Here is a 115,343-nt window from a genome sequence, read left to right on the forward strand (position 1 = left end):
GCATGTCGGAGAGACCCGTCGATCGTGAGTTCAAATCTCACCAACCCCACGTTTTCTCTAAAAATAATCCCGTGAGCGGGTAGTCCGTCTCATCTGTTCTTTTCGGATCCTTTATCGGCCGGCCTGACAATCCCCTTTTATGAGCTGCGAACTGCACGTTGTCGATGCCTTTACTGGCCACCCCTTCCGGGGGAACCCTGCCAGCGTCTGCGTCATGGACGGCCCGGCCGAGCCCGGGTGGATGCAGCAGGTGGCTGCCGAACTCAAACACTCCGAGACGGCGTTTCTCTTTTCGGGCCCGTCCGCCGGGCAGTGGAACCTGCGCTGGTTTACGCCGGTAAAGGAAGTGGAGCTCTGCGGGCATGCAACCCTTGCCTCCGCGTATGTGCTCTGGTCGGCCGGTCACGCGGCACCGGGCTCCCCCCTCTCGTTTGAGACTCTCTCGGGGACGCTTACCGCACGACAAGACGGCGACTGGATCGTGCTCGACTTCCCGGCCGAACCGGCCCGGGCGATCCCGCCCGTTCCCGGTCTTGCCGAAGCGCTCGGGGCGGTCCCGGTCTTTACCGGGAAGAACCGGTTCGACATCCTCGCGGAGCTGCCGTCCGCATCCGATGTCTGCGACTGCGAGCCCGACCTCGCCCTGCTCGCCGCGCTCCCTGCCCGGGGCGTCATCGTGACCGCGGCCTCCGATCTCCCGGACGTGGACTTTGTCTCCCGGTTCTTTGCGCCGTCGGCCGGTATCCCCGAGGACCCGGTAACGGGCTCCGCCCACTGCTGCCTCGGGCCGTACTGGGGAGAGAAGCTCGGGAAGGCAACCCTGACCGGGTTCCAGTGCTCGGAACGCGGGGGAACGGTACGGGTCACGCCTGCCGGCGACCGGGTCCTCCTTGCCGGCCATGCGGCAGAGGTATTCTCCGGCACCCTCCGGGCCTGATCCCATGGGGGCATCTCCCCGTAATCTTATCATGGTTGGCAGTCCCATACATAATCGGAGATAATAGATTCACATGTATCTTGTCGGAGAAGCACTCATCGGTGAGGGCGCAGAACTCGCCCACATCGATCTTTTACTGGGCAACAAGGAAGGCCCGGTCGGGAACGCGTTCGCAAACGCGGTATCGCAGCTGTCCATGGGCCACACCCCGCTCCTTGCGGTCGTCCGCCCCAACCTGCTCACCAAGCCTGCAACGGTCATCATCCCCAAGGTGACCTTAAAGGACATGGAGCAGGTCAACGAGATGTTCGGCCCGGTCCAGGCCGCGGTTGCAAAGGCAATCGCCGACTGCCTCGAAGAGGGCGCATTTAAGGACCTCGACATTGAGGATATCGCAATTATCGCCTCCGCGTTTGTCCACCCCGAGGCAAAGGATTACAACCGGATCTACCGGTACAACTACGGTGCAACCAAGCTCGCGCTCCACCGGGCGCTCGAGAAGTTCCCCGACGCAAAGACCCTTGTCTACGAGAAGGACCGGGCAGCGCACGGTATCATGGGATTCAAGGTGCAGCGCCTCTGGGACCCGCCGTACCTGCAGGTGGCAATGGACCTCGTTGACATGGGCAAGGTTGCCCAGGTCTTAAAGGAAGTGCCGCAGAACGATCACGTGATCATCGAGGCGGGAACCCCGCTGATCAAGAAGTTCGGCTTAAATGTTATCGGCGAGATCAGGAAGCTCCGCCCCAATGCATTCATCATCGCGGACATGAAGATCCTCGACACGGGCAACCTCGAAGCCCGCATGGCAGCCGATGCAACGGCCGACGCGGTCGTGGTCTCGGGCCTTGCCCCGGTCTCGACCATCGAGAAGGCAATCTCCGAGGCCCGCAAGGTGGGCATCTACTCGATCATCGATATGCTCAACGTGCAGAGCCCGGCAAAGCTCATCGAGAAGCTTAAAGTGAAGCCCGACATCGTAGAGCTCCACCGCGCCATCGATACCGAAGAGACCGCCCATGCATGGGGCGACATCCCGGCGATGAAGAAGGCAGCGGGCGGCAAGCTCCTCTGCGCAACCGCCGGCGGTATCCGTGTCGAGGTTGTAAAGGACGCACTTAAGGCCGGAGCAGATATTCTCGTGGTCGGCCGCGGTATCACCGCGAGCAAGGACATCGAGCACGCGGCAAACGAGTTCATCGAGCAGCTCAACCGCGAAGAGATCGACCAGTTCCGGGTTATGACGGACTTTTAATACACAATACTATTTTTTTTATTAATCTGTAGACGTATTGTATCTCCTAAAACGTCTAAGGTATTATCGTTTTATTAATAACATTCCTATCGATAGTTAAACTCGTAAAACAAATACTATAAAAACAATATAATGCATGTAAATCTTAAAATAGATTAGTATGAAATCTCAGACAATAGACTATTGGATACTTTTTGGAACTGAGCTTAGGTTTCTTCAAGATGCAGAATCTGGGGGTTTAATTCATGGAAACGGTCGATATTTAGAGAATATAGTCCGTTTTTTAAACAATTTAGATAAAAACAATTTAAAAGTAACGGCAAGAGCTGCAGTTACTTTAAAAATCTTTCAAGAAAAAATTAAAAATAAAGATAAAGATGCTGTATTTTCAGAGGATGAAGCAAAGGAATTACAAGAAATAATGAAGGGATTACGCAATGTACTTTTTGCCGAGTCACAAGGATATTCTGCATATATTGTAACTGATAAACGAATAGAAGTTGAAAAACTATTAAATAACGTGCCATGTTTGATGGAAGCCAATATTTTCGATGAATTATCCAGTACAACACAATATGACTTTAAAGAGGGATGTAAATGTATTGCGTTTGAACGAGCAACAGCAGCAGCATTTCATTTATTACGTGGCACAGAAGCGGAATTGAGACAATTATATTATAAGAAGAAAAAAGTGCCCAAGAAAAATCAAAATTCATTTATATCCTGGTTTGATATGGTAAAGGAATTGCGTAGTTTAAAAGATCCTTCAATACCAATATCCCTTTTAAATAATTTGGATAACATTAGAGAAAATTATCGAAATCCCACACAACATCCCGATTTAATGTACGATATCGAGGATGTCCAAAACCTATTTCCATTATGTGTTGACGTGGTGAATAGGATGGTTAAAATTAGAGTAAAGAGAAAAAAATAAATCCTATTTAATTTTTGGAGTATTACGATAACTGCAATTGCGTTGTTTTTCTTTTACGAATGACCTCTGCCCTATATATTAGAAATTCACCAAACAAAACAATACATTTACCGTGAGCTTCTTTTGTGAATGTCCTAACGGCCATTTTCCTGTCACGAACACTCCCTCATCAGATTCAGTCATGAGTTATCTAGATCCAGATATCCCACACAAGAGTGCGTTTCTGGAGGAATGTTATCAAAAAAGAGGATCCGTTTTTAGCGGGGGAACGGCTCGCCCCCCGTTTATATTTTCAGCCTTCTTACACAGCAGCCCGGCCATTCATCGCCGGCTGTTCATTACCCGCTGCCCGGTGCGTCAGCTTCCGGACCCGGATCAAAAACCACTCCTTCTCGGGGGTCGGGAGGGCATTGAATCCGTTGCGGGCTGGTTCTGGTATGTGTTCTGCGTTCATGGGGGACTTCTCCTGCCCGGATCTTCGGGCCTTACACTCTTGTCTCCATCCCCGGGGATATATACCGCAGGAATATGGAAAAAAGAGCGGAGAACTTTTCCAGTTTCTTCCGGTCCTCTTCCCGCTTTTCCCGGATCTTTTCCGGGTCCTTCCGGGATTTTCCCGTGAATAGCGAGGGGGGTACCCCCTGCCATGCCGGCACATGGGGGGGGAGGGTACCCCCCGCTTAAAAAAAAGAAGGGAGGGGGGGTGGGGGGCACCCCCTCCCCCCCGGGTCCTGCGAGAACCGTGCGGATTTTCCAGAACCGGATCCTTTGTTTCGCGTGGAGTCACGACGGAGAAACAAATCCGGCGGGCATATCATTTCTGGCGAAGGGAGGGTCATCCCGGGCCGGAAGGGGGAGGGGGGTGACCCCCACTTTGAAAAAAAGAGGGTGGGGGGGTAGGGGGTACCCCCTCCCCCAACGGGATCCTGAAACGGGATCCGGAGCGCCACGCAAATCTTAAAAAAAAACATCCGGATAGCTTATGTACCCCTGCGTGGTATCCTAGAACCAATGAATGCCAGAACGCAGCTCCTCATCGTTGCCGTTATCGCGTGTGCGGTCCTTGCCGCTGTTGCCGCAGGCTGCACCGGGACGCCCTCCCCCGGGCAGGCAAATGCCGGGACCTCCGTGAACGCCACATCGGGAAGTTCGGGGATCCACACGATCTTTGTCGAACCCAATGACGGCCGGGCCATTGTCCTCAGGACCATTGACGGCGCACAAAAGACCATCACGCTCACCATCTACCAGCTTGACGACCCGGAGATCGTTGCTGCGCTCGCCGCGGCACAGAAGCGGGGCGTATCGGTCCGGATCATCTACAACAATGCCTCGTTTGCCGAAGAGAATGTCACGAACCCGAACAACTACGCCATTGCAAACCTCACCCCGCTCGGGGTAAAGATGATGCCCGGGTCTCCCGTATTTACCCTCACCCACCAGAAGACGCTCACCGCCGACGGGTCGGTTGCACTCATCATGACGCTCAACCTGGACCAGACATTCTTTGGGACAACCCGGGACTTCGGGGTAGTGACAAACGACCCGGCCCAGGTCAGGGAGATCGAGGACGTCTTCGAGGCGGACTGGAATTACCGGAACGTAACTCCCGACCAGCCGGCGCTTGTCTGGAGCCCGGTCAATGCCCGGGAGAAGATCCTCCGGCTCATCAACAACTCCTCGAAAACGCTTGATGTCTATAACGATGCGATCACCGACCCGCAGGTGATCGGGGCGCTGTGCAATGCATCGGGGCGGGGCGTTGCCGTGCGGGTGCTTGCAGCCGATAATATCGGCAGCAGCGGGACGAACATCAATGCCCCGGCGCTTGCCGCGCTTACCGCGAGCGGCGCCAAGGCAAAATCGATCGCTGCGCCGTACATCCACGCCAAGGTGGCGGTTGCCGATTACGGGACGCAAAAACAGGTTGCGTACGTGGGCTCGGCATACTTTGCCGCGGAATCCCTGGACCAGAGCCGGAACCTGGGGATTCTCGTGACAGAGCAGCCGATCCTCGACCGGATCGAAACAGAGTTCAACAAGGACTGGCAGGTTCCCGCTGTGCCGGAACCTGCCGGATGAGCGATCCGGACTCTCCCTTTTTTCATAAACCCGTTTTTGCCGCCGGGTGCGCAGTCCCTGCCCGGCCGGAGTGTTGTCTTCTCTTAAGGGGAACCGGCAGGGATTGCGGGGAACTCACACGGTCCTGACCGAAGAGGTAGTATTGATATCGAGATACTGGCCCGCAGCCTGCGTGTACTTCGGCCAGATCAGGTTCGTCCCGCCGTTCGGGTCTCCCGTCTTTGCAAACCGGGTCCAGAGGTCCACCACCGTTCCGGCAACCGCCGGATCTACGGGGATCCCGGGCACGGAAAAGAGCAGGACAAGCTCGCTGCCATGAAATGCCCCCTGGGGCTGCCCGGGGATGATGTACGAGTACCGGTACATGTACGTGTCGGGGCTGATCGTGCTCATCGAATCTGCCGCATATTTTACCGAGTCTATGAAGTCCATGTCCTCCATGATCTGCGCGAGCCGGAGCTGGACTTCTGCTGTGGAATTGGCCGGGTAGCGTGCAAAGACCACGTCAGCATCGCTGCCGAACCGGTTTGCAAGGAAGGCCCGGTATTCCGGGACGCTCATGTTGGCATCTGCCGAAAGCGTTGTCCCGTCATTGGCATTGTTCCCGACCATCAGGGGGATCGCCGCTTCCCGGTGGTCGCGGTAGAGGTTGTCGAGACTATCCGGCAGGACCCACCCGTCGATGTTGGGCTCGAACATGACCGTGTGGGTGCTCTGGAACTCCGACGGTGACGAAGGCGTTGCAGCGATCAGGGCAGCAGGGCTCGTATTTCTCATGCAGGTAATGGCATCCGGGCCGGAGCACCCGAGGCTCTCTGCATACCCGGTCCCGAACGCTTCGGCATAATCCTTCGGGTGGGTGGCGTTGATGATCGCCCCATGGGCAAAGAAAGGACCGCTCTCCACGATAGCCTGGCTATAGAGCCCTTTGCTTTCGGGCGAGACCAGGTGGATGTAGGTGCTCTCTCCTCCGGCCGACTGGCCAAAGATCGTTACCCGGGAAGGATCCCCGCCGAACGCACCGATGTTCTTCTGCACCCATTTCAGGGCGGCCTGCTGGTCGAGAATCCCGTAATTGCCCGAGGCATTGTGCGGGGATTCCCGGTCAAGACCCGGGTGGGCAAGGAATCCCAGCGCCCCGATCCGGTAGTTGGTGGTAACGACAACAACACCCTGCTTTGCAAGGGTAGTGCCATTGTACATGGGCATCGAGCCTTCCACGCTCGTAAATCCCCCTCCATAGAAGAAGACCATGACCGGCAATTTCGCACTCGCGTTTGCTGCCGGTGTCCAGACATTGAGGTACAGGCAGTCCTCGCTCGTGTTTTGGGCGGCACCTCCCGCCGGGGAACTCTTCTGTGCCTCCGGGCAGGTTGCCCCGTACGCGGTTGCCGCCTTTGTGCCGTACCATGACCGGGCAGGAGCCGGGGGCTTCCAGCGGAGGTCGCCGACCGGCGGGGCTGCAAACGGGATCCCGAGATAGACCCGGATCCCGCTCTGGTTGATTCCCGATACGTAACCGGCACTGGTCTTTACGAGCGTCGGGTCCTGCACCGGCTGCGTACACCCGGCGATCACTGCCAGCCCGGCAACCATAAGGCAGGCTGCCAGAATACATCCTGCACGACACCATCCCTGCATAGGAAAAACACCATCCCCCCCCAAAAAAATTTTGTTTGCGGTACGGGGAGTATCAGGCTGCCGGTTTTTAACGCTTCGGATCTGGAGCCCGGGCTCCCCTGCCATGCTTCATGCCCGCCCCATCTCCTGCATCGGTACATACCTTGATTACGTTCCGGTGCTCACCGGATCGCTGTTACCCGGCAAATGTTTCCGGGCCATAAAGGACTGGCACCATGCAGGTCGTCTATCTTCTCTTTGCAGCGCTCTGGATTATATTCTACGCGTACTGGCTCGTTTCCGCATGGCAGACCCGGAACCCGGTGAAACGCCGGCAGCCCCGGCTCATGTTCCTCCTGTACGGGTTTGTCTGGGTCATCGTATGGGTCGTCCTTGTTTCCTGGTTCCTGCCCGGGCTCCTTGCAGAACAGATCGTGCCCGACAGTATCTGGGCTGCGGCGGCCGGCCTTCTCATCACCGCAGCCGGCCTCGGGTTTGCGGTCTGGGCCCGGGTCCATCTTGGCAGGAACTGGAGCGGCCTTCCCCTTATCCACGAACAGCACACCCTCACCCGGACCGGGCCGTACCGGTACGTGCGTCACCCAATCTACTCCGGCATAACGCTGGGGCTGCTCGGGACGGCGATTGGTACCGGGTATGTCATTGTGTTTACCTGCGTCCTCCTCGTCTTTGTCCTCTTTGTGATGAAGTCCCGGATGGAAGAGCAGGTCCTTGAAGAAGAATTCAGGGAAGACTACGCCCGGTACCGGCGCGAGGTAAAGGCACTCATTCCCTATGTCTTCTGACACCTCCCGGGGAGAGGGCCCGGGCATCGCGTATACGGGGAGCAGATCCCCGGGGGAGGGTCAGCCGGCACCATCGCCCGTTATCCGCCGTGCCACCCCTGCCGATATTGATGCAGTCTTTGCGATCGGCACGGCAGAACCGGCCTTTGGCGTCAGTTCCGCGATCCGGTTCTACGAGCGTTGCGAACTTGAAGAATGGGTTGCAGCGCCGAAGGAGAATATCCTCCTGGTGCTTGAGGATGAAGACGGGATCGCCGGTTTCCTCTTCTGCAAGATCATGTCCTCGCACTGGGCATATCTCGATAACTTTTACCTCCGGCCGGGGAACCGGGGCCGGGGGTATGGCCGGCTCTTCATGGAGGCGCTCCTTGCCCGGCTCAAATGCCAGGGGATCGCGTACCTCTCCACGCTCATCGATAAAGAGGATACCTTCCTTACCGGGTATGTTACAACGTACGGCCTTGAATCCGAAAAGACCTACGTCTGGATGGATCGGTTCGTAGACTAACTAAAAAAAGTTATATCCGGATCAGCTCGTAGGTGCGGCTGCCCAGCCCGAGCTCCTCGGCATACCGGAGCTGGCGCGGGCCGTCGGTGTTCGGCCGCATCCCGGCAAACTTGTCGTCGCCCGGTTCGTGGTGGTGGGTCAGGAAGGATTCCTTAAAGCCCGGCTGTTTGTTCACGAGATCGCAGGCCGCCGCATCGATTGCCACCGGGTCGGTGGAGGCAAGGATGCCGATATCCGGCACGATCGAGGCATCGCTCCACGGCACGCAGTCGCAGTCGGGCGTGATCCGGGTAAGGAAACTGAGGTAGCCCACCCGGCCTTCCTTTCCTTTTACCGCACCGTACGCGTACTCGACCATCCGCTCGGTAAAGAGCGGGATCTCGGTCTCCCAGTCGATATCGATGGCATGGGACGGGCAGACCGTCATGCACTCAAAGCAGCCGATGCAGAGGTTCCGGTTAATAACGGACTTTTTCTCGACAAGCGTGATCGCCGACTTCGGGCAGACCCGCGTGCACTTCCCGCACCCTATACAGAGATCGTTTATGGTGTACGGCTTAGCCTGGTGCTGGTCGCGCTTTCCCGCGGGCGGTGCGCAGCCCATGGCGAGGTTTTTAATCGCCCCGCCAAAGCCGGCTATCTCGTGGCCCTTGAAGTGGGTCATCACGATCATGCTGTCCGCTGCAACGATGTCGCCTGCAATCGTGACCGTTTGGAAATGGTTTTTCCGGATCTCGACCGGTGCGGTATTCTTCCCGGACAGGCCGTCGGCGATGATCACCGGTGCCCCGACCACAGCGTAATCGAAGCCGTGGAGGATGGCCGTGGTGATGTGATCGACGGCGTTTGCACGGCTCCCGAGATACAGGGTGTTGGTGTCGGTTACAAACGGCAGGGCCCCTGCGGCCTTTACCTTCTCCACGACCTGCCGGACAAAGACCGGGCTGATGTAGGAGTCGTTTCCCTTCTCGCCGAAGTGGAGTTTTATCGCGGTTTTGTCCTGTTTGTGGATACAGGACGACATCCCCGCCGCATCAAAGAGCTTTCGTACCTTTGCCTCGGTACTGTCCTCGGGCGACCTTGCCCGGAGGCTGGCAAACCAGACCTTGCTTGTCATACCGGATTCTCCCTCTTTTCCGGGATTGGTTGCCCGGGGTATTGAGCGTTCGTACCGCGTGCGCTTTCAGGCAGGTGAAAAAAAGAAAAAAAGTTACTTTCTCTTGGAAAGTTCGTGGTCGAGATAGAAGAGGTGCCCGGGAATATCTCCGACGGTCTTTATCTTCTCGCAGATTGTGGCTGCGTTTGCTTCCTCTTCGACCTGTTCTTTCACGAACCACTGGAGCATCTCGAAGGTTGCGTGGTCCTTCTCCTTAACCGCGAGGTCCACGAGGGCATCGATCATGCCGGTCACCTTCTGCTCGTGGGCGTATACCTCTTCAAAGACCTTGCCGGCGGACGTCCACTTGGCTTTGGGGGCCTCGATCTCCCCGAGCGAAACCTTTCCCTGCCGGGCGATGATATACTCGTAGATCTTCATCGCATGGTTCCGTTCTTCGCCCGACTGGACCATCATCCACCCGGCAAACCCTTTGAGGTTCTGGGTCTCGAACCAGGCCGACATACCAAGGTAGAGGTAGGACGAATAGAGTTCGCGGTTGACCTGTTTGTTCAGGGCTTCTTCTATGGTTTTTGAGAGCATATCCGGAAAAACCTCCTTTTATGCGAGTAGTTGGTTTGTCTTTTAATAATGCTATCGCAGGTGACAGTTCCTGCACCGTGAATCAATAATAAAAAAGCAAAAAAAAGAAACGGGGCCGGGGGAACGCACCGGTTATTTCCGGACGTGCCGGCTCTCTTCCTTGATATCCAGGATGATCTCCAGTTCGAGCGACTTTGCATATGCCACCTCGGCCTCCTCGCTCTTCCCGGTCTCTTCAAGGCAGATGCCCCGGAGATACCAGGCCTCTGCATCGTTTGCATTTAAGGAGACGGCCCGGGTAGCTGCCGCAAGGGCCGGGGCGTACTGTTCGAGCGAATAGAGGGCGAGCGCCTTTTTTGCGAGGGCTTCTGCCCAGTTCGGGTTGACCGCGAGCGCCCGGTCGCAGTCGACAATCCCGGCCTTGTACTCCCCCATGTCGATCTTTATTGCAGCCCGCAGGGTATATGCCGCGGTGTTTTTCGGTTCGAGCAGGATTGCCTGGTCTGCATGGGCAAGCGCTTCTTTGTACTTCGTCTGTTTCAGATAGCTCTCCGCCCGTTTCAAAAAACGGGTTGCCTGACTTTCCGGCACGGTTTTTACCCCCTTTTTGTATGATGTAATATCTGGTATCTCATGATCTGCCCCCGTTCAGGTTCTGGTCGTCGATAAGGTCCCCGAAGATCTTCCTGAGGGCCTCGTGCTCGTAGGTCTCCGACTTTTCCAGTGCATTGAGCAGGTGTTTGGGCTTCTCCCAGATAAACCAGTCCTTCATTGTCATGTACGCGGTGAGCGCATTGGTCATGGCAACGCCCGATTTGTAGAGATCGGCAAAATAGTCGATGGTGATCTCGCCGTTCCAGTCGATTTGCAGGTATTTCTCCATGATCTCGAGCATGTTGTCCCCGAAGACTTTCGACTGGTACCAGGCCGTGTGCGTCCAGCGCGTGGTCAGCATCTCTTTTACTTCCAGGTGGTCGAACTTCTTCATCTGGGGGATGTTCACGACCGGCATGAGCTTGTCGGAGGGGAGCGTCTTTGCAAGATAGAGGTCCCGGGCATAGAACATGGACTTGTCGAGCACGAAATACCTGCGCGGGATGATCTCCATCATGTCCGACATCTCGTCCATGTCTTTCTTGCCGTCTTTTAAAAGGATATAGAGCTGGGTCTTTCTGAGCTGCTCCATGCGGTGGTAGACCCTGGCATTCACGATCGGGTTCCAGGGAAGTTCGTTGAGATCGTCGTGGAACTGCCGGTAGAGCATAAAGAGCATCTCGATGAGCTTCTTTACCGGGAGTTTCTTGTCCTTCTTTGCCTCGTCCTTTAAGGTATCGAAGTAGATCTGCCGCATGCCCCGGTATACCGAATCGGCATCGTACGAACAGACCCGGTACCCGCCCCGCTCTTCTGCCGCACCCTTGACAAGCAGGTACGTGCACTGCTTGGCGATGACAAAGTCCTTTAAAAGACCGATGTAGTTGGCAGGAAAGATGATGATGTTCTTGTCGATGTTGTAGGTATAGACATCGATCAGCGTTCCCGCCGGTTCCGCCTCGGGTTTGCGCAAAAGGGTGATCTCGGTATCGAGCAGGCGTTCAGCCTCTGCAATATACCTGCGGATAGGCTTTGAGAGGGGCATGTTGGTCTTCATGACCGGACACACTCCCGGTACCAGCGGTATGGCGTAGGGTCTGCCACTGTATCGCGTTAAGTTTACCTTTTATATAAAAAAAGATTAGGATTTGTTGTTTGCGTTTCCGAAAAGTGCCCCGGGCCTTAGCGTTTTCGGGGCCCGGCAAGGGAGTGGATGAACCCGGTAAACGGGTTCTGTTTTTTGGGCCGAAAGACCCCCTGGTTGACGTATTTTACGTCCTCGATCGAGAAGAATGCCCCGGGGTTGGTCTCCTCGATATGCCGGGTAATCCGGGGGAGATCGTCGCGGTTGACCAGCGAGATGATCATCTTGACCCCGCCCCGGGCGCCTTTGGCATCGAGGATGGTCGAGCCGTAGTTTTCCGCCTGCAAAAACTGCTGGATGGCTTCGCCGGTGCCGTCGGTCGTGATGATACGCATGATCACCATGCCGATCGAGAGTTTCTCCTCGATGACAAGGCCCACGTACGTCCCGAGCGCAAACCCGAAGGCATAGGCAAGGAAGTACGAGACATTGGAAAGGTTGTTGAGCACCCCGACGATGGCAAGGAGCCAGATGATGATCTCGAAGAATGCGATCACCGGGGCCAGGTACTTCATGCCCTTGGACAAAAAGACGATCCGGAGCGTCTCCATGCAGACGTTTGCTACCTGCGCGAGAAAGATGAGGACTGGCAGGATGAGCCAGTTGAAGAGATCGGGGCTGACGAGATAGAATGCCATAATGCATGCCTTCTGTCGGTCGTATAGGGGACCGGACGCCGGTGACTGTTGCTAAATTGCAAATCATATGCTGTCGTTGGTATATCAAGATTACGGGAAAATATGCCCAAAAAAAGGAAATTTGGAGAGTTACGCCCCATCGCGCGGAGGAGCACGCCCGGATTGGCGGGCCCCCTCCGGCCCGGGATCAGGCGTACTTTGCCGGATCCGAATCGAACTTCTTCTTGCAGCCCGGGGCGCAGAAATAGTACTTCTTTCCCTTGTACTCGCTCGTGAATTTCGCCGTCTTTTCATCGACGGTCATCTTGCAGATCGGATCGATTGCCATGGACCTACCTCCGTTATGATTCCTTCTTTGCTTCCGGTATATACCCTTTGAGGAGGAGCGAGAGCGTAACGACCGTGACCGAACTTGCGGCCATGGCAAGGGCGGCGAGCTCCGGCCGGAAGACAAAGCCGAAGAACGGGTACAGGAGACCGGCTCCCACCGGGATGAGCGCCGAATTGTAGGCAAAGGCCCAGAAGATGTTGCCCCGGATCCTGCCCATCACTTTTTTCGAGAGTTCGAGTGCCGCGACCGCATCGAGCAGGTCGTCTTTTACGAGCACGATCTCACCGCTCTCGATGGCGATATCGGTCCCGCTCCCGATGGCGATCCCGACATCTGCCTGCGCGAGCGCCGGGGCATCGTTGATCCCGTCGCCGACAAAGGCAACGACCTCTTTCTTCTCCTGGAGTGCGCGGACTTCCTGTGCCTTCCGGTCGGGGAGGACTTCGGCCACTACCCGGTCGATGCCGGCCTTCTTTGCGATGGCCTCCGCCGTGCGCCGGTTGTCGCCGGTCACCATGACAACCGCGATCCCGTGCTCCTTAAAGCGCCGGACTGCATCCGTGCTCGTCTCTTTTAAGGTATCTGCAATGGCGATGACGCCTGCCACCTGTCCGCCGGCGGCAAGGATGACTGCGGTTTTTCCCTCCTGCTCGAATGCCTGGATCGTTGCTTCAAGATCGGCCGGGATGCCGATGCCCCGTTCCTGCATGAGCGTGCGGTTGCCTGCAAGTACTTCCTCGCCGAGCACTTTTGCATAAACGCCTTTCCCGCCGAGGGTGTCGAAGGATTCTGCGGTCTCCTGTAGTGCGCCCTTTGCCTCCGCGGCCCGGACCACTGCCTGTGCGAGCGGGTGGGCGGAGTTCTTCTCTACTGCCGCCGCAAGGGAGAGGAGAGTTGCCTCGCTGATACCGACAGCGATGAGATCGGTTACCTCCGGCTTTCCTTTCGTGAGCGTGCCGGTCTTGTCGAGGATGACGGTCGTCACCTTCTCCCCGTTTTCGAGCGCCTCGCCGTTCCGGATCAGGATCCCGAGCTCCGCCCCACGGCCGATCCCCACCGTGACCGCAGTCGGCGTGGCAAGGCCGAGCGCACACGGGCAGGCCACCACGAGGACCGAGATCAGGGTGGTGAGCGCAAAGAGGAGCGATGAGCCGAGGAGGAAGTACCAGACGGCAAAGGCAGAGAACGCGATGAGGAGGACTGCCGGGATAAAGTATGTGACCGCGACATCGGCAATCCGCTGCACGGGGGGTTTTGACCCCTGCGCGTCCTCGACGAGTTTTATGATCTGCGCGAGCACTGTGTCCCGGCCGACTTTTGCGGCTTTTACCGAGAGGACGCCGTTCGTGCTGATGGTACCGCCCACAACACTGCTTCCTTTTGTTTTCAGGGGCGGGACCGGTTCGCCGGTGATCATCGATTCGTCAACATAGCTTTCGCCGGCAACGACCTCGCCGTCCACCGGTATCCGGTTGCCGGGTTTGACAACCACGATGTCGCCGACAGCGAGATCCTCTGCGGCAACCTCGACCTCTTTTCCCTCCCGGATTACGGTCGCGGTCTTTGCCTGGAGGCCGGCGAGTTTTTTGATTGCATCCGAGGTCCGGCCCTTTGCCCGGGCCTCGAGGTACCGCCCGAGCATGAGGAATGCCGCGAGCATGATCGCGGTATCGTAGAACATGTAGTCGCTGGTGAGCACGATAGAAAACGTGCCCATCACGCTCGCCACGTACGCAACCCCCGTGCCCATGGCGTACATGACGTCCATCGAGAGGGTCCGGTTTTTGAGCGCCGTGAGTGCTGCCTTAAAGATCGGGTAGGCAACGTACGCAAAGACCGGGGTGGAGACGATCAGCATCCCGTAGGCAAGCGCCTGCATGGAGATCCCGAGCGGCACCCACATGAGGACCATGAGCGGGATGCTTACGGCAAACCCGATGACAAACCGCATGAACTTGTCGTGGAGGTCCGCTTCGCGGGCGGCCTTCTCCTCGACATCGCTTGATTCTCCGGCAATCCCGAGGTACTGGTACCCGTCGTCCTCGATCGCCTTTTTCATATCCGCCACGGTCGTTACCGAGGGGTTGTAGGTAACGTAGGCCCGTTCGTTTGCAAGGTTGACGTTTGCGGTTATCACGCCGGGCAGTGCCCGGAGCGCTGCCTCGACGGTCTGGACGCAGGTGGCACACATCATCCCGCCGACTTTTATGACCACCTCGCGGTTGGTCACATCGTACCCGGCGTCCCGCACCGCTTTCTCAAGCTCGGCAAGGCTCGTCTTTTTTGGATCGAACTCCACGCGGGCGGTCTCGGTCCCGAAGTTTACCTGTGCACTGCTGACGTCCTTTACCCCGGAAAGGGCTTCTTCTACCGTAACAGCGCAGGTGGCACAGTGCATCCCGGTAATTTTCAGTTCGGCGTTCTTTTTTTCCGGTTCCGGCACAGGTCAAGCCCCCGTTACGATCCCGAGGAACTGGTATCCTGCACCGGTGATGGCTTTTTCCATCTCTTCCGGTGAAGTACGCGAAGGATCGAATACCACCGCCACCTGCTTCTTCTCCAGGGTTACCGTGGCCTGGAGAACGCCGGGCAGCCTGCCCAGGGCCGTCTCCACCCGCTTTGCGCAGTGGGCGCACATCATTTTGCCAACGCCGATTACGATCTCCTGTTGTGTTCCCGTACCTGTCATCGTCTCCTCTCCCGGGAAATAACCTCCCCGGTCCTGACCCGACCGCCGGATGCCGTTCTGGTTATCGGTAATGGGTAAATGATTACTGAACAATATGGTAATTAATACTCTTGGAATAGGACACTTTTTTTTTAAAAAAAAAAGCGTGTCATAAGGAAGATGAAATTTTCTGCCCCCGGAATATGCGATCCGGGACGCTTTTTTGGCAGGAATCCGGTGACCCTGCGATTGAATTATTCCCTTTTTCTTAACATCGCAGTAATGTTATGATTATTATTTTAGGCATATCTATATACTATCATTAGAAATTATCACACTGTCACATGGCACCGCTTTATCCTGTTACCCATCGGGGTTACTGGTGCTGCAATACGCATACCCTTACCAAAAGAGGCGCTTGATTAATCTTTTTAGGAGAGATTTGTGATGGCCGGCCGTATCCTGGTAGTCGAAGATGAAGTGGTCATTGCAATGGAGATCGAGTCGGTCCTCCAGCAGATGGGGTACGAGGTCATCGGCCCGGTCATGACCGGCCAGGACGCCATCGTGATGACCGCCGAGAAGCGCCCCGACCTCATCCTCATGGATATCCGGCTCAAGGGCGATCTCGACGGGATCTCGGCGGCCGAGCATATCTACCACCTGTACAGGATCCCGGTCATCTTTCTGACCGCCCACTCGGACCCAAAGACCGTGGACAAGGCCATTGCCACCCACCCGTTCGGGTATCTCATCAAACCGTTCCGGAAAAACGAGCTCTATACCTCGATAGAGATCGCGCTCTACAAGCACCGGGCATTCTTTGCCGAGCAGGAATTAAAACGCGAGCTTTTCAAGGCCACCGTCATCGACCATATCACCCAGTACGATATCTTCAACAAGGCGCTCGCCATCAACGGGTACATCGAACTGATCGGGCAGGATCTTCCGCCCGACTCCCCCGACCAGGAATATATTAAAAAAGCCGGCGATCTGGTCCGCCATATCCGCAACCGGATACGGTTCGAAGGGGAGTACAGCAAGCTCGGGCACAAGACCGAAGAATGGCAGGATATCGGGCACCTGATCCGTTCGGCAGCCGATGCAGTGCCGCTGAAAAATATTATCGTGGAAAATACCACCGAACCGCTGGAGATCTTTGCCGACCCGCTCTTTTCCCAGGTCTTTTATCACCTCTTCGAGAACGCCCTCCGTCACGGGGGACATGTCGATCATATAACGATCAGCCTGCGGGAAGAAGGCGATCACGGGATCCTCGTAGTCGAGGACAACGGCGAGGGTATCCCGGAACCTCAGAAAAAAGGACTGTTCTCCCATAACATCCAGTATGGCGGCGGCAAGGGTCTCTTCCTCGTGCAGGAGATTCTCGAGATCAGCGGGATGACGATCGTGGAGACCGGCAGGCCCGGTGTCGGGGCCCGTTTCGAGATCACCGTCCCCGGCCTGCAGTACCGGAGGAAATTCCGTGAGCTCTGACGGGGAGATCCTGACACAGAAACGGTTTACCCTTGTCCAGACATTTGTCATCTGTACCGTTGTTTTTACGTTTATCCTTGCAGAGATCGGGACGTTCTTCCTGACCCAGGGATTTCTGGTCATCCTCAGCCAGGTGTTCTATTTCCCGATCATTCTCCTCTCGTTCCGGTATCCCCGGCATGGCGTGTCCCTGGGACTGGGAATTGCCTGTGCGTATCTCGTGATCGCTGTTACTACCGCCGGATCCTTTGGCAACGCAGATGTCCTGATCCCCTTAATGCAGTTTTATGTGTATGTCAGTCTGAGTATCGTGCTCGCCTCGCTCTTTTCGCGGAGCAGGGACAATGAGACAAAACACCACGAGCTCTTCCGGCATTCATCGAACGGAATCTGCGTAATGGATCCGGTAAAAGGGATCATCAGCGAGATGAATCCCCGGTGCTGCGAGCTGCTCGGGATCGCATGTTTCGAAGAGGATACGGTAAAGATAGCCGAGGTCCTGCCCCCGGTCCTCGTAGCGCTGGTAGAAGAAGAGTCCGCAGGTGTTTCCGGTGAAAAACCCCGGGAGATCCGCCTGAATACCCCCGGGGGAGGTTACGATGTTCTTGCCAGCCTGACCCGGATCGAAGGTGCGGGACTGGTCTCTCTCTCCCTGGTGGATATCACCGAACGGAAACATGCGGAACAGGAGCTGGCAGCCCAGGCAACACGCCTCTCGATCCTGAACCGGATTATTTCCCTCTCCGAGACAACAAAAAGCCCGGAAACACATGTCAGGGAAACGATCCGGACGCTCCTGCAGGCCATGAATTTTGAGAGCGGCGGGTTCTTCCGGATCGGGAGGGAGGGCCGTGAGGCCTGCCTGAAATATGGGGAGGGGGCCCTGTTTGTAGCCTCGCCGGACGCTGCCCCGTCGATACTGCTCGACCGGCCGCCGTTTCTTTCGCTCGGGAAGAACGAGGCGGTATTTATCGGGGACACGTCCCTCCTCCCGCCGGATCAGCCCGGTCTGTCGGGGATCTCCTCACTTGCAGCAGTCCCGGTCTCTTCCGGGGGACTGGCGACCGGTGTCCTTATCGTATCCTCGTCAGCCCCCCACCGCTTTACCGATAATGAAAAAGTGCTCCTCAAAGTAATCGGCCAGCAGCTGGGTACGGCGCTGGAAAAGATGAAGACCGATGAGCGGATACGGCGTGAGGAAGAGAACCTGCATTCGCTCTTCGATACGATCGATGATTTTGTCGTAATTCTCGATCCTGAAGGGAAAATCCTCGAGATCAACAAAGCCATCGAACGAAAACTGGGCTATTCCCGTACTGACCTCATCGGCCGTTCCCTCCAGGGCCTGAGGGGCCCGGACCAGGTCAACCCGCGTGCGGGTTTCCCCAAAGACATGATGTCCTGCCAGAGCGGGACATACCCGATCACCCTTTTTACCGCGGGCGGAGACCCCGTAAACGTAGAATGCCAGATGCACAAAGGGTTGTGGAACGGCGAGCCGGTCTTTTTTGGCATCTCACGGGACATTACCGAGCGCACGCAGGCAGAAGAGATGCTTAAGAGGCGTACCGCTATTCTCGAAGCAGTCAGTTATGCCGCGGACCGGTTTTTAAAAGAACCCCTGCACGGATCGACATGGAGCGACGAGATCCCGTCGGTGATCGAAAAACTGGGAATGGCAACCGGCGCCGGGAGGGTCTGTATCTTCCAGAACTACCACCGGTCCAAGGGTTCAGGTTCTTCACGTTTTTGTGTCCGCATGGCATTTGAGTGGACGGCACCCTCGTTTCATCCCCGGATTGACCGGTTAAAAGAAGAGGATATCCCCTATAGGGAACTCTTCCCGGACGTATTCCGGATGCTGTCGCAGGGCCAGCCGGCATTTCTTACCGTACGCGAGCTGCCGTTTTTAACCGATGAATATGCCGTAAAGAACCACAACCTCTCCCTCATAAACATCCCCATCATGGCAGAGTCCCACTGGTGGGGAGTCCTCACGATTGAGCAGGGGACAAAAAGCCATGTCTGGTCCAGGATCGAGACCGATGCCCTCATGACCGCCGGCGAGATCCTCGGGGCTGCAATTTACCACCGCACCATGGTCGAGCTCTACCAGAACCCGGTGGAGCATTCCCTTGTCGGGATCTTTTTACTCCGCGACGATATCCTCGAGTATGTGAACCCGCGGTTTGCCGAGATGTTCGGGTATTCCCGCGAGGAGCTCACCGGCCAGCCGTTCATCAACCGGCTGATCGATCCCGACGACCAGGAGATGGTGGAACGGCACCGGATCAGTAAGGTGGAGGGCCGCGAAGAGTCCTCGAACTATACCGTTCGCGGGATAAAAAAAGACGGCACCCGGGTAGTACTCGAACTCTACAGCAAGACGGTAGATTACCAGGGCGAACGGGGGATCATAGGGACGATTATGGATATTACCAAACGCACACGGGCGGAATCGGCCCTGCACGAGAGCGAGGAGATGTTCCGGAGCCTTTCTCAGATCGCCCCGGTAGGGATATTCCTTCTTGACCAACGGGGGAATTTTTTCTTTGTAAACGACCAGTGGTGCAGGATCATGGATCTTCCCCCGGGAAAAACTGCCGGTACGGGCTGGCTTGCGGCAATTCATCCCGACGATCGCAAGGCTGCCGGGGAGGAATGGCGGTCTTTTCTTACCCGGGGCGATGAAATTACCACGGAACAGCGTCTCCTCCACCAGGACGGCTCGACCGGGTGGATCCTTGTACGGGCCATTGCCCGGAGGAATGGCGGGGGCCTTGCGTCCGGGTATGTCGGGACCATCGTGGATATCACGGAACGGAAGAAATACGAGGAGACGCTCAAGGCGTCCCTGGACGAGAAATCGATCCTGATTATGGAGATTCACCACCGGGTAAAGAACAATCTCCAGATCATCTCCGGCCTTATCCGCCTCCAGTCCCGGCAGATCACAAGCCCTCAGGCACTCGACGCACTGCGGGAATGCGAGACCCGGGTGATCACGATGGCACTGGTCCACGAGAGCCTGTACCAGTCCGGGAACCTTGCGAATATCCGTGCACAGCGGCACATCACCAATCTCGCAAACACCCTGCTGATGTCTGACGACCGCGATATCAAGGTGGCCCTGAAGCTCGATGTCGACGATATCCCCCTTGATATGAATACCGCAGTACCGGCGAGTCTTATCATCAACGAACTGGTGATAAATTCCCTGAAATATGCCTTTAAGGGACGCGGGAGCGGTACGATCCGTATCGGTCTCCACCAGGATGCGGACGGTTTCCTGGAACTCATCGTAGCAGACGATGGTATCGGTATTCCCCCGGAGGTAGATATCACCCGGACAAACAGCCTTGGCCTCAAGCTGGTCACGCGCCTTGTTCAGGACCAGCTCAAGGGGACCGTGTCCCTGCATTCCGACAATGGTACGGCATTTGTCATGCGCTTCCCCCCGGGGCGGCAACAACCTGCAAAGGAGGCTGACTGATGCCGGAAAAACGGATCATGATCGTTGAGGACGAAACGATCGTTGCAATGACCCTTGAGGACGCCCTGCGCAATATGGGCTATGCGGTCGTCGGCCCGGTCTCTACGGCAGACGATGCCGTCCGTTTGGCCGAAACGGAAAAGCCCGATCTGATCCTCATGGACATCCGTATCAAGGGAGATCGGGACGGTATCTCCGCAGCAGAGGAGATCAATGAAAAGCACAACATCCCCATTGTCTACCTTACTGCGCACGGGGACGATAAAACCCTGGAACGGGCGATGAAGACACAGCCGTACGGTTATCTGACCAAACCGTTCCGGGACCGGGAACTTCACTCTACCATCGAAATTGCTCTGTACAAGCACCGGCTTGTACGGCAGGGCAAAAAAGACGATGCCCCCCGGATTCCCCCGGCACCCGTCCCGCAGACGGCCCCTGCGTCGCCGGCCCCGCCCCGTGTGCCGCCGGAACCTGCCGCCCCCCCGGCAGCGCTCGAAAAGGCCATCCTCGATATTATCGACATGCCTATCTTTGTCATCGACAGCAGGATGCATCTTGTGTATTTCAACAATGCACTTGAGCAGTTCTTTTCCCGGATGGGGTACCTGGGGGTCAGTAGCGACCGGCCGGTCTTTGACCTTGCACCCCAGGAATTTCTCGGCACTCCCCGGATGTACCGCGAGGTCTTCGAGACCCGCCGGATCAGCCGGATGGAAAAGACGCTTGTGACCGGCGACCGTCAGGTAACCTATTCGCTTGTCCGGGTACCGCTCTGTTCCCGGGACGAGGTACGGTTCGTGGCCGTGATCCTCCGGGATATCTCAAAGGAACAGCAATACGAACAGAAACTACGCGAGATCCAGGTAAATTACGAGAAACTGCTCTCCCATATGGGGAGTATCACCCAGCTTACCGGTGATGCACGGGATCCCTGCATGCAGGAGATCTCGAAGATTCTCAGCGAGATGATGGTAACGATGGCAAAGATCGATCCAGAACGGCCCGGAGGCCCGGGAATACATGCCGGCACATGAAAGCAAAAAGCAGGAGGGGAACGGGAACTCATCCCGCGAGCACATCCTCATCAGGAAGGAAAACATGAACAAGATCCTGATTGTTGAAGATGAAGCCGTAACCGCAATGGAGCTGGAAGAGACCCTCAAGCGGAGGGGATACCTGGTTGTTGGTACTGCATCAAACGGCCCCGATGCCCTCCGCATTGCAAAGGATCGCTGGCCCGACCTGATCCTGATGGATATCCGGATCCAGGGGCCGATGGACGGGATCGAGACCGCTGACCAGATCAATGTTTTTTACGAGATCCCAATCATCTTCCTGACCGCCTATTCCGATGACCTGACCATCTCCCGGGTGATCAAGACCAAGTCGTACAGTTTCCTCCTCAAGCCGTTCAATGAGAAGGAACTGATCTCGAACATCGAGATGGCGATCAACAAACAAAGGATGTATGCCCGATCACTTGCCATCCAGCGGATCGTCACCTCGATGTTCGACCTTGTCAGCGACTGCGTTGTGACAACCGATCCTGAGGGAAATGTTTTGCGGGTCAATGCAACGTTCGAACGCGTTGCCGGCATCAGCCGCGACGATGTGATAGGGAAACCCCTCCGCGAAGTACTCCCGGTTTCCTGCACCAGCTGGAGCTGGCTCGATATGCTGATCAAAGAGGCCTGTACTGAACGGGAGACCGTTGTCCGCTGGCCGTACCCGGTCGAGATCCTGCAGGAGAACGGCAATTCGGTGAGCATGAACCTCAATGTCGAACTGCTCGCCCTTCCCGATCAGACCTTAATCGAGATTTTGTATATCTTCACCCGCCGGGAATAACAGGTACGCCGCAGGACCTATTCCCGGATCATCGTGAGCAGCATCCTGAACCGCTCGCGCGCAAAGACCGCGTGGGGTTTATCGGCCGGCAGGATGATCATCTCGCCCGTTTTTACGGTAAACGGCGTGCCTGCTATCTGTACTTCGGCAACGCCGTCCGTTACCATGAGCACGGCATCGAACGGTGCGGTGTGTTCCGAGAGCCCTTCCCCGGCATCGAAGGAAAACGCGGTGATTGTGCCGGCTTTTTTAAACACGATCATCCGGCTTGCAACGGTACCGGGCTGGTAGGCAACCAGATCGTTTACTTCAAGTATTTTTTCCTTTAAGTCTTCGCGTGAATTCCCGGTCATTTCCTTTCTCCCTAAAGAGAGGTACCCCGTTCTGGCAGATAGACCTGCGTGTGCAGGGAGCCTGTGAGAATCCTCGTTGCATTACCCGCCCGGCCTGACCCGGACGATGGATAACCCGGTCGTCCCCGAAAGGGGTTATCTTCCGGCAACACAAACCGGGTACTTCCATGATCCTCGTTGACTGGCAGCTCCGGGACCGGATCGCCCGGGGCCATATCCGGATAGACCCGTACGATCCGGCGCTTATCCAGCCCAATTCCATCGATATCCGGCTCGGGAACCACTTTGTCTGGTACAAGCCGGGGCCGCAGGTGATCGACCCGTACGACAAGGCAAGCGTGACCGCGGATGTGGGCGAGATGCATGCAGACTCGTTCGTTCTCAACCCCGGGCAGTTCGTGCTCGCCGAGACGTACGAATGCATCGGCCTCCCGGACAACATTGTCGCGACCATCGAGGGCAAGTCAAGCATAGCCCGTCTCGGTCTCACCCTTCACCAGACCGGGGGCTGGATCGATGCAGGTTTTGCCGGGACCATTACCCTTGAGATGGCAAACGTCAATGCACGGCCGGTCAAGGTCTATGCCGGCATGCCGATCGGCCAGCTGGTCTTTTACACGACAGAGCGGGCGGAAAACCCGTACGACAAAAAAACCGATGCGAAATACCTCAACCAGCACCAGGCCACCCTTTCCCGGTATCCCGAGAACCGGAAGTGAGGCCCTGAGGCTGCCCTTTTTTAATTATGCCGTTTTGGCAGGGCGGTCCGGGGCAATGAGGGTATATACCTTAAGAGCTCATTTTATACGAATAACCGTTCCGGAATGGAGATGAAGCAATGCGACTTCTTCTGATACATTCAGATTATATCGAATACGAAGCCAAAAAGAAGACAAAGATGGCAGAGGAGGGAGCCGTTCTCGCTGACCGCGAAGAAGACGCGCTCACCGTATTCTCTGCGGTTGAGTCGGTAGACCAGGAAGATATGGAAGGCGTGATCGCGCAGGCCGTCGAAGAAGTAAAGAAGGCAGCCGGCCAGGTCCATGCGGAAAAGATCGTCATCTACCCGTATGCCCACCTTTCAAGCGATCTTGCGCCTGCAAATGTTGCAGTGCCTGCGCTGAATGCCCTCAAGGATGGCCTTTCTGCGGAAGGTTTTGCTGTCAAGCGTGCGCCGTTTGGCTGGTACAAGTCGTTCAAGCTCTCCTGTAAGGGCCACCCGCTCTCCGAGCTGTCTAAGACGATTGTGCCCGGTGGCGACGAAGACGGCGAGATGGTCGTAAAGAAGAAGGGCAAGAAAGAGGCAACTCACGACTGGTTTGTCATGACCCCCGACGGGAAGACCCATAACTACCACCAGTACCTCGACAACACGCCGTTTGGCTGCCTGGTGAAAAAGGAGCTGGGCGTTGCAGAACCGACCGGCGGGGAACCTGCCCATGTCGACCTGATGCGGTCAAAAGAGCTCGTTGACTACGAGCCCGCAAGCGATGTCGGCTGCCTGCGCTGGATGCCCAAGGGCAAGCTCGTCCGCGACCTCCTTGCCGATTACGTCCTGGCCCTCGTGCTCCCGTACGGCGCGACCCCGGTCGAGACCCCGGTCATGTACGACCTCGGCGACAAGGCAATCTGCGAACACGCGGCCAAGTTCGGCGAGCGGCAGTACCGGTTCAAGAGCAACAACCGGGACATGATGCTCCGGTTTGCCGCATGCTTTGGCATGTTCTCTATCATGCGGGACATGCACATCTCCAAAAACACCCTCCCGCTAAAGATGTACGAACTGTCCACGTACTCCTTCCGGCACGAACAGAAGGGCGAAGTGATCGGGTTAAAGCGCCTGCGCTGTTTCACGATGCCCGATATGCACTCGCTCTGTACCGATATGCCCGAGGCCATGAAGTGCTTCGAGGAACAGCTCGCCATCGGCTGGAAGACCGGGCGGGACTTCGAGACCAAACTCGTTGCCGCATTCCGGTGCACCAAGAAGTTCTACGATGAGAACGAGGCATGGGTCAAAAAGATCGTCAAAGACTCAGACTGCCCGATGCTCATCGAAGTCCTCTCCGAGCGCGTCCACTACTGGGAAGCAAAGATCGACCTTGCTGCAATCGACGGCCAGAACCGCCCGATCGAGAACCCGACCGTCCAGATCGATGTCGAGAGCTCGACCCGGTTCAATATCAAGTACTTTAAGGAAGACGGTACCCCGGTATACCCGCCGATCCTCCACTGCTCCCCGACCGGTAGTGTCGAGCGCGTGATCTGTGCGATCCTCGAGAACATCTCGACCCAGAAGGTCCCGGCCCTGCCGACCTGGCTCTCCCCGGTCCAGGTCCGGGTCGTGCCGGTTACCGAGCGCCACACGGCGTACGCACAGGAAATCTGCGATGCCATCAACGCCCAGAGCATCCGCTGCGATATCGATGACCGCGACGAGAGCGTTGGAAAGAAAGTCAGGGAAGCCGGCATGGACTGGGTACCTTACGTTATTGTCATTGGCGACGAGGAGATGGCAAGCAAGAAGCTCACCGTTACCCTCCGCCGGAAGTCCGAGCCAAACAAGCCCTTTAAGGAGCAGATGACCGCAGAATCGCTCATCGCTGCGGTGAAAAAGGAGACTGCGGACAAGCCGTTCCGCCCGCTCTATACCCCGCGCAAGCTCTCGCTCAAGGCGCGGTATATTTAAAACTTTTTTCTCGTTTTCTTTGATTTTTTAAAAAAACCCGAAGATCCCGTCAGGGTACCGTCTGGTTTCCCGCGTCCCTCACGAAAAAAGGGTCTCTCCGGCGCTGATAAGGAAAAACGCCGTTACTCTGCCGGTCCTCTCCTCCACTTGCCCGGGGGAATCGCGATCTCAAACCGCGATCCTTCGCCGGGCACCCCGGTCTCATGGATCGTGATGACGGTGATGGCAAGAATGTCCCGGACAAGGAACAGGCCGAGGCCGGATGTCCGTGCAGGTCCTGACGATGTGGTAAATCCGCGCTCGAAAATGACCTCCTTTTTGTCCTGCGGGATTCCCACGCCATCATCCTCGTACGTAAGGAGACATCCGGCATCGGAAGGGTGGCTGTTTACCCGGATGTGCCGGACATGCACGCCGTGGCGCAGCGAATTGTCGACAAGATTGTAGAGCACCTTGGCAAACATCGGGTCGGCAAAGACCGCAAACCCCGGTTCCGGCCCTTCAAAGGAGATTTCGCCGAGATCCAGGTGAGCGCGGACATCTGCGAGAATGGGCGCGACCTCCTGCCAGACCGGCGCGGTGCCGCCCAGGGATTCGTAGTCCCGGGTGAAGTCGATATGGTGGCGAATCGCCTCCGCCGAGGCCTCCGCCTTGTCGAGGTACCCGATCAGCTGCGGGTCCCGCAGGGAGCCTTTGAGCAGATCCAGGTACCCGAACACGCCGCTTAACTTGTTCTGGATGTCGTGCCGGGTGATGCTCGTGAGGATGCCCAGTTTGTGGTTGGCATAGGAAAGCGCCTCGGTTGCATGGACCCTGTCGGTGATGTCGTACGCATAGATCCGGACCGAATTCTGGCCCGGGACCGAACAGACCGATTCGTGGAAGTACCGCTCGCGGATCTGCACGACCCGGCATGCCCGCATCGGCGCAGTGCCTGTCATGCCCGAAGACACCACCTGGTCGAAGTCAGGAGGCAGGAATGCGGAGGGATCCGGGAGCATCCCGAGGGATGCGAGCACGTTCATGGTAGCCGGGTTCACGAAACTGAAGCTCCGGTCGGCCCGGACTTCGAACACGGGGTTTGGATTCATGGCCGGAAAAGCAACGAGCCGGGCGATCTCGTTTTCTGCCTGGTCCTGCTTTGTGCAATCCTCGATCGCTGCACAGGCCTGGCGGACGTTCGGGAGCGGGATCGCGGCAAGGGTGATACGGGTTTTGGCAGTTGTACCGTCCGGCTTAGAAAAAACCCAGGAGAAGACCCGGGCGTGCCCGGCATATGCGGCAGAGAGGTGCCCAAGGAGTGCACGGCCGGAATCTGTGCCGTCGGGCTGGGTCTGCGGGGAAAAATCCAAAAGGGTATGGCCGGCGATCACACCCTGCGGGATACCCAGCAGATTTGTCACCGCGGGGTTTGCTCCGGTGATGCGGTCCTCCTCGATAAAGAGGATCCCCTCGCCCGCCTGTTCGAATGCGGCAGCATACCGGGTTTTTTCCTCTGCGGCCGCAAGCTCTTTTCTCTTCTGGTCGTCGATGTCGAAGCAGAGGCAGGTGGTACCTTCGGGAGTACCTCCTGCTTCCGGCCCGGGGCACCGGATCTCCCTGATCCACCGGTAGGTTCCCGCGGCAGACTTAAGGCGGTAATCGACAGAACCGTATACTCCCGGTACAGGACTCGCGCAGGCCATATCGTATGCATGCCGGTCGTCCGGGCAGATCCCATCTTTCCAGCCGTCGCCCTCCTCTTCTGCGGCAGTCCTTCCGGTGAATGCAAGCCATGCCCGGTTGTAAAAAGTGCCAGTTTCCCCGGGGAGTACCCTGCGGACGGGAAGGGGCAGCCGGTCAAGGAACCCGGGCACCGGGTCCGGGCCCCCGTCCTGCATACGGCCCGGTGTTTCCGCAGGGTCAATCTCACGGAGCACGAGCGTATAGGCCGGCTCGCCCTCCCGGTCACCGAACCGGGAAATCTCCGCTTCCGCATCAAAGGGGGTAGTGTCCCCCCGGATGAGGCGCAGGTGTCCCTGTGCATGCCCGTTCTCGCTGCAGGTCCGGACAAGCTCGACGAACCGGGGATCGCCCCCGCCGTTCTCCGGTGCAAGACAGAACCCGGTTTCCTGCTGCCCGAAAAGCGTGCAGGCGGCCGGGTTTTCCCAGAGGACCTGCCCGCGTGCGGTCACGAGGATCACCGGCGCACTGCAGGTTGCAAGGAGCGTACGGGAGCGGTCGTTCTCCTGGGTGAGTGTTCCCAGCTGCGCTGCCAGCGCCGAACGATCGGTGACAAAGACCGAGACACACTGCCCGCCATCCGTCTCGTCGGTCATTGCCTGGAAAAAGACCTCCGTCGGAAGCGTGGTCCGGTCTTTTGCCCGCAGGGCGGCATCGAACCGTTCGGGAACCCGTGTTGCAAGCACGTGCCGGAATTTGTCATCCGCTGCATCCTTCTCGGAAAAAAGTCCGGTAAAGGGGAGGGCAAGCAGTTCCTCCTCGCTGTACCCGAGGAAGTGGCAGAGTGCCGTGTTTACCGCCCCGGTCGTCCCGTCGGCAAGGAGCGCGGCAAAGGGGAGCGCTGCGGTTTCAATGCCCCCGGCCAAAAACCGTGTACGTTCCCAGCTCCCGTGCGCACTTTTTCCCGCCCGGCGCCGGAGAGTCTTTTTGTCAAGCTGGTCAAGGGCCGAGGTAAGTATCGAGCCCAGGAGCGCGAGCTGATCGGTTTCTGCATCAGAGAATGCCTCCGGTTCCGTAGAACCGAGGGTGAGGACGCCGACAACTTCACCGTTGAGCCGGAACGGGACTGCTGCCAGCGACCGGTATCCCTGCTCTGCATAGAACGCCGGCAGATCGTGTGCCGGGGTCATTCCGGCAGCAGCCCCGCAGATGACGGGGACTCCCGTACGGAGTGCATCCGCGCCCGGCCCGGCCCGGTCGTCGGTACTGCCCGTGACAAAGCCCTCTTTTGGCAGATCCCCGGTCTCCCCGGCGGCTGCAACCGGGTGGAGGAGGTTTGTTGCACGGTCAAAGAGCCCGATCCATGCCATGCCCACGGCATCGGACCCTGCCGCTATCCGGCAGGTCTCTTTTAGGAATGCTTCCAGCTGCCGGGCCTGTGCGGCAGCGGATCGTACGCCTTCACCGATTGCGTACAGCCGGTTCTGTGCCCGTATCCTCCGGGCAGCCTGCGTGCGGGCCGTGACCTCCTGCACGGTGCCGGCAATCCCGGTAACGGACCCGTGGTTGTCCCGGACCGGTGAGAAGACGACCCGGCACCACCCGGCCTTTCCTATAGCCCGGTACTCGTAGGGCGTATCGGGGATCGCTGCGATCTCCCCGGCAAGGGCGCGCCCGGCCGGGGAATCCGGCCGGCATTCCCCGAGGAACGGCAGCATCTCGCCGAGCGGTTTTCCGATCGCATCCTGTGCACGGATGCCGGTGATATCCTCCATTGCCTCGTTCCATTCCGACAGGACAAGGTCCGGGGTGCAGGCAAGGACCCCGTCGCGGAGACCCGTGATAATTCCTTTTGCCGAACATGCTGCGGCCCGTTGCGCATCCCGTTCCCGGACCAGTTCGGAAACATCGGCAAGCGTTACCGCGTAATGGCTCAGACTCCCGTCAGGACTGCGGCCGGCCGTCCCGTCAAACCGTACCGCCCGCGGCGGTTTTCCCGGAATCGCGAGCGTGAAGATTTTTCCTCTGGCACTGCCCGCTGCGGCCAGTTCATTGAGGGCGGCAGCGAATGCATCCTGTTCAGGAGTCGCGATGAAGTCTTGTAAGGTCGTCCCGGCAAGAGTGTCCGGTCCCCCTTCCAGGAGGGCTTTACCTGCCTGGTTGGCAGCAGTGAGGGTTCCCGCAGGGGAAACGGTGAATCCGGCAACCGGCACTTCCTCGTACAGGTCCCGGTATGCGGTAACCTGCTGTAAGAGCCGCTGTCCCGCTGCATGCTCGTCCGTGATGTCCCGGAACGTGACCCCGATCCATTCCCGGATCCCGCCGTCGATGCGCTGTGCCGTCCCGCAGATATCCCGGACCTGGCCGTCCCGGGTCCGGACCCGGGTCTCAAACGTGCTCTTCCCCTCAGGGGACAGGTTTTTGAGGATCGCGGAGAACCGCTGCGGTGCATCCGGCACATCCCAGTCCCCGGCCCGGCACTTTGCGAACTCATCCACAGGGTACCCGAGGATGCGGCAGGCCCCGGTGTTATAATCGGTCGGGCTGCCGGTCTCGGGATCGAGTGCGATGATCCCGCTGGCGGCAGTATCCATCAGCAGCCGGTGAAGGCGTTCCTTTCCCCGGATATCCTCGTCCTCCTTTTTTTTATCGGATATCTCGGTGAGTATGCCCACGATGCCCGTGACGCTGCCGCCTTCCGTTCGCGCCCGGCAGGAGGCCCGGGCCCACCGGGGCTTTCCGGCCGGATCCAGGATCCTGAACTCGAACGGCTCCGTCATGCCGGATTTTACCCCAGCAAGCTGACGGGCGACCTCAGGGATGTCCTCTGCTGCAACAAGGAACGAGATGTCTTTCCCGGTAACCGCCCGCGGATCGAACCCGAAGCGATCGATCCCGGGGCTCATGTAGGTGATCGTACCATCGGGGTTTACAGCCCAGACCACCTCGTTTAAGGTTTCAACAAGCGACCGGAACCCCTCTTCGGAACGCCGGAGCGCCAGTTCGCTCTGGTGCCGGGCAACGGCAGCCCGGATCTTTGTCTCGAGCTCGGCCAGCTGGGTCCGGGGAGACCTCCCTTTCTGGATATAATAATCGGCCCCGTCGTTGAGCGCTTCGCTGGCAATCTCTTCGCCGCCCTGGCCGGTAAAGAGGATAAACGGCATGCCCTTGCAGCGCGGGCGGAGATATTTTAAAAGTTCGATGCCGTCCATCTCCGGCATCTGGTAATCGGCAACGAGCGCATCGAAATGACCCCCCTTGAGTTTCGTGACGGCTTCTTTTGCAGAAGTTGCCGTGTCGACAGAAAACTCTCCGCCCCGTTCCATGAAGATCTTGGTGACTTCAAGGAGCGCAGATTCATCGTCGACATACAGGACCGATATCATGGATGCCTCAGATCAAAGGAAAAGACCTGGTTTTTCTTATATTCCCATCGTTGTTTAACCAGATAATGCTGTATGTCCCTTCGGGGGAAAGTGGGAACGCGGCGTTTTTTACAGCTGTCCCCATCCGCCGATACGGCAACCAGCGAAAAACCGAATGTATGCCGGCAGGAAACGGCAAAAAAGGGCTATGCGAGGAACTGCCCGATCTTCTCTTTTAGTTCGCTAAAGGTTACCGGTTTCTGGAGGATTCCCAGGTGCGGATCGTGGTACTCGCGGGCTTTCTCATCTGCAAGCGGTACTGCGGTAAAGAGGATGACGGGGATCTCGTGCATGTTGTACTCGTTTCGCAGCGTTTCCAGAAACTCCCATCCCGAGATGGGCGCCATCATGATATCGAGCAGGATTAACGCCGGGGGATCTGACCGGATCGCGGCCAGTGCATCCGGTCCGTCCGGCATCAGGACAGGGGTATATCCCATTTTGGTCAGCAGAATGCCCATGAGGTCGAGAATAGGCTGGTCATCCTCTACGACCACAATTTTTTGTTTCATGGTGTTCTTCTCTCATCAGCGTTGTTTTGTGGCCGCACCTTCGGGATGTGGATGGTAAACGTGCTCCCGATATTCATGATGCTTTCTACGCTGATGTATCCCCCGTGGAGCTGGATGTACTTCTTTGCGATGGTAAGGGAGAGGCCGGGTCTTGCGCTGCCATTTGCCGCCCCGCCGGCATTTCCTTCGTTATCCGGTGTAAAGATCTCGTCGAGCCGTGCCTCGGAAAACCCCAGGCCGTTGTCCTGCACGGCAAGCTGGTGGAAGGGAAGCCCCGGAGAGCTGCGATAGGCGATCCAGATCTTTTTCGGGGGTTTGGAATAGGCGATGCTGTTTGCGATCAGGGTATCGAGCACACTCGCAACTTTCCGGCGGTCGGCGTCGAAGGTGATCCCGGGGGGGATGTCGGTTACGATATCTGCCTTGCGGGCATACCCCCCCGCGGCGATCACGGAAGCGACCATCTCGTGCAGGGGGAAGACCGAGTAGACAAGGTCCGGGGCCTCGTCTTCAAGCGCAGACAGTTCCAGCATATGGCTGATGGTCCGGCGCTCGCTGTCCATGCTCGTGAGGCACCGTTCGAGGATCTGCCGGGTCTCGCCGGTCAGGCCAAACGATTCCGAATCCTGCACCAGTAATGTGAGATCCCCTACCACCGGCTGGAGCGGTGTCATGAGTTCCTGTGCCACCTCGCGCATCATCTCGCGCCGCCGTTCTTTTGTCTGCTCGACCTGCTCGCGGTACTCCTCCCACTCGGTGTTGTCGATGATATTGATGAGGCAGGCAGGAAGGTTGTCCCGGGTGATCGGTGTAAAGTAGAGCACGGCCCGCCGGACCTCGCGCTTTTTCGTGACCAGGCAGAATCCGGCCCGGTCGGGGACCGGGGCCGCGGCGGTCCAGCGGCCGGCAAAGGCCGCAAACCTCTCCTGGTCTTCGGGGATGATGATCTCTTTTAGGTCCCGGCCGGTATATTCGGCCGGGTCGTACCCGGTGATCGTCGAGAAGGCCGGGTTGGCAAAACGGATGGTCGTTCCCTCCGCGATCACGATCCCTGTCGGGGAACTCTCGGTCACCTGCCGGTACTGGACGGACCGGTCGGCCGCCTCCTTTCGGGCACGTACCTCCGCATCGATATCGATGACGGAACAGCTGATGATCGTCTCATCGATCCTGCTCCACGAGAGGTTCACCCAGCGGGGCCGGCCATCTTTTGTCACAAAGCAGGTCTCGAAGTTCCTGATGTCCTGCCCGGACCCGAGGCGCTCGAAGAACTGCCGCTGGTACTCCGGGGAGAAGAACAGGTCTGCAAAGGAGATCTGCGCCAGTTCGGCAGTCGTGTAGCCGAGGACGCCGGCAAGCTGCTGGTTTGCCATCCTGATGGTAAACCGGTTCTTGTCAAAGAGGACGATCCCCAGAAGGGAATTTTCAAAGATGCTCCGGTAGCGGGCTTCGGAGACCCGGATCCGGTTCGTGAAGTACGCAACCGCGAGGGCAACGCAGATAAAAAGGACGGCCTGCCCGGTAGCGGACCAGAGGGCGACTGCGTCGGGAAAGAGGGTTACGTATACCAGGCATTCGTAGACAATCCCGCAGAGCCCCGACAGGATGATCCCGTCTTTCGGGTAGAAATAGGTTGCATAGAGGATAGGGAAATAAAAGAGCTGGGCATAGAGGATGCCGTCGTTGCGCGGGATGGTGACTGCGGTTATCAGGATCGCGCAGAGTGAGAGCGAGATAATGACAAAAAACCGTACAATATCTGTCTGCGTGAACCGTTTGCCCCGCAAAGAGAGTTCCCGTTCCATCTTACTCCTGATTAACCGTGGAACCCTATAAATCTGTCATTATTGTCAGGGATCAATAAAGACCGGGAAAAAAAGGAGCTTATGCGGCCAGCGGCCGGAGTTTTTCGATGACCGCCTGGACCTGTTCCACCGATGTCCCGATATAAGAGTCCGGGGAGAGGAGTGCTGCGATCTCTTTTTGCGAGCAGAACCGGAGCACCTCGTTGTCTGTTCCCAGCACATCGGCAAGCGGCCGGCTCTCGGCAAGGGCCTGCATGCTCGCCATCCGGATCCGCTCGTGGGCGTCCTGCCGGTTCATGCCCCGGCGGGTAAGGTCGATCATCACGGATTCGGCCATGTTGATACCGTGGAGGAACGCGAGGTTGCGCCGGATCGCGGCCCGGTTGATCACCAGGTTGTCGAGCACGGTTGTCATAAGCCGGATGCAGTGGTCGGCAAGGATCGAGGCTTCGGGGAAGAGCACCCGCTCGCAGGAGGAGTTGGTGAGGTCGCGCTCGTCCCAGAGGGTGTTGTTGAGGAGCGCCGGTTCGACCGCTGCCCGCACGATCCGGGCCAGGCCGCAGACCTGCTCGGACTTGATCGGGTTTCTCTTGTGCGGCATGGTGGAGGACCCGACCTGTTTTGCGCCGAAGGCTTCTTCCACTTCCCCGATCTCGGTGCGCTGGAGCGATCGGATTTCGACCCCGATCTTGTCGAGCGTTGTCGTGACGGTTGCAAGGAACATGAAGTATTCCGCGTACCGGTCCCGGGAGATCACCTGGTTTGAGACATCCACGGACGAGAGTTTGAGGATCTCCATCATCGATTTCTGTACGGCCATTCCTTTCGGGCCGATTGCCGCCTGCGTCCCGACCGCGCCGGTCATCTGGCCGACTGCCACCCGGGGGCGCAGCTGTTCGAGCCTTTCAATGTGCCGACCCACCTCGCTTGCCCAGATGGCAAACCGGAGGCCGTAGGTTGTCGGCACTCCCTGCTGGCCATGCGTGCGTCCCACCGCGACAAGCGTTGTCGTCTCCCCGGCCCGTTTGAGCAGCACCCCGAGGAGCCGGCGCAGTTTTGCATCGATCAGGTCGAGGGCCTGCGCGAGCTGGAGGCCGGTTGCCGTGTCGAGGATATCGTTCGAGGTAGCCCCGTAGTGCACCCACCGCCCGGATTCTCCCGTTACCTCGGAGACCGCCTTTACGATCGCCATCATGTCGTGGTTGATCTCCTCCTCGATCTCCTTTGCCCGGGCAAGGGAGGCCTTGTGTGCGTTCTGTGCGATCTCGTCTGCTGCTGCCTGCGGGATAAGGCCGTGGGCTGCCTCGGCCTGCGCGAGGGCTACCTCCGCGGCAACAACGCAGGAGAAACGGTTCTCTTCGTTCCAGACGTTGCGCATCTCCGGTGTGCCGTACCGGTACTCGATCGGGTGGACTGCCATGCAGAACAGTTGGGTTGTCCGGGGATATAGCGGTTGAGGATCGAAAAGAGAAATGGTGGAGGGGGTCCCCCACCCCCTCCCCGCGTTGGATCGAAAGTCCCAAAACCGGTTGTCACATAATTATGCGATATTCGCATGTACATGCGATTATCACATGTACATGTGACAAAAATCCGGCGCGTCACGCCGGACAGTCCGGGCACGGGGGGGTGGGGGGACCCCTCCAAAAAAAAGTCCGGGCCGGTCATTTTTTTTAAAGGACTGTGCCCTGCCCCCACCCCCCCTACGGCCCGGCACTGCAGGTCCCGCCCACTTTCGCCCCGCCCCACACTCATAAAACATCCGGCCGCCAATCATATCTTCAAGAAATGGAAAGCTTCGATCCCTTCTTCCCGTACAGCGAGTACCGCCCGCACCAGCGGGAGATGCTTGCATTTGCCGCAACGGTTGCCCGCGAAGGCGGGATCGGCATGATCGACGCACCTACCGGCAGCGGCAAGTCGAGCGTGGTTGCCGCGCTCCTTGGCGAGCGGAAAGGGCGCCGGATCGTCATCGCTGTCCGGACCGTCAGCCAGCTTTCCACCTTTGTCCGGGAGCTCGCGCTCGTAAAAAAGAAACAGCCCTCTTTGAAAACCGTGTATCTCGTCGGGAAAAAGAGCATGTGCCTGCTCGGCGGCGAAGGGGACGTGTACCGCCGCTGCGAAGGGGTCAAGGCCCTCTCCTCGTCCCTGATGCGCGACCGGGCGGAACGGGGTGCCACCATCCCCATAAAAGATCCCTTCATCGTCCAGCAGATCCGGAAAATGGACCGCGAGCACCCGCTCCTCTGCCCGTATTTTATCGCGAGCCGCCAGTTCGTGCCCGGGGACACCGGGGGAGTAAAGATGGTGCCCTCGGCTGCGGTGCGGTCGAAAGCAGAGAAGGTGCTTGCCGATCCGGTCCGGCCCCAGGAGATGACCGGGTTTGCCGGCGAGGTCTGCCCGTACGAGCTCGTGATGCACGCGGCAAAGAACGCGGACGTGATCATCCTCAACTACCACCACCTCTTCGACCAGGAGATCCGCGAGCAGCTCTACGCGAACCTCAATGTCGAGGCGCAGGACGTGATGCTCTTAATCGACGAGGCGCATAACTGCGGGGACGCGATCCAGTCGATCGAGAGCATTGCGATCTCCTCTAAAGACGTAGAGCAGGCCACCCGCGAACTCATCGGCATGAAGAGGCTGTACAAAGGGGCCGACGCGGTCCGGCACGTCCTGCCCCGCCTGACGGACTTTATCGCGGGCCTTGCAAACTCCCCCGAGCCCGAGGACTGGTTCGATCCGTCGATCTTCGACCGGATGATTGTCAAAGGATCGCTCTGGAAAGAGATGGACGATATCGTCGACGAGCTCATGGGCCTTGCCGAGTCCATCCGGGACCGCAACCAGAAGGCCGGCGAGTTCCGCGAGACCGCGATCGAAAAGCTTACGATCTTTTTGTACCGGCTCTCGCAGTCATCCCGGAACCCCGCGTTCCTTACCGTCTACAAAAAGTCCGAGGACGGGATCGTGCTCGAAGTGCGGAATATCGATCCGTCCGCCCCCTTGACCGAGATCTGCTCCACGCACGCCTGCTGCATCATGATCTCGGGAACGCTCTCGCCGGTCGAGAGCTTCCGGCGCCTGTACTTCAACGACGCGAAAGTGGCGGCCATGGCCCTCCCCAATGCATTCCCGAAGGAGAACCGGCTCGTCTGCTGCGCAACCGATATCACTACGGCCTACTCCCAGAGGCAGAGCGCCGAGAATTCGGAGAAGGTCGCGCAGTACATCGAGGCGTTTGCGGCACAGAAGAGCAACCGGGCGGTCTATTTCCCGAGCTACCAGATCCTCGAAACCTATGCGGCGCTGGTTACGCCCCGCCTGCGGCGCAAAAAGATCTACATCGAGCCCCGGGACGCCGCCAATGCCAGTGCCGCGCTCAACGAGTTCCTCTCGCTTCCCGCACAGGGAGACGCGGGCCTCCTCTTTGCGGTCTGCGGCGGGAAATGGAGCGAAGGGCTCGATTACCGGGGCGAGATGCTTGCCGGGGCAATGGTCGTGGGCCTGCCGCTTGCGCCGTTTAACCGGGTGCGGAGGATGGTGATCGAGTACTTCCGGCGCAGGTATGGCGAGGAAGGGGAGTTCATCTGCTACACGCTTCCCGCGATCAACAAGGCGCTCCAGGCACTGGGAAGGGTCCTGCGCACGCCCGAGGACCGGGGCGTGCTCGTATTCGGCGAGAAGAGGTTCCTGGAAAGAAGGGTGCGCCAGGCGCTTCCCGCGTGGATCCAGGAAGAGCTGGTGGAATGCGATCATGCAGCATTCCGGGAGCTGGTGACGAAATGGAAGTGACCGGGGGTTCGTGCCGGCTCGGGCTCTGGCACGTGCATGTCTGGTGGGCGAACGATACCGTCCACCGGGTCAGGTTCTCGACCACCGGGCTCTCCGGCCCGGTGCCTGCACCGATCCTTCAGTACTGCGCCGGCCGCGTGGCCGACCTGTCGGGGCTTGCCACGATCGCCTGCGAAGGCGACACCCCGTCTGCCCGGATCTACCAGGCTGTCCGCGCAGTCCCCTACGGGAGCACTGCAACCTATGGCGAGATCGCGGCGCAGGTCGGCACCTCTCCGCGTGCGGTTGGCCGGGCAATGGCAAACAACCCGACACCGCTTGTCGTGCCCTGCCACCGGATCGTGGCGGCGCACGGTATCGGCGGCTTCTCCCCGGCCCTCGAGATCAAGGAGCTGCTCCTTGCCCTGGAAAAAAAGGGCCTGGGAAAAGAGAGACAGAAGGCCCGGCAGCACCCGGGATCGCTCTGACGCGGGGGGGCGCGGGGCTATCGGTATATCTAATTGCCATACGGGAGAATATATGTCCGTTTTTAGGTGCATGCAATGAAGGTTCTCGTGCTGGGAGCAGGAGCGGTCGGGCTGTCGGTTGCAGCAAAACTCTCCCGCGTCTCTGAGGTCCATGCGGTGGCACGGAAAAAGACCGCCGATGCCATCAACGCCGGCGGGTTCCGGCTCACCGGCATCTGGGGAACGGACACGCACCGGTTCAGTGTCTCGGATACCGTCCCCGCCGGCGCCCGGTACGATTATGCAATTATCACCTCCAAATCGAGGGACACCGATGCGATCTGCCGGGAGTTTGCCGCTACCCTCAAAGGTACCGAGACGGTCAGCCTCCAGAACGGGATAGGAAACGAGGAGATCATCAGTAAGTACACCGACCGGGTGATCGGTGGCATGATCATCACCGGGTTTGAATGGGCCGGCGATGCCGCGGTCCATGTCTCGGTGGATGGCGGGCCGGCAAAGCTCGGGCGGTTCCCCACCGGCATGGACCGGCCGGTGGAACAGCTGGTCTCCCTCATGCAGGAAGCCGGGATCCGGGTTGAGGGCAGTCCTGCCATACGGTCCGACCTCTGGGGAAAGACCCTGTACAACTGTGCGCTCAACCCGCTCGGCGCGATCAATGGGGTGCCCTACGGGAAACTCGCCCATCCTGCGGCATGGAAGATCGTCGAATCGATCGTGAGGGAAGGCTACCGTGTCGTGGCAGCGGAAGGTGTCGGACTCCCGTGCAAAACCGCGGACGAGTACCTCAGGTACCTGCACGACACCCAGCTCCCGGCAACGGCCGGGCACCACTCCTCCATGCTTCAGGACCTGGGGAGGGGCCGGCCCACCGAGATCGATTTCTTAAACGGGGCGATCGTGGCAAAAGGAGCGATTCACGGTATCCCGACCCCGGTGAATGCCTGCATCGTCAGCCTGGTAAAATTCCGGGAATCCCTGACCGGCAACGGAGACCCCTGATGCGGTCCGCGGTCATCCTTGCCGGAGGCGAAGCGCGCCGGGCAAAAGGCCGGGAAAAATATTTCTTTACCTGCGAAGGAAAGACCTTCATTGAACGGCTGGTCGGGACGCTGGCGGATGTCACGGAAGATATCGTGATTGTGGCCAGAAGCCCCGAGCAGTGTATCCGGTTCAAGGACCTCGGGGGGATCGCCTGCACAAGCGACATCCGCCAGGGGCTGGGCCCCATTGGCGGGCTCCATGCCGGCACCCTTGCCGTGAAAGGCGACGAGATCTTTGTCTGCGCCTGCGATATGCCGTTTGTGAACCCGGCGGTTATCGGGTATCTCTTCGAGGCCCTTGGTTCGTACGATGCTGCGATCCCCAAGTGGAACGAATGGATGTTCGAGCCGCTCCATGCAGTGTACCGCAGGCAGGCGCTCCTCTCCTACCTGGAAAGCCACACCTCCCTCTCGCTCCGGTCCATGGTCCAGTCCCTCAATACCCGGTATATCCCGGTCGACGACCTCCGCAGGTTCGATCCGGATTTAAAGACATTTACCAACATCAACCAGCTCGACGAACTCGATCGCATCAACCGGTTCCCGGCGCCGGGTCATTGAGATACGATCCCTGTCTTAAAAAAAAAAGGAAAAAAGCCGCAGGCGGGGTAATGCCGGATCAGATGGTCTTCTTTCTGCCGCACGCGTCCCGCAGGTAGTGGCCGAATTCTGTTTTCTTGAGCATTTCCCCGTTAAAGACCGGGCCGTCGCGGCAGACACGGAGCCCGTCGGGGTCGATACAGCACGAGCCGCAGACCCCGATCCCGCATTTCATGTACCGGTGGAGCGAGAACTCGGCCTTTGCAAGGCTGCCTTTTGCATCGAGCCGGGTAAGGACTGCCCGCATCATCGGCTCCGGCCCGCAGACCGCGATCCGGTCGTACGTGGAAAGGTTCACTTCGTCGAAGAGATCCGTCACGTACCCGTGCACGCCCAGGCTTCCGTCGTCAGTCGCAATCAGCACGTCCGTGCTCTCGTCCAGCTGGTCGACAAAGAGGAGTTCGTTTTCCGTCCGTGCGCCAAGAAGCATGGTCATTACGCAGTCGGATCTTGCCAGCGGCAGGAGCGGCGCTGCACCGACACCGCCGGCAATGGCGAGCATCTTTTCGCCTTTGGAGAAGCCGTTCCCGAGCGGTCCGCGGATGCCAAGCGGTGCTCCCGGGGCAAGGGCAAACATCGTTTCGGTTGCATCGCCGACTTTCTGGACCGTGATGCTGTTTGCTGAAGAGAACGCCATGGGGATCTCGTCGGTCTTTGGCACCCAGACCATGGCAAACTGCCCCGCGGTAAAGGCAAATTCCGTATCGAAATAGAACGTCTTTACCGAGGGCGATTCGGTTTTTATCTCCGTTACGGTTACCTGTACGGGCATCTGGTCATCCATGCGCACACCCCACGATCTCTTCGGGCGCAACGCCGTTCTTCGCGTACAGCTCTTTTGCAATGGATTCGAAGATCCCGATGTCCTGCTGTACGGCGCTTCCTATCTCCACTGCCTGTGCCCCGGCCATCATCATCTCGATGACATTGTCCGCCGATGCGATGCCCCCGCAGCCGATAATGGGGATTTTGCAGGATTCGTAGAGTTCGTACACGCACCGGACCGCGATGGGAAAGACAGCCTTCCCGGAAAGTCCCCCGTACCGGTGCCCGAGGACCGGCTGCCGGAGTGCGGTCGAGATGCGCATGGCCTTTACCGTGTTGATGGCGACAATCGCTGTTGCCCCCCCGCGTTCCGCTGCTTTTCCGATAGACGCGATGTCGGTCACATTCGGGGTAAGTTTTACCCAGGTCGGCAGGCCAAGGGCGCTCACCGCACGTGTGCAGGCCTCGACGCGGGCCGGGTCGATGCCGATTGCGGCCCCGTACCCTTCCGCATGCGGGCAGGAGAGGTTGAGCTCGAAGCCGCACGCCGTTTCCTTAAACCACCCGGCAACTTCCGCAAATTCTTCCGCGTTCCCGCCAAAGATGCTCACGATCACCGGTTTCTTCTGGAGCCCTGCGAGCTCTTCGGTGAAATCCTTTGAAGGGTTCGGGAGGCCCATGGCATTCAGGAGCCCCTCATCGAGCACGGCCACGCAGGGGCCGGCATGCCCGCTCTTGGGTTCCGGTCCGATCGATTTCGTGACGACCCCGCCGGCTCCCCGGCTAAGCATCCTCTGAAGCGAAGCCCCCGTAGTCCCGAGCACGCCGGCTGCGAGAAGGAGGTGGTTGTTGAGCTTCACGCCTCCAACGGTGACCGGGCCCGATCTGAGCTGAACCATTTCATCACACAATGGTCGCCGGAAATAATAAAGGGCATCTTTTTTTACCCGGCCGGGCGGCTCTGGACGGTAGTCACTTAAGTCCCGGGTTGTATACCTAGTAATACAGGAAAAACGGCCATGACGCGTCTGGGAGTGCTCGGGGTGGGGAGGATTGGCGGCGAGGTCGCATACCTCGCGGCCCTGACCGGGCTCGCAGACGAGCTCGCACTCTACGACCGTACCGGAAGCCTGCTTCGGGCCCAGGTGCTCGATATTCAGCACACCGGTCTTCCGGTGGAGATCTCGACCTCTCCCAGGGACATCCTGGATGCAGAGGTCTGCGTTGTTGCGGCCGGCCTCCCACGGACACCGGATATCCGGACCCGGGCAGACCTGCTTGCCGCAAACCTCCCGGTCATACGGGAGTGCGGGGAGTTGTTAACCGACTACCCCGGACTCCTTGTCTCGGTGACAAACCCCATGGACGTGAACAACTACTTCCTCCACCGCATTACCGGTATCCCGCGGGAGCGGTGCATCGGGTTTGGCGGCCAGCTGGACAGTGCCCGGTTCCATCTGGCCCTTGCCGGCCGGGGGATCGAAGGGCCGGCGGTCGTTCTTGGCGAGCACGGCGAGAACCAGGTGCCGGTCTTTTCCCGGCTGCCCGCGCCGGTCTCCGAAGAAAAACGCAGCGAGATCCTCCGCGATCTCCGGGGGGCGAGCATGGAAGTGATCCGGGGCAAGGGGGGAACGGTCTTTGGCCCGGCGTACCACATCGTGTCGCTGGTGCGGATGCTGCTCTCCGGTACGCAGGAGACGGTCCCCTGTTCTGCGGTTCTTGACGGGGAATACGGTATCTCGGGCTGCTCGCTTGGCGTGCCGGTTCGGCTCGGGCGCGAAGGGATCAAAGAGATCGTGCAGTGGGATCTCGATCCCGCTGAAGCGGCGGCAATGGCGCAGGCAGGGGCGTTTGTCTCCGATCTCTGCCGGACGGTGGTGAAGTAATCCTATGCCGGCACAGGCCATCCGATCCGCAGAGATCCTGACCCTCCCGGCAACGGACGGGGAGTCCGGCACCGTAACGATTGCCATCAACCAGGTGGAGTACAGCAATGGTCCCGACGGGCCCGTTATCCATATCTTCGGCAGGGACGCCGAAGGGATGGCGCACCGGATCGATGTGACGGGATTTCTCCCGTATTTCTACGTGCCGGACGAGCAGGTGGGCCAGGCAGCTCCCCCGAATGTGACCATTGAACCGGAGACCGTGTACCGTTCCATCCGCGGCGAGAAACTCCGGCGGGTGTATACGGTCCGGCCCGGCGATGTGCGGGACCTAAGAGAGCGCTACCGGCATTTCGAAGCCGATATCCCGTTTGCAACGCGCTTTATGATCGACTGCGGGCTTACCGGTGCCGTGACTGTACAGAAAAACCCGGTGGACTACCGGGCGATCGTGCCGGCCGAGTCAAATGCCCCGGCCCGGGTCTGCATGATCGATATCGAATGCGAAGACGAACGGGGGTTCCCGGATCCCCAGCGCGATGCGATCATCTGCATCACCTGCCACGACTCGTTCGATAACGATTATGTTACCTTCCTCTTTGGCGGTGCAAGCCTGCCTGGGGAGATCACGGACAAGGTTACGGCCGGCGGCCTGAAAAACGGCTGCTTTAAGACCGGCGCCCATACGATCTGCACGTATGCGGACGAGGTTGCCATGCTCCGGGCGTTCAGCGCGTACATTGCCGGGCGCGACCCCGATGTCCTCTCGGGCTGGAACTTTGTCGAGTTCGATATGCCCTATATCACGGGCCGCATGGAAAAACTCGGGCTCTCGCCGGTGATGCTCGCCCGGCTGCCGGGCATGACCGAGCGAAATGCGCTCCGGGGCCGGGCGCTCTTCGATCTCCTCACCGGCTACAAGAAGATGCATTCGACCCTCAAGGAGTCCTACCGGCTCGATGCGGTGGCGCAGGAGGAAGTCGGGGAAAGCAAGGTCCGGTACACCGGCACGGTCTCCGATCTCTGGAAGAAGCAGCCGGCGCTGCTGGTCGAGTACAATTTCAAGGATGTCGAGCTCTGCGTGGCAATCGACAAAAAGGACAATATCGTCGGGTTCTACCGGGAGATCGCCCGGTACGTGGGCTGCCCGCTCGACAAGACGCTCAACTCCTCAAGCGTGATCGATGTCTATATTTTAAGGAAGGCCCACGGGAAGTATGTCCTCCCCTCGAAGGGATTTGCGAATGCCGAGGAGTTTGAAGGCGCGACCGTGTTCGAGCCGAGCAAGGGCGTGCGGGAGAACGTGATCGTCCTTGACTTGAAATCGCTCTACCCGATGGCGATGATGACGATCAATGCCTCGCCCGAGACAAAGGATCCGGAGGGCGAACTGGTGGCCCCAAACGGCATCCGGTTCAGGAAGCACCCGGACGGGCTGACCCGGAGCATCCTTTCGGAACTCTTAAAGGAGCGGGACGCGAGAAAGGCGCTCCGGAACACCTTCCCGTACGGTTCGCCGCAGTACCTTCTCTATGATATGCAGCAGAACGTGCTCAAGGTGATCATGAACACGTACTACGGCGTCTCGGGCTACACCCGGTTCCGGCTCTTCGACCGGGAGATCGGTGCTGCCGTGACCTCGGTGGGACGGGCGATCATCGAGCATACCCGGCGCATCATCGAACAGCAGGGCTACAAGGTGATCTATGGCGATACCGATTCCTGCATGGTGCAGATCCCGCCGCTCCCCCAGGATAAGACGATCGAGACAGCACGGATGCTTGAAAAGCAGCTCAATGCGAGTTACCAGGATTTCGCGCAAAAGGAGCTGCATGCCGACACCCATTACTTCTCGATCAAGTTCGAGAAGATCTATGCCCGGTTCTTCCAGGCCGGAAAGAAGAAGCGGTACGCCGGCAGGCTTGTCTGGAAGGAGGGCAAGGACGCCGACCAGATCGATATCGTGGGTTTCGAGACGAAAAGGAGCGATACCCCGCAGATCACAAAAATCGTCCAGGGAAAAGTGATGGAGATGATCCTTTCCGGCGTCGAATATCCCGAGATCAAGGCATACCTCGGCGGCATTATCACGAAGTACCGGGCCGGGAAGTACTCGCTCGACGAGATAGGGATCCCCGGCGGGATAGGAAAGTCCCTGGACGATTACGAGACCGACGATGCGCAGGTGCGGGGCGCCCGGTACGCAAACCAGCACCTGCACACGGAGTTCGGCAAGGGCAGCAAGCCCAAAAGGATCTATATCAAGGCGGTCACCGGGAAGTATCCGAAGACCGATGTGCTCTGTTTCGAGTATGCCGACCAGGTGCCAAAAGAGTTCGTGCCCGACTGGGAACTGATGCTTCAAAAGACCATCGAGCAGCCGATCTCCCGGATCATCGAGGCGCTGGGGTGGACGTGGGACGATGTCGATCCTGCGCATACCACGCTCGCCCAGTGGGGCTTTGGGTAATCCCGTGTATGGGCTCCTTTTTTAATGGGCGGTCTTTTGCCGGACCCGGCAAATTCCGGGGTGCCGGGCGTACCCTTGCAGCCGCACCTACGGGTGTTTCCCGCCCTCTTTCAACCGCTCGTTTAACTTTTTAATCTGGTCGCGGAGTGCAATCGCCCGCTCGAAGTCGAGGCTGTCTGCCGCGTCCCGCATCTGTTTTTCGAGATCGATTATCACGTTCGGGATCTCCGCCTTCGGGAGATATTTGGTGTCCTTGACCTCGACCTCTTTCTCCTTTACCGGTTTTATGATCGTCTGCGGGACGATATGGTGCTTTTCATTATAGGCGATCTGCAGCTCGCGCCGGCGCTTGGTCTCGGAGATTGCAGCCTTCATCGATTCCGTCATCGAATCTGCGTACAGCACCACCTTCGCGTTCACGTTCCGTGCCGCCCTCCCGATGATCTGGATCAGGCTGCGGGCATCGCGGAGAAACCCTTCCTTGTCCGCGTCAAGGATGCCGATGAACCCTACCTCGGGGATATCGAGTCCTTCACGCAGGAGATTGATCCCGACGAGCACGTCGAACTTGCCGAGCCGGAGCTCGCGGATGATCTCGGTGCGTTCGAGCGTCTGGATCTCCGAATGGAGGTACCGGGTCCTGATGCCCTTGTCGGCCAGGTACTCGGAGAGTTCCTCGGCGAGTTTTTTCGTGAGCGTGGTCACGAGCACGCGGTCGCCCCGGGCGATCGTCTTATTGACCTCTTCGATCACGTCAAGGGTCTGCCCCTCGATGGGCCGGACCTCGACCGCCGGGTCGACAAGCCCGGTCGGGCGGATGATCTGCTCTACCACCTGCGCGGAATGGTTCTGCTCGTACGGGCCCGGCGTTGCCGAGACAAAGACCACCTGGCGCATGTACTGCTCGAACTCGTGGAATTTCAACGGACGGTTGTCGAGCGCGGACGGGAGCCGGAAGCCGTAAGAAACCAGCGTCTCCTTCCTGGACCGGTCGCCGTTGTACATGCCGTGCAGCTGAGGTACCGTCTGGTGGCTCTCATCGATGATCATGAGAAAATCTTCCGGGAAATAATCGAGCAGGCAGTAGGGTTTCTCCCCGGCACTGCGCCCGTCGAAATGCCGGGAATAGTTCTCGATCCCCTTGCAGGAGCCGGTCTCTGATATCATCTCAAGGTCGAAGTTTGTCCGCTGCCGGAGCCGGTGCGCCTCGACAAGGCCGAGCGTGGGCAGCACCTCGTCGAGTTCTTCTTTGATGGAGATAATCGCCGCTTTCTGGGCGCTCTCGGGGGTGACGAAGTGCCGGGCCGGGTACACGTAGAAGTACTTCATCTCCTCTTTTTTTGCCCCGGTGTTCTTGTCCACCTCGCGGATCCGTTCGATCTCGTCCCCGAAGAGCTCGATACGGATGATATCGTTGAAGTACCCGGGCACGATATCGATGGTGTCCCCCTTGACCCGGAACTTCCCGGGCCCGAGATCGATATCGTTTCGCTCGAACTGGATATCGAGGAGCCTGCTCATGATCTCGTTACGCGAGATCTTCTGGCCCACCGAGAGGTCAAAGCCCATGTTCCGGAAGTTCTCAGGATTTCCCAGACCAAAGATGCAGGAGACCGAGGCTACCACGATCACGTCGCGCCGGAACGAGAGCGAAGCGGTGGCCGAGAGCCGGAGCATCTCGATCTTCGGGTTGATCGCCGAGTCCTTCTCGATGTACTGGTCTTTTGCCGGGATATAGGACTCGGGCTGGTAGTAATCATAATAAGAGACGAAGTACTCGACCCGGTTTTTCGGGAAAAAATCGCAGAACTCCTGGTAAAGCTGGGCAGCGAGCGTTTTGTTGTGGGCGATGACAAGGGTCGGCTTGTTCGCATTTGCGATCACGTTTGCCATCGTAAAGGTCTTGCCGGATCCGGTGACGCCAAGAAGCGTCTGGAACCGGGCATTGTCGGCAATCCCGTCGTTGAGCCGGGCTATCGCTTCCGGCTGCGATCCTGCGGGCGCAAATGCTGAGACAAGTTCGAATCCTGTCACGGTACTTAAGAGATCTAAAAGGGGATATTAAAGAGATCGCGCCTTGCGGCATGAAACTAAAACTGCCGTTAATAATTGGTGACGATAAGTTCGCTCACCGCCCCGCGCCGGCCTCCCTTGCAGTTGATCATCCTCCGTGCCGGCACCCGCTCGATATTGAATCCGGCATAGAGGTCTTCGAGAAACGAATCGCCGTTGCTCTCTGTCTTCGGGTCGGAGTTGCTTAACATCACCATCGCGCCTTTCCGGTCAAGGGCCTTGTAGAACCGTGCGAGCCGTTCCTGGTCGCGGTCGGTAAAACCGGTTCGGGAATAGGAGGTAAACGAGGCCGTGGCGCTGAGCGGTCGGTAGGGCGGGTCGAGATAGACAAAGGTTGTATCGTCCACGTACTTCCGGCACGCGGTAAAATCGCCCTGGATGATCCGGGTGTCCGTAAGGAGCGCCGATACGGCAAGGATGTTGTCGCGGTTCAGGATATCGGGTTTTTTGTACCTGCCAAACGGGACATTGAAACCGCCTTTTTTATTGACCCGGAACAGGCCGTTGTAGCAGGTATGGTTGAGAAAGACGAGCTGCGTCACGTGCCGGATCCCTGCAGCTTTGGGTATGCGGCGTCCTGCATCGGCCCGCGTTTCATTGAACCCGTCCCGCACCCGGTAGTAAAACGCTTCACGCTCCCGATCGTCTTTTCCTTTGAATGCGGAGTCGAGGATTTCGAGCTCGGCGATCAGGTCGCCGGCCGACTCCCGGATAACCTGGTACGCGAGGATGAGTTCGGGATTGATATCGCAGATCGTGCTCTCCGCAAACGGGAACCGGTGGCGAAAATAAAAAAACATCGCACCACCCCCGACAAAGGGCTCGACAAAGCGGGTGATGGACGGTTTCTTGCCCGTCTGGTCAGGAAGACGGCTCCCAAACTCACAAAGAAGCTGCGATTTGCCTCCTGCCCATTTCAGGAACGGTCGTGCAGGAGCAGTCATGATGCGAGGGAGCGCCGCCATAAAATCCGTCCTGTTTTAGGTATCTCATTACTCCGTTATGATACCATCACCATTGTTCACGGGAAAAAGACGCCCTGCCGCGGGCCGCTGTTTTCAGGGTTGCCTGCGGCGTTGGATCCTGCCGTTTTGACCGCAAGACTCATGGTATGTCCTGTCGTACTTTTGGATAAGAGAGCCTGATTCCCATGAGTAAACCGTTATTACTCTTCGTTCTTGTTGCCTGCGTGGCTGCCGGTCTCTGCCTGCCCCCGGCCGGGGCCGCGGGGGTCCCCGCCGCACAGACCACCGGCCCGCTGGTGGCAGCACCGGAACTCAACGTAACAAACGCCTCGCTTGCCAATGTAACGATCCCGGCACAATACCTTGCAACCCCCACTCCCCTTGAAGTAGGGATCCGCACAACCGATACCGGCCTTGACGGCCCGAAAGGCGAGATGTCGGGAGTTCCCCGGACGATCGGGTTCTCGTTGAGCCCGGAACTCATTGCGATAGTAATCATCCTGCTGGTTGCTGTCGGGGCCGGCGCGTGGTATTCCCTGAGGCAAAAGAGGGAGACAAAGAAGGAAGAATAACTGATCATCTTTTTCCTGTCGGATCCCCTTCCCTACGCGTGGTATAACCCATGATTCCTCCCGTTTTCAAAGAACGCCGGAACTACCTGATTGCCGGCCTTGTTGTGTTTTTTGCCCTCTTTGCCCTCTGGCTGCGCCTGCTTCCCGGTCTCTCGACCGGGACCACGGACATCATGAGCCTGGTGGCCATGGACGATCCCTTCTACAACCTGCGGCAGGTCGAACTGATCCTTGCCCACTTCCCGGGGTACGACTGGTTCGACCCGATGTCCTGTTACCCGCATGGCACGGTGGTCTACTGGGGCCCGCTCTTTCCCACGATCATCGCCACCGGCTGCCTGATCACCGGGGCTGCCACGCGTCCTGAGATTATCGGGACTGCCCTCCTTGCCACCCCGCTTTTTGCCGCCGCGATTGTCGTGCTCATGTACTATGTGGGGCGGTTTTTTGGCGACTGGAAGACCGGCCTCCTTGCATCGGGATTTACCGCGGCCGTCTCCGGGCAGTTTTATACGGTCTCTCTGTACGGGTACATCGATCACCATATTGCCGAAGTACTCTTCTCGACCCTGTTCTGCCTGTTGTACGGTTATGCACTGGTAACGGCCCGCGACGCTGCCATCGATCTAAACCAGATCGCAGTGCAGAAAAAAGTCCTCTTTTTGTCGTTTGTCGCCGGCATCGGGTACCTCCTGGGCCTCTTTGTCATGCCGACCATGATCCTCTTTGCCCTGATCGCGGGAGTGTACACGGTCGTGCAGTTCGTAACCGATGCGTACCGCGGGCACCGGACAGAATATCTCCTCGTGGTCAACGGCATTGTTTTTGTTACTGCTTCTGTGGGCCTGCTCATTTTCGGGATCAAGGACCCGGCACTGAACCTTTCGACCTATTCCATCGGGCATATCTATGCATATCTCGGTCTTGTCGCGGGAACGATACTTCTCTATCTTTTCTCCCGGTATTTAGCCGGGAAAAACCGATGGTATTTCCCTGCCGCGCTTGCCGGCTGCGCAGTTGCCGGCGCAGCAGTCCTTCTTGTCGCCGTCCCGCAGATCTACGGCCTGCTCATTGCTTCGCTCTTTAACTTTTTCGGCCAGGCACCGGTTACGCAGACCGTTCTTGAGGCCCGGGGCTGGTCGCTTGAAAATGCATGGAGTTCGTTCAACTACGGGCTGATCCTCTTTGCCGGTGGATTTCTCGTCCTTGCGTGGAAAAATTTCCGGAATATCCGCCCGCACCAAGTCTTTCTCCTTGCATGGTCTGCGGTGATCTTTTTTGCCACCTGGCAGCACGTGAGGTACGAGTATTACCTCGCCATAAACATCGCGCTGCTCTCCGCTGTCCTTGTGGGATTTGCCGCAGAAGAGGCATGGCCGGCCGTGCGCCGGGCCATCGGGGCTGCACGGAATTCCCGTGATGCGGGACCAAATGATGGCAGTATTCCTTTGGAAGGCCGTAAGAAAACACCGAAAAAAGCAAAAAAGGCTGCCGCAGGGACTGCCGCATCCGATTACCCGGTGCTCGGGTTTTTTGCAGTGGCAGTCCTTATCGCAGTACTCTTTACCGGTACTTCGGTGTATGACATCTATTCCAGTGCCTCCCTGGGGGGCATACGGCTCGATCCCGACTGGGAGGAATCGCTTGCCTGGATGGGCAACAACACGCCGGACCCGGGCGTACAGTACCTCGGAGTGTACGATCAAACGACCTTTGCGTACCCCGCACAGTCGTACGGCGTCATGTCGTGGTGGGACTACGGGCACATGATCACGTACATTGCAAAAAGGATCCCGAATGCAAACCCGTTCCAGGCCGGGGTGTCAGGGCCTGACGGGGCAGCGGCCTTCTTTGTCACTACCTCTGAAGAAACGGCGGACACGATCCGCGATCACGACGGGATCAGGTACGTGGTCACGGATATCCTGATGGATACGGGCAAGTTCCCGGCAATGGCAACGTGGTATAACCAGACCCTTGCCGAAATGCCATACATGCCCACGATGTACGTCCCGGACCCGTCCACTGCCGGCAGGTACGAACCCGCAATGCTCTATACCGGCGATTATTACCTTACCATGGTCTCCCGGCTTCAGAATTTCGACGGTTCGATGACAAATGCATCCGGGTGCATCTACATTGAATATGCCGACGGGAAGACTGCAAATGCATCGCTGCCGGTCATCACCGGGGCAGTACCGATGGATAATTCTACTGCCGCGGGAGAACGGGCCCAGGAGTACAACAGGAATGCCCCGGCCGGGCACCATGCCGGTGTTATCGGAGTCTCGATCGCAAAGCCCGCAGTGACCGTCCCTGCCCTCCGTCATTACCGTCTCGTCCACGAATCGCCGACCAATGTGTTTGGTTCCGGTACTCCCGATATAAAATATGTCAAGGTTTTTGAATATGTCAGCGGGGCGCATATCCGGGGGACAGGGGTCATCGAGCTGCCACTTGTCGCCAACACCGGCCGGAACTTCACGTACCGTCAGGAGAGCATAAACGGCGAATTTGTCGTGCCCTATGCAACGGGCGGGAGCACCGGCGGGGTTACGGCAACCGGAAACTACCGGATCCAAGGCACCGGAAAAGAATATGCCGTGCCGGAAGAGGCAGTTGTACAGGGGCTGACGGTACCCTAATCCGGCAGCATATTATCCTGTTAAAAACCGGATAACCCGCAGCCGGTGCAACGGCCCCTTCCGGACGTACCGGAGAAGGTACGCAATGCCGCACATAGCCGCGATAAAGACCCCTGTACAGATCAGGAACGGGAGCGGGGCAAGACGGATCCCGGCAGGCGCAATCACGCCGGCAATTATCGTGATGTGGATGATATACAGGGCAAGGGAACATTCCCCCATGGCAAGGAGCGGATCGAAATACCGGGCCATGCGGGAGAAGAGATCGGCACTGCCGAACAGCGCGAGAATAAGGCCGGCCATACCGATGCAGAAACCGGGCGTTGCGGGGTAGAAGATCTCGATATACCCGAACCGGACAAAATGCGGGCCGGAAAAGAACGTCCAGAGTGCGGTACCGCAGCAGATGCAGCCGAGGGCGAGCATTGCCGTTTTTGGCGTTGCAAAGGAGCGGGTCTCTCCCCCGCGCCAGCGGATTACACCCAGCTCTGCACCGAGGAACGCAAAACCCAGCCAGGGAATGACCGGGAACCAGCCCGAAAACAGCCAGGAACCGGCCACCATGCCCGGCGTGATACTGCCAAGGCTTCCTGCCGCAAGGGCAACCGGGATCTGGATCGGCTGGGCCGTATAGCCAAAGAAGTACCAGAATACCGGGCCGCTACAGAAGATCCCGGCAATGAGGGCCCGGCGGATCGTTTCCCCGCCCTGGAGGAAAAGGTACGTCAGCGGCAGCGCAATTCCTATCAGGTAGAGGACATCCATTCCCAAAAACGGGACAAATCCCCAGACCGCTGCGTCAAGTACCGCCGCAACCGCAAGGACAAGCCCGCCCCGCACAAAAAAATGGCCCCAGCCGTACTTCTTTCTGGTCACCGAGAGCGCGACCATCATCCCGGAAAGGAGAATAAAGAGCGGGGCGGCAAGCGAGGCAAGGAGCCGGAATATCCCCGGGGCCGGGGAGAGGAGGAGGTACGGGACCGTATTTGCCCCGATCATCAGCACGATGGCGCACCCTCGGAGGAGGTCAACGGAGCGATCGCGGGACACCGCGGTATTTCCCCTGCCGCCGGCCGCGATCCTGCAAATTCCCCCGTGCGATCGTCCCGTGCCGTACTGCCCGCTGACCGGTACCGGGGGATCCTCCATTATACGAGCACCGCTCCTATCAGGTTCCCGGCGATCTGCAGCGCTTCGATCTCGCTTGTTGCCCATTCCCTCTCGCCGGTATCGGAGAACCCCACGAAGCCCCAGAGGGCATCGTTTTTGAAAAGCGGCAGGACCGCGATGGAATTAATGCCCCGGTCCTCAAAGAACCGGCGTTCCGTATCGGGGAACTTTTTCACATCGCCTGCGATCGTATTCCCGCTGCCCAGAAGAGAACTCCACAACCGCGAGGTAAACACCAGCGACTCGGTGCCCGAGAGCGAGACGGTTTTCTTCCCGCTGATCCCGGGATCGATCCAGAGGTACTGGACCGTTGCCCCGGTACGTCCTTCCCGCCCGGGGTTCATCCGGAAGATACAGACGCTTGCTGCATGGACGGCAAACCCGACGTGTTCGAGGATCTCGAGGATTCCTGTCTGGAGGTTCTTTTCATAGCGCGGGTCGTCCACCGGGATCATGTTTTTCCTGCGCAGGTACCATTCGGTGGCAAAGCTGATGGCAAGCAGCAGGTTGTCGCGCTTTTTTATCTCCGCATCGAGCCGGTGGCGGTGGAGTGCCAGTTCGATGGCAAAAGCGAGTTCCCGCTCATTGAACGGCTTGAGGATGTATGCGTACGGCTGCATGTCCTTTACCCGCGCGAGCGTTTTGTCATCGGCATACGCAGTGACAAAGATCACCGGTACGTCATCAGCGAGCCGGATCTTTTTTGCGGTCTCTATACCATCGAGCGGCGAATCTTCCAGAACGATATCCATTAAGATGAGATCCGGGAGATGTTCTGCGGCCCGCGCCAGTGCCTCGTCGCTGTTTCCGGCCGGGGGAATGATTGTGTATCCCATGCCGGTCAGGACCACTTTGAGGTTCTCTGCAACGATCAGTTCGTCTTCGACAATCAGTATCCGTGGCCGGTCCCGCGGTTCCATGGTCATTTCCCCCTGGCGGGAACGGTGATGGTAAATTCCGTCCCGTTCTCCCGGTTGAGCCGGACGGTCCCTTTGAGCTGGCGCGCGAGCATGAGAACCAGGTTAAAACCGAGCGATTCTGCATTCTCCCAGTCGAAATCTTTGGGTATTCCCTTACCATTGTCCCGGACCACGAGCGTGATCCCGTTCTCGTCTTTTCTCCCGGTCAGTACGATCTCGCCGCCCTGCCCGGTCCCGGTAAACGCGTACTTCAGCGCGTTCGAGATGAGTTCGTTTGCAATGAGGCCGAGCGGGATTGCCGTCGTTATCGTGACGATGAGGTCCCGGGCATCCGTGGTGACCCGGATTCCCGCCCTGTCTACCCCGTAGGCTACCATGAGGTTGCCGGCAAGGTTACGCAGGTACCGGTCGAAGTCGATCGAGGTCAGGTCGCCCGATTTGTACAGGTTCTCGTGGATGAGCGCCATGGACTTGATCCGTGTCTGGCTGTCCATGAGCGCTGCGCTGCACACGGGATCCGGTGTCTTCTTCTCCTGGAGGTAGAGCAGGCTGATTATCACCTGGAGGTTGTTTTTTACCCGGTGGTGGATCTCTTTGATGAGCACGTCTTTTTCAGAGAGCGAGGCCTGGAGGCGCTCTTCTGCCCGGGACCGCTGCGCAACCTCGGAGACGAGCGTCTCGTTTGCAAGCGCGAGCTCGGCGGTGCGTTCGATGACGCGCTGTTCGAGCTGTCCGGTCAGCCTGGCGAGATCGGTTTGCGCTTTTTTCCGGAGCGAGATATCTTCGATAACCAAAATAGCATAGGCCGGGCGGTTCGCGTCTCCCCGGACCGGGGAGATGAATGCCTGGCAGGTGACCTCTGTCCCGTCGTTTTTCCGGCATGCCAGTTCGCCGGAATACCCGGGCAGGGTCCCGTGCATGACGGCGGCGATTGCCGCACTGGTGTCGCGCCGGTCATTGGGTGCGGTGAGCGTCATGAGGTCTGACGGTATTCCCGTTGCCGGGTACCCGAGGATCTCTGAGAACCTCCTGTTGGCAGAGACGATCTGGTCTCCTTCTCCAATCTCGGCTATTCCTACCGCAGCCTGGTCAAAGGTTGCCGCGAGCCGGTCCTTGCTCCGGGTAAGTTCGCGTTCCACGTCCTGGAGATGGATGACATCCGAAAGGATGGCAAAGAGGCCGATCACGACACAGCCGTACCCGCCGATCCTTAAAAAAAAGAACAGGCTTCCCGGGGAACTGTCGGCCTGCGTGAGGAGCAGGAAATGGGAGATCGAAAAGAGCGTGTACGCAAAACCGAAGTACAGGGGCGTGAATTTACGGATTTTCGTATATCCCCAGATGCTTAAGAGAACGATGATGAGGGAAAAGACAAGGTTGATGATAACGGGTATGTCAGGGACGATCCCGCTCATGGGTCTCCCCCCGCGTATACCTTTGGGCTCATCTGCCGCAATGCTGTCTGCATACCTTATTTTTCGCGTTTTGCACTGGCATAAACCCGGCGATGAGTGAAATTAATTTTGCACTCTAATCGGGCCCGGATTCAAAATCCGGCCGATTTTCTGTGAAATAATTTTTTCACTCAACTCTTCCTTTATCAGTTCCGGCCGTTAACGATCAAAAATAAAAAAAGCCGGACACAGTAGCCTTTTTACCGGGATCTTCCCTTATTTTGGGAACGGTACCGGGGCCGGGGTCTCATGGTTGCCTTTGTCCGGAAAAAAATCCGGGGAATGTATCCATGGACTTTGAGAAATTCTGTCGTCACCCAGTCTTTAAGAAAAAACCGATCGATCCGGCCGGGCAGCCCGATCGTACCCTTAAACGCACGCTCAGTTCCTTCGATCTGGTCATGCTCGGTATCGGTGCGATCATCGGGATGGGGATCTTTGTGTTGTCCGGCATCGTTGCCGGCCTCCACGCAGGTAACGCGCTCCCCCTTTCGTTTGTCCTTGCCGGGATCGCCTGTCTCTTTGCGGCTCTCTGTTATGCTGAATTCGCGTCCATGGTCCCGGTTGCGGGAAGCGCCTATACCTACTGCTACATCACGCTCGGCGAGATCTGGGCATGGATCATCGGCTGGGACCTAATCCTCGAATACGGTCTTGCCGTCTCCGCAGTTGCCATCGGCTGGTCGGGCTACTTCAATGCATTTCTTCTCTCGGTCGGGATCGTTATCCCCCCGGCCTTATTGAGCCCGCCCGGGGCCGGCGGGGGGCTGGTCAACCTCCCGGCAGTCCTCGTCGTCCTTGCCCTGTCCCTCCTCTTAATCCGGGGGACAAAAAAGAGTGCGCGGATCAATGCCGCTATCGTTATTATCAAGATCGCCGTCATCCTGCTCTTTATCATACTCGGCCTCTTCTCCTTAAACCCGGCCAACTGGACCCCGTTTCTGCCCCCGGCCGGCTGGCTCGGGGTCTTCTCGGGCGCAGCCATCATCTTTTTTGCCTTTACCGGGTTCGATGCCGTGGTGACCGCTGCCGAAGAGACAAAAAACCCGCAAAAAAGTCTCCCGGTCGGGCTCATCGGGTCTCTTGCCGTCTGCATCATCCTCTATGTCATCCTCGGGATCGTCCTGACCGGTGTTGTCCCGGTCGCCGAATTTGCCGGAACCGGCGCAATGAACGCTCCCATCCCCTATGCGCTCGAACACATGGGCGTGACCTGGGGCGTTGCGGTCATCTCGATCGGTGCGCTTTGCGGGATGACCTCGGTCATTCTTGTGATGCTCTTTGGCCAGAGCAGGATCTTCTTTGCCATGTCGCGCGACGGCCTTCTCCCTGCGGTCTTCTCAGAAGTCCACGGCACGACCGACACCCCGGTAAAAGTGATCCTTGTCACTGGCATTCTCACGGCATGCATTGCCGGGTTTTTCCCGCTCCAGATCGTTGCCGAGCTTGTCAACATGGGGACGCTTGCAGCATTTGCCATCGTTGCCGCCGGGGTCCTCCTGCTCCGGGTCCAGCGCCCCGATATCGAGCGGCCGTTTTCCTGTCCCGGAACCCCGTACATCCCGCTGCTCTGCATCGGGAGCTGCGCGTTTCTCATCTTCAACCTCAACCGGCTCGCTCATTTCATGTTTATTGTCTGGCTCAGTATCGGTCTCGTGGTCTATTTCCTCTACGGGATGCACCGGAACGCAAGCCGGAACGGCCGGGTCTCCTGCGGTACCGGTGCCCCGGCACCGGTCCCCGCCCCGGAGATTGTGCTTCCGGTCCTGCCCCCGCTTTCCCGGACTACGGAAACGACCGAGAACATGTGATGCAGATCGCAAGCATCTAGTGCCGGCAGGAGAACCGGTAGGCTGATGCCCGGCGATCCCGATCCTGGAGTCCTCATGCCAGAAACATATCCGGCAGTAGTCAGGTACGTCCTGTGGGGGATCGTGGCATTCTCGGCCCTCTACATCGCGCTGATCGCGGTAGTCCCGCTGCCGCTCTACCGCCTTTTCGGGAATACGTTCGAGGCAGCTGCCGCCCTTGTCTGCATGGGGATCTGCCTGTACGCGTACCGCTTCTGGTCCGGCCGGGTAATCCTCGTGCTCGCCGCGTTCGCATTCGGGGAATATGCGCTTGCAACGGCGTTCTGGTACCTGTTTACCCTCCTGCCGCTGACCGCGGACTTCGGCCGGCCGTTCGTGTTTACGAGCGTTGCCGAGCTCGCGTTCTTCGGGTTCATGCTCTTCTTTATTGCAGGGTTCCAGATCGAACGGGAAAAGGAACCATTTCCCCTTTCTTACCGCATTATTTTAGTCCTCGTTTTCCTTGCGGTCCCCCTCATGGTCATCGCACGGTACGGCATTGTTGTCCGGACCGGGCTCCTCCTTGTCCAGTTTGCTGTTGTGGCCTGGCTTATCCTTGTCACGATCGGTCACGGGTTCTACCGCTATCCCCTTATCTGGGCCGGCATCTGCCTGCGAGCCCTGGTCTCGATGCTGTACGGCCTGCGCGAGACCCTCTTTTTGTACTACCCGTCATGGAACGTCACCCTCCCGCAGGGCACGACCCTTTCCGTGTACGAGCTTGCAAGCGTTGTGGGTCCGCTCATCATCCTCTCGATCGCCCTCATCACGCTCGGCCTTCTCTCCTACATCCGGGATCCGGGGAACGATCCCCGGCCCCCGGTCTGACTCCTCACGCTTTTTTACCGGAGGTAATGAGCGCGTGGATATCGGTCTTGTAGCAGAGGAGCAGCAAAAAGAAGAGCAGGACCGGGAAGACCAGATCGATACAGAAGCCGGCCGTGCCAAAGTACGCGCTTCCGAGCAGGTTGTAAAGAGCGTGGATGGTCACCGCAAGGCTGTAAAACCCGAGCATGAGTGCCATAAATGCCCTGCGGTCGAAGTGCCCGGCAAGGACGATCCCGTACCCGATGATCCCGCAGGTACATGCGTGCATGAGTGCGGTCGAGAACGAGTGGGTGAGGACGGCGAGCAGGTTGGGCGAGGCAACGAGGCCCGTTTCGATGATGGAAAACCCGATCCCCGATGCGAGCGCGTATAAGAGGATCTCACGGTCGCGCAGTTTTGCTGCCGGCAGCGCGAGGAAGAGCAGGGGCAGGGCTTTAAAAAATTCCTCGATTACCGGCGTGATTGTCAGCGAGACGAGCACCGGGGGCATCTCGACTGCCGCTGCCCCGAAAAGGACCGGTTCGAGAAGGTACACCGGTATCGCGGCAACGATCCCCCAGGCAAAAAAGAGGAAGAACTTCGCATTGATCCTCCCGATGAACATGACCAGGATGAACAGGGGGAGGAAGTATGCCGCGTACAGTATCAGGTCCATTATTCTGCACTACTCCCGGACATTTTTCCTCTCGTTACTCCCGCGGTGATATGTACGTGATGGGAGTCTCAGGATGTTTAGTCCTTTGATGAGGATCGGTTAAAAAAAGGGGCAGGTGCCCGGGAATTATCCGGTCTCCCGCGTGACCTGCACGCCGGTATAACTGCAAATATTTTTTTCCTTAACGCCGCCTATAAAATCCCCGCCATGCTATACAGATGTGCCAGTAACCTGGCACGTTGAGAGAACTCCTCTGCACGAAACGGTCTGGATGGAGCAGGAGAACAGTTTACGGGAAATATGCCGGGACATCAGGTAATGCATATCCGGAGCTCTCCGGTACAAAAAGAAGTACCGGGCAAATGAATCTCCCCAGGTTTCAAAAAAAAGTCCGGTAAAACAATCGTCCCCACGGGAACGAACAGTTTCCCGGCATCTCTCCCCTGCACACTATCTCTAAAAAAAAACCTGCTCCATTCTTTCCCTCTCAATGATCGAAAGGATGCCGCCCGGGCAGCAGGACCGGGTTTTTTGCCCGGATCGTTTTTATCTTGTCGTGCCGGGAGCAGCTGCACCCGATCAGTGCAGTTTTTTTTTCACTCATCCGCGGGTTTAATACACGCGATATACTAACGGGTAATTATCAGGTGGGTTTTTCTCGTACTCACCGGTGAAGACTTATGGATGGGGAGATTATGGCTCAAAAGGTCCCGGTACCGGTTCCCGCACCGGAGGAGGAGATCATCATCCTCGAACCGGGCAAGGAAAGGGCACAGAATATCGTAAAAGCGATATCGCACCAGAACGCGGGGGATCTCATGCAGCTGCTCTCGACAGAAGGCCCCCTGCGCCTCTCCGAGATCGCCGAACGGCTCGGTCTCTCGACCAATGCCGCAAAGTACCATGTGGAGAACCTCATGAATGCGGGGCTTATCGAGATCTCCAATACCCGGTACAGCGTCAAGGGCAAGAAGATGAAAGTCTACCGGCTCAAAAACCAGGTCTTCATCGTAGCGCCTTCGATGTCGTCGGGTTCCGACCTGCGGGCGGCGCTGTTAAAATATGCAACGCTCTGCGGCGTTTTTATCTGCTCGTTTGCCGTGATCCTGTTCCAGCCGTTTGTAACCGTGGTAACCGAACCGGCCGGGCCGCTCTCGGGCTCCCTCCAGACTGCCGGGTCGCTTCCCCCGGCGTACGTCTCCACGCTGCCGGAAGCCGCGCTCGTTGTCGCTGCCATCATCACCATCCTTGCCTTTGCCGGCTTCGAACTCCTTGAATACTGGAAACGCCGGCAGCTGATCGCAGGATAAAAACCGGCGGGATAAAAAACTTTTTTTTAACCTGTATCCCGCTTGCGGCTCCCCGCATACCTCAGGGCAGCCGTACTCCCTTACTGCGATTCAGAGCGGCGAATCGGCGATAATTTCTTCTGCCCCGTCTTTTGGATTCGGGACATCCTTTGTGGCGCGGATGATGAAGATCACCAGCACGCAGAGAACAAATGCGGTCAGGTAGACTGCCTGGTAGCCGAGAACCGAGAGCGCCGGGGTGAGCTTGTTTACGAGCGGCGTCCCGTCACGGGGAATCCCTTCCATGTACATGCGGATCGCAAAGACGCTCTGGAAGAACGCGATCCCAAAGACCATCCCCACGTGCCGGACCGTCATCATCACACCTGACCCGTCGCCCACCGAATCGGGAGGGCAGTGGCCCATGATCAGCCGTGCATTGGGCCCGAAGAACGCGGCGGTCGAGACGCGTGTCACGATCATCCCGGCAATAATGACCACGACCAGCGTGAGCGGGTTGAACGTGAAAAAGATCAAAAAGCCCGCAGCTGCAAGGCCGACGGCAATAATCGAGATGAGCAGGCTCCCGTGCCGGTCGGCAAGGCTCCCGGCAGCCGGGGCAACGATGATCGAGAGGAGTGCCGGCGCGGTCATGATAAGGCCGGCAAGGAACTGGTCGAGGTGCCGGGAGTTGATGAGGTAGATGGGCATGAGGTATGTGACGCCGGAGAAAAGCGTGGTGATGATAAAACAGGTCACGACCGCAAGCCGGAAGTCCCGGTTATGCACGAGCGCCGGGTTGATGAGGGGGTCGGGGTTGTTGCGCTCGCGCAGGACAAAGATCCCCCCCACCACGCAGCCGGCAGCAAAGAGCCCGGCAAGGACCGCGTCCGGCGTTCCCGGCACCTGGTAGAAGGAGAATGCCGAGAGGACAAGGATGATCGCGATGACAAAGAGCGCCGGGCCCAGGTAGTTGAGCGGCTTGTGTTTGATATCCCCGGTGGCGGACGGGATGCAGTACCAGCTCATGGCAAGGGCAACGACCACGATAGGGAGGTTGACAAAGAACGCCCAGCGCCAGCCGGCGTACTGGGAGATGAACCCGCCAAGGCCCGGGCCGATGGCAAACCCCACGGCCGACATTGCGATCAGAAACCCGAGCGACCGGCCCCGGACCGAGGGTGGGAGGTAGGTGGTGATGACGGCCGGGCCGATCGCAGAGAACATGGCGGCGCCGGCACCCTGGAGGATCCGCGAGAGAATCAGCGTCGTGACATCGGGCGAGATCCCGCACAGGAACGATCCGGTGCCAAAGAGCACGAGGCCCCAGAGGAAAAGCTTCCGGAAACCGTACCGGTCCCCCAGTTTTCCCATAAAGAGGATGAGGCCGGTGATCGTGAGCATGTAGGAGATGATGATAAGCGAGCCGACCCCCACCGGGATCTGCCAGGTCTTGTCGATGGTGGGGACCGTGATGTTGACAATGCTCATATCGAGAGCGCCAAGGAGCGAGGCAAGGGAGACCGTGGCAACGATAATATGCTGGCCGGCTTTTGTTGCCGGGTCCGGGAGCAGTGAGAACGGCGCGATGGGAAAAACACCTTTTTTAGTACTTCTCTTATCTTCCCTGAACGATAAAAGAGTATTTTTTTATTATACCGGACTCTCCCCCGGGGAAGAGAACAACGCCCTATATCGTTTACCAAACGAGAAATTATGGTAATTATGGCCACCGACCAGATCCCTCTCGGGAGGTTCTCGCTTATCACCCGGCTCTCGCCAAAAGCGCTCCGGTACTACGACGAGCTGGGCCTCCTTGTCCCGGGCTCTAAGGATATCTGTACCGGGTACCGGTACTATACGACTGCCCAGATCGCCCGGGGCGTCTCGATCAAGGCGTTATGCACGCTCGGGTTTTCGCCCTCGGAGATCGGCGACCTGCTCGCTGCCCGGGACCGCGGCGAGGAAGCGGTAATCGGGCGTCTTTTCGGGAAACGGCGCGGGGAGATCCGGTCTGAAGTCCAGCGGTTACAGGAGATCGAGGCGCTTCTTGTGCAGCAGGATGCGCCTCTGGAGATACTGTACATGTCGTTATCAGAACCCGTAATAAAAGAACTTGCACCCATGCGTGTTATCGCGCTGCGGGGAACGGGATCGTATTCCGAGACCATCTGCCGGCTGATGGGTGCGCTCTGCGCAACGGTTGCGCTTCCGGAAAATTCTTCGGCCGGCCTCAGGGTCACCGGGCCGGTCATGACGCTTTACCATGACAAGGAGTACCGCGAGACGGATGCGGATATGGAGTGCGCGATCCCGATCGCCGGTAAAGTTGTGGTAAAGGATGAGAAGATGGAGATCCGGACGATTCAGGGCGGGACCTGCCTCTCGCTCGTGTACAAGGGGCCGTACACCGGCCTCCACGAAGCATGGAGCCGGGTCCAGGCCGGCGTGGAGAAAAACCGGTTCCGTATGGCCGGGCCCGGGCGCGAGATCTATTACAATGACCCGGCGCTCGTGCCGGAGAGCGAACTTTTGACCGAGCTCCAGCAGCCGGTCGAGCGGGCGTGATGAAAAACCCCCGAGAAGACCGGGGATTTTTTTATGCCCTTCCCATTTTTTTAAGCCGCTCGCCGAGCACCGGCAGGAAATCCTTTTTCCGCGACATGACCCCGTCAAGCCGGGCCGGGAGCTCCGGGCCGTAGAGTGCGGAGATCGCGCCGGCATCCCCGGCGCCGTACAGGTCGCTTGCGTTCTCCACAACGTTCGTGAAAAGTGCAAACGCGAGATCGTTTCCCGTTGCCGCCCGGAGTTTTTCGAGTTCCTGTGCGATCGCAGCGCTCCGCTCCCGGTTCCACGAGAAGGCCGGCACCATCACCTGCGCGATGAGGACCTTCTTTCCCGAGAGTTCGAAGTCTTTTTTGTCGCGTTGTAAGAGCTCTGCGAGCGGGACTCCTGCAAGGTCCATGCCCGCTTCAAGGAGCGCAACGCCGAGCTTTTCATAGTCCTCGCCCGCGATCCCTGCAAGAAAGGCAACGGCTTTTTTGTCCGCATGGGTGGTCGTTGACATCCTGAGCGCGAGTGTGTCGGAGAGGATGCCGCAGAGGAGCACACCCGCCACCGCTTTTGACGGGTCAAGGCCGGACTCCATGTACATCCGGGCAACGATGGTCGAGGTTGCGCCGACCGGCTCGTTCTCGAACCGGATCGGCTTTAAGGTCGTGATCGCCCCGAGCCGGTGGTGGTCGATGATTCCGATCACGTCCGCCTCCTCGATTCCGGGCACTGCCTGCGATGCCTCGTTGTGGTCGAGGAGGACGACCTGTCGGCGCACATCGTCGAGAAGCGTGGTCCTTGTCAGGATCCCGAGCAGTTTTCCCCCGGGCGAGACCACGCACGCGGCCCGGAACTTCGAGCCGGCAACGACCTGCCGGGCCTTGGCGATCGTTTCCGAACAATTGAGGACCGGCACGCTCGTCTCCATGCGCTCCTTTGCGGGGAGCGAGAGGTTGATCATCTTCCCGACCCCGAACGCGTCGAGGTTTGTGGAGAGGACCGAGACATTGTGCTGCCGGGCGGCGGCTTTTACCCGTTCGCCGACCGGGGCGCCTTCCGCGATGATTAAGGCCGCAATCCCGGCCGAGACGAGCGCGAGCTGGGCCGGCTCGTTGTCGCCCACGACCGCGATATCCTTTGCCGTCATCTTTGCCAAGGTGACATGCAGCGCATCGATGGCAATGTACACCCGGCCTTCGAGCACCGGGTGGGCCGGGACAACGACCTCGCCGTTGAGCACCCGGGCAAGCGTCTCTTCGGGCACCGGGTTGACCGCGAGCTCGGCCAGGTGGAGCGTCTCGATGTACGCGTTTGCGAGCGCGTGCTCGCCGATCATCCCGGCCGGCTTTCCGTCCGCATCGGTGATGACCACGTTCCGCAGCCCCTCCTTTGCCATGAGGGCCGCGACATCGTAGGTCGGGACGTTCTCGGGGAGCGCAAAGACCGGCTTATACGTGATATCGGAGAGCCGGGGCTCGACCGATGCGACAAGGGCCGGCTCCTGTGCCCCGAACCGTTCGAGCGCGAACCGGGACTCGGCATTGAGCTCGCCGCAGCGGGCGGCAAGGTATTTCCCCGGCTCGGACCGGTTCTTAAAATCCGCGTACCCGATGGCGCTCGCAATGCTGTCCGTGTCGGGCTGGCGGTGGCCGATACAGTAGACCTGGATCATGGCGTTTTTCCCTCGTTGTGTGAGGTAGTTCCTGCTTCTATCGTTTGCCCGTCAAGGTTCATAAGGTACGGTCCCGGATCCCAACCTATTTATGGCGCGTGCGTGAACCGGATAGTACGAAACCGAACTATTGCGAAAAAGAACTATTCCGGAATTGAACTATGACCAGCCTGTTACAGTTTGCCACGCGAAAGAACGAGCGGGCACGAAGCCTGCTCGCCCTTTATGTGATCCACTCGCTCTCGAAGGGAGAAAAATCCGGGTACGATATCCTAAAAGAGATCGGGGAGCTCACCGAGGGCAGCTGGGTCCCGAGCAAGGGTACGCTGTACCCCCTGCTCCACCAGCTCGAAGACGAGGGACAGATCGTCTCCGTTTCCGAGACAACCGGCGCCCGGGCCCGGGCCGTATTTACGCTCACCCCTGTCGGGAAAGAGACCTTGAAACGCATCCATGCCCACGGCAGGGAACACCACAAGAAAATGGCGCAGTACCGGCAGGTGATCACCGCAATCTTTGGCGACTCCCATCCCCCGGAGCTCGGCCTGCTCTTTGAGATAAAGATGATCCTCGACGAACTGCCCAAAGAAAAAAAGCAAAAGGCGGCGGCCATCCTCCGGCGCTGCCGCGACGAATTACAGGGAGTGATCTAAAAAAATGACAACCGCAGTACAGGTACGCGACCTCACGAAAACCTTCGACAAGCTCACTGCCGTGGACGCGATCAGTTTTACGATCGAACAGGGCGAGATCTTCGGGCTTTTGGGCCCAAACGGCGCCGGGAAAACAACAACCCTCTCCATGCTCGCGACCATGCTCGAACCGACCTCGGGATCGGCAGAGATCATGGGGATCGATATCACAAAAGACCAGGACGGGGTACGAAAAGCCATCGGGATCGTCTTCCAGGACCAGAGCCTTGACGAGGAACTCACCGCGTGGGAGAACATGGACTTCCACGGCCGGCTCTACCGGATCCCACAAGAGGAGCGCGAGCGCCGGGCAGAAGAACTCCTCAAACTCGTCGAGCTTTTTGAGCGGAAAGACGACATCGTGAAAACGTTCTCGGGCGGGATGCGCAGGAGACTGGAGATCGCCCGGGGCCTCCTGCACCACCCGCAGGTCCTCTTTCTGGACGAGCCCACGATCGGCCTTGACCCGCAGACCAGAAACCACCTCTGGAACTACATCGACAACCTGGCAAAAGAGAAGAACATCACGATCATCCTCACCACGCACTATATGGACGAGGCGGACCGGCTCTGCAACCGGATCGCGATCATCGACCACGGGAAGATCATTGCTCTGGACACCCCCGCCCGGCTCAAGGACTCGCTCGGCGGCGACATCGTTACGATCCGTTCGTCAGAACCGGCCCGGATCGCCCCGGCGCTCTCCGCCCCGTGGATCAACCGGATCGAGACCCGGGGGGACGACGTGACGATCAGCCTGCACAATGCGGAACACCATGTCAGCGGGATCGTGACCCGGCTCAACGAGGAGAAGATCCCGATCGAGGCGATCTCGGTCCATAAACCCACGCTCGAAGATGTCTTCCTCTCGTTTACGGGAAAATCGATCCGGGACGAGGAAGCAGATGGGAAGGATGCAATGCGGATGCACTTCCGGATGATGAGGCACTAAATATGGAGATCATCTACACCATCTGGCTGCGGAACATGAAGCGGTACATCCGCTCAAAAAGCCGCATTGTCGGGAGCATAGCCATGCCGCTCTTCCTGCTCCTCTTTTTGGGATTCGGCCTCAACTCGGTGGTCAGCACGAATTCGCTCGGGCAGGACTACCTCTTGTTCCTTGCCCCGGGTATGATTGCGATGAGCGTGCTCTTTACCTCGATCTTTGCCGGCACGCAGATCATCTGGGACAAGCAGTTCGGGTTTTTGAAAGAGACGCTTGTGGCGCCGGTAACGAGGCTCGAAATTATGCTCGGCCAGACTGCCGGCGGGGCGACCACGGCCGTGCTCCAGGGGATCATCCTCATGGTGCTCGCGGTGCTGCTCGGGCTCAAGGTTGCAAACCTTGCCGGGTTCCTGATTGCGTTTGCCTTCATGGTCGTGATCGGGATTGCCTTTACCGCTTTCGGGATCGCGATCGCCTCGCGCATGGAGGACATGACCGGCTTCCAGCTGATCATGAACTTCGTGATCTTTCCCATCTTCGGGCTCTCGGGAGCGCTCTTCCCGATCAGCTCGCTGCCCGGCTGGCTCTCTGCCATCACCATGCTCGACCCGCTGACCTACGGGGTCGAAGGGATCCGGTACGGCCTGACCGGCGCTTCGCAGATCAGCCCGCTGCTCTGCGGGGTCGTGATCGCCGGGTTTGCGGCCGTGATGGCGGCGCTCGGGGCGTACCTGTTCCGGAAGGTCTCGGTGTAAGGAGAAAGAGGCCGGTATTTTTTTAACTTATATGAGTGGCCGGGCCGCGGAAACAAAGAGAGCAATAAAAAAAATCTGCACGGTAGAGCAAAAAACCGTAATGGCTCTTTTTTTATTTAGGATTTTTATCCGGTCCTCATGCAGGACCGGGTGTGGTAAACGACCAGCTCGCGAGCGTCTCGTTGGTATTGAGGTCGATTGTCTGTGTCCGGACTTCGGTCTGGTTTGCCCGAACGGTAAAATCCAGCAGGGTCACGGCATTGGCCCCGGTCCCGTCCTCTTCATCCTGCCGGTCAAACATCAGCTCGCGGACCGTGTGGTTTGTGAGCATCTCCTGTGTGGCAAATCCTCGTTTGGTATGGTAGTGCCCGTTTAAGATCAGGAAAACCTGAGGATTTTTGTCCAGCACTTCGGTCTTCAGGCGCCCGGCAAACCGGTTGTCGTCTTCATACGCTCCTTTGCTGTTGAGAAATGCGTGGGTTGCAATGATCCCGTAGGCCCGGGGGTGGGCAGAAAGAACGGACCCTGCCCATTGTAACACCGCATCGTCTCCGGCATACTCGATATTGACGATCACAAATTCGGTATTTTCCGCAGTAAAAGAGACCGCATTGCTCGTCCCGTTATCATAGGTCCCGAGCCAGTTAGCGGATTCCTGCCGGCTCACAAGTGCCGGATCGAACGCCGGATACCGGTCCCCGATATACGTATACGGGGAGCATGCGGAAGATCGACAGTCATGGTTTCCGGCATTCCACGTGTAGGGTACATGGTTCTTTTGTAAAATTTCCATGGCCGCATTTGCGTTTTTCCATTGCTCTTTGTCATTCCAGTTGTCGACAATGTCCCCGGTGTGAACTACCATCTTTACGTTTGAGCGGTTCCTGGCTGCATCGGCAATCCAGGTGGTAAGATCAGTATATTTTTCCGGGTGGGACCGGGAGAGGTGCTGCGTATCGGTGATCCAGACGATCTGGTACGCGGAGAGTGCGGGTGTTCCCGAAACTGAGCCGGAACCCGGTACCGGGGTTGTGTCGGCTGAACTCGCAGTATGTTCCGGCCCGGAGATAACCGATGAGATCCCGTCATATGCCGTAACGAACGGGTGGAAGAAGATAACAATAGCCTGAGCCCCGAGATCGGCCAGCCCGGACTCCGGTGAAGTCCCGGTGGCCGGTGCGTTATAAGGAACCGGTGCAGGGGAATCTGCGTCGGCCGCAGGGATGCACAGGGCGAGAAGGATGCCGAGGATGAGGATCGAAAAGATCGTTCTTTTTACGGGAACAGTTCCCGGTTTTCCGGTATGTATGAATCTTGCGCTCAAACGTTTTCCTCTCCTGCCAAAGGTATCCTCTCCCGCACCGGACATCTACGGTGAGGGTTTCACCGTCCCTGTTGCCGTAACACCGGTGACGATGTTCTCCGGGTATCCGGGGTTTCCCGGATTCTCTTGCGTTTCTTAAAAGTACGCTTGCAGGTACGGGAATATCATCATTCCCCTTTCCGCCGGACTTTTACGAGCGTCAGGATGTTCCGGTGGTCCCGGTGCCGGTACGTCACGATATCGGCGGCCTGCCGGACAAATGCGATCCCGGGTCCCCGGTCCGCGCCGGGAAATTTTGTCGGATCGAACGCCGGCGCCGAATCGGCGATCTCCACGGCAACCTTTTCCGGCGATCCCGTGCAGGAGACCCGGATCTCCCCGGGTTTTCCCCGGTACCCGTGCCGGATGATGTTTGTCATGACCTCCTTTACCGCAGCGGAGAACTCCCGTACTGCAGCGGGAGAAAAGTCCTGTGCGGCCATGACCTCCGCGATATCGTCCGTGACCCGGAAGATTTCCGTCTCCCGCGCCGGGACGAGGACCTCGAAATGGTTGATGGTCCGCTCCCCCTATTCGACCCGGATGACCATGAGCGTGATGTCGTCGTACTGCGGTGCGCTGCCGCAGAACCTGTTCACGTCAGCAAGGATGGCATCGAGGATCGCGGTTGCCGGAAGGCCGGCCGAGGAACGGATCAGGCCCGTTAACCGTTCTTCGCCGTACATCTCCCCCTGCTCGTTGTTTGCCTCGGTGATGCCGTCCGTGTAGAGCACGATCACGTCGTCCTTTGAGAGCGGGCAGGCGATTGCCTGGTAGGGCGTGTTCTCTATCGCGCCCATGGCAAGCCCGGTGGCTTCGAGCTCGGAGATGGTACGGTCCGCGGCATGGTAGACCATGGGCGGGTTGTGGCCGGCGTTCACGTACGAGATGATCTTTTTCTCGTGATCGAGAATACCGTAAAAGAGCGTGACAAACATCCCCGCGGTGGCATCGGCAGCGATCAGGTTGTTGGCATCGTAGATTGCCTGCGCCGGCTCGTCCCGGTGCCAGGTGGCGTTGACCCGGACAATGATCCGGGACAAGGCCATGAATAATGCTGCCGGCACGCCTTTGCCGGAGACATCGGCGATCAGGATTCCCATGCGCTTGTTCCCGAGGTGCACGACCTCGAACGGGATCACGTCGAAGAAATCTCCCCCCACTTCTTTTGCCATCACGCTTTTCCCGGCAACATCGAAGCCCTCGACCTTGGGGATGTTTTTGGGAAGGAAGCTCTGCTGGATCTCGGCGGCAATGGCAAGCTCCGTGTTCTTCTTTGCCACATCCTTGACGAGCGTGTCCCGTTCTGCCTGCATCTTCTTCTCGCTTTCCAGGTTCCGGATCATGAACGCGAAGATCAGGACGCCCAGGGCGTTTGCGATCGCCATCGGGACCCAGATGGTCTCGACAAGGGCAAGGGCCGCGGAGAACGGCTGCGCAATGATGAGCGTGATTACCATGTGCAGGCTCTCCATGAGCACGGCAAAGATGACCGCGATATGGATCGGGGCGAACTTTCTCCTGTACAGGAGCCAGATGATGCCGCCAAAGAGCCCGGAAAGGAGGGTCGCGATGATGCAGGGGACCATCGTAAAGCCGCCAAGCGATGCACGGTAGGCTGCGCCGATGAGCCCGGCGCCGAGTCCCACGAGCGGCCCGCCAAGGAGGCCGGCCATGATGGGGCCCAGGTCGCGGACATTGATGACCGCGTCCATGATCGGGATCCCGCCCATGGTGCCGTACACGGAGAGGGCGCCAAAGAAGACGATCAAAATGACCTGGACCTTTATTACGGGATGACCTTCGAGCACGCTTGCAAAAAACTTACTCCGGGTCAGCAGGTACGCCGCAACAATGATCACGCACATGAGCTGGATCATGGCGAGAATGAGGGGGAGGAGGGAGTCTGCCATGGTGGTGTTCTGGCAGGAGTTTGGCGGGGATCTGATTTAATGGGTGGGGATAGTAATCATAGCCGGCCGGGGCTCCCGACAGCACCCCGAAAACGGGCAGGGGTATCCGGTGGGATCGGCCCGGCCCGGTCATCCGTAAAAAAAACAGATTATTCCGGCATCCGCCGGGGCTCCCCCGGAGTATTCCCGGCCCTGCACGCATCGGATATGCAAAGGGCAGGAATAAAATGCGGGAATGGTTTACCAAATCCCTCAGGCCGTCACATAGCGGTAGTAAAACTGATCATTAAAGTCCACCACGTGCTGGTAATCGGGGTCGTTGTTGTGGACAAGACCGCGTTTGACCAGGTGTTCATAGGTGGTAACGGCCAAAACATACGTGTTCATGACATTGCCATTGTCTATCGCGCTTCCCCCGCAGGCATCAACATCATAGGTCCATGGTCCCCCCCAGGCGTAGATCATGGGGGCTTCGTTCGGTTTTGCCTTCCGGAGCTTCTCGATATACTCCTTTGTTATGGTAACCGTTGTATCAGGGCCCAAGGTGACCACAAACGTTACGTTGACCTTATCGAGGGAGTCCGGGACAATCACCCTCTGGTAATACCCGTCACGAGTCCAGCCATTCTGATCGCCCTGGCCATTGATGTTTATAACTGTTTTCCCGGTAATATAGGATACCAGGTAAAAACTCCAGGTGCCGGTATAATCACATCGGTCCCAGATGTAATGATCGGTAAACAAACATCCGGGATCGGTATAAGATCCGGCAGCCAGAGCCGCCGGCATACAGAGCATGCTGGCAAGCAGTATTCCAAGAAAGCACATTCCTGTTCTTTGTATCATTTGTAAGACCCTCTGTTACCCGGACTGCCCGCTCGTACGATCCGGCCCGGCACGCCGGGGGCGGAACCGGGCATCCCCGAAAGGTAGTTTCCCCATCCGGGATCAACTAAAAAACGTACGGGGTGAACAATAATAGTCTTTAAGTTGAGTGAAATCTTTTTTTCACTCATCGCAACTCTCATACTCCGGCCCACCCGTAGTAGTATCTGGTGAATTTTATGCGAGCGTCATTCCGGAAATTTGTGTGGATCGCAATCGTACTCATGATTGTTCTCTGCGGTGTCACTCTTGCTGCTGCCGCCTCCACAAACGAAGATCCCTGTCCCAATCCTGATATAAAAACCGTCAGGGATGCATGCGAGAAGGTGTGTATCATGCCAAACGGGGTCCTGGACCTAAACTGCTACGAGAGCTGCGTTGATGACGTCAGCCGTTACGGATTCTGATAATCAGTGATCGCATTCCCGGTTGTTCTCTGCCGGGTCTCCCCGGATCCTGCCGGCAAACCGCTCCCCCGTGTTAACGCAGGCGAAGGGCTGTAATGCGTGCACTATACCAGACGGGGTCATGACCGGGTTTATGGCTGCTCGCAAACTTCCTCATTTTTCCCGTCTTGTGGTTCCCGGGCGCAATCTTTTCCAAGCGTCTGCTCCCGTTTCAGGATTTCCCCGTTCACCAGCCTCAATCACCGGGCTTCGATCGGGCCGACGCGTTCGATCGTCCACGCGGTATCCTTATACGTGCCGTACTCCCGGGTCCATCCGGGATCAAAGGTGAAAAAATATTTTCCCTCATCGCCGGGCTTTTGCCCGATCGCGGATAACCGGTGGCTGATCGACAGGATTTTTCTTTCCTGTTCTCTGCACCAAAGCCGGGACTTCCGATACCCATGAAACAGATAACCGCCGAGCTGCTCCTGCTCTGTACCGTATTTTTGTGGGGTTCGTCGTACCTGTTCATGAAGCAGGGGATAGCAACGTTTGCGCCGTTCAACCTCATCGCGCTCCGGTTTGGCATCGCATTTCTCGTTGCGGCGCTGGTCTTCTGGAAACTATTTCCCGGTCTCCGCCTTAGTACGGTCCGGTGCGCCGCGGTGCTCGGGTTTGTGATCTTTTGCGGGTTCGCGTTCCTTCTTTCCGGGCTCAAGGACGAGTCCACGACCGGCGCGGGATTTTTGATCGGGACAACGGTCGTGATCGTTCCGATCCTCCAGGCAGTTTTCTGTTCCCGGGTCCCCCGGCGCCCGGTCATTCTCGGGATCGTCCTTGCCCTTGCCGGGATCTTTTTCCTCACGGCCGGTACGGCGTTTGTTCTCGATACCGGCGCCGTCCTGTGCCTCATTGCCGCGTTCTTCTGCGCATGGCAGATCATCCTTACCGCCAGGTTCGTGAAGACCGAGCCGGTCCTTCCCTTAGCGATCCTCCAGCTCGGGTTTGCCGGTCTCTTCGGCCTGGTGTTCACGCTCCTCTTTGAAGCGCCGGTCCTTCCGGCAACCGGGCAGGACTGGATGATCATTCTCGAACTTGCCGTGCTCTGCAGCGCTGTCGGGTATGTTGTCCAGACCCTTGTGCAGAAATACACCACGCCCGAACGGACCGGCCTTATCTTTTCGCTGGAGTCCGTGTTTGCCGCGGTCTTCGGGTTCTTCGTGCTCCACGAAATCCTGCCGGTGACCGGGTATATCGGGACGGCCCTGATCCTCTGCGGGGTTCTTGTGGCGGTGGTGTGCGATAGGCAGGTTTCTCCAAAAAAGGTGTCCGGGCCGGAAGGATCCGGGACGATAAACAAGACCTGACCGGAACCCGGATGCGTTTCTTTTGGCCCGGATCATCCGCCGGGCGGTTCGTTCACCAGCCCGGCCAGTGTTCGATCCGGCTTATAACCGGACTCACTGTGCTACTTCCGCAGCAGTGTTTTTCCCCGCATCCGGTTGTGCCCGGACCTGCCCGGTTGTCGCGAGTGTGTTGAGGTCCGCGACAGCGATCCCGAGGGCCGCTAAGCCGGCTGCCAGGAGGACCCCGCAGGCAAACACAAACCCATAACAGGCCGCCATCATCAGGATCTTCCCCCGGCTTGCCTGGAGGAAGAAGTCATAGTCATGGTTAAGCAGCAGGGGGGACTGGCCGATTACGAGCGCCACAACCGTGGTCACAAGGATCACGGCTCCACAAAGAAGGAGGCCGCCGAGGATCTCGGCCCACATCCTTTTCATGAACCGGAAGGATGCAGCAAGAGCCGTAACCAGCCCCGCGTCTTTTCGGACAATGAACGGTACGGCACAGATTACTATAAGGAACTCGATTGCCGCGATCACGACAAGGTGTGCAGAGAACCAGATTGCCATAGTGAACTGGTCCGGGAAATAGTAGGCATAGGGCAGGTAGAACAGAGTCATATCGATGCCGAAGATAATCTTCCCGAAGAACTGGGTCTGGGTAAATACCGCAAACAGGAATGTACCGGCAAGCGACATGAGGACTGCCAGAAACTCAAGGGTCAGTACGTGGGGACCGGTTGCGGCAAACGATTCCCGGATTGTCAGGGGCGCGGGCGAGTTCTCGCGGAGACGGTACTGGATAAGGGCTGCAAAAATGATGGTGAGTGCGGAGAGAAAGATCAGCTGGAACGGGAAGAGCAGGCAGTTAAGTATGAGCGTAACGCTTCCGGCCTGGAGCGTGACAAGGAACGGCGCATCCACCTCGGTATGTACGAGCAGGTATGCCTCGCCTGCCACAAGGGCAAGTATCGCAATCCCGAAAAGAGCCATAAACACGAGCAGGCCCCGGTCCCTGAATACAGAAGTGACCGAGTCCGCTGCAAGGGCGATTCCTTCCCGGATCCGCCCGGGGGCTGCACCACCGCTCCCGCTGCCGGGTCCTGCGGCCTGCCGGGTTGCTGCCGGCGCCACGGGCGGTACTGCCTGTGCTGTATGCATGACCGGTGCATGGGGGCACCAGCCCAGCCAGCCGTGGATACCGTTCGAATCGTGTGTCATGGTAGGATCTCCCGTCATACCTATCCCCATCCCATCAGCTCGAATTCATCGAGCGGATCTTTGCCATCGTCCTCCCAGTCCGAGTACTGGTATTTTACCGGGACAGGGACGCCGGAGGCCACATGAAAAGCTATCGGCATACCGTTCCTGAATGTGCCTGAATAATTCCTGGCATCGGGATAAGTCCCATACGGTACGGTGACCGATTCGATACCCTTGTCGGTAAAGGAAATATTCATCCCGCCAAACGGGGTGATACCCAGCGATCCTGCCGGCTGATCTTCGGGACGGCGCTGTACAGCGGTCGTATCGTTGTATACTTCCTGTATTGTTATCACGCCTTTCACAGAAACGGACCATGTGCCGCCAAGGTAGCTGCCCGTTGATGCATCGTAGTACAGGTTCTGGGTTCCCACCCTGCCGTTCTTTACCGTTGTACTGATATTGTTTACATAATCGGAATAATCGGAAACGATAGTGTACTTCTCCCGAAGTGCCGGTGTATTTTTGTAGGTGTCCTGCGATCGCTCCATGTGGATTGTACCAACATACGAGAACCGGGCACCTGAATTCAGGGTTGTAGTATGGGTCCACCGGTAATCAACCCAATGAAATCCGGAGCCAAAAATTTTTACCGGGTTTTCTGCGGGTGTGCTCCGGGCCGTTGTGACCGGTGGCGTCGTATGCGTAGCGACCGTAACCGGTTCGCCGGGTGTGGCGACAGCAACGGTGGTTTGCGGAATCTGTTCCGGTGCAGGGGTTGTGCTCTGGCCGGTGCACCCGGCACAGATGACCGCTGCGATAACAAGCGCGATCGCGAGTATCGCTGTTCTCATTTCATCATCTCTGGAGGGAGTGTAGGGATAGTTTTCGGGATTTGCATGAGCATCATGCCAGGCTCTCCTTAATTTTCGTGAATAATTCTTCAGCCATCTTTGTCGGGTTGGCGGTCTTTTCAATTTTAAGGCCGAGCTCGGTTGCATAGTCCCACAGGAGCTCGGTGCACTCGGTGTACCGCTGGCACGACCCGCAGTCGCCATCGTGTTCGTACCAGACCTGGACCCCGTGCTTTTCCGAGACAAAGATGATGGCCGCGGTACGGAACGGGATGGACCGCCCAAGGAGAATTCCCCGTGCGGGATCGATCGTATCGATGGCTACCTGGTTTGCCGCGGCCATCTCTTTGAGCGTGGTCCCGATCTTCTCGTCCATCAAAAGGAGCGCCCGGGAGACTGCCTGGCGGGAGATCCCGCACCGGTTTGCTATTCCGATATTGGACTCGCCGCTCCTGCGCAGTGCCCAGAATCCGAACTGTTTGTCGTTCGTTTGCAGGAACATATGTCAACATTGGCATGTTGACACATATACTTTTTGGAGAATTTTCAATCGCTGTGGCTGTGATGCCCCTGAAAGCCTCATATCTTCGTTCTGTACGATCCGCGTCCGTTCCCCCCGTAAAAAAAGACCTGACCAAATGAACGCTGCTATTAGGTGATATTTTTCTCTGACGTAAAAATGCCCTCCGGGCCGCGAATAACGGTCGGTTTTTACGGGATCGCGGTCGGTTTCATGAAAAAGACAGGGGATCCGGGCTCAGCCCGGGCCCGGAAAAGATCAGGTCAGATCGAAGTGTTGCCGGTCGGTCCCTCCGGACAGGTCCCGGGAGGTACGATCCCCCGGGTAAAACCGGGCCCGATACGGCCCCGGATTCCCGGATCCCGATCCCGCCCCCTCCCGGAAAAGCCCGTAAAACACCCGGATTGGGTTCGCATGGAAAACAGCCCCAAATCACGTCCCGTTTGCCGAAATACGGCCGCTTTCGATGCCCGATAACAGGGCACTATCGCGTTTGGACAGGGGATCTTTTTGCCACATCCAATCACCCTTGCGACCCTGAGATCGGCCAAAAGAACGCGGCTAAATGCGTGGGGCTGAAAGGAGGTGTTTTTACGACGGAGGATGGCGGGGTGGTGAGGGAATTTGGGGGGAAACAGGCCGGTGGAATGTGGCTACTAGAAAAAATTTGCAATTAAAAGCATATTGGAGACGAGGAGTATGTGCCGATCAAGGATGCCCTATCTGGATATATCACTGATATGTTCCCAGTGGTATCACCAATTGGAGATACGTATCAGTGATATATTTAAGTAGTTATCACCCCAAAGTGATAATCATGGAATCCTCTGATAATCCAGTGACTGCAGAGGAGTATGTCAGGACACAGTTAGACCTCTCTTCAGATTCAATAGATCTGGAACCGGAGATACTGGGCAATCTCTATGATGCCCTGAATGTCGCACTTCCCCTACAGCCGGATCATATAATTCAGGACCGTGGGAAAATCTATTTCATCGAAATCAAGAAAGGTTCCGTGACCCTCGACACCCTTGCACGAATGAACCTAAACCGGGATCTCTGGCAGAAACAACCCGGCCACCCGGAAGCCCGACTGGTTCTTGCTGCAAAGACCCTCAATAAAAGGGAAGAAGAGTTGGCTCGAAATCTCGATATCCGGATAATAAAACTCCCGTGGGCAGTCCGTTCGCCCAAAGGTCAGGAATACAAAGCTGCCGGTATCCGTATCAGCTCCGATAAATCCTGGCGGATCATTACCCGCCTGCTTAAGGAAAAGAATACCTCCATCAGACAGCTGGCAATAAAAGAGAATGTATCTTACGGGTGGACGCACAAGGTAATCGAAACCCTTGCCGAACAAAATATTGTCCGAAAAGACGGGGGCTATGTAACCATAGCCGATGTAAAAAATCTCCTGAATGGTGTTGCATGGGAACGGCCCATGAAAAATTTACAGGCATGTGAATTTTTTGTGAATTTTACCGGGGCCCACGTGGCCGCTCAGGAAATCACCCGGACGCTCAAAGGCCAAAAAATTCCCTTTGCGTTCGCGGGTTACACAGCAGGGGGATTATATACCTCGTATGCATTCCGTCAGGATATGATCAGCCTCTATCTTGAAAAGGGAGACATCGATCAGTTAAGGGAAAATTTTGGTACGACTCAAGAGAACGCTCTCCGCGCCGTGATTTATTCCCCGGACCGGGACGTATTCACCCAGGCGCAGGAAAAAGAATCCATTGTCATCGCATCCCCCGCCCAGACCCTGCTCGACCTTGCAGGACTGGGGTATAGCGCCATGGACCTGACTCTTGCAATGGTGGAGAGATATGCCGGTCTATGATCCTGGCCCGGAGATCATTGAGGCATCGGCTGCGGAGCTCAAAAAAATTGTATTCTGGGTGAATGCATCCCGCCCGGGTTCCAATTTCCCGGATATTGTCCTGATCGGGGGCTGGGCCGTAGATGCCTACAACCCGTATTTTGGATCGGTGGATATCGATCTCGTTACCGATAACCGGAGTCGTGAAGCGTTAATCGGGCACCTGACGACTCATGAAGGATACACCCCAAGAATCCAGTACCCTGTCAGCACTGTTGAGAAAGTTACCGCTCATGGTGAGATCATTCTAGATTTCATACCCCGGGAAAATCCCTACCGGTATGAAGGACATGGCGATATACCATTTACCTTTGACATTCTCACCGGCAATACTGTGTCCAGAAATGTACGGGGAGGGGCAGGAATTCAGGTTCCAAACCGTTCAGTCCTGCTGTTATTGAAAATGAAAGCCGCGTGGGACAGGACATACAGGATTCTCCATCAGACAACCCAAGATATCCGGTGGGAAGGAACGAAAAAAATCAAGGATTGTGCCGACATCCTCGCGTTGATCGATCCCCGTCACGGAGGACGCGAGGTTGATCTGGAAATTATCGGGCGGGAAATTGCACGGGCCGGATTTCTCCGGGAAATTATTGTACAGATACCTGATCTGGACGCGGTGCGGGATCGGTACACACGGATGGACCGTCAGGAAATCCATCGGGTGTGCGATGATTTCGCCTCTCTCTTGTAATCTTTACGTACCTGCGGTGTTTTTCTGAAAAGAAGGATCATTAAAAATTTAAAAAAAAGCTGACCGGGAATCTCCCCGGCCCTTAATACTCCCCGTACTTCTTCACAGCCGCAAACAACGCCCTCACGTTCTCCGGCCGTGCTTCGCCCGAGATACCGCCGTCAACACCCGGGTAGATCATCATGCCGCCTTCCTTGCAGTCCTCAAGCATCGACTTCATGTAATCGTCCACCTTCTGCGGCGTGCCGCCAATGAGAAGCGAGTTCGGCGGGCCCGAGACAAGGATCACGTGGTCGCCGAGCACGTCCCGGACCTTCCGCGGATCGGTCTTGTCAAAGACCGCGACGATCTTCTTTTTTGGCAGTTCGAGCAGAGTCTCAAGGTGCGCATCGTGCCGGCCCTCGAAGAGAATGTAGGGCGTCTGGCCCATCTCGATTGTTGCGTTGAGGACTTTTTTCAGGCTCGGCCAGTAGAACTCGTTGTACAGCTTCGGGTTGAGGTACTCGTTTAAGTGCAGCGGGAAGAAGCACTCGACCACGTTTGTCCCAAGGGCCTTTTGCACCTCGGGCGGGACCGCGCCGGTGAGCCGGGCGGACTCGATCAGCGGATCGACCAGCGCATCCGCGGCCTGCTTCACGAGATCCGGCCTGCGGTAGATGTCGAGCACGATGTTTTTGATATCCCGCAAAAAGTCGCTCACCACATCGAGCGGCGCATAGCTCCACGAGGTCGGGAAGGTAGGGATGCCCATCTTTCCCAGGTCCCCGATGAGCGCTCCCGACGCCGCGCCCGCCTTTGCGATCTCCGCACCGTACGCAAGCATCGCCGCGTTTGCCGCCGGCGAGCCGGGGTCTGCAAGCGCCGGGCACATCCGGGGCAGGGCCACGCGGTTGAGGTAGCCGGACGGGTCGGCAATGAACTGCCCGTACTCCTCCGGCTTCATGATCTCTTTACCGATAAACTGCGGGTGGGCCGTGGGCTCCAGCTCCACGCCGGGCCATTTCGTGTACACGTCTTTTAAGATCGTGTGGTAGGTGGCGAGCATGAAGCGTGCGCCGGAGGCGAGCTGGGGCTGGTTCTTCATGAACGTCAGGGACATGTTCGTCCCTTCAAGCCCGTTTAAGATGAGCAGGGAATCGAAGTCAAAGTCCCGGGCGGTTTTTATTGCCGCATCATGGTTCTTCGCGTAATCGAAGTAGATCTCCTGCGCCGTGTATCCCGCGTACCTCCCGTGGAAGAGGCTTGACATCGCGGTGACCGGCACCCGGTCCGGCTCCTTCCCGTTAATGACCGTTTCAAGCCGGGTGAGCTTCTCGCGATAAATTGCAGCGCCGTCCATTGCCTTCACGCCCCGGCCATGGCCTTGATCTTCCGGATACCGACCGCTGCATCGTCGGCCCATTCATCGGCGCCGGTGTGCTCCTTTGCTTCCTCGTCGCACCTGCCGCCGCCGATAATGATCTTCACCTGGTCGCGGAGGCCGGCAGCTTTGATCGCATCGACCGTCTTTTTCATCGACTCGATCGCCTCGGTTAAAAGGCCGCTCATGCTCACGACTTTCGGGTGGTGCTCCTGGATGGCTTTGACAAAGACCGCGGGCGGCTGGTCAACGCCGATATCGATCACCTCAAAACCTTCCGCTTCGAGAAGTGCCGAGACAATGTTCTTGCCGATATCGTGCACGTCCCCTTCGACCGTACCGACCAGGATCGTTCCCTTGCTTTGCACCTTGTGCTCGCCAAAGACCGGCTTTAGGAGCGCCATTGCCTGCGAGAGGATTTCGCCGGCCATCATGAGATCGGAGACAAAGTACCGCCCTTCCTCGAAACGTTTGCCCACGATATCCGTAGCCTTGCGGATATCTTCGAGGATCTGCATCGGATCTTCCTTTGCAGCGATCCGCCCTTTTAAGATGTCGATACAGTTCGTCTCATCGAGATCGACGAGAGCGTTGACAAAATCAGCTCGTACATCTGCCATGGTTCACCCCGTAAGAATTGCGGGTTTTATCAATGGAATACTCTTGACCGGGGGTTATAATATGTTTCGTACCGGGGCAGTTCTGGTGAGGGTAGCTGACGGGAAAGCAGTGTGGCATGTTCTTGCGTTAACAAAATGAGCCGGCTCCCCTCACGCCAGCCCAGCCCCCTACGGGTCGCGGGAGCGTTTGCGATGCCTCTGCAGTACCGGGAAGCAGAATGATCGGTTAATCGGGGTACAGGTTACAACACGCTCTATGGGGGATGCCCACGCTGGCAGAGGGCTTCCGCCCCAAAAGAGCGTCCTCATAGAACATGATGAAATTAAAAAAAAAACAATATCAGCCCTGCCGCCCGGCAATCATGTGATAGATCGGGATCGATCTCAGGTATTCCCGGTTGAACGACTTCTCCACCGAGAGCTCCACGTACTCCACCCGGTCGAGCACCGGGCGGATTGCTTCGCGTTCGTGCAGGGAGAGGAGCGCAAGCTTCGAGCCGCCGACCGCAGTCTCCCCGGCGAGCACGACCCGTTCTTCCGGTACCTGCGGGAGGAGTTCGAGCGCCATGGCATTTTTTATATTGATGTGCGTGCCAAAAGAGCCGGCGAGATAGACCCGGTCGAGGGTCTTTGGATCGATCCCGTACTTCTCCGCAAGGATCGTCCAGCCGGCCCGGAGCGAGCCTTTCGCAAGCAAAAATTCATTGATGTCCTTTTCTGTCACCGTGATGTCCCGGCCGGACTCGGTCTCCGTGCCCGGCGCCACCACAAAGACCGGCACCGAACCCTCCGGCTTTTTGATCCGGGGATGGGTGAGATCGGCAAACTTGCCGGTCTTTGTTATAATCCCGGCCGAGTAGAGTTCGGCCACGAGGTCGATTACCCCGCTCCCGCAGATCCCTTTTGGCTTTTTTCCTCCGATCGTGGTGTACGAGATACGCCCGTCGCGGATCGCAAACGTCTCGATCGCCCCGCCCACCGCTTTCATGCCGGAGCTGATCTGCGCTCCTTCAAACGAGGGCCCTGAAGGAGCGGAGCAGACCACGATCCTCTGCGAATTCCCGAGCATCAGCTCCGAGTTTGTCCCGATATCGATCACGAGACTGCACGCGGTTCGCTCGTAGATCCGGGTGAGCATCAGGTCCGCGACCGCGTCCGAGCCCACGTAGCCGGCAATGAGGGGAAGGCTCGTGACCTTTCCCTCGGGGCAGATCGAGAGCCCGATCTCCCGGGCCGGGACGCTGACCGGGGATTTGAGCGCCGGGAGGAAGGGGGAGATGCCGATGTACTTTGTATCGATCCCGAGAAGCAGGTGGTGCATCACGGTGTTCCCGTCAAAGACGCACTCGTAGATCCGGTCCGCGGGGATACCGGCGCCTTCGCACATCCGGGCCACAAGCGTGTTTATCGTCCCGACAACAAGGGACTGGAGTTTTTTTGTGTTCTCCGGCGCTTTTGCCGCAAACGTGATCCGCGAGACAATGTCCTCGCCGTACATCACCTGCGGGTTCTCGGCATGGTCCTGTGCAACGGTCTTCCCGGTCGCAAGGTTGAGGAGATGGCAGATGATCTTCGATGAGCCCACATCGATGGCAAGGCCGTACATCTCCTCTGTCGTATCGCCCGACTCGATCGCGACCGGCTCATCCTTCCAGAAGACCGCGGTCACCGTCCAGTCGCCGGCCCGGAGCGTTCCCGGGAGGTTTGCAAGGACCGGAAGGGGGATGCCGGACAGGTCGCGGCCGAGTGCCGCTGCGAGCCGTTCGAGATCGGGCGTGGTATCCGCAAGCGTTGGCCGGGGCAGGCTGCACGCGATCTTTTTTACCGCCGGGCCGAGCACCGCATGGCCTTCGAGCGCGGTTCCCGAGATCTCCCGGGCCTCGTTACGGCTTTCGGGCGGGACAAAGACGGTCGCTTTCCCGGCAAGCACCCGGGCCTGGCAGGCAAGCCGCATGCCGCCCGCGAGCTCCGCAGGGGTCAGGAGTTTTGTCTCCTTTTCCGTTACGGGCGAGAGGGTACCGTAGCTTTTTGTGATCTGCACCCGGCACTTCCCGCAGACCCCGACACCGCCGCACTCGCCCCGCAGCGCAATGCCTGCGCCCTGTGCGGTTTCAAGGATCGATTTTGGATTGTCCGTAACGGTTTTCCCGTCGGGCTCGAAGGTAAGCGTGACCGTATCCGCCATGGTACCACGGTTTTTTTAAAGCGTTACGTACTCCTTCATGCGGTACGCGTACCGGTACGAGGTGTCGATGGTAAAGACCGCGGGGAAGACATACGCGGAATCCTCGACCGGGCCGTAGAGCAAAAAGTCCGCGCCGAGGATCACGGGCATCAGGTTTGCGACAACGTCCGCGGAGCGCACCGCCTCTTTCCCGAGCAGGTTTTTGACCCCCGACCAGGTGGAGATCGCATTGTGGGCTGCACAGCCGCAGGGGTACCCGAACCGGTTCTTGATCAAAAGCGCCGCCTTCCCCGAGGGCGTGAGGCTCGGGACATCCATGACAAATGTATCGATGAGGATATTGGAGACGCCGAGCCCGTCGAGCCGCGGGGCAAGGTCGGCGACGACCGCGACACGGTCGGCACTGCTCGTGATCTTCTTGGTGTACGCTAAGAGGATCACGGATTTCGTCCCGTTCTTTTTGAGCGCCTCGTACTCCGCGTCTTTTGTCTCGATCGAGACCGAGTTGTAGATGATCCGGTCCTCTAACCCGGCCTCCTTTGCGTATTCGACCGCGGCGATCTTCACATCCACGCCCGGCGAATCGATCAGAAACGGCCGCTCGCTTGCGCCGGCAACAAAGTCTATGTATTTTTTGATTGCTTCAGGAGTCGAACCCACGATATCGAGGAGCGCCGGGCACCCGGTCTTGTCTGAGAGCTCGGCCTGCTGTTTGATCAATGCATCGGCCGCATCCTTGTCAAAAATCCCGGCCCGCTCGTTGCTTACGATCTTATGCCGGGAATAAAAGATGCTCCCGACAAGGACCGTGGGGGTCTCGCCCGGCTGTCCGCCGATCGCAACCCCGCCGATCTGGTATTTTTTCTGCCCGGCTTTAAAGAAAAACATGGGTAATGCACGCTTCCTGCTGCCGTAAACAGGGCAGCCGGTCTCTTAATTCTTCACATTCCCTGTAACGTGATAAATAGCTTCTGGAGAGGACAAGGGGCTGTTAAAAAGGCAGGGAACAATCAAGGGATTAGCAAGAGACGGGGATATTATCTTTATATGCCTGCATATACACCGGTATATTCCCCGGATGATCTCCATGAAATATATTGGCGGGTATAAAAGTGCTTCCCGACGACATGAAACTTTTCCCACGAGAGACGACGACAATGTGATCCGCCGTCTGGCAGAATCTGCGTATGACGATGAGCCCATAACTCCGGAAGAGATTACAGCAATCGAAGAAGGCATTGCAGATATCAAGGCCGGCCGTGTCCGCTCGCTTCCGGACGTTATGAAAGATCTGGGCGATGATAAAATAATCAAATCACGGACTTCGTGATTTCGAGAACCGGATCAAGTGATTTAGAACGCTTCTTTTAGGGCAGCCACCCTCTGCCAGCTACGGCATCCCCGGGCTGGCGATGCTGCCGTATTACAGGAATGCAGAAATGCACCCCATACCGGTAATACCGAGGCCTCGTTTACGCCCCCGCCCCCTTGGGGTAGGGCTGGCGTAAGGGGGGCTCGCATAAAAAAAAGGTTTGTTAAAAAAATAGGGTAATGTAATATTTCAGCCCCTAACGATAAGAAAGATTTACGGAGTGATTAAGAGCGAAAATTGCATGCCAAAATGTAATGCGAAAAAGTTCATCCGTTTTGAACCGGAAAATGCTGACGTTCCAGGGGCTTCGCCCCGCCGCTATGGCGCCCCATTTGCGATAGTGCTGTATTACCTGAATCGGGATTTTAGGTAATACAGAGGAATCGCTGCGCCCCCGCCCCCTCGGGGGCAGGGCTGGCGTAAGGGGGGGTGGATGATTGTGAAAAATAGATGCTAGGGGTTAGATTGGCACTTTACCCAAAAAATATTCGGTAGGACCAAAAAATTATTTCCGGCGCAGGAAAACCTCACCGATCAAAAAAAGCCCCAGCCCCGCCACAGCAAAAACCGGCGACATCCCGGCCTTCTGCGTCTGCGATGCCGTTGCATTCACCAGCGATCCGGCCGATGCATTGAATCCCCGCTGTCCTTCGAGCCATGCCGTTGCGTACGCGAGCTGAACGTCCTCGCCTGCCATTGCCCGGGCCACCGTGTCGCGGTCGAGCGGGACCCGGACGGTCGGCGCAACCCCGCCCACAAGCGAGGCATTGCTGTCGACCAGGATCGCGTAGTTCTCGTCAAGCGATGCCCCGGCCGGGAAGAGAATGTCAAAATCAAGCGGCATGATCGCCTGGAAGCCGTTTATCCCGTATGCCCCGTCCGTCCCGTACCAGGAGACAACCGCACCCCGGCCGGTTTTCGTGAGCATCATGGGCACGGCCTCGCCCGAGCTCATCGCATCCGGGGAGACCATCATGGCGACCGGGCCATTGTACCGGACCGGCTGCGGTTTTGACCATGTGGTAGTGAGGGGCACGGTCCGGCCGGTCCCGGGGTCATACATCGTAGCGTGCTCGAAAAAGACCGGCCGGTCCAGGTACCAGCCGGCCATGCAGGCCGCGAGGTTGTCTTCCCCGCCGCCGTTCCAGCGGAAGTCAAGCACAACGCCCGGTGAATTGTTCGCAATCGCGGCCTGCATGGCGGCCTTAAACGCCGGGTAGGCATCGTACGATTCCCCGAGGATCCGGATATACATGTATCCGTCGGGGAGTGTCCGGGAAGTCACGGTTGCATTCGCAATCTGCGGCGTGATACCGTTTAACGGGTCAGCGGCGCCGATATCGTTGATCTGCTTACCTACAAAGAAACTGCTTTTGATGAGACTGTCGTACGAGTCATTGTACGCCGTCAGGTTTACCGACCGGCTCTCGTATGTCGGGCCGCCGGTAAAGGTTACGGTTGCCGTTGTCCCCACCGGTGCCCGGGTCACCATCCGTTTCTGCTGGAGCCGCATCCCTTCGAGCGTGGAGGGTTTTTTGGTCGCCCAGATATACGGCGTTGCATTGATCGCATCGTGGATCTCCTTCCCGTTCCATGCTGTCACCATGTCGCCGGCTGCGATCCCGGCCTTCTCCGCTGCGCTGCCGTTTGCCACGTAACTTACGGTAACATCGCCCGAATCGAGCTGCACGAGCGCGAGCCCGAAGCCGCCGCCAATGTCCGCGTCCTTTGCCCCGTAATCACCGGACTCGGAGAACATATTCGCGTGCCCGTCGGGAATCGAAAACAGGTAGCCCCTGAGCGCCCGGAGGTACGCGGCCTTGTCATGGTGTGCCTCCGCATCGGCAATCGCCGGTTCCCAGGTTCGGTTGAGCGCATCGAAGTCCACATTGCGCCATTGGGTAAATGCGTACCGCTCCTTCATGAGACGGTTCAGCGAGATGAACGCCTGTGTCCACGAAAGGTTACGGTAATCGGCAACCGGCGTCATGTTTGCCGCGATCGGCGCGAACGTGGCATCCATCGCCGCGTTGTATGCCGTCTCGTTTCCTGCTTCAAAGAGGGCACACGGGTCGTCCCAGACCGTGCAGCTGGTACAGCCGGTCGCATCCGCTGACACCGGCTGCATGACGGTGAGAAGAAGGATCAGCAGGACAAGGCCGGGCAAGGCCCGGGCCGGCGATGCGATACGCGGGAACGACAGCGTGAACATAACCGGAAATTAGATCGCCTTTGAGTATAAGGGAACCGATGTATCCCGGGAAAAAAACTGCTCTGTAGAGATCATTTCCCCTCTGCCAAACAGCATTTGCGAGGGTGACCCCCTCTCTACCTAAAGAGGGGTAGGCAGCCCAAGGGGGCTGGCCCACTTGACCCATAACCCTGAAAAAAAATTATGTAGCATTTTATGCAGAGGTCTGATCCACGGGGCGAGCCCCGATGAGGCGGCGAGCGCCCGTGGCTCCATCGTTACAAAATTTCAGGATTTCTCCAGAGCCGGATGTCAAAAGAAAGATTACCTGTTGATATGCACGATCTTTGCGGGGGGGAAACCGTTGAAGTACGTGGACGAGGCAATCGAGTACGCCCCGATATTTTCCGAGTACACGAGATCGCCGATCTCGAGCTCGGGGAGCTCGGCCGAGAGGGTGATCGTATCAAACGCATCGCAGGTGGGCCCAAAGACCGCCGAGATCCGTGTCGGACCCTCTTTTGTTAAGGAGAGCACCGGGTAGGTACAGTGGTCGAAGACCTGCCCCGAGTACGTGTGGTACACGCCGTCGTTGATGTAGTAGCAGGGCTTGCCGTCGCGGTGGGCCTTGCCCACGACTTTTGCGACAAGCGTGCAGGCATTTGCGACAAGGAACCGGCCGGGTTCGGCAAGGATCTCCATGTCCGGGGGAAAGAGCCGGGCAAATTCCCCGTTGAGCTTTGCCGCAAGGTCGGCGAGCGGCCGGACATCCGGGTTGTACCGGACCGGGAAACCGCCGCCGATATCGAGTATCCGGATCTTTTGCCCAAGCCGGCTCTCGCACTCCTCGATGATATTTGCGGAAATCTCTAAGGCACTTACATAGTTCTCGAAGTTCGTACACTGGCTGCCCACGTGGAAGGAAAGGCCCTCGACCACGAGGCCGAGGTCAAAGGCCGCCTTGATGAGATCCACTGCCTCGCCCGGGTCTGCGCCGAACTTGGACGAGAGCTCGACCATGGAGCCGGTGTTTGGTACACGAAGGCGGAGCACGAGGCCGGCCTGCGGGGCGTGGGCCCGGATCTTTTTGAGCTCCTCGATATTGTCGAAGGTGACGAGGGGCTTGTACTGGTTGAGCTCCTCCAGGGTCTCGATCGGTTTTATCGTGTTCGCGTAGATGATCCGGTCCCAGATGAAGTCCTGGCGCTCTTTTGCCGGCATGTCTTTTATGAACTCGTGGACGATCATGAACTCGGGCATCGAGGCCACGTCGAAACTCGCGCCCTCGTCAAGGAGGGTTTTTACGATCGCCGGGTTCGAATTGGCTTTTACCGCAAAATAGACCTGGACTTTGGGCAGGTACTTCTTGAATTCCCGGTAATTTTCCCGGATCTTTGCATGGTCGATGATAAAAACAGGGGTCCCGTGCTCGCGGGCGAGCGTTTCCAAAAACTGACGACTTCCCCGGTCCTTCTGCGGGGCCGGGCGGTCGTTTCCGCACGATGGTGTAGTGGTGGTCACGTCACTTCCTCATGATCTACTGTTGGTACATGTGTGGATCATCTGACAAATAAGAAGTTTTTGAATTGCCAGACATCCTCGCGGTCGTAGTCGTTTTCAGGGTTCTCCTTGAAGTACACGGTCCGGTTCTTCAAAGGCGTCCAGTCCGAGGGGCCGGAATAAAATTCGCCGAGGTACGGCTTTGCGATGTTTAAGACATACTCGTGGGGGAGATCGTCCGGCAGGCAAAAGCCCATCTTCGGGTGCTCGATCATCCACATCACGGCCGAGACCACGCCGAGCGCAACCTGGATCGTGGTCGCGTTCTGGCCCGGCGCGAGCTTCTTTGCCTCGTCGATTGAGAGGATGCTTCCCGTCCACCAGGACTTGTACGGGTGGCCCATCAGGAGCGCTCCCAGGATATCCGCGCCGCTTGAAATTTCCCGGTCGTTCATGATCCGGAGCTTGGGCTGGAGCTCGTAGTTCCGTCCGCGGAGCTCGTGGAGCGAGGCGATCGTTGCATCGCAGGGGAGGTACGCGTAGTTCACGGTCGGGCGGTAGATTGCCTTGCCGTCTTTCCAGACCGTCCAGCGGTCGGAGATCCCGAACGCTTCGCCGTGCCGGATTACCATGCCCACGATCTCCTGCGAGGGCACAAAGGACCGGACCCAGGTGTTGATCCCCATGTGGGGGAGCATGATCGCGTTCTTCGGGCCCTCGGGCGGGACATGCGCATGGTCGGGCAGCGTTTTTTCGTGCGTGCCCCAGCCGATCTCGGCCGGCGCCGTGCCCTCTTCGAGCAGGCCCTCAATGCACCAGGTGCCCACAAACTCGTCCACTTTTTTGGGCGAGCGCGAGATCTGCGTGTCGCGCTCGGAGCAGTGGATCACCTTGATCCCGACTTCCATGGCAAGTTCGCCAAAGCGCTGTTCTCTGATGAGCTGCTCGAAGCGTTTTGGATCCGCTGCAATGCCGTCTGCAATCATCCGGTTTGCAATATCCACGAGGCCCTGCTTGGTCATGTGGGAGATAAGGCCCGGGTTTGCCCCGTGGTCCACGATACAGGTCGTCGAGCCCTTCCAGTCTTTCGTGAGCTCGCGGAGTTTCATCTGCCGGTAATACAGGGACTTCTCGTACGGGCTTGCCGTATAGCGCTCGCCTAAGGGGTCCCATGCCTCGACCGAGGTATTGACGTACAAAACATTGTGGTCGTGGCACCACTGGACGATCTCGCCGGCATCGATGTTCCATGCAAGATCGACAAGGAGGCCGCCGTCAGAGAGCGTTTCAGATAATATGGCGGGGAGATTTTCGGGTGAGATCCGGCGTTTTAAAAACCGGAGACCCCGGCTGGTATACGCTTTGAGATCCTGCGATTTATCTTTAAAATCGACAATCGTGATATTCTCCAAAGGTATATTGACATGCCGAAGCAGGATGGGGAGCGTGCACTTGGACACGGCACCATAACCGATGATAAGTACTTTGTTTTTAAAGTCCATCCTAACCCTCCCGGGTCAAATTTTAGTAAAAATTCTGCCGAATGTATCTTACGCGCTGTTACGTTATAAAAGATTGAGAAGATCCCCCTCGTTTTTCCCCCCGGGCCGGCAGTTACTTATTCTTCATTGTACGCCAAACCGGATAGGTATCAGGTGATCTCCTTTGTCAAAACGGGCAGTTGATCTGGTCTTTTCCGCAACCTACCTCTTAGTCGACCTCCGCATGATCCTGCGGGAGACGGCACCGGCGCACGAACTCTCCGAGAAACAAAAAGCAGATGCAGCCCGCCTGCTCGAAAACCTCGAACGGCAGGTTGCCGCCTTAAAGCAGGAGATGCTCTGAATGAAGTGCGGGGCGGGTATTGAGGCACGGCAGGTTAACGAACTCTCGATTAACATCGATCCGATCCAGGCCGGCGGGAAGCTCACGGGCGATGCGATAAAAGCGATCATTGCGTACGGGGACGGATACTCGGTCTGCGACAACTGCAGGAAACCCAACCGCCTCGACTGCATTGCAAAACCGCCGATTGCGCAGTTCCATAAAGAGGTGGCCGCGTGGCTCAACATGGACGACGCCCGGATGATGCCCGGCGCCCGGCGGGCGTTCCAGGCCGTTGCCCATACCTACGTAAAGCCCGGCGACCCGGTCCTGCTGACCTCCCTCTCGCACTACACGGAATTTCTCGCGGTCGAAGAGGCGGGCGGGATGCCGTGCGAGATCCCGGCGGATGCAGACCATAAGATCACGCCCGAAGCGGCCGCGGCAAAGATCGACGAGGTAAAAAAGAAGTTCGGGAGAGCGCCGGTCCTTGCATTGATCGACCATGTGGATTACCAGTACGGGAACCTGCACGATTTTTTTGGGATCGCAAAAGTTGCGCACGAATCTGACGTGCCCGTCCTCTACAACGGTGCGTACACGGTCGGGACCATGCCGGTGGACGGGAAAGCCCTTGGCGCGGATTTCGTGGTCGGCTCGGGCCACAAGAGCATGGCGGCCCCGGCCCCGTCCGGCGTCCTTGCGGTCACGGCCGAACGCGCCAAAGAAGTGTTCCGCACAACGCAGATCGAAGGCGACGTGACAAAGCGCCGGTTCGGGGTCAAGGAACCCGAGATGATGGGCTGCACGCTCATGGGCGCAACCCTTGTCGGCATGATGGCCTCGTTCCCGCACGTAAAAGAGCGGGTGAAGCACTTCGATGCGGAGCTTGAAAACAACCGGGTGGTGATGGAAGCCCTGCTCTCGATTACAGGAACAAAGATCCTCTCCGAGTACCCGCGCCGGCACACGCTCACCCGGGTCGATACCACCGGTTCGTTCGACACCATCGCGGAGGCCCACAAGAACAAGGGCTACTACTTCTCGTCCGCGTTAAACGACAAGGGGATCTTCGGCCTTATCCCCGGGGCAACCCGGGTCTGGAAGTTCAACACCTACGGGATCACCGGAAAGCAGGCCCGGTACCTTGCCGATGCGTTTGTCGCGGTGGCACAGGAGAACGGGCTTCCCGTACAGTAAACCGCATTTTCCTTTTTTTGACCTTCGGCTCTGGAGAAGTCCTGAAATTTTTGTAGCGATGGAGCCACGGGTGCCCGTCACCACCTCGGGGCTCACCCCCTTGGGCTGCCTTCCCTTGGGATCTCCCCTAGGCGCTGGGATAGGCAGGTAGGTTCCCGGACATGGGGTATTCCGGGCCCGGAATACCCCCCGATTATCCTCCTCTATTCCCAAACACGCACTCATCGATACAAAACACGCAGGAATTCGGGCTAAACCCGGATTTTTACGATGGAAGGAAATGCAGCTAATAGCACTCTTCCTGCGGCTTCGATCATAAATAGGGGTGCTCCGGTAGGTGGGGTCAAAAAGGATGAGATTGTACAGCGTTTGTGCACATACATTTTTGCAAAATGCCAAAAAGATTATACACTATGCACAATATATTGTGCATGTGGTCATATGAAACGCCAGACCCTTGTCATGGGCAGCATCATTGCTGTCCTGGTTATTGCCGTCATTATTGGTGTCGGCATGGTCAGCGGAAATTCGGTGTTCAAGCCGTTTATCTCCGTTGATCCGGTGAGCGATAAGAATACCGGCGATGTATTCACCATCACCGGAAAGACCAGTCTTCCTGAAGGTACTGAACTCCTGATAGAAGCCTACCCGGCATCGTTTAAAGATCAGACCGGGACCAGGAGCGGGGTATTTTCCGGTGCAACCGGAACCGTAACGGTCAGTCGGGGTTCCGGTATTGTCAACACATGGTCGTGGCCTCTTGATACCTCAAAACTGACTATCGGGGAATACCTTGTCAGCGTCTCGTCTGTCGCCGGGGATCTCTCGAAAGGGGATTTCGCCAAAGGGGATCTCTCGGCTTCGGCCACCTTCACCCTCCATGCGGCATCAGCGACAGGATCGGCCGGTCCATCCGCTACGGTGAGTACAGAGGCTAAAACCGGCATCGTGATCGATCCCATCCCCGACACGACCGCAGGGACTCCCCTTACTGTGACCGGTAAGACCAGCCTGCCTGTCGGAACGAAATTTTCCGTGAAAGTCATTCCTGCATCCACAAATATCGCAGCCATCGCCCGCAATCTGCAAAACCCGGAGAGTGCGGCCAGCACAACCGTTGTCAAAGGAGACGGGATAAACAACCGCTTCTCAGCAACGCTCGACACCAAAAACCTTACACCGGATGAACATATCCTCGTGGTCTCCCCCGCGGAGGATTATGGATCCGGCGCTGGTTCCGGTGACAGCGGTTGGACCGGTACTGCGCTCTTCAACATCCTTTACGGTACCGGCAGTACGCAATCACAGGGTACAAACAGCGCAGGGTACATCGCAGTGGATCCCATTCCCGGGAAGACCACCGGCGATCTCCTCATTGTTTCCGGTACCACGGACCTTGCGGCGGGAACAAGCCTGATGGTCAGTGTCGGGAATTTCGGCAGCAATGCCGTTGTAACTGCAGGCACCGGGGGAATAAACCGGTACTCCATGCCGGTTGACACCTCCTCGTTCAAACCCGGTACCCTGACCGTTAACGTTACCGAGATGATCGGGGACCCGGCAAAAGGGAATGATGTTCCGGGACCGGTCCATGGATTGACCACCTTTGTGCTGGGCGGATCCTTCCTGGGATCGGATACACCCGTACAGGTAACCCCGGCTGCCAGCGATTTCATTACCGTGAATAAGATCGGTGACCGGTCCATTGGCGACCAGTTCCTCATTACCGGGACCACCAGCCTTCCGGTGGGCACCAGCCTGCTCTGGCAGGTCATGCCGGATACGGGAACCGCTCCGATAGGCGTCAACAAGACAGCGATGGGTCTTGCGGGAGGCAACATGGTCACGAAAGGCAGCGGTACGACAAACCGGGTTTCGTTTGCCGCAGACATGAACCAGATGCCTGCCGGAAAGTGGGTAGTCCTTATGGGTGTCATGAAAGATGGCGAATTCGGGGTGGAAAATCCGATCGCTACCGCGTACTTTACCCTGAGTTAGGCCGGGTATGCACGCCACAAGAAGACACCCCTCCCATTTTTCCCGGAGACTGGCCCGCGGAAACAGGTCAGCACCCCAGGGTAAAAGCAGATCTACGCCGGCGATCCTGTCTGCCATACTCTCTAAAAAGATTCGCCGTATACTCTCGTGTGTGTTGAGAGGAGAATAACACACAAAATCCATTCAGGAGACTTCATGAAACTTCAGCAGAACTCCAAAATCAGGGTTGCAAGCCTCATTTTGATCGTCGCTTTCGCGACCATACTTATCGCCGGGTGTACAGATTCCGCATCCGCCAGGCAGAGCCAAACGGCTTCCACGAACAGTCCGCAGAACGGACAGGCGGCCGCGAGTACGACAATTCCTGCAAAGGCTACCGTACTACCGGCATCGCCCAAAACTACACAGCCTGCACTCACGCAGCCCCCTTCCGCAAAAACACTCTCGTTTGACCCCCTCGGTAACAAGAAGACCGGGGACAAATTTACCATAACGGGTACTACTGCACTTCCTGCAGGTACGAATCTGTTCTGGGAAATTATTCCGGATCCGGGAACGCCGCCAACCGGTGTCAACATAAACGCCCCGGTAGGTGTCATGGGAAACAGTTATGTGCTCAAGGGAAATGCCGCGGCAAACCGGGTATCTCTGGACGCTGACATGAACAACATGAAACCGGGGAAGTACGTTGTCATCGTGGCCTCCTTAAAAGGCGATCCCATGACCACCGATCCCTCCACCGGGACCCTTGCAGGGTATACGTACTTCACGCTGGTGTAGGCACCATGCATGCCATAAGGGGACACCCTTCAATTTTTTCCCGCAAAAAGGAGACCCGGGGAAAGATCAGCGCAACGACAAAGAACAGGATCAATGCCTGTCTTCTCGTCAGCGCTCACTAAGGTAAAGATTTGCCGATTTCTCTCATCTCTTGAAAAGATGAAAGTACCCTCAACCCTCTTTCAGAAAAGATCATGAAACCGCAACAGAATCCCGGTATCGGGTGTATCAGTTTGATCCTGCTCCTTGCCATTGCAGGCGTACTTATCGCAGGCTGTACGGATTCCTCGTCTCCCGGGCAGAACGGACAGGTATCTGTACCTCCCACAGTCACCCCGATAAGCGGAAAAACCAAGGGTCCGCTCACCACCGTCCCGGCATCCCCTACGCAGGATCGGTCCGGTCCATTCATTGCCATCAACCCTGTCGGTGAAAAAAAGATCGGGGATGTCCTTGTAATCTCCGGGACAACTAGCCTGCCGGAGAAGACCCCGGTATATCTCAGTTGGACGGTGAATTCCGGTGGGAAAAAGAGCATATCCAACAAGCCGGTCCTCCCCGGTGTGAACGGGACCGGCCATTTCAGGTTCGTATTCGATACAACCGGGTTTAAGCCCGGGATCTATACTACGACCGTTACAACCGGGAAAAACGGGATATCTGGATCCGTACAGTTCTCCCTTACCGGGACATACCTTGGTACCGATACCCCCGTCTATTACTCCGGAGCAACCGCCGGATCTTCCGGTGCACCGGCCATCACCCTCCGGCCCATCGGCGATCATGCGCAGGGGGATGTCATCCAAATAACGGGCACCACAACCCTTCGCGAAGGAACACTCATCATCTATGAGATCTATCCGGACTATTTCGAAAATGCGGTGAAACGGTCCGCCTCTTCAGCCGCCACGCCATCAGGGATAAGCGGGGATACTCTTGTCATTAAGGGGACGGGAAACACCAACACGTGGTCCTGTGCCATAGATACCGAAGGCTATGAAAAGACGCAGTACATCGTCAATGTCTCGACGATGAACGAGAACGGCCAGAAATCCGGGATCTTTGGTTCGGCGCATTTTACCCTAACGTAAGGGACGGGAAAAAGGCAGGGGAGTAAAAAAGCCAAAAAAATTTATCAGGATGCACAATATATTTTGCATGTGGCCCCTATGAAAAAGAAATATTTCACGTACGCCGGAATCGTCGCCGCACTGATCCTCCTTGGTATGTTCGTTTCCATCTGCCTGAGCACCTATCCCTTCCCGTTCCTGCCGCCATCTGCCACCATAGATCCTGTTACCAATACAAGCGTGGACGAAAACAACATGCTGATCCTGACCGGGACCACCACCCTCTCCTGGTATGCCAATATGTCTGTCACGCTCTCATCATGCCCCTTGCCGGGCAACTGCACCGGCGGGACATCATCATGGGACGAGGCCACGATCATACCGGTGGCGGACGGGGGGCGGAACCGCTGGAGGAGCGAATTCGACCTCTCCAGCCACACCCCGGCAGACTACCAGATCACTGTTGCCACATATTCGTCTGGCAGTAATTATTCCCTGATACAGGGTGCGCCCATTGCAACCGGGCGTTTCACCCTCGGGGATGACAATGCCGGCCCGGAAGCAATCCATAAACGAAGTCCTGTCGTGCAGCCCTATATCAGGACTAATCCTTTAATGCAGGCAGGAAACACCCTCATAATTACCGGAATTACCAGCCTTGCACCGGCCACCCCGATTGCCTGGGACCTGCATACCGTGACAAACATAACCGCCGCAAGTCCCGGGGAATCACAGGGAACCACTGTTGTCATTGAAGGAACAGAGGGAGTAAACCGGTGGTCCATAGCAATCAACAACGGTACGCCGGGACCGGGGCAGTACCAGATCGTCATCAGCGGGAATCCGGCAGCGGATGCTTCACCGACGGGCGCTGTTTCCACGAGCCTGAACTTCGCTGTTCCCCTGAACACGGGCATATCAGGGAACACAACCGGAAAACCGCCGGGTTCTCTGCACTACATTGCAATCGACACGCTTCCCGACCTTCATGCAGACGGTGTCTATGTTATTACCGGGACCACCAGTCTTCCTGCTGGGCAGGGACTTATGATGAATGTCTATCCCGCTGCCTTTGAAAACGGCTCGTATAATTTCTCCGTTAACGCACGGGACACCGGCCCGAACGCAACCTTTTCGGAAACCGAGGTCGGAGTATTCTCGGGGGCCTCGGGAGGGACCCTGGTTGTAAACGGGACCGGCGGGGAAAACCTCTGGTCGTTTGACCTTGCGACCTACAAGTTCGCACCCGGGGTATACCTGATAAATGTCAGCAACGATGATTTCGACACAACGACCATGACCAGAAAGTACGGCGATCTCTTTAGTGCAAGGGCGGTCCCCGTTTACGGGAATTCATCATGAAGCGCTTCACGTACCTTGCTTGCTCCCTCGCCGTCTCCATCCTCGTGGCGGCAATGATCGGGTGGTCGATAGCCGCCGGGAATTTCCTTGTCCCGGTCATCGCTATACCGCTCGGGGTTATTGTCATTGTTGCCTGCCGGCGGAACGTGCAAGAGGCGATGGGCGACGAGCGGATGAACAAGGTCCGCTCGGTTGCCGCACTCCGGACCCTTGAAATAATTGTTATTGCAGGGGCCATTGCCGCCGTCATTCTCTCTTCGTTTGTTTTCAGCAGTACGCTCAGTCCGAAAATAACGGGGAGCGTCTTTACCAACGATAACGGGACCACCTCCCTTGTGATGCACCTGTATAAACCCGGGAGTCCGGAAACACCCGAAAACATGATCCGTACCATCACCATTAAGGACATCAATTCCATGAACGAGGTTGACGCAATGGAGTACAGCCAGTTCAGGAATATGGCATTCCAGGAAAATGAAGAGAAGGGCCTGGTTGGAATGACTATCGGTTGTGTGCTGGCCGCCCTGCTCGTTACATACGGTGCGTTTTATCTGTATTATAACAAAAAGTACTGAACTTCAGATATGAAAAACCGGATCAAAGTACTCCGCGCAGAGCGGGACATGACGCAGGAGCAGCTCGCCGAGCTTGTCGGAGTGACCCGGAATACGATCATCTCCATGGAGAAAGGGAAGTACTGCCCTTCGATAAAGCTAGGGTTCCGTATCGCACATGTCTTCGGTGTTGGGATAACCGATGTTTTCACCTATGAAGAAGACAAGGACGGGCCATCCGCAGACCGTGATGAAGAGGATTAATCCGACCTAACCGGGACAGGATTGTCTGATTGAAAGAAAAGGTATCTTTACCTTTAAAAAAAACCGGGGGCCGTTATTGAACATTTGTAAAATATGTTCGTAAAGACCAGACAGGAGATCGGAAATGATTTGTTTTGTTTTTAGTACTTTCAACACCACTGCTTTTATCACAAGGCACGGGAAAAGGTGAACATAAATCATGCCGGCCCCAGCACAAAGGCGCCGGCCGCGGGGGAAATGTGCCATGCTCAAAAATGTCATCAGCCCGAAGAACCGGATCGACACAAAGACCTTTGAGAAGAAGATCGCCCCGTTAAAGGAGCGTCTCGGGATCCTCCAGCGCTCCCTGCACGACGCGGGGATCCCGGTCGTTGTCGTGATGGAGGGCTGGGATGCGGCCGGGATCACCCGGTCCACGAAGATGGTAATAGACTCGCTCGACCCCCGGGGATTCACCCTCCACACCATCGAGCAGCCTACCGACAACGAACGGGTCCGGCCGTTCCTGTGGCGGTTCTGGGTACGGACCCCGCAGAAAGGGAGGATCGCAATCTTTGCACGGAGCTGGTACAGCAGGGCGATCTCTGCCGAGATGCAGAAAGCGAGCTGGACAAAATCGCTCAAAGGAAGGACCATTGCCATCAACAACTTCGAACGCCAGCTCTCCGATGACGGCGCCGTGATCGTCAAGTTCTTTTTGCACATTGAAAAAGAGGAGCAGAAACGGCGGTTCATCGCCCGCGAGCACGACCCCTTAAAAGCATGGCTCGTGACCCCGGCGCTCTGGGAGATCCACAAGAGCTACGAGCTCTCGCTTCCCGTGATCGACCATTTCCTGGAAAAGACCGATACAAAATCCGCCCCCTGGCACGTGCTCGATGCAACAGACGAGAACTTTGCCGTGCTTAAGATCTACACGGCCCTTGAGGCTGCGCTCGAAAAGGCCCTTTTGGTAAAATCGGGAGAAAAACCGGCAAAACTTCCCGACCCGCTCCTCCCGGAGAAACGGCCGGTGAAACGCAGTGCCGGGAATTATAAAGACGGGAAGAGCTGCACCCGCGAGGAATGCCAGCCGGCCCTCGATGCCCTCCAGGAAGAGATGATCCGGGTCCAGGGTCTCCTTTTCAAGCGCAAAATCCCGCTCATCATCGTGTACGAGGGCTGGGATGCGGCAGGAAAAGGTGGCAACATCACCCGGCTTGCCCGGTACATGAACCCGCGCGGGTACGATGTGATCCCCACGTCCGCGCCCGGTGCAACGGAAAAGAGCCACCACTATCTCTGGCGCTTTGTACGGAATTTCCCGCAGGCCGGCCATATCGCGATCTTCGACCGGAGCTGGTACGGCCGGGTGCTCGTGGAACGCGTGGAGAACTTCTGCACGAAGAACGAATGGCAGCGGGCCTACCGCGAGATAAACGAGATGGAGGCGGACTATGTCTATTCGAGCGGCGGGGGGATCATCAAGTTCTGGCTGGAGATCACAAAAGACGAGCAGCTCCGGCGCTTCGAGCAGCGGGAGGACGATCCCTTAAAGCAGTGGAAGATAACCGACGAGGACTGGCGCAACCGGGAGAAGTGGGACCTGTACGACAAGGCAGTCGACGAGATGCTCGCCCGGACCAGCACGAAGATTGCCCCCTGGACGGTGATCGGCTCGGAAGACAAGTGGCCGGCCCGGATCCGTACCATCGAGAAGGTCACATCGTACTGCCGGGACCTGCTGGAATAATTTTTTTATTCTTTTTAGAGGATCTTCCCGTTCTCTGCGTTCACGTACTCAACCGAGGCAAGCACCTGATCGAGCAGGCCGGCGATGTCCAGCTTTTCCTCGGCCTCGCGCACGGCCTCTGCGGTCGCCGCGGTTGCCGGCATCTTCGGCACAGCCCGGCAGGCAAGGTCGCCCTGTTTCCCAAGGAACGTTCCGATTTTTCTCGCGAGGTCCACGGTCTCGGCCTTGTCGTACGTGATGAGCGGCCGGAGCACCGGGACGGGCGTGACATCGGAGATCACCGCGAGGTTAGCGAGCGTCTGGGACGCGACCTGCCCGAGGTTCTCGCCCGTGAGGATCGCGGCTGCGCCATCGTTTAACGCGAGCCGGGCGGCAAGCCGGATCATGAAGCGCTTGCAAAGGACACAGCGGAGCCGGGGCGGGATCTTCTCCTGCTGCATGGCGTCATAGAATGCCTCGGCGTTTACAATCGTCATGGACACGGGCTCCTGCGGGCACCAGAGCGAGAGCCGGCAGAGGTTTTCTGTTGCCGTTGCCTTTACATCGGCACCCGCCCAGCGGCCGCCGTCAACATGGACAAACGAAACTTCGCAGCCGCGTTTCATGGCAAGCCATGCGGCAACCGGCGAATCGATCCCTGAAGAGAGGAGCGCGAGCGCTTTTCCCTGGGACCCCCAGGGGAGCCCGCCCTGGCCCGGGAACCGTTCGTCGTACACTATCCCGCCGCACTCGCGCATCTCGACAAAGATCTCGTACTCCGGGTTCGTGAGGTCGACGGTCAGGCCGGGGACCGCATCGTAGATGGCCGAGCCCACGTACTCGCCGAGCTCCTGGCTGTTCATGCCGGTCTTGTACTGCCGTTTTGCCCGGACCGCAAACGTGCAGGGCGGTTGGAGATGCTTTTTTGCCAAGGCAAGAGCCGCATCCCGGACCGCGTCCGGTTCGGCTGCAACAAGCGTGCAGATGCTCGTGTCCACAACGCCAAAAACCCGTGAGACGATCCGTGCGGCCTCGTCCGGCCGGTCGGTAAAGAGGAAGATCCGGCCCCGGGGGCTCTCGGATCGCGAGTCGATGCCGGCAGATTTGAGCGCCTGCCGGATATTCCTGAGCAGCAGGCCGATGAAATGGTATTTTACCGGATCGCTCTTTAAGAAGAGCTCGCCGTACCGGACCATCACGATGGTCTTTGTCCCGCTGGTTTCTGCTGCCATGGATGTACCCGGATACTTTCTCGGTCAAGGGTGATAACCGTTGGCGGTGGCGGCTCGGATAGTTATGGCGCTCTTTTAAGCGCTCCGCACAAACGAATCGATCACGACTTTTGCCGGTTTTTCATCGCTGACATAGACGAACTCGAGCTCGTTGCCGGAGACAATCGTGCCAAAATCGTACCCGGTGTCGGACTGCACGACCGTAACATGCTTCCCGTCGCGGCCGATGACGCCCGCGATATGCCGGACCGAGACGCTGCCGTTTGTCTCCACCACAGAGATCGCGCCGTCAAAGATCCGGCCCTGCTGGGTGGTGATGTTCAGGGAGATGGTATTGTTGGCGGCGATGTACCCGATGCCTTCGATATATCCCGCAAGCGAACCGTTCCAGGTGCCGGTAAGGTTGGGGACCGCGGTTGCGGCAGGCGGTGCCGTGTCCGGCGCGGTGCAGCCTGCACATGCTGCGGATACGAGGACCAAAAGAAAAACGGGCAGCAGTTTCATGTACCTCTTTTTTGTCGCTGGTACGGTATAAGGATGTACCAGGCTGCTTTTTGGTACCGGTCCGGATCCAAAATAACGGCCAGCCCTCCTTTGTTCTCCCCGTAATAACGAAATCCTTTAATCAGGAGAGAGAATAGTGTAATGAAATGGCGAAAAAGGCGAGCAAAAAAGTTGAAGAAGAGCCGATGAAACTCTTCTACATCTTCTATAACCAGGAACGCTGGGACAACTGGTTAAAGTCTCTGAGCGAGGCAAGTTTCGAGGCCGACCCGAAAAGCGACGAGATGCCCGAAGGATTCCGGGTGCTGGACAGTTTCTCGGTGGACATCACGCTTGCGGTGCTCAAGATCGTAAAACTCTATCAGAACAAGAGGTTCTCAAAAGAAGAGTCTCTTGACAAGCTCGCGCAGGTCGAGGCGATTGTCATGGCCGCCGCACCTGCGGGCGATCTCGAAGAGATCGTCGAGATTTTGCAGCTCCCCAAACTCGCCCTCTTTGCGTCCTGCCGGCGCTACCTTGACGGGGAATTCGACAAGGACATCAAGACGCAGGTGAAAAAGGGCCGCGAGGTCATCGAGAAGGACATGGAGCAGGCGCTCGATATTGCCTCGAACATCGGCGCTGCAGTGATCGACGGCGCTGCCTGCTGCGGGAAGTACGTGAAAGACGATCTCGAAAACCCGACCCTCTTTGACGAGTGGCTCATCGAATGCGAGCGGATGCACGAGGCAATGGATTCGCTTGAGAAGTTTGACGAGTCTACCGGAGAAGACGAGTGATCGCAGACCGGGCCCGGTTCCGCCACGCTAAAAAGATCGAACGGCTTTGTGGCTACCGGGTCCCCGAGTTCGCCTTTTCCCCGGTGATGCTCGAGACCATCACCTCCCGATTCAATTATGATGCGCTCGATTTTGCCATCCGCGACCAGCTCCTCCGGTTCTTCGACGATTTCCTGCGCTGCAAGTGCAAGAACTCTCCGTTATGCGGCTGCCCCGAGAAGAAGTTTGCCAAAAAAGTGATCGAGCTGCGCGAGAACGGGCTCGACCACCGCCAGATTGCAGCCTATCTTTCGGACGAGTACGGGATCGAAGTGTTTCCCGCGGACATCCTCTCGTTCCTGGAAGAGTCCGTGCATGTGCTCGAAGCAATCGCGGATGTTTCCCGGCTCCAGGGCGAGGGCGGACTGGAGAAAAAGACCGTGGAGCATATCCGGCTGATTGAGCGGTAAAGGGGCCGTAACTTTTCTTCGGGATTTTAATTTTTACTAAATTTTTCGTTGTAAATCGAATTCGTTTTGGAGTTTTCCCCTCGCATATCCTCGTTTATGTAACAAGAGCGAGCACTCGCCCCCCGACCCCCTCGCGCTCGACGGGTGGCACAGCTACACCCGTCTCGCTAGGGGGCGTTCGTAGGAGAAGTCTGGGGACTGAATTATCTGGCAGGCGCGATCCGGTCCCGCACCCTCCATGGGAAATCGGTTATATCATGACCGGGAAACAACAGGGTACAGGGAATTCCCATGAGCTCTGCCGGGCAATACGTCACTGATGAGAACGGAAACAAGGTTGCCATCATCCTCCCGCTCACCGAATACGAGCACATGAAAGAGGATCTTCACGATCTTGCCATGGTGGCTGAACGGCGGGATGAAGGAACCATCAGCCTTGCCGAATTAAAAAAACGTGTGATGTGAGCGGGGATTAATGAGTCCATACACGCTCTCTTTTAAAAACAGCGTGGAGAAAGACTGCCGGAAAATTCCAAAAGACCTGCTGCCGAATATTTTTGAGCACGTGGAAAATCTTTCAATAAACCCGCTACCGCACGATGCGATCAAACTGGCCGGTGCGGATTCGCTGTACCGGATCCGGGTCGGGGAATACCGGGTTATCTACCGGGTGTTGCACGAGTCCCGTGAAGTAATCGTGCAATATATCCGACACAGGAGCGTGGCATACCGGGGAGTATAACCCCCCGGTATATAGTGCATTTTCCTCTGTGTTTTCTTCCACATCTTACCTGTCACGGGTAACGAACCTGTCACGGATCAGGTGACCTGTATGAGGGAGCCCCAAAACCGGTCACGAAAGACAGGCCTTCTTTTCATTTTGCTGTGCCATAGTATGATCCGGACAGAGATCCGCCTCCCAAAAGCGTACATTAGCGTTTCAGGAAAGCCCGATTTACCCGGAAATCCGGCAATCCGGGGACAATGCCGCTAAATCCGGAAATTTTGTGTAAAACTGCACCGGTTTTGTGCACTTTTTTACACCCGGGCCGATCAGCCGGGTAAAAAAAGCCCCCCTCACCTCCGACGGAGACGCCCTCTTGCAACAGCCCGGGAGATCCTATAGTATTTTGTACGTCCCGGACCCTTTCCCGAACTCCACAGACTTACGTCAGAAAAAGCAGGATCTTCTCGGGTGCCCTTTAAAAGCTCCCTATCTTCGTTCTGTACGATCTGCGTCCGCTGGCACATTTTAAAAAAATACGGCCAAAATAACGCTGCTATCTGTTACCTCTCTCTTTACGAGGTAAAAATGCGGTCCGGACCCCGAATTATTACCCTTTTTTCGCGAATTATTACCTCCCGTCCGAAAAAAACAGGTAATCCGGGTTCATTTCGCGCCCGGAAAAGGGCAGGTCCGATTGCAGGATCTCCACTCACTTTACCGATCTAGCCCCGGGAGATACGATCCCCTAAGTAAAACCAAGCCCAAATCGGCCCCGGATTCCCGTTTCCTGATCCTCCACCTTCCCGGAAACCCCCGCAACTCGCCCCGATGCGGTTCGCGTGGAAAACCGTCTTAAATTGAGCCCCGTTTGCCGAAATACGCCCGCTTTCGATGCCCGATAACGGGTCACCATGGGCCTGCAACAGGGATGATTTTTGCCACATACAATTGCCCGTGCGACCCTGGGATCGGCCAAAAGAACGCGGCTATATGCGCCGGACGGATTTGGGGATTTCTCAGACGTGAAATTTGAGACAGGTGGTAAAAAAGGGGTGAAACCGGCTGGTGGTCTTTTCATATCGCCCCCGGTACCGGAAAAAAGAAAAATCCGGCTCTGTAGAAATCCTTAATCGGACTCCTCTATTTTTATTGTGAGGATTCCACGGGCGCTCGCTGCCTCATCGGGGCTCGCCCCGTGGCACGGCCGTGCACAAAAACAGCATGAAAATTTTTATTTTGTGAGGGTGTCACCTTCTCAAATGTTGTTTGGTAGAGCGGAAATGATTTCTCCAGAGCAGAAACCCGGGTAAACCCGGTCGGTGGCTTTTTTAGTCCCCGTAAAAAAAAAGATCCGATCCCGGGCTTACTTAAGTTCCCGGTACTTCCGCAGCTCGCGCTCGCGGAGCTCGGCGCGCCGGATTTTGCCGGAATGGGTCTTGGGGAGTTCGGCAACAAACTCGATTGCCCGCGGGTACTTGTACGGCGCCGTGGTCCGTTTCACATAGGATTTGATCTCTTTAACCAGCGCATCGGAAGGCGTGTACTCCTTGTTGAGCACCACGTATGCCTTCACGATCAGGCCGCGGAGCCGGTCCGGTGCCCCGACCACTGCCGCTTCCTGCACGGCCGGGTGCTCGATGAGTGCGCTCTCGACCTCGAACGGCCCGATCCGGTAGCCGGACGATTTGATCACGTCATCGTCACGGCCGATGAACCAGAAGAACCCGTCCTCGTCCCGGTACGCCTTGTCGCCTGTATAATACCAGCCGTTCACAAACGACTTTGCGTTCTCCTCGGGATTGTCCACGTACTCCACGATAAGTCCCGGCGGCGGGGGCGTAACAGAGATCGCGATCCTTCCTTCTTCCCGGATCCCGACCGGCTTCCCGTTCTCATCGTGGAGCTCCACGTTCCAGCCGGGCGAGGGCTTGCCCATCGAGCCGGGCCGGGATTCAAGGCAGGGGAACGATGCAACGCAGCAGCAGGTCTCGCTCTGGCCGTAACCTTCGCGGATGGTAAGTCCTGTTCCCTCCTTCCAGACCCGGATCACTTCCGGGTTGAGCGGTTCGCCGGCGCTCGTGCAGTGGCGCAGCGACGAGAGATCGAAGCGTTTTAGGTCCGCGAGGATCAGCATCCGGTAGATCGTGGGCGGGCAGCAGAACGTGGTGACCTGGTACTTCTCCAGAAGCGGGAGCAGCTCGGTTGCATTGAACTTCCCGTGGAAATTGTACACAAAGAGGCAGGCCCCTTCGATCCACTGGCCAAAGATCTTCCCCCAGCCGCACTTGGCCCAGCCGGTATCGGTGACCGTGAAGTGCAGGTCGTTTGATTTGAGATCCTGCCAGAACCGGGCGGTAACGATCTGGCCGAGCGGGTGGGCGTGGTTGTGGAGCACCATCTTTGGCTCTGCGGCCGTCCCTGACGTGAAATAGATGAGAATCGGGTCGGTACTTTTGGTCCGCTGTTCGTCGGGGATGCTTACCGACTTGTGGGAGACCGGCGCCGGGTAGAGCAGTTCGTACGGCCAGCTTGCCCAGCCGTCGATTTCGCCGTCAACCACGAACCGGGTGGAGAGCGTGGGGCACTCGTTGCAGATCTCATCGATCTTTGACGAGTTTTCCAGATTGGTAATAACCATCTTAAACCCGCCCTTGTTGATGCGGTATTTGATGTCCCTCGGGGTGAGCATGCTCGGGCAGGGGCAGAAGACCGCGCCGAGCTTGATGAGACCCACGACAAAGATCCACCACTCGGGGATCCGGGGCAGCATGATGAGTACCCGATCGCCCTTGTTGATACTGTATTTTAAGAGTACGTTTGCAGCCTGGTTGGAGAGGTTGGCCATGTCAAGGAAGCTGAACTTCTTCTCCTCTCCCTGCTGGCTGGTCCAGATCATCGCGAGCTTGTTGCGGTCCTTTTTTGCCCAGGCATCGACGACATCGTACCCGAAGTTGAAATATTCGGGAACCTCGATCGTAAAATCCGCTTTTGTCCGTTCGTAATCCTCAATATTGTGCTGCTCTTCACCCATAGGATCAGCCGGAGTATTGATCGGTATATCCTTTTAATGTTGTCCGTTTCCCGTGGCGCCCGTCAGAGATCCGGGAACAAACATAAAGATTCTCCATTAGTATTATGATTCGATACACTGCATAGTATAGAGATGGCTGACAAACGGTACGATTCACTGAAGATTGAAAATGTCGTAGCCTCGGGAGTGATCGCCGAGTCTATTGATTTAAATATGGTCTCCAGCAAGATCAAGAGCTGCGAGCTCAACACAAAAAGGTTCCCGGGTGCGGTCTACCGTATCGAGAACCCGAAGATTGCCTCCCTGATCTTTTCCTCAGGGAAGGTAGTGCTGACCGGTATCCGCGACGACAAGGCGTTAAAGGACGGCCTTGCGATCATCATCAAGTCATTAAAGGAAGCCGGTGTCGAGACGCTGGACAAGCCCCGCGTTGCCGTGACAAACATCGTCTGCTCCTACGATATCGGGAAATATATCAATCTCAACAAGGTCGTTGTCACGCTCAACCTGGAAAATATCGAGTACGAGCCCGAGCAGTTCCCGGGCCTTGTATACCGCATCAAGGACCCGAAGATCGTTGCCCTCCTCTTCTCGTCGGGTAAGATCATCCTCACGGGTGGCAAGAACCTGGACGATATCAAGAAGGGGCTCGATTTCCTCGAACAGAAACTCGAAAGCATAATGTAAATTCCGGATGCAGGTATCGTACCAGCATCGCATACTTTTTTGTACATTTTTAAAAAAAGCGGCCGTGAGGACCACCGGTTTGCAGGAAAAGTATCCCGGACCGTCCCGCGTTATGCCCAGTACCGGTGCGTCTGGATGAACGTGCGCTCGGCTTTCAGGATCTCGCGGTAGAATGCATCGCCGTCCGAGAGCGTGGCAAGGATCCGCGAGGCGTTTTCGGGCCCTACGCCCCGGGCGGAAAGCGCGACAACCGCCTTTTTCCCGCTCGAAAGCACGATGTTTGCGTTCCGCAGGAGGCGCTGTTCGAGGGCGCGTTCCTCCCCGGTCTTTTTCTTTTTCCGGATTACGGTATCGTATGCATCCGCCTCGTACGGCTTTAAGGCGGCAATCAATCGGGCCCCGCACTTCGGGCACTGCGGCTGCTCGGGCACCCGGGAGACGACCGTTTTGCTTTTCCAGTCCCGGCAGTTCATGCAGGCAAGGACGACCTCGTCCTGTTCGAGCCGGCGTTTTAAGGTGGCGATCACGGCCTGGTCTGCGGTGGGCGGCGGGATCTGATCGCGCGACGAGAGGATGCCGTCCGCGCCGATGATCGAATGCGGGCCGATGGCAAGCTCGATCTCCTTTGCCTTTACCATCCCCACGATCCCTGCTGCGGCATCGATATCCATGTAGCCGGACAAGAGCTCGCGGTAGGCCTCCTGCTGGACGACCGTGTTGTCGAAATAATCGAGCAGGCGCTGGATGCTGATCTTCTCGTAGTCCGCATCCGGATCGATCGCCCCGAACTTCTTTGCGATCTGCACGAGTTTCCACTTGAAAAGCGCGGTCCGCTTGAGCGCGAGTTTTAAGATGCCCGGCATGTGGGCGGGTTCGAGCGAGAGGAGGAAATCGCGGACATCTGCCGCCCGGACTGCGGAGGGGAGGCGCAGCAGGATCCGGTACGCGTCGAGCTCGATCCCGACCGTTGTCCCGAACCGGGCGGAGATAAGGATCGAGAGCACTCGGCCCAGCGCCTCGTTTGACTTGTGGCCGGCACAGACATTGCAGACAACGCCGTCGTCGATGTTCTCGAAGGTGATGAGCCGGTCGGTCGGGATTTTGCACCGGTTCTTCTCCATCTCCGAGAGGATGTGGGTGGCAAACGCGATGCTCTCCTTTTCCGCAGTATATTTGTCCGTAGTGCGCTCGCGCCGGATCGCGCCGACCTCGCGGGCAACGGCAAAGGGCACCGGGATCTGCTCGCCTTCCCACGAGGGAAGTTCGCCGATCGCTTTTTTCGCCGGTTCGACCGTGAGCCGGCCGTCATCGATGTCGAGCACGCGCCAGAGCTGGCCCTTGGTGATGAAGACCGCGCCGGTGTGCACCCAGCCCACCACGAAAGACTCGTCGAGCGTCCCGACCGTCCGGCGCGAGACCATGTCGAAGATCGGGATCTTGCGCTCGTCGTGGATCATCGAGAGGTTTCCCGAGAGGTAGCGCCGGGCCCGTGCGGTCGTGACGATCCGGCTGCCGTCTATCCGGATCACCCGGTGCTCTTCGAGCTGGGCGCAGACATCGTCAAGGAGCTTCCCGCACTCAAAAAAGAGCGACGAACGTTCCACAATCGTCCGGACACGCGAACGATCGATCTCGCCGTACTCCACGGCAATGGCGGCAACCTGGTTTGCGAGCACATCGGCAGCGTTCGTGTCCGGGACCACCGGTTCGATCTCGTTTGCCTTTGCCCGCCGGGCAATCACGAGCGATTCTAAAAGATCGTCAAAGCCGGTGGCGAGGATCGTGCCCCGCGAGATGGTGTTGAGCTGGTGGCCGGCCCGGCCGACCCGTTGCACCAGCCGCGCTACTTCGCGCGGGGAACCGAACTGGATCACGTGGTCCACCCGGCCGATATCGATCCCGAGCTCCATGGACGAGGTGCAGATGAGGGTCTTTATCTCGCCCTTCTTGAACCGCTCCTCGGCATCGATCCGGATCTCTTTTGAGAGCGAGCCGTGGTGCACTTCCACGTCACCCCGTGAGTAGAGCGCATGGCCCAGAGCCTCGGCGGTCACCCGGGTGTTGACAAAGACGAGCGTAGATCCCTCGTTTTTGAGCAGCCGGTCGAGCGCCTGTACCTGGTGTTTGAAGTTGTCGCCGACAAAGGTGACCGTGATCGCGAGCTGCTTTGCCACCGGCACCTGCACGATCCCGCAGGGCCGGGCCCCGCAGAGGAAGGTGGCGATCGTCTCCGGGTTCCCGACTGTTGCGGAAAGCCCGATGCGCTGGAACTCCCCGGCATATTCCGCAAGGCGTTCGAGCGCAACCGCGAGCTGCGCCCCGCGCTTGCTGGCCGCCATCTCGTGGATCTCGTCCACGATCACGAACTGCACGTGTTCGAGATGTTTCTTAAGACGTTTCCCCATGAAGAGTGCCTGGAGCGTTTCCGGGGTCGTGATGAGGAGGTCCGGCGGCGAGAGCGCCTGTTTCCTGCGCTCGGCCATGGGCGTGTCCCCGTGCCGGACCCCGACCGTGAGGCCAAGCTCGTGGCACCACCACTCCATCCTTGAAAGGATGTCCCGGTTAAGCGAGCGCAAGGGCGTGATGTAGAGCGCCTTGAAACCGCCGCCCGCCGGCATTTTAAGGAGCGCATCGAAGACCGGAAACATCGCGCTCTCGGTCTTGCCGGTGCCGGTCGGGGCGATGAGGACCAGGTTCTTTTTTGCAAGGACAATCGGGATCGCCTGCTCCTGTGCCGGGGAGAGCCGAGTAAATCCCCGTTTTTTGATGCAGGCCCGGACCCGGGGGTCGAGCTGTTCTGCCACCATGGTCAGCGCTCCTCCCCGTCATCTTCATCGTCCAGCAGCAGCCCGAGCGGGCCAAGGTATGTCCCGTCCGCAAGGATCACCTCGGCACCCTCCGGTTTCATGCAGCGCGAGATCGGCGAGAACGGGTCCCGGGCGATCTTTGCCAGATCGTAGCCGGCCAGTTCGTTGAATGCGGGAACGAAAAGGGCCCGGGCCGGGGGGGCATTGTCCCCGGATTGTGCGAGCCCGAGCGCCGCCTCGTTGATGGGTACCCGCAGGTAGGCAGGTGCCTGGAAGGCGCAGCCCACCTCGTCCCGGATACTGACCTGCGGGTGGTGGTGGCCGGTGACGATGAGGTGGCCGGCAAGGGACGGCGACGGGTACGTGTGCCCGTGGAGGTACGCAACGCCGTCGACAACACCCCCCTCCTTGGGCTGGAGTTCCCCCTCTTTTAAAAACCGTTCGATGCCGATGTCGTGGTTTCCCGGGAAGATGATGAAGGGAATGCGCTTTCGGATCGCAGCGAGGATCCCCGGGATCTCCGCCCACTCCTGCCGGGTAAGGGACGGGATGCTGTGCTTGACATCGCCAAGGAGGACGAGCCGGTCCGGGCGGGCAGCGTCGATTGTTTTCTGGAGCCGTTCGAGGCGCTCCGTACTGTGGCTCTTAAAATGCATCCCGTGTGCGGCAAGGTCAGCCTCGATCCCGAAATGGAGGTCGGCGACCACGAGCAGGCGCTCGTCATTCTCGATCAAAAGCGCCGGGCCGTCTTTTACAAACTCCATTCTCATAATGGTTTTACGTACCCTTTCTGGGGCTGGTAACAGTCGTCGTTCTCGACAAGCGTCCGGATCGCGGCGATCACGGCTTCTTTCGTGCAGCCTTGCGCCCCGGCTTCCGCAACAACCTCGTCCACCGATACTCCGCGCGGCCCGCTCTTTTCCTTAACAATTGCCATAATGAGCCCGGAGATATCGGCCGGTGCTTCCTGTGCGGGCGGTGCGGCGCGGACTCCGTCAAGGGCGCCCTCGACCGACCGGGCCATCTCCCGGAGGCGTTCCCGGGTAAGGCAATAGTGACGGATCACGGTCCCAGCCTGTTCGTCCGGGGTCTGTTTCCCGATTGCATCGAGCAGCAGGCCAAGGCGCGAGGTCGTCATGTCGGCCGTGGTTACGATCCAGCGGTCCCGCCCTGCCCGGTCGGTTGCTGCGATATGTTCCGGCCGGATAACCACCTCGCACCCGCCGTTCTTTTTTACGAGCATGGCCGTTCCCGTGACCGCGATAAAGGAAGGGACCGGGAGCGCACGGATCTGTTCTGCCAGGGCCGCTGTTCTCCCGCCGGAGACAAGCGTAAAGGCCCCGGTGGGATCGCCAAGCCGGCAGTACAGCACGTCGGCCGATTCCGTGACCTCGGTGAGCGCTCCGCAGAGGTACACGAGCCGGCACCAGGCCCCGCCCGGGGTCACGACCCGGGCCGGGCTCCCGTTCCCGTCCGGGACCGAGAGCGTCGACTCCATCAATTCGCCGGCAAAGACCCGCGCTGCACCTTCCATGGTTGTGATCAATACTTGCCAAAGAGAGGTATTCAAGGTATAGGCATTGATAATATGCCGATTTTTGAGAAGAAAAAAAAAGGTTACGGGTGTTTGAGCGCCGGGTCGAGTGCCGTTGCATTGGCATAGGCGGCATTGGCCTCTGCGGTCCGGTTGAGTGCGGTAAGGGCGTTACCCTTGTTGTAGTATGCAATGGAACGCAGGGTGGTCAGGTTCCCGGGCGCATTGATCGCAACATCCGCGGCCGCGACGGCCTCGTTGTTTCGGCCGAGCATCACGAGGATCCCTGCACGGTTCGACTGGATTAAGGGGTTAAGGGAACTGACATTATATACAAGGGCCGCATCGGCCTTGTCGAGCGCTTCCTGGTACTTCCCGGCGTTTGCGAGATCAACGCTCTGCGAGTACAGTGCGCCGGCTTTCGTGAACGAATCCGAAGCACCCGCGGGGGCCGCGCCGTTTTTTAAGAACACAAACCCTGCAACCGCAGCGATTGCAATAACGATGACAATACCTATAACGATCAACGTTGTTTTGGAGATGCCCGTCTTTTTCCTGTCGGCATCCCGGCTCTTGTCCGTCTTTTCACTCATGAGTACAAAAAAGGGTGGAAGTGAGGATTAATACTTCCGTCTTGCCAGCAGTGCGACCGCCGCGATCCCGAGGCCGGCAAGGGCGAGCCCGGCCGGCAGCGGGGTAAACGTGGTCTTTACCGGGACGGTTGCCGCGGGCTTCGATACCGTCTGCTGCGGCGATGCGGTCGTGGCAGCTGCGGTATTTGTTCCCTGCGGTGCGGTCAGCGAGGGAAGGACGGTCGGGGACGTGGTAAAGGCATCGGCGATGAACGTTATGGTCTTATCGCCGCTTGTTACCGTTCCGATCGAAGCCGTTCCGCTGTAACTCTCGCTCATGTGGTTGAGGTCCTGGGTGGCGACAAAGGTGTAGGTGCCGGTCTGGTAAACCGTGCTGCTATCCGGATTCAGTGCATTCCGGTCCCATGCCGGCCCGTTTGCCCAGGTATACGTGGGCGTTTTGATAAACGGCGAGCTGTCGAACTTGAGGATCTGGGTGGTGGATGCGCCTACGTTCCCGGTATAGATCTGGGGGATGTTTGCCCCGGTGGGGGATTTCAGTTTCACGGTATAGAACCCGTCGGAGGGATTATAGTTGGGGCGTTTTGCATAATCGAGCGCCATATACAGGTTCGTGTCGATCCGGTAGGTGATATTGGCGGACATCGGGACGGACTGGCCGGTGATATCCTTGTTTGTGTCCACGTCCCAGACAGAGAGCGTATACTGGGGCTGGTACAGGACAAAGACCGGGATATCCGGCTTGGTGTCGTGGGTGTACCAGGTGCCGGTATACCCGGTAAAAACGGCGGGGTCCAGGGTGAACGAAAATTCAGAGCCCGCAGGAATGGTGACCGTTTTTGCCGGGTCGCCGCTCCGGTCCGATCCTTCCGGCCACCAGGCAATCACGGAATGGCCGTTTAATCCTGACGAGATATCGATGTTGCGTTCGCCGATAAAGACCGGCGCCCCGGCGGCGACCTTGGAAAGGCTTGCCGATGCCGGGAGGCCTGCGATAATTACCAGCAGGAGAAACAGGACTGGAACCAGTCGGTTCATTTTCATGGAGAATACTTTCAAAACACTTATGATAAACATTATGACATTCTGGTGGCACCTGCACGTTTTCCCGGTAAGCATACGGCGGGTTTGGGGAAGAGACAAAAGAACAATACTTTCTAATGCATAAACGGATCAGTACTCGGGATCCGGGAGCGATAAAGCATGGACGAGACCCATACCATCTGGATTGAGAAATACCGGCCGGCAAAACTGGCAGATATCGTAGGCCAGGACGAGATCGTCGAACGGCTCTCGTCCTATGTCAAATCCGGCAACCTCCCCCACCTCCTCTTTACCGGAAGCGCCGGCGTGGGTAAGACCACCGCCGCAGTCACGCTCGCCCGGGAATTTTTCGGGCGTTCGTGGCAGATGAACTTCCGGGAACTCAATGCTTCGGACGAACGCGGGATCGATGTCGTGCGTAACCAGATAAAGGAATTCGCCCGCACCCGGCCTGCCGAAGAGGCGGACTTCAAGATACTCTTTTTAGACGAAGCCGATGCGCTCACCACCGATGCGCAGGCCGCGCTCAGGAGGACCATGGAGAGCTATGCCAAGACCTGCCGGTTTATCCTCTCGTGCAATTATTCCTCTAAAATCATCGACCCGATCCAGAGCAGGTGCGCGATCTACCGGTTCCGCCCGCTGGGGGCAGAAGCCGTAAAAACAGAGATCGGACGGATCGCGGCTAAGGAGGGCCTGACCGTGACCCCCGAAGCACTGGACGCGATGGTCTACATTGCGCAGGGCGACATGCGCAAGGCAATAAACGCGCTCCAGGGCGCAGCGATCATGAGCACAAAGATCGAGGCCCCGATGGTCTATGCGATCACGAGTAACGCCCGCCCCGAAGAGATCGCAGAGCTCCTCCGGGTCTCGCTTGCCGGGGATTTCGAAGGAGCCGAATCCCTCCTTTCCCAGCTCCTCCGCGAGCGCGGGATTGCGCCAAACGAGCTCATCAACCAGTGCTACCGGGCGCTCACAAAAATGGAGATGGACCGGGCATTAAAAGTGGAACTGATCGATGCACTGGGCGAGACGGACTTCCGGCTTTCCGAAGGGGCGTCAAGCGAGATCCAGATGGAAGCGCTGATCGCCCGGTTCGTGCTTGCAAGCTCGGGAAAGCGGTGAACCAGGAATGGATCAGGCACCCGAACTGCACGAGGGCGACCGGGCCGAGGACTGGGGAAAGTTCCTCAAAAGCCGGTACAAAAAAGAGCTCGGCGAGCTCTCGCGCCTGTACCCGCACAAGCGCTCCCTTGCTATCGATTACCGCCAGGTGGAGAGGTTTGGCAAGGCCGGTATCACGCTCGCAGACGAGCTTCTGGATAACCCCGGTAAAGTGCTCGAAGATGTCTGGGATGCGATAAAAAACAACCAGCTGGTCCATACAAAAGACGGCAAAGAGCCAAAAGGCATCAATATCCGGTTCACGAACCTCCCGAAAAAGACCGCGATACGGGAGATCCGTTCCGACGATATCAACAAATTCATCTCGGTCGAGGGGATCCTGCGGAAGACAACGGAGGTCCGGCCCCGGATCGTGGAAGCGGTTTTCAAGTGCCCTGCCGGCCACTTCACCAAAAAGACCCAGAAGTACGGGAAGTTCATCGAGCCCGACGGCTGTGCAACGGACGGGTGCACGTTTAAGAAAGTGGAACTGATCCCCAAGCGATCCACGTTTGTCGATTCCCAGAAACTCCGGGTGCAGGAATCACCTGAAGGGTTGCGGGGTGGCGAACAGCCCCAGACGCTCGATATCGATGTGACCGACGACCTCACCGGCATGGTATCCCCGGGCGACCGGGTGGTAATAAACGGGATCCTCCGCTCCATGCAGCGGGTGGTCAAGGGCGAGAAGCACACGGTCTTCGATATCTTCCTGGAATGCAACTCGATCGAGATCGCGGAAAAAGAGTTCGAGGAGGTCGAGATCGACGAAGCAGCAGAGGACGAGATCAAAAAACTCTCCTGCGACCCGATGATCTACCGGATGTGCACCCACTCGATTGCCCCGACTATCTACGGGAACGAGGATGTCAAGGAGGCGATCACCCTCCAGCTCTTTGGCGGGATTGCAAAAGAGATGCCTGACGGCAGCCACCTGCGCGGCGATATCCATGTGCTCCTTATCGGCGACCCGGGTATTGCAAAGAGCCAGCTGCTGCGCTACATCGTGAAGTGCTCGCCGCGTGCGATCTACACGAGCGGCCAGTCCTCGACATCGGCCGGTCTCACGGCAACCGCAGTAAAAGACGAATTCGGGGAAGGGCGCTGGACCCTTGAAGCCGGTGCGCTTGTGCTCGCCGATATGGGTGTCGCCGCAGTCGATGAGATGGACAAGATGCAGAAAGAAGACCGTTCAGCGCTCCACGAGGCAATGGAACAGCAGACCATCAGCGTTGCAAAGGCCGGCATCACGGCAACCCTCAAGTCCCGGTGCGCGCTTCTCGGGGCGGCAAATCCGAAGTACGGGAGGTTCGACATGTACGGCGACATCTCCGACCAGATCAACATGCCCCCGTCCCTGCTCTCGCGGTTCGACCTGATCTTTATCATGACCGACCAGCCCGAGCAGAAACGCGACCTTGCAATTGCCGAGCACATCGTAAAGACCCACGGGGTCGGGGAGCTGATCGCCCAGCACAAGAAGACCCCTATTCCCGGTGTCACACAGGAGTTTATCAACGAGCAGCTCAAGCCGGTCATGCCGGATATCGAACCGTCCCTGTTCCGGAAGTACGTTGCCTACTCCAAGCGCACCTGTTTTCCCATCCTCTCTACTGAAGCAAAGGAAGCGCTCGTGGGTTACTATCTCAAGCTCAGGGGGATAGCCGAGCCAAACAAGCCGGTCCCGGTCACGGCCCGGCAGCTCGAAGCGCTTGTCCGGCTTGCGGAGGCGAGCGCCCGGATCCGGCTCTCGGACAAGATCGAGGCATCCGATGCCGAGCGGGTGATCCATATCGTGGACGCGTGCCTGCGCCAGATAGCCTACGATGCAAAGACCGGGAACTTCGATATCGACAAGGTGGCGACCGGTATCTCGAAAGAGAAACGGGATCTCGTCCGGTTCATCAAGGACGCAATCCGCGATATCGGCGGCGAAGGCCGGCGCGCTGCCATCGAACAGGTGATCGAGTCGGTAACGGCCAAGGGCTTTGCGCGCGACAAGGTGCGCGAGGGCATCGACATGCTGCTCCGGCACGGCGAGGCCATGGAGCCAAAGCAGGGAATTATCCAGTTGATCTCAGGGTGAACGAAGATGGAACCGGCACGGGGAAATGAAAAAATGAGCGATCGCGAACAGGCAATATTCGAGGCCGGGATCAAACTCGGGGCGCTCTACCACCAGTGGGTGGGAACGCCTATCTCGCAGGAATCTGCGGCAAGCGTGGAATCGGCCATTGAAAAAGCCGTGATCCTCCAGCCCTTTGTCGAGGAGATCACGGTAAGGCTGGACCGGTCCCTAATGAAAAAGAATGTATTCGGGTACAGCGAACTCTCCGGACTAATGTTTGATGTGGAGATCGTGACCCGGGTGGGTTTTTCTTACTGCCGGGCCGTTCTTTCCCCGGAAACGGGGTACCCGTTAATGAAAATCGCTGAGTGCCATGAGATCGCGCCTTTTTCCGATCACTGACGATCATATCCACTTCGATCCGGTAAACGGGCGGGGAGTGGAGGCGGCAAAGGATTTCCTGCACGCGGGCGGGACGCATATGTTCCTTGTCTCGAAACCGTCGTGGTCCTTCGGGATAGAGCCTGTCTGCGGAAACGATTACCGGAAGGCCTTTGACGAGACGCTCCGCGTCGCCGAGTCCATCCGCGAGACGGGTCTTGTGGTCTTTCCCATCCTCGGCGTCCACCCGGCCGAGATCACCCGGCTCTCGGAACGGATGCCCTTATCGGATGCCGCACGGGTGATGAAAGAGGGGCTCGACTGCGCCGCGGAGTACGTGATGGACGGCAGGGCGGTTGCACTCAAGAGCGGGCGGCCCCACTACGAGGTTTCTCCGGAGATATTTGCGGCATCAAACGAGGTCCTTGTCCATGCGCTCGAACTTGCCGCCGGGTGCCGGTGCGCCCTCCAGATCCATGCGGAGAGCGGGCCGTGCGACGATGTGGTGGCGATGGCAGAGTCCGTCGGGATGAACCCGGGCCGGGTCGTCAAACACTACGGGTCACCGGACACCCCGCTCCACCCGTCGCTCGTTGCCCGGCACGAATCCGTGCCGCTCATGGCAAAGGAGCGCCGGCCGTTTACCATGGAGAGCGATTTCATGGACGAGAATTCCCGGCCCGGCGCGGTCACGGGCCCGAAGTCCGTTCCCCGGATCACAAAGAAACTTTTCGAGGCCGGCGAGATCACGGACGAGGACTGTTACCGGATCCACGGCGATACCGTGGAGAAAGTCTACGGCGTGAAGATCTCGCTGTAACGGTCCGTTTTTTTCATCCCGCTTCCCATCTTTTATCTGGTGCCCCGCACAAGAGAGTAGGTAATGTACTTAAAAATCCACCGGTCGCCGGGAGCCGGCGACGTGGTCGCGGTCTGCGACCGCGAACTGCTCAATACCACGATAAAGCACGGGGAGCTCTCGGTTATGGTATCCGAAGGATTCTACGGCTCAACCCCCGCAGACGAGGCTGCCGTGACAGAAGCCCTGCGGGCCGGGGGCAATATCAACCTCATGGGGGAGCGTGCCGTTTCCATTGCAATAAAACTGGGGCTTATTACCCGGGCCGACTGCATCATGATCGGCGAGATCCCGCACGCCCAGATCTACTCGTTATGACATCAATTACGGACCGGTTCTGCCCGAAATGCGGCAGGCCATCGGAATCGGACGGGCTCTGCAACAGCTGCCGGGTGGCAGAGACGCCCTGGGCGGTCTGCGATGCCCGGATGATAAGCACCCACTGCCCGGGCTGCGGGGCGACAAAGCAGGTAAACACCTGGACGGACACGAATCTTGAAAAAGAGGAGCTCGCTCCCGATCTTGCACGAAAGGCCGTGCATTTCCACGACGATGTCAAAAAAAGGGCCATCGGTGTCGAGATCCGGGATATCAGCCCCAACCGCTCCCGGGCCCGGCTGACGATCACCGGCACGCTCTACGGCCAGGCCGTGGAAAAGACCTGTCTGGTGGACCTTGTCTGGCACAAGGAGCAGTGCGACCGCTGCAACCGGATCACCGGCAGCTACTACGAGGGGATCGTGCAGGTCCGGGCAGAGGAACGGACCTTAAGCCCGTTCGAGATGCAGACCGCAGCAGCGATTGCAACCCAGATCGAGGACTCGCTCCAGGCCGGCGGCGAGCGCCTCTCGTTTATCTCGGACATGACCGAGAACAAGGACGGCCTCGATATCACGCTCGGCTCCCAGCACATCGGCATTATGATCGTGCAGGGGATCACGGCGCAGCTGGGCGGGCGGTACACCACCCACCCGAAACTGGTCGGCGAAAAGAACGGGCGCCAGCTCTTCCGGATCACCTATCTTGTCCGGCTCCCGAAATACCGGCGCCACGATGTGGTAAAAGTCCGGCGCGGGTACGTCGAGGTCGAGCAGGTGGACCAGCGGAACGTCCGGGTCTTCGATCTCTCTGAAGGCAGGAGCCGGGCGATAAAGGAAGAGGAGATCCAAAAGAAGATCGGCAATGCCCGGGACGCGGAAACGGCGCTCGTCGCGTATATCTCCGGGGGAATGATGGGCATCCTCGACCCGCTGACCGGGGAGACCAAGGAGTGCCAGAACAAGGCCTGGCAGGGAATAAGCGCCGGCGAGAACGTCCGCGTGCTCCGCGACGGCGACGCGCTCGTGGTCGTTCGATAACTCCCCGGGAGCAAACGGGATGCGGGTCCGTGCCATAAAAAAAGCGGCCCTTTACGCCGTGCGGGACGAGGAATGGGTGGACCCGGACCGGCGGCCATACGTTAAGGGAGATACCGCGTGGGTGCCCGTGCGCGAGGGTTTTTCTTTCGAACGCGAGATCCCGGACCGGCACCGGTACGGGGGCCCGGGGTATTTCATGCTCGGCGATGTCGCGGTCGTCCACGGCCCCCGGCCGAATCCCGGTGCGGTAGACGAGATCGTGGGGTTCCGCCACCCGCGCGGGGTGGTCTGGATCGAGGCGCTCGCGGATGTAACCCGGACCCCTAGGACCGAGATCCTGTGGGGAGAATGCGGGGAGGTCTGTCACCGCGAGAGCGGGTACACCTATTACCTCGACCCGCAGAAAGTCATGTTCTCGCAGGGGAACCGGGAAGAGAAGATGAGGATGGCCCGGCTCGTATCGGAAAAAAACGAGCGGGTTGCCGACATGTTTGCCGGTATCGGCT

At 57.9% G+C, this 115,343-nt stretch carries 100 protein-coding genes and 1 tRNA gene (2 of these 101 running past the window's edge); 54 read left to right on the plus strand and 47 right to left on the minus strand.

Annotation, left to right across the window (positions count from 1 at the left end; all coding sequences use genetic code 11):
• The 4 genes from BP758_RS00285 to BP758_RS00300 form a co-directional block, all read left to right on the plus strand.
• Positions 1 to 49 (plus strand) — tRNA-Trp (locus BP758_RS00285); it begins 392 nt to the left of the window's first position.
• A gap of 90 nt (positions 50 to 139) precedes the next feature.
• A complete protein-coding gene (locus BP758_RS00290; RefSeq protein ID WP_292367576.1) occupies positions 140 to 937 on the plus strand; it encodes a PhzF family phenazine biosynthesis protein in 798 nt (265 codons plus the stop codon).
• 73 nt (positions 938 to 1,010) lie between these two features.
• Positions 1,011 to 2,192 carry a bifunctional 5,6,7,8-tetrahydromethanopterin hydro-lyase/3-hexulose-6-phosphate synthase gene (locus BP758_RS00295; RefSeq protein WP_292367578.1) on the plus strand — a complete coding sequence of 394 codons (1,182 nt, stop codon included), beginning with the start codon at positions 1,011 to 1,013 and terminating at the stop codon, positions 2,190 to 2,192.
• Between the two features lie 160 nt (positions 2,193 to 2,352).
• Positions 2,353 to 3,129, plus strand: a complete 777-nt coding sequence (locus BP758_RS00300) for a hypothetical protein (protein ID WP_292367579.1) — start codon at positions 2,353 to 2,355, stop codon at positions 3,127 to 3,129.
• A gap of 301 nt (positions 3,130 to 3,430) precedes the next feature.
• Here BP758_RS00300 and BP758_RS00305 read toward each other — a convergent pair whose 3' ends face one another.
• The gene (locus BP758_RS00305; protein ID WP_292367581.1) at positions 3,431 to 3,583 is read right to left on the minus strand and encodes a hypothetical protein; all 153 of its coding nucleotides are present in this window, start codon (positions 3,581 to 3,583) and stop codon (positions 3,431 to 3,433) included.
• A gap of 557 nt (positions 3,584 to 4,140) precedes the next feature.
• Between BP758_RS00305 and BP758_RS00310 the strand changes: the two genes are divergently transcribed.
• The gene (locus BP758_RS00310; protein ID WP_292367583.1) at positions 4,141 to 5,211 is read left to right on the plus strand and encodes a phospholipase D-like domain-containing protein; all 1,071 of its coding nucleotides are present in this window, start codon (positions 4,141 to 4,143) and stop codon (positions 5,209 to 5,211) included.
• 114 nt (positions 5,212 to 5,325) lie between these two features.
• On the opposite strand, the gene BP758_RS00315 is transcribed toward BP758_RS00310, so the two are convergent.
• Positions 5,326 to 6,852 carry a carboxylesterase/lipase family protein gene (locus BP758_RS00315; protein ID WP_292367585.1) on the minus strand — a complete coding sequence of 509 codons (1,527 nt, stop codon included), beginning with the start codon at positions 6,850 to 6,852 and terminating at the stop codon, positions 5,326 to 5,328.
• 215 nt (positions 6,853 to 7,067) lie between these two features.
• On the opposite strand from BP758_RS00315, the gene BP758_RS00320 reads away from it, so the two are divergent.
• Together BP758_RS00320 and BP758_RS00325 are read left to right on the plus strand one after the other, a co-directional pair.
• Positions 7,068 to 7,637: a methyltransferase family protein gene (locus tag BP758_RS00320; protein ID WP_292367587.1), complete on the plus strand. Its 570-nt coding sequence runs from the start codon at positions 7,068 to 7,070 to the stop codon at positions 7,635 to 7,637.
• Positions 7,627 to 8,145, plus strand: a complete 519-nt coding sequence (locus tag BP758_RS00325; protein WP_292367589.1) for a GNAT family N-acetyltransferase — start codon at positions 7,627 to 7,629, stop codon at positions 8,143 to 8,145. The genes BP758_RS00320 and BP758_RS00325 overlap by 11 nt, the downstream gene beginning before the upstream one ends.
• A 10-nt stretch (positions 8,146 to 8,155) precedes the next feature.
• On the opposite strand, the gene BP758_RS00330 is transcribed toward BP758_RS00325, so the two are convergent.
• The 8 genes from BP758_RS00330 to BP758_RS00365 form a co-directional block, all read right to left on the minus strand.
• The gene (locus tag BP758_RS00330) at positions 8,156 to 9,262 is read right to left on the minus strand and encodes a DUF362 domain-containing protein (RefSeq protein ID WP_292367591.1); all 1,107 of its coding nucleotides are present in this window, start codon (positions 9,260 to 9,262) and stop codon (positions 8,156 to 8,158) included.
• Between the two features lie 93 nt (positions 9,263 to 9,355).
• A complete protein-coding gene (locus BP758_RS00335; protein ID WP_292367594.1) occupies positions 9,356 to 9,844 on the minus strand; it encodes a ferritin in 489 nt (162 codons plus the stop codon).
• A 132-nt stretch (positions 9,845 to 9,976) separates the two neighbouring features.
• Positions 9,977 to 10,435: a tetratricopeptide repeat protein gene (locus tag BP758_RS00340; protein WP_292367596.1), complete on the minus strand. Its 459-nt coding sequence runs from the start codon at positions 10,433 to 10,435 to the stop codon at positions 9,977 to 9,979.
• A gap of 40 nt (positions 10,436 to 10,475) precedes the next feature.
• Complete coding sequence (locus BP758_RS00345; protein WP_292367597.1) at positions 10,476 to 11,495, minus strand: hypothetical protein; 1,020 nt, start codon at positions 11,493 to 11,495, stop codon at positions 10,476 to 10,478.
• A 125-nt stretch (positions 11,496 to 11,620) separates the two neighbouring features.
• On the minus strand, positions 11,621 to 12,220 hold the full coding sequence (locus BP758_RS00350) for a DUF2179 domain-containing protein (protein WP_292367599.1): 600 nt from the start codon (positions 12,218 to 12,220) through the stop codon (positions 11,621 to 11,623).
• 187 nt (positions 12,221 to 12,407) lie between these two features.
• Positions 12,408 to 12,548 carry a YHS domain-containing protein gene (locus tag BP758_RS00355; RefSeq protein ID WP_292367601.1) on the minus strand — a complete coding sequence of 47 codons (141 nt, stop codon included), beginning with the start codon at positions 12,546 to 12,548 and terminating at the stop codon, positions 12,408 to 12,410.
• Positions 12,549 to 12,561: 13 nt separating this feature from the next.
• On the minus strand, positions 12,562 to 14,994 hold the full coding sequence (locus BP758_RS00360) for a heavy metal translocating P-type ATPase (RefSeq protein ID WP_292367603.1): 2,433 nt from the start codon (positions 14,992 to 14,994) through the stop codon (positions 12,562 to 12,564).
• 3 nt (positions 14,995 to 14,997) lie between these two features.
• Positions 14,998 to 15,240 carry a heavy-metal-associated domain-containing protein gene (locus tag BP758_RS00365; RefSeq protein ID WP_292367605.1) on the minus strand — a complete coding sequence of 81 codons (243 nt, stop codon included), beginning with the start codon at positions 15,238 to 15,240 and terminating at the stop codon, positions 14,998 to 15,000.
• A gap of 426 nt (positions 15,241 to 15,666) precedes the next feature.
• Between BP758_RS00365 and BP758_RS00370 the strand changes: the two genes are divergently transcribed.
• Genes BP758_RS00370 through BP758_RS00385 form a run of 4 tightly spaced genes read left to right on the plus strand, consistent with a single transcriptional unit; the run spans position 15,667 to position 22,060 of the window.
• Complete coding sequence (locus tag BP758_RS00370; RefSeq protein ID WP_292367607.1) at positions 15,667 to 16,716, plus strand: hybrid sensor histidine kinase/response regulator; 1,050 nt, start codon at positions 15,667 to 15,669, stop codon at positions 16,714 to 16,716.
• Complete coding sequence (locus BP758_RS00375) at positions 16,706 to 20,209, plus strand: PAS domain S-box protein (protein ID WP_292367608.1); 3,504 nt, start codon at positions 16,706 to 16,708, stop codon at positions 20,207 to 20,209. Before BP758_RS00370 ends, BP758_RS00375 begins: the two co-directional genes overlap by 11 nt.
• The gene (locus tag BP758_RS00380) at positions 20,209 to 21,246 is read left to right on the plus strand and encodes a response regulator (protein WP_292367610.1); all 1,038 of its coding nucleotides are present in this window, start codon (positions 20,209 to 20,211) and stop codon (positions 21,244 to 21,246) included. The genes BP758_RS00375 and BP758_RS00380 overlap by 1 nt, the downstream gene beginning before the upstream one ends.
• A complete protein-coding gene (locus BP758_RS00385) occupies positions 21,233 to 22,060 on the plus strand; it encodes a response regulator (RefSeq protein ID WP_292367611.1) in 828 nt (275 codons plus the stop codon). Before BP758_RS00380 ends, BP758_RS00385 begins: the two co-directional genes overlap by 14 nt.
• A gap of 17 nt (positions 22,061 to 22,077) precedes the next feature.
• Here the strand turns inward: BP758_RS00385 and BP758_RS00390 are convergent, their stop codons facing one another.
• A complete protein-coding gene (locus BP758_RS00390) occupies positions 22,078 to 22,413 on the minus strand; it encodes a cupin domain-containing protein (protein ID WP_292367613.1) in 336 nt (111 codons plus the stop codon).
• Between the two features lie 167 nt (positions 22,414 to 22,580).
• Between BP758_RS00390 and dcd the strand changes: the two genes are divergently transcribed.
• Together dcd and BP758_RS00400 are read left to right on the plus strand one after the other, a co-directional pair.
• Entirely contained in the window at positions 22,581 to 23,132 is a 552-nt protein-coding gene (gene dcd, locus BP758_RS00395; RefSeq protein ID WP_292367614.1) for a dCTP deaminase, read from the plus strand.
• Positions 23,133 to 23,251: 119 nt separating this feature from the next.
• Entirely contained in the window at positions 23,252 to 25,102 is a 1,851-nt protein-coding gene (locus tag BP758_RS00400; RefSeq protein ID WP_292367616.1) for a threonine--tRNA ligase, read from the plus strand.
• A 122-nt stretch (positions 25,103 to 25,224) separates the two neighbouring features.
• Here BP758_RS00400 and BP758_RS00405 read toward each other — a convergent pair whose 3' ends face one another.
• The 4 genes from BP758_RS00405 to purB all read right to left on the minus strand — a co-directional run bounded on the left by BP758_RS00405 (position 25,225) and on the right by purB (position 33,926).
• Positions 25,225 to 30,150 (minus strand): PAS domain S-box protein, encoded by a 4,926-nt coding sequence (locus BP758_RS00405; RefSeq protein WP_292367618.1) that lies wholly within the window; start codon positions 30,148 to 30,150, stop codon positions 25,225 to 25,227.
• Between the two features lie 185 nt (positions 30,151 to 30,335).
• Positions 30,336 to 30,701: a response regulator gene (locus BP758_RS00410; RefSeq protein WP_292367620.1), complete on the minus strand. Its 366-nt coding sequence runs from the start codon at positions 30,699 to 30,701 to the stop codon at positions 30,336 to 30,338.
• The gene (locus BP758_RS00415) at positions 30,698 to 32,506 is read right to left on the minus strand and encodes a PAS domain-containing sensor histidine kinase (protein WP_292367622.1); all 1,809 of its coding nucleotides are present in this window, start codon (positions 32,504 to 32,506) and stop codon (positions 30,698 to 30,700) included. The genes BP758_RS00410 and BP758_RS00415 overlap by 4 nt, the downstream gene beginning before the upstream one ends.
• Before the next feature lie 79 nt (positions 32,507 to 32,585).
• Positions 32,586 to 33,926 carry an adenylosuccinate lyase gene (gene purB, locus BP758_RS00420; protein ID WP_292367624.1) on the minus strand — a complete coding sequence of 447 codons (1,341 nt, stop codon included), beginning with the start codon at positions 33,924 to 33,926 and terminating at the stop codon, positions 32,586 to 32,588.
• 368 nt (positions 33,927 to 34,294) lie between these two features.
• Here purB and BP758_RS00425 point away from each other — a divergent pair, with 368 nt between their 5' ends.
• The 4 genes from BP758_RS00425 (at position 34,295) to mobA (ending at position 38,372) form a co-directional block, all read left to right on the plus strand.
• The gene (locus tag BP758_RS00425; RefSeq protein WP_292367626.1) at positions 34,295 to 36,301 is read left to right on the plus strand and encodes an ATP-dependent DNA helicase; all 2,007 of its coding nucleotides are present in this window, start codon (positions 34,295 to 34,297) and stop codon (positions 36,299 to 36,301) included.
• Positions 36,292 to 36,768 (plus strand): methylated-DNA--[protein]-cysteine S-methyltransferase, encoded by a 477-nt coding sequence (locus BP758_RS00430; RefSeq protein WP_292367627.1) that lies wholly within the window; start codon positions 36,292 to 36,294, stop codon positions 36,766 to 36,768. Before BP758_RS00425 ends, BP758_RS00430 begins: the two co-directional genes overlap by 10 nt.
• Before the next feature lie 75 nt (positions 36,769 to 36,843).
• Positions 36,844 to 37,770, plus strand: a complete 927-nt coding sequence (locus tag BP758_RS00435; protein WP_292367629.1) for a ketopantoate reductase family protein — start codon at positions 36,844 to 36,846, stop codon at positions 37,768 to 37,770.
• A complete protein-coding gene (gene mobA, locus BP758_RS00440) occupies positions 37,770 to 38,372 on the plus strand; it encodes a molybdenum cofactor guanylyltransferase (protein ID WP_292367631.1) in 603 nt (200 codons plus the stop codon). The genes BP758_RS00435 and mobA overlap by 1 nt, the downstream gene beginning before the upstream one ends.
• A 58-nt stretch (positions 38,373 to 38,430) precedes the next feature.
• On the opposite strand, the gene BP758_RS00445 is transcribed toward mobA, so the two are convergent.
• Together BP758_RS00445 and BP758_RS00450 are read right to left on the minus strand one after the other, a co-directional pair.
• On the minus strand, positions 38,431 to 39,195 hold the full coding sequence (locus BP758_RS00445; protein ID WP_292367632.1) for a dihydroorotate dehydrogenase electron transfer subunit: 765 nt from the start codon (positions 39,193 to 39,195) through the stop codon (positions 38,431 to 38,433).
• Complete coding sequence (locus BP758_RS00450) at positions 39,188 to 40,075, minus strand: dihydroorotate dehydrogenase (protein ID WP_292367634.1); 888 nt, start codon at positions 40,073 to 40,075, stop codon at positions 39,188 to 39,190. The genes BP758_RS00445 and BP758_RS00450 overlap by 8 nt, the downstream gene beginning before the upstream one ends.
• Before the next feature lie 120 nt (positions 40,076 to 40,195).
• Here BP758_RS00450 and BP758_RS00455 point away from each other — a divergent pair, with 120 nt between their 5' ends.
• Together BP758_RS00455 and BP758_RS00460 are read left to right on the plus strand one after the other, a co-directional pair.
• Positions 40,196 to 41,062 (plus strand): malate dehydrogenase, encoded by an 867-nt coding sequence (locus BP758_RS00455; RefSeq protein WP_292367636.1) that lies wholly within the window; start codon positions 40,196 to 40,198, stop codon positions 41,060 to 41,062.
• 4 nt (positions 41,063 to 41,066) lie between these two features.
• The gene (locus BP758_RS00460; RefSeq protein ID WP_292367638.1) at positions 41,067 to 43,532 is read left to right on the plus strand and encodes a DNA-directed DNA polymerase; all 2,466 of its coding nucleotides are present in this window, start codon (positions 41,067 to 41,069) and stop codon (positions 43,530 to 43,532) included.
• A gap of 87 nt (positions 43,533 to 43,619) precedes the next feature.
• On the opposite strand, the gene uvrB is transcribed toward BP758_RS00460, so the two are convergent.
• Complete coding sequence (gene uvrB / locus BP758_RS00465) at positions 43,620 to 45,566, minus strand: excinuclease ABC subunit UvrB (protein ID WP_292367640.1); 1,947 nt, start codon at positions 45,564 to 45,566, stop codon at positions 43,620 to 43,622.
• A gap of 68 nt (positions 45,567 to 45,634) precedes the next feature.
• Positions 45,635 to 46,570, minus strand: coding sequence for a DNA adenine methylase (locus BP758_RS00470; RefSeq protein WP_292367642.1), 936 nt, complete (start codon positions 46,568 to 46,570; stop codon positions 45,635 to 45,637).
• Between the two features lie 185 nt (positions 46,571 to 46,755).
• Between BP758_RS00470 and BP758_RS00475 the strand changes: the two genes are divergently transcribed.
• Together BP758_RS00475 and BP758_RS00480 are read left to right on the plus strand one after the other, a co-directional pair.
• Positions 46,756 to 47,142 (plus strand): hypothetical protein, encoded by a 387-nt coding sequence (locus tag BP758_RS00475; protein WP_292367644.1) that lies wholly within the window; start codon positions 46,756 to 46,758, stop codon positions 47,140 to 47,142.
• A 50-nt stretch (positions 47,143 to 47,192) separates the two neighbouring features.
• Positions 47,193 to 49,787, plus strand: coding sequence for an oligosaccharyl transferase, archaeosortase A system-associated (locus tag BP758_RS00480; RefSeq protein ID WP_292367646.1), 2,595 nt, complete (start codon positions 47,193 to 47,195; stop codon positions 49,785 to 49,787).
• Positions 49,788 to 49,799: 12 nt separating this feature from the next.
• On the opposite strand, the gene BP758_RS00485 is transcribed toward BP758_RS00480, so the two are convergent.
• From BP758_RS00485 to BP758_RS00495, 3 genes are read right to left on the minus strand one after another with little or no spacing between them, the layout of a single operon-like run.
• Positions 49,800 to 50,936: a heparan-alpha-glucosaminide N-acetyltransferase domain-containing protein gene (locus BP758_RS00485; protein WP_292367648.1), complete on the minus strand. Its 1,137-nt coding sequence runs from the start codon at positions 50,934 to 50,936 to the stop codon at positions 49,800 to 49,802.
• Positions 50,936 to 51,883 (minus strand): response regulator, encoded by a 948-nt coding sequence (locus BP758_RS00490; RefSeq protein ID WP_292367650.1) that lies wholly within the window; start codon positions 51,881 to 51,883, stop codon positions 50,936 to 50,938. The genes BP758_RS00485 and BP758_RS00490 overlap by 1 nt, the downstream gene beginning before the upstream one ends.
• Positions 51,880 to 53,292: a sensor histidine kinase gene (locus BP758_RS00495; RefSeq protein WP_292367652.1), complete on the minus strand. Its 1,413-nt coding sequence runs from the start codon at positions 53,290 to 53,292 to the stop codon at positions 51,880 to 51,882. The genes BP758_RS00490 and BP758_RS00495 overlap by 4 nt, the downstream gene beginning before the upstream one ends.
• Before the next feature lie 329 nt (positions 53,293 to 53,621).
• On the opposite strand from BP758_RS00495, the gene BP758_RS00500 reads away from it, so the two are divergent.
• Together BP758_RS00500 and BP758_RS00505 are read left to right on the plus strand one after the other, a co-directional pair.
• Positions 53,622 to 55,142, plus strand: coding sequence for an amino acid permease (locus tag BP758_RS00500; RefSeq protein WP_292367654.1), 1,521 nt, complete (start codon positions 53,622 to 53,624; stop codon positions 55,140 to 55,142).
• 75 nt (positions 55,143 to 55,217) lie between these two features.
• The gene (locus BP758_RS00505) at positions 55,218 to 56,009 is read left to right on the plus strand and encodes a hypothetical protein (RefSeq protein ID WP_292367657.1); all 792 of its coding nucleotides are present in this window, start codon (positions 55,218 to 55,220) and stop codon (positions 56,007 to 56,009) included.
• 4 nt (positions 56,010 to 56,013) lie between these two features.
• Here BP758_RS00505 and BP758_RS00510 read toward each other — a convergent pair whose 3' ends face one another.
• Entirely contained in the window at positions 56,014 to 56,664 is a 651-nt protein-coding gene (locus BP758_RS00510) for a PrsW family glutamic-type intramembrane protease (protein ID WP_292367658.1), read from the minus strand.
• Between the two features lie 695 nt (positions 56,665 to 57,359).
• Here BP758_RS00510 and BP758_RS00515 point away from each other — a divergent pair.
• Complete coding sequence (locus BP758_RS00515; protein WP_292367660.1) at positions 57,360 to 57,974, plus strand: ArsR/SmtB family transcription factor; 615 nt, start codon at positions 57,360 to 57,362, stop codon at positions 57,972 to 57,974.
• 90 nt (positions 57,975 to 58,064) lie between these two features.
• Here BP758_RS00515 and BP758_RS00520 read toward each other — a convergent pair whose 3' ends face one another.
• The gene (locus BP758_RS00520) at positions 58,065 to 59,543 is read right to left on the minus strand and encodes an MFS transporter (RefSeq protein WP_349680501.1); all 1,479 of its coding nucleotides are present in this window, start codon (positions 59,541 to 59,543) and stop codon (positions 58,065 to 58,067) included.
• A 135-nt stretch (positions 59,544 to 59,678) separates the two neighbouring features.
• Here BP758_RS00520 and BP758_RS00525 point away from each other — a divergent pair, with 135 nt between their 5' ends.
• Positions 59,679 to 60,521 carry a MerR family transcriptional regulator gene (locus BP758_RS00525; protein WP_292367662.1) on the plus strand — a complete coding sequence of 281 codons (843 nt, stop codon included), beginning with the start codon at positions 59,679 to 59,681 and terminating at the stop codon, positions 60,519 to 60,521.
• Positions 60,522 to 60,552: 31 nt separating this feature from the next.
• Here the strand turns inward: BP758_RS00525 and BP758_RS00530 are convergent, their stop codons facing one another.
• On the minus strand, positions 60,553 to 62,178 hold the full coding sequence (locus BP758_RS00530) for a putative manganese-dependent inorganic diphosphatase (protein ID WP_292367664.1): 1,626 nt from the start codon (positions 62,176 to 62,178) through the stop codon (positions 60,553 to 60,555).
• A 161-nt stretch (positions 62,179 to 62,339) separates the two neighbouring features.
• On the opposite strand from BP758_RS00530, the gene BP758_RS00535 reads away from it, so the two are divergent.
• Genes BP758_RS00535 through BP758_RS00545 form a run of 3 tightly spaced genes read left to right on the plus strand, consistent with a single transcriptional unit; the run spans position 62,340 to position 64,574 of the window.
• Complete coding sequence (locus BP758_RS00535; RefSeq protein WP_292367666.1) at positions 62,340 to 62,831, plus strand: PadR family transcriptional regulator; 492 nt, start codon at positions 62,340 to 62,342, stop codon at positions 62,829 to 62,831.
• Positions 62,832 to 62,835: 4 nt separating this feature from the next.
• Entirely contained in the window at positions 62,836 to 63,822 is a 987-nt protein-coding gene (locus BP758_RS00540) for an ATP-binding cassette domain-containing protein (RefSeq protein WP_292367667.1), read from the plus strand.
• Positions 63,823 to 63,824: 2 nt separating this feature from the next.
• The gene (locus BP758_RS00545) at positions 63,825 to 64,574 is read left to right on the plus strand and encodes an ABC transporter permease (RefSeq protein ID WP_292367669.1); all 750 of its coding nucleotides are present in this window, start codon (positions 63,825 to 63,827) and stop codon (positions 64,572 to 64,574) included.
• 136 nt (positions 64,575 to 64,710) lie between these two features.
• Here the strand turns inward: BP758_RS00545 and BP758_RS00550 are convergent, their stop codons facing one another.
• From BP758_RS00550 to BP758_RS00565, 4 genes are all read right to left on the minus strand, one after another.
• Positions 64,711 to 65,898 (minus strand): metallophosphoesterase, encoded by a 1,188-nt coding sequence (locus BP758_RS00550; protein ID WP_292367671.1) that lies wholly within the window; start codon positions 65,896 to 65,898, stop codon positions 64,711 to 64,713.
• Between the two features lie 167 nt (positions 65,899 to 66,065).
• A complete protein-coding gene (locus BP758_RS00555; protein WP_292369940.1) occupies positions 66,066 to 66,455 on the minus strand; it encodes an ATP-binding protein in 390 nt (129 codons plus the stop codon).
• A gap of 12 nt (positions 66,456 to 66,467) precedes the next feature.
• Positions 66,468 to 67,850 carry a PP2C family protein-serine/threonine phosphatase gene (locus BP758_RS00560; protein WP_292367673.1) on the minus strand — a complete coding sequence of 461 codons (1,383 nt, stop codon included), beginning with the start codon at positions 67,848 to 67,850 and terminating at the stop codon, positions 66,468 to 66,470.
• Between the two features lie 252 nt (positions 67,851 to 68,102).
• A complete protein-coding gene (locus BP758_RS00565) occupies positions 68,103 to 68,639 on the minus strand; it encodes a hypothetical protein (protein WP_292367675.1) in 537 nt (178 codons plus the stop codon).
• 275 nt (positions 68,640 to 68,914) lie between these two features.
• Between BP758_RS00565 and BP758_RS00570 the strand changes: the two genes are divergently transcribed.
• Together BP758_RS00570 and BP758_RS00575 are read left to right on the plus strand one after the other, a co-directional pair.
• Complete coding sequence (locus tag BP758_RS00570) at positions 68,915 to 69,142, plus strand: hypothetical protein (RefSeq protein WP_292367676.1); 228 nt, start codon at positions 68,915 to 68,917, stop codon at positions 69,140 to 69,142.
• Positions 69,143 to 69,585: 443 nt separating this feature from the next.
• Entirely contained in the window at positions 69,586 to 70,491 is a 906-nt protein-coding gene (locus tag BP758_RS00575; protein WP_292367677.1) for a DMT family transporter, read from the plus strand.
• Positions 70,492 to 70,584: 93 nt separating this feature from the next.
• Here the strand turns inward: BP758_RS00575 and BP758_RS00580 are convergent, their stop codons facing one another.
• Genes BP758_RS00580 through BP758_RS00590 form a run of 3 tightly spaced genes read right to left on the minus strand, consistent with a single transcriptional unit; the run spans position 70,585 to position 73,029 of the window.
• Positions 70,585 to 71,691: a hypothetical protein gene (locus tag BP758_RS00580; RefSeq protein WP_292367678.1), complete on the minus strand. Its 1,107-nt coding sequence runs from the start codon at positions 71,689 to 71,691 to the stop codon at positions 70,585 to 70,587.
• 20 nt (positions 71,692 to 71,711) lie between these two features.
• A complete protein-coding gene (locus BP758_RS00585; RefSeq protein ID WP_292367679.1) occupies positions 71,712 to 72,527 on the minus strand; it encodes a hypothetical protein in 816 nt (271 codons plus the stop codon).
• Positions 72,528 to 72,579: 52 nt separating this feature from the next.
• Positions 72,580 to 73,029 carry a hypothetical protein gene (locus BP758_RS00590; RefSeq protein WP_292367680.1) on the minus strand — a complete coding sequence of 150 codons (450 nt, stop codon included), beginning with the start codon at positions 73,027 to 73,029 and terminating at the stop codon, positions 72,580 to 72,582.
• A gap of 1,033 nt (positions 73,030 to 74,062) precedes the next feature.
• Between BP758_RS00590 and BP758_RS00595 the strand changes: the two genes are divergently transcribed.
• Complete coding sequence (locus tag BP758_RS00595; protein WP_292367681.1) at positions 74,063 to 74,890, plus strand: hypothetical protein; 828 nt, start codon at positions 74,063 to 74,065, stop codon at positions 74,888 to 74,890.
• Positions 74,877 to 75,626, plus strand: coding sequence for a hypothetical protein (locus tag BP758_RS00600; protein WP_292367682.1), 750 nt, complete (start codon positions 74,877 to 74,879; stop codon positions 75,624 to 75,626). Before BP758_RS00595 ends, BP758_RS00600 begins: the two co-directional genes overlap by 14 nt.
• 82 nt (positions 75,627 to 75,708) lie before the next feature.
• Here the strand turns inward: BP758_RS00600 and BP758_RS00605 are convergent, their stop codons facing one another.
• The 4 genes from BP758_RS00605 to BP758_RS00620 all read right to left on the minus strand — a co-directional run bounded on the left by BP758_RS00605 (position 75,709) and on the right by BP758_RS00620 (position 80,679).
• Positions 75,709 to 76,965: a uroporphyrinogen decarboxylase family protein gene (locus BP758_RS00605; RefSeq protein WP_292367684.1), complete on the minus strand. Its 1,257-nt coding sequence runs from the start codon at positions 76,963 to 76,965 to the stop codon at positions 75,709 to 75,711.
• A 5-nt stretch (positions 76,966 to 76,970) separates the two neighbouring features.
• On the minus strand, positions 76,971 to 77,606 hold the full coding sequence (locus BP758_RS00610; protein WP_292367686.1) for a cobalamin B12-binding domain-containing protein: 636 nt from the start codon (positions 77,604 to 77,606) through the stop codon (positions 76,971 to 76,973).
• 340 nt (positions 77,607 to 77,946) lie between these two features.
• Positions 77,947 to 79,791, minus strand: coding sequence for an ASKHA domain-containing protein (locus BP758_RS00615; RefSeq protein WP_292367688.1), 1,845 nt, complete (start codon positions 79,789 to 79,791; stop codon positions 77,947 to 77,949).
• A gap of 15 nt (positions 79,792 to 79,806) precedes the next feature.
• Positions 79,807 to 80,679: a tetrahydromethanopterin S-methyltransferase subunit H family protein gene (locus BP758_RS00620; protein ID WP_292367690.1), complete on the minus strand. Its 873-nt coding sequence runs from the start codon at positions 80,677 to 80,679 to the stop codon at positions 79,807 to 79,809.
• Between the two features lie 199 nt (positions 80,680 to 80,878).
• On the opposite strand from BP758_RS00620, the gene BP758_RS00625 reads away from it, so the two are divergent.
• Entirely contained in the window at positions 80,879 to 81,121 is a 243-nt protein-coding gene (locus BP758_RS00625; RefSeq protein ID WP_292367692.1) for a hypothetical protein, read from the plus strand.
• Between the two features lie 547 nt (positions 81,122 to 81,668).
• Here BP758_RS00625 and BP758_RS00630 read toward each other — a convergent pair.
• The 3 genes from BP758_RS00630 to BP758_RS00640 all read right to left on the minus strand — a co-directional run bounded on the left by BP758_RS00630 (position 81,669) and on the right by BP758_RS00640 (position 86,356).
• A complete protein-coding gene (locus tag BP758_RS00630) occupies positions 81,669 to 83,375 on the minus strand; it encodes a S41 family peptidase (protein ID WP_292367694.1) in 1,707 nt (568 codons plus the stop codon).
• Positions 83,376 to 83,678: 303 nt separating this feature from the next.
• Positions 83,679 to 84,875, minus strand: coding sequence for a type III PLP-dependent enzyme (locus BP758_RS00635; RefSeq protein ID WP_292367696.1), 1,197 nt, complete (start codon positions 84,873 to 84,875; stop codon positions 83,679 to 83,681).
• 38 nt (positions 84,876 to 84,913) lie between these two features.
• Entirely contained in the window at positions 84,914 to 86,356 is a 1,443-nt protein-coding gene (locus BP758_RS00640) for a saccharopine dehydrogenase NADP-binding domain-containing protein (protein ID WP_292367698.1), read from the minus strand.
• Positions 86,357 to 86,519: 163 nt separating this feature from the next.
• Between BP758_RS00640 and BP758_RS00645 the strand changes: the two genes are divergently transcribed.
• From BP758_RS00645 to pap, 9 genes are all read left to right on the plus strand, one after another.
• Positions 86,520 to 86,699 carry a hypothetical protein gene (locus BP758_RS00645; RefSeq protein WP_292367700.1) on the plus strand — a complete coding sequence of 60 codons (180 nt, stop codon included), beginning with the start codon at positions 86,520 to 86,522 and terminating at the stop codon, positions 86,697 to 86,699.
• Positions 86,700 to 87,878: an O-phospho-L-seryl-tRNA:Cys-tRNA synthase gene (gene pscS / locus BP758_RS00650; RefSeq protein WP_292367702.1), complete on the plus strand. Its 1,179-nt coding sequence runs from the start codon at positions 86,700 to 86,702 to the stop codon at positions 87,876 to 87,878.
• 441 nt (positions 87,879 to 88,319) lie between these two features.
• Positions 88,320 to 89,876, plus strand: a complete 1,557-nt coding sequence (locus BP758_RS00655; RefSeq protein WP_292367704.1) for a hypothetical protein — start codon at positions 88,320 to 88,322, stop codon at positions 89,874 to 89,876.
• Between the two features lie 195 nt (positions 89,877 to 90,071).
• Positions 90,072 to 90,656 carry a hypothetical protein gene (locus BP758_RS00660; RefSeq protein ID WP_292367706.1) on the plus strand — a complete coding sequence of 195 codons (585 nt, stop codon included), beginning with the start codon at positions 90,072 to 90,074 and terminating at the stop codon, positions 90,654 to 90,656.
• Between the two features lie 194 nt (positions 90,657 to 90,850).
• Positions 90,851 to 91,747, plus strand: a complete 897-nt coding sequence (locus BP758_RS00665) for a hypothetical protein (RefSeq protein ID WP_292367708.1) — start codon at positions 90,851 to 90,853, stop codon at positions 91,745 to 91,747.
• 78 nt (positions 91,748 to 91,825) lie between these two features.
• The gene (locus BP758_RS00670) at positions 91,826 to 93,088 is read left to right on the plus strand and encodes a hypothetical protein (RefSeq protein WP_292367710.1); all 1,263 of its coding nucleotides are present in this window, start codon (positions 91,826 to 91,828) and stop codon (positions 93,086 to 93,088) included.
• Positions 93,085 to 93,663, plus strand: coding sequence for a DUF2178 domain-containing protein (locus BP758_RS00675; protein WP_292367711.1), 579 nt, complete (start codon positions 93,085 to 93,087; stop codon positions 93,661 to 93,663). Before BP758_RS00670 ends, BP758_RS00675 begins: the two co-directional genes overlap by 4 nt.
• Positions 93,664 to 93,672: 9 nt before the next feature.
• Positions 93,673 to 93,906, plus strand: coding sequence for a helix-turn-helix transcriptional regulator (locus BP758_RS00680; RefSeq protein WP_292367713.1), 234 nt, complete (start codon positions 93,673 to 93,675; stop codon positions 93,904 to 93,906).
• Between the two features lie 199 nt (positions 93,907 to 94,105).
• Entirely contained in the window at positions 94,106 to 95,638 is a 1,533-nt protein-coding gene (pap, locus tag BP758_RS00685; protein ID WP_292367715.1) for a polyphosphate:AMP phosphotransferase, read from the plus strand.
• Between the two features lie 14 nt (positions 95,639 to 95,652).
• Here the strand turns inward: pap and thiI are convergent, their stop codons facing one another.
• The gene (gene thiI, locus BP758_RS00690; protein WP_292367717.1) at positions 95,653 to 96,849 is read right to left on the minus strand and encodes a tRNA uracil 4-sulfurtransferase ThiI; all 1,197 of its coding nucleotides are present in this window, start codon (positions 96,847 to 96,849) and stop codon (positions 95,653 to 95,655) included.
• Positions 96,850 to 96,924: 75 nt separating this feature from the next.
• On the minus strand, positions 96,925 to 97,353 hold the full coding sequence (locus tag BP758_RS00695) for a hypothetical protein (RefSeq protein ID WP_292367719.1): 429 nt from the start codon (positions 97,351 to 97,353) through the stop codon (positions 96,925 to 96,927).
• Between the two features lie 146 nt (positions 97,354 to 97,499).
• On the opposite strand from BP758_RS00695, the gene BP758_RS00700 reads away from it, so the two are divergent.
• The 4 genes from BP758_RS00700 to BP758_RS00715 all read left to right on the plus strand — a co-directional run bounded on the left by BP758_RS00700 (position 97,500) and on the right by BP758_RS00715 (position 99,323).
• Positions 97,500 to 98,132 (plus strand): DUF2150 family protein, encoded by a 633-nt coding sequence (locus BP758_RS00700; RefSeq protein WP_292367721.1) that lies wholly within the window; start codon positions 97,500 to 97,502, stop codon positions 98,130 to 98,132.
• Positions 98,129 to 98,581 carry a DUF5814 domain-containing protein gene (locus tag BP758_RS00705; RefSeq protein ID WP_292367723.1) on the plus strand — a complete coding sequence of 151 codons (453 nt, stop codon included), beginning with the start codon at positions 98,129 to 98,131 and terminating at the stop codon, positions 98,579 to 98,581. Before BP758_RS00700 ends, BP758_RS00705 begins: the two co-directional genes overlap by 4 nt.
• 291 nt (positions 98,582 to 98,872) lie before the next feature.
• On the plus strand, positions 98,873 to 99,046 hold the full coding sequence (locus BP758_RS00710; protein ID WP_292367725.1) for a type II toxin-antitoxin system Phd/YefM family antitoxin: 174 nt from the start codon (positions 98,873 to 98,875) through the stop codon (positions 99,044 to 99,046).
• Between the two features lie 10 nt (positions 99,047 to 99,056).
• Complete coding sequence (locus BP758_RS00715) at positions 99,057 to 99,323, plus strand: type II toxin-antitoxin system RelE family toxin (protein WP_292367727.1); 267 nt, start codon at positions 99,057 to 99,059, stop codon at positions 99,321 to 99,323.
• Positions 99,324 to 100,671: 1,348 nt separating this feature from the next.
• Here BP758_RS00715 and BP758_RS00720 read toward each other — a convergent pair.
• Positions 100,672 to 102,339, minus strand: coding sequence for an AMP-binding protein (locus BP758_RS00720; protein WP_292367729.1), 1,668 nt, complete (start codon positions 102,337 to 102,339; stop codon positions 100,672 to 100,674).
• Between the two features lie 132 nt (positions 102,340 to 102,471).
• On the opposite strand from BP758_RS00720, the gene BP758_RS00725 reads away from it, so the two are divergent.
• Positions 102,472 to 103,026: a TATA-box-binding protein gene (locus BP758_RS00725; protein ID WP_292367731.1), complete on the plus strand. Its 555-nt coding sequence runs from the start codon at positions 102,472 to 102,474 to the stop codon at positions 103,024 to 103,026.
• A gap of 110 nt (positions 103,027 to 103,136) precedes the next feature.
• On the opposite strand, the gene BP758_RS00730 is transcribed toward BP758_RS00725, so the two are convergent.
• The 5 genes from BP758_RS00730 to BP758_RS00750 form a co-directional block, all read right to left on the minus strand.
• A complete protein-coding gene (locus BP758_RS00730) occupies positions 103,137 to 105,833 on the minus strand; it encodes a DEAD/DEAH box helicase (RefSeq protein ID WP_292367733.1) in 2,697 nt (898 codons plus the stop codon).
• 2 nt (positions 105,834 to 105,835) lie between these two features.
• Positions 105,836 to 106,603 carry a metallophosphoesterase gene (locus BP758_RS00735; RefSeq protein WP_292367735.1) on the minus strand — a complete coding sequence of 256 codons (768 nt, stop codon included), beginning with the start codon at positions 106,601 to 106,603 and terminating at the stop codon, positions 105,836 to 105,838.
• Positions 106,600 to 107,379 (minus strand): hypothetical protein, encoded by a 780-nt coding sequence (locus BP758_RS00740; protein WP_292367737.1) that lies wholly within the window; start codon positions 107,377 to 107,379, stop codon positions 106,600 to 106,602. Before BP758_RS00740 ends, BP758_RS00735 begins: the two co-directional genes overlap by 4 nt.
• A 71-nt stretch (positions 107,380 to 107,450) precedes the next feature.
• Complete coding sequence (locus BP758_RS00745) at positions 107,451 to 107,960, minus strand: hypothetical protein (RefSeq protein ID WP_292367739.1); 510 nt, start codon at positions 107,958 to 107,960, stop codon at positions 107,451 to 107,453.
• Between the two features lie 27 nt (positions 107,961 to 107,987).
• On the minus strand, positions 107,988 to 109,004 hold the full coding sequence (locus BP758_RS00750) for a DUF3821 domain-containing protein (protein WP_292367741.1): 1,017 nt from the start codon (positions 109,002 to 109,004) through the stop codon (positions 107,988 to 107,990).
• 159 nt (positions 109,005 to 109,163) lie between these two features.
• Here BP758_RS00750 and BP758_RS00755 point away from each other — a divergent pair, with 159 nt between their 5' ends.
• From BP758_RS00755 to BP758_RS00785, 7 genes are all read left to right on the plus strand, one after another.
• Entirely contained in the window at positions 109,164 to 110,132 is a 969-nt protein-coding gene (locus BP758_RS00755; protein ID WP_292367743.1) for a replication factor C small subunit, read from the plus strand.
• 7 nt (positions 110,133 to 110,139) lie between these two features.
• On the plus strand, positions 110,140 to 112,257 hold the full coding sequence (locus tag BP758_RS00760; protein WP_292367745.1) for a minichromosome maintenance protein MCM: 2,118 nt from the start codon (positions 110,140 to 110,142) through the stop codon (positions 112,255 to 112,257).
• A 33-nt stretch (positions 112,258 to 112,290) separates the two neighbouring features.
• Positions 112,291 to 112,641: a dihydroneopterin aldolase family protein gene (locus tag BP758_RS00765; protein ID WP_292367747.1), complete on the plus strand. Its 351-nt coding sequence runs from the start codon at positions 112,291 to 112,293 to the stop codon at positions 112,639 to 112,641.
• Positions 112,613 to 113,440: a TatD family hydrolase gene (locus tag BP758_RS00770; RefSeq protein WP_292367749.1), complete on the plus strand. Its 828-nt coding sequence runs from the start codon at positions 112,613 to 112,615 to the stop codon at positions 113,438 to 113,440. The genes BP758_RS00765 and BP758_RS00770 overlap by 29 nt, the downstream gene beginning before the upstream one ends.
• Before the next feature lie 63 nt (positions 113,441 to 113,503).
• Complete coding sequence (locus BP758_RS00775; RefSeq protein WP_292367751.1) at positions 113,504 to 113,797, plus strand: DUF424 domain-containing protein; 294 nt, start codon at positions 113,504 to 113,506, stop codon at positions 113,795 to 113,797.
• On the plus strand, positions 113,794 to 114,837 hold the full coding sequence (locus BP758_RS00780; RefSeq protein ID WP_292367752.1) for a 60S ribosomal export protein NMD3: 1,044 nt from the start codon (positions 113,794 to 113,796) through the stop codon (positions 114,835 to 114,837). Before BP758_RS00775 ends, BP758_RS00780 begins: the two co-directional genes overlap by 4 nt.
• Positions 114,838 to 114,856: 19 nt before the next feature.
• Positions 114,857 to 115,343: the 5' portion of a class I SAM-dependent methyltransferase gene (locus BP758_RS00785; protein ID WP_292367754.1), read on the plus strand. 386 nt of this gene lie beyond the right edge of the window; 487 of the gene's 873 nt are visible here — the first part of the coding sequence; it begins with the start codon at positions 114,857 to 114,859; the stop codon falls past the right edge of the window.

It is taken from the genome of Methanoregula sp. UBA64 (assembly GCF_002502735.1).
Classification (GTDB): domain Archaea; phylum Halobacteriota; class Methanomicrobia; order Methanomicrobiales; family Methanospirillaceae; genus Methanoregula.

Coding starts and splice junctions, on each gene's coding strand:
- BP758_RS00290 (WP_292367576.1), top strand. CDS start 140: ATGAGCTGCGAACTGCACGTTGTCGATGCCTTTACTGGCCACCCCTTC.
- BP758_RS00295 (WP_292367578.1), top strand. CDS start 1,011: ATGTATCTTGTCGGAGAAGCACTCATCGGTGAGGGCGCAGAACTCGCC.
- BP758_RS00300 (WP_292367579.1), top strand. CDS start 2,353: ATGAAATCTCAGACAATAGACTATTGGATACTTTTTGGAACTGAGCTT.
- BP758_RS00305 (WP_292367581.1), bottom strand. CDS start 3,583: ATGAACGCAGAACACATACCAGAACCAGCCCGCAACGGATTCAATGCC.
- BP758_RS00310 (WP_292367583.1), top strand. CDS start 4,141: ATGAATGCCAGAACGCAGCTCCTCATCGTTGCCGTTATCGCGTGTGCG.
- BP758_RS00315 (WP_292367585.1), bottom strand. CDS start 6,852: ATGCAGGGATGGTGTCGTGCAGGATGTATTCTGGCAGCCTGCCTTATG.
- BP758_RS00320 (WP_292367587.1), top strand. CDS start 7,068: ATGCAGGTCGTCTATCTTCTCTTTGCAGCGCTCTGGATTATATTCTAC.
- BP758_RS00325 (WP_292367589.1), top strand. CDS start 7,627: ATGTCTTCTGACACCTCCCGGGGAGAGGGCCCGGGCATCGCGTATACG.
- BP758_RS00330 (WP_292367591.1), bottom strand. CDS start 9,262: ATGACAAGCAAGGTCTGGTTTGCCAGCCTCCGGGCAAGGTCGCCCGAG.
- BP758_RS00335 (WP_292367594.1), bottom strand. CDS start 9,844: ATGCTCTCAAAAACCATAGAAGAAGCCCTGAACAAACAGGTCAACCGC.
- BP758_RS00345 (WP_292367597.1), bottom strand. CDS start 11,495: ATGAAGACCAACATGCCCCTCTCAAAGCCTATCCGCAGGTATATTGCA.
- BP758_RS00350 (WP_292367599.1), bottom strand. CDS start 12,220: ATGGCATTCTATCTCGTCAGCCCCGATCTCTTCAACTGGCTCATCCTG.
- BP758_RS00355 (WP_292367601.1), bottom strand. CDS start 12,548: ATGGCAATCGATCCGATCTGCAAGATGACCGTCGATGAAAAGACGGCG.
- BP758_RS00365 (WP_292367605.1), bottom strand. CDS start 15,240: ATGACAGGTACGGGAACACAACAGGAGATCGTAATCGGCGTTGGCAAA.
- BP758_RS00370 (WP_292367607.1), top strand. CDS start 15,667: ATGGCCGGCCGTATCCTGGTAGTCGAAGATGAAGTGGTCATTGCAATG.
- BP758_RS00380 (WP_292367610.1), top strand. CDS start 20,209: ATGCCGGAAAAACGGATCATGATCGTTGAGGACGAAACGATCGTTGCA.
- BP758_RS00385 (WP_292367611.1), top strand. CDS start 21,233: ATGCCGGCACATGAAAGCAAAAAGCAGGAGGGGAACGGGAACTCATCC.
- BP758_RS00390 (WP_292367613.1), bottom strand. CDS start 22,413: ATGACCGGGAATTCACGCGAAGACTTAAAGGAAAAAATACTTGAAGTA.
- dcd (WP_292367614.1), top strand. CDS start 22,581: ATGATCCTCGTTGACTGGCAGCTCCGGGACCGGATCGCCCGGGGCCAT.
- BP758_RS00400 (WP_292367616.1), top strand. CDS start 23,252: ATGCGACTTCTTCTGATACATTCAGATTATATCGAATACGAAGCCAAA.
- BP758_RS00405 (WP_292367618.1), bottom strand. CDS start 30,150: ATGATATCGGTCCTGTATGTCGACGATGAATCTGCGCTCCTTGAAGTC.
- BP758_RS00410 (WP_292367620.1), bottom strand. CDS start 30,701: ATGAAACAAAAAATTGTGGTCGTAGAGGATGACCAGCCTATTCTCGAC.
- BP758_RS00415 (WP_292367622.1), bottom strand. CDS start 32,506: ATGGAACGGGAACTCTCTTTGCGGGGCAAACGGTTCACGCAGACAGAT.
- purB (WP_292367624.1), bottom strand. CDS start 33,926: ATGGCAGTCCACCCGATCGAGTACCGGTACGGCACACCGGAGATGCGC.
- BP758_RS00425 (WP_292367626.1), top strand. CDS start 34,295: ATGGAAAGCTTCGATCCCTTCTTCCCGTACAGCGAGTACCGCCCGCAC.
- BP758_RS00430 (WP_292367627.1), top strand. CDS start 36,292: ATGGAAGTGACCGGGGGTTCGTGCCGGCTCGGGCTCTGGCACGTGCAT.
- BP758_RS00435 (WP_292367629.1), top strand. CDS start 36,844: ATGAAGGTTCTCGTGCTGGGAGCAGGAGCGGTCGGGCTGTCGGTTGCA.
- mobA (WP_292367631.1), top strand. CDS start 37,770: ATGCGGTCCGCGGTCATCCTTGCCGGAGGCGAAGCGCGCCGGGCAAAA.
- BP758_RS00445 (WP_292367632.1), bottom strand. CDS start 39,195: ATGGATGACCAGATGCCCGTACAGGTAACCGTAACGGAGATAAAAACC.
- BP758_RS00450 (WP_292367634.1), bottom strand. CDS start 40,075: ATGGTTCAGCTCAGATCGGGCCCGGTCACCGTTGGAGGCGTGAAGCTC.
- BP758_RS00455 (WP_292367636.1), top strand. CDS start 40,196: ATGACGCGTCTGGGAGTGCTCGGGGTGGGGAGGATTGGCGGCGAGGTC.
- BP758_RS00460 (WP_292367638.1), top strand. CDS start 41,067: ATGCCGGCACAGGCCATCCGATCCGCAGAGATCCTGACCCTCCCGGCA.
- BP758_RS00470 (WP_292367642.1), bottom strand. CDS start 46,570: ATGGCGGCGCTCCCTCGCATCATGACTGCTCCTGCACGACCGTTCCTG.
- BP758_RS00475 (WP_292367644.1), top strand. CDS start 46,756: ATGAGTAAACCGTTATTACTCTTCGTTCTTGTTGCCTGCGTGGCTGCC.
- BP758_RS00480 (WP_292367646.1), top strand. CDS start 47,193: ATGATTCCTCCCGTTTTCAAAGAACGCCGGAACTACCTGATTGCCGGC.
- BP758_RS00485 (WP_292367648.1), bottom strand. CDS start 50,936: ATGGAGGATCCCCCGGTACCGGTCAGCGGGCAGTACGGCACGGGACGA.
- BP758_RS00490 (WP_292367650.1), bottom strand. CDS start 51,883: ATGACCATGGAACCGCGGGACCGGCCACGGATACTGATTGTCGAAGAC.
- BP758_RS00495 (WP_292367652.1), bottom strand. CDS start 53,292: ATGAGCGGGATCGTCCCTGACATACCCGTTATCATCAACCTTGTCTTT.
- BP758_RS00500 (WP_292367654.1), top strand. CDS start 53,622: ATGGACTTTGAGAAATTCTGTCGTCACCCAGTCTTTAAGAAAAAACCG.
- BP758_RS00505 (WP_292367657.1), top strand. CDS start 55,218: ATGCCAGAAACATATCCGGCAGTAGTCAGGTACGTCCTGTGGGGGATC.
- BP758_RS00510 (WP_292367658.1), bottom strand. CDS start 56,664: ATGGACCTGATACTGTACGCGGCATACTTCCTCCCCCTGTTCATCCTG.
- BP758_RS00515 (WP_292367660.1), top strand. CDS start 57,360: ATGGCTCAAAAGGTCCCGGTACCGGTTCCCGCACCGGAGGAGGAGATC.
- BP758_RS00525 (WP_292367662.1), top strand. CDS start 59,679: ATGGCCACCGACCAGATCCCTCTCGGGAGGTTCTCGCTTATCACCCGG.
- BP758_RS00530 (WP_292367664.1), bottom strand. CDS start 62,178: ATGATCCAGGTCTACTGTATCGGCCACCGCCAGCCCGACACGGACAGC.
- BP758_RS00535 (WP_292367666.1), top strand. CDS start 62,340: ATGACCAGCCTGTTACAGTTTGCCACGCGAAAGAACGAGCGGGCACGA.
- BP758_RS00540 (WP_292367667.1), top strand. CDS start 62,836: ATGACAACCGCAGTACAGGTACGCGACCTCACGAAAACCTTCGACAAG.
- BP758_RS00545 (WP_292367669.1), top strand. CDS start 63,825: ATGGAGATCATCTACACCATCTGGCTGCGGAACATGAAGCGGTACATC.
- BP758_RS00560 (WP_292367673.1), bottom strand. CDS start 67,850: ATGGCAGACTCCCTCCTCCCCCTCATTCTCGCCATGATCCAGCTCATG.
- BP758_RS00565 (WP_292367675.1), bottom strand. CDS start 68,639: ATGCCGGCGGCTCTGGCTGCCGGATCTTATACCGATCCCGGATGTTTG.
- BP758_RS00570 (WP_292367676.1), top strand. CDS start 68,915: ATGCGAGCGTCATTCCGGAAATTTGTGTGGATCGCAATCGTACTCATG.
- BP758_RS00575 (WP_292367677.1), top strand. CDS start 69,586: ATGAAACAGATAACCGCCGAGCTGCTCCTGCTCTGTACCGTATTTTTG.
- BP758_RS00580 (WP_292367678.1), bottom strand. CDS start 71,691: ATGACACACGATTCGAACGGTATCCACGGCTGGCTGGGCTGGTGCCCC.
- BP758_RS00585 (WP_292367679.1), bottom strand. CDS start 72,527: ATGAGAACAGCGATACTCGCGATCGCGCTTGTTATCGCAGCGGTCATC.
- BP758_RS00590 (WP_292367680.1), bottom strand. CDS start 73,029: ATGTTCCTGCAAACGAACGACAAACAGTTCGGATTCTGGGCACTGCGC.
- BP758_RS00600 (WP_292367682.1), top strand. CDS start 74,877: ATGCCGGTCTATGATCCTGGCCCGGAGATCATTGAGGCATCGGCTGCG.
- BP758_RS00605 (WP_292367684.1), bottom strand. CDS start 76,965: ATGGACGGCGCTGCAATTTATCGCGAGAAGCTCACCCGGCTTGAAACG.
- BP758_RS00610 (WP_292367686.1), bottom strand. CDS start 77,606: ATGGCAGATGTACGAGCTGATTTTGTCAACGCTCTCGTCGATCTCGAT.
- BP758_RS00615 (WP_292367688.1), bottom strand. CDS start 79,791: ATGGCGGATACGGTCACGCTTACCTTCGAGCCCGACGGGAAAACCGTT.
- BP758_RS00620 (WP_292367690.1), bottom strand. CDS start 80,679: ATGTTTTTCTTTAAAGCCGGGCAGAAAAAATACCAGATCGGCGGGGTT.
- BP758_RS00625 (WP_292367692.1), top strand. CDS start 80,879: ATGAAATATATTGGCGGGTATAAAAGTGCTTCCCGACGACATGAAACT.
- BP758_RS00630 (WP_292367694.1), bottom strand. CDS start 83,375: ATGTTCACGCTGTCGTTCCCGCGTATCGCATCGCCGGCCCGGGCCTTG.
- BP758_RS00640 (WP_292367698.1), bottom strand. CDS start 86,356: ATGGACTTTAAAAACAAAGTACTTATCATCGGTTATGGTGCCGTGTCC.
- pscS (WP_292367702.1), top strand. CDS start 86,700: ATGAAGTGCGGGGCGGGTATTGAGGCACGGCAGGTTAACGAACTCTCG.
- BP758_RS00655 (WP_292367704.1), top strand. CDS start 88,320: ATGAAACGCCAGACCCTTGTCATGGGCAGCATCATTGCTGTCCTGGTT.
- BP758_RS00660 (WP_292367706.1), top strand. CDS start 90,072: ATGAAACTTCAGCAGAACTCCAAAATCAGGGTTGCAAGCCTCATTTTG.
- BP758_RS00665 (WP_292367708.1), top strand. CDS start 90,851: ATGAAACCGCAACAGAATCCCGGTATCGGGTGTATCAGTTTGATCCTG.
- BP758_RS00670 (WP_292367710.1), top strand. CDS start 91,826: ATGAAAAAGAAATATTTCACGTACGCCGGAATCGTCGCCGCACTGATC.
- BP758_RS00675 (WP_292367711.1), top strand. CDS start 93,085: ATGAAGCGCTTCACGTACCTTGCTTGCTCCCTCGCCGTCTCCATCCTC.
- BP758_RS00680 (WP_292367713.1), top strand. CDS start 93,673: ATGAAAAACCGGATCAAAGTACTCCGCGCAGAGCGGGACATGACGCAG.
- pap (WP_292367715.1), top strand. CDS start 94,106: ATGCCGGCCCCAGCACAAAGGCGCCGGCCGCGGGGGAAATGTGCCATG.
- thiI (WP_292367717.1), bottom strand. CDS start 96,849: ATGGCAGCAGAAACCAGCGGGACAAAGACCATCGTGATGGTCCGGTAC.
- BP758_RS00695 (WP_292367719.1), bottom strand. CDS start 97,353: ATGAAACTGCTGCCCGTTTTTCTTTTGGTCCTCGTATCCGCAGCATGT.
- BP758_RS00700 (WP_292367721.1), top strand. CDS start 97,500: ATGGCGAAAAAGGCGAGCAAAAAAGTTGAAGAAGAGCCGATGAAACTC.
- BP758_RS00710 (WP_292367725.1), top strand. CDS start 98,873: ATGAGCTCTGCCGGGCAATACGTCACTGATGAGAACGGAAACAAGGTT.
- BP758_RS00715 (WP_292367727.1), top strand. CDS start 99,057: ATGAGTCCATACACGCTCTCTTTTAAAAACAGCGTGGAGAAAGACTGC.
- BP758_RS00720 (WP_292367729.1), bottom strand. CDS start 102,339: ATGGGTGAAGAGCAGCACAATATTGAGGATTACGAACGGACAAAAGCG.
- BP758_RS00725 (WP_292367731.1), top strand. CDS start 102,472: ATGGCTGACAAACGGTACGATTCACTGAAGATTGAAAATGTCGTAGCC.
- BP758_RS00730 (WP_292367733.1), bottom strand. CDS start 105,833: ATGGTGGCAGAACAGCTCGACCCCCGGGTCCGGGCCTGCATCAAAAAA.
- BP758_RS00735 (WP_292367735.1), bottom strand. CDS start 106,603: ATGAGAATGGAGTTTGTAAAAGACGGCCCGGCGCTTTTGATCGAGAAT.
- BP758_RS00745 (WP_292367739.1), bottom strand. CDS start 107,960: ATGAGTGAAAAGACGGACAAGAGCCGGGATGCCGACAGGAAAAAGACG.
- BP758_RS00750 (WP_292367741.1), bottom strand. CDS start 109,004: ATGAAAATGAACCGACTGGTTCCAGTCCTGTTTCTCCTGCTGGTAATT.
- BP758_RS00755 (WP_292367743.1), top strand. CDS start 109,164: ATGGACGAGACCCATACCATCTGGATTGAGAAATACCGGCCGGCAAAA.
- BP758_RS00760 (WP_292367745.1), top strand. CDS start 110,140: ATGGATCAGGCACCCGAACTGCACGAGGGCGACCGGGCCGAGGACTGG.
- BP758_RS00765 (WP_292367747.1), top strand. CDS start 112,291: ATGAGCGATCGCGAACAGGCAATATTCGAGGCCGGGATCAAACTCGGG.
- BP758_RS00770 (WP_292367749.1), top strand. CDS start 112,613: ATGAGATCGCGCCTTTTTCCGATCACTGACGATCATATCCACTTCGAT.
- BP758_RS00775 (WP_292367751.1), top strand. CDS start 113,504: ATGTACTTAAAAATCCACCGGTCGCCGGGAGCCGGCGACGTGGTCGCG.
- BP758_RS00780 (WP_292367752.1), top strand. CDS start 113,794: ATGACATCAATTACGGACCGGTTCTGCCCGAAATGCGGCAGGCCATCG.